Source organism: Streptomyces sp. NPDC093111 (assembly GCF_040683955.1).
GTDB lineage: Bacteria > Actinomycetota > Actinomycetes > Streptomycetales > Streptomycetaceae > Streptomyces.
Genome location: NZ_JBFBNW010000004.1, coordinates 55,644 through 170,986, shown reverse-complemented (window position 1 = coordinate 170,986; position 115,343 = coordinate 55,644). Strand labels below are relative to the sequence as shown.

The 115,343-nt window shown below is 71.7% G+C and carries 96 protein-coding genes, 1 tRNA gene and 1 pseudogene (2 of these 98 cut by a window edge); 66 read left to right on the top strand and 32 right to left on the bottom strand.

Annotated features, from left to right (window positions below):
- The 4 genes from topA to AB0Q96_RS07820 form a co-directional block, all read left to right on the top strand.
- Positions 1-2,811: the 3' portion of a type I DNA topoisomerase gene (topA, locus tag AB0Q96_RS07835; protein WP_365322764.1), read on the top strand. 39 nt of this gene lie to the left of the window's left edge; 2,811 of the gene's 2,850 nt are visible here — the last part of the coding sequence; its start codon lies beyond the left edge, outside the window; its stop codon occupies positions 2,809-2,811.
- A 209-nt stretch (positions 2,812-3,020) separates the two neighbouring features.
- On the top strand, positions 3,021-6,476 hold the full coding sequence (gene tmk, locus AB0Q96_RS07830; protein ID WP_365322762.1) for a dTMP kinase: 3,456 nt from the start codon (positions 3,021-3,023) through the stop codon (positions 6,474-6,476).
- 93 nt (positions 6,477-6,569) lie between these two features.
- Entirely contained in the window at positions 6,570-7,361 is a 792-nt protein-coding gene (locus tag AB0Q96_RS07825; protein ID WP_365322760.1) for an ABC transporter ATP-binding protein, read from the top strand.
- Positions 7,358-9,949, top strand: a complete 2,592-nt coding sequence (locus AB0Q96_RS07820; protein WP_365322758.1) for an FtsX-like permease family protein — start codon at positions 7,358-7,360, stop codon at positions 9,947-9,949. Before AB0Q96_RS07825 ends, AB0Q96_RS07820 begins: the two co-directional genes overlap by 4 nt.
- Before the next feature lie 32 nt (positions 9,950-9,981).
- On the opposite strand, the gene AB0Q96_RS07815 is transcribed toward AB0Q96_RS07820, so the two are convergent.
- Together AB0Q96_RS07815 and AB0Q96_RS07810 are read right to left on the bottom strand one after the other, a co-directional pair.
- Complete coding sequence (locus AB0Q96_RS07815; protein ID WP_365322756.1) at positions 9,982-10,623, bottom strand: response regulator transcription factor; 642 nt, start codon at positions 10,621-10,623, stop codon at positions 9,982-9,984.
- Entirely contained in the window at positions 10,611-11,900 is a 1,290-nt protein-coding gene (locus AB0Q96_RS07810) for a histidine kinase (RefSeq protein ID WP_365322754.1), read from the bottom strand. The genes AB0Q96_RS07815 and AB0Q96_RS07810 overlap by 13 nt, the downstream gene beginning before the upstream one ends.
- 198 nt (positions 11,901-12,098) lie before the next feature.
- Here AB0Q96_RS07810 and AB0Q96_RS07805 point away from each other — a divergent pair, with 198 nt between their 5' ends.
- The 4 genes from AB0Q96_RS07805 to AB0Q96_RS07790 all read left to right on the top strand — a co-directional run bounded on the left by AB0Q96_RS07805 (position 12,099) and on the right by AB0Q96_RS07790 (position 15,417).
- Positions 12,099-12,284: a hypothetical protein gene (locus AB0Q96_RS07805; protein WP_365322752.1), complete on the top strand. Its 186-nt coding sequence runs from the start codon at positions 12,099-12,101 to the stop codon at positions 12,282-12,284.
- An 86-nt stretch (positions 12,285-12,370) separates the two neighbouring features.
- The gene (locus AB0Q96_RS07800) at positions 12,371-13,573 is read left to right on the top strand and encodes a DNA polymerase III subunit delta' (RefSeq protein WP_365322750.1); all 1,203 of its coding nucleotides are present in this window, start codon (positions 12,371-12,373) and stop codon (positions 13,571-13,573) included.
- A gap of 129 nt (positions 13,574-13,702) precedes the next feature.
- A complete protein-coding gene (locus AB0Q96_RS07795; RefSeq protein ID WP_365322748.1) occupies positions 13,703-15,247 on the top strand; it encodes an alpha/beta hydrolase in 1,545 nt (514 codons plus the stop codon).
- Positions 15,248-15,343: 96 nt separating this feature from the next.
- Positions 15,344-15,417: transfer RNA gene (locus tag AB0Q96_RS07790), tRNA-Thr, on the top strand.
- 122 nt (positions 15,418-15,539) lie between these two features.
- Here AB0Q96_RS07790 and AB0Q96_RS07785 read toward each other — a convergent pair.
- Positions 15,540-17,150, bottom strand: a complete 1,611-nt coding sequence (locus AB0Q96_RS07785) for a tyrosine-type recombinase/integrase (protein ID WP_365322746.1) — start codon at positions 17,148-17,150, stop codon at positions 15,540-15,542.
- Complete coding sequence (locus AB0Q96_RS07780; RefSeq protein WP_365322744.1) at positions 17,147-17,821, bottom strand: transcriptional regulator; 675 nt, start codon at positions 17,819-17,821, stop codon at positions 17,147-17,149. The genes AB0Q96_RS07785 and AB0Q96_RS07780 overlap by 4 nt, the downstream gene beginning before the upstream one ends.
- A gap of 94 nt (positions 17,822-17,915) precedes the next feature.
- On the opposite strand from AB0Q96_RS07780, the gene AB0Q96_RS07775 reads away from it, so the two are divergent.
- The 6 genes from AB0Q96_RS07775 (at position 17,916) to AB0Q96_RS07750 (ending at position 24,639) form a co-directional block, all read left to right on the top strand.
- Positions 17,916-18,146, top strand: a complete 231-nt coding sequence (locus AB0Q96_RS07775) for a hypothetical protein (RefSeq protein WP_365322742.1) — start codon at positions 17,916-17,918, stop codon at positions 18,144-18,146.
- Between the two features lie 223 nt (positions 18,147-18,369).
- Positions 18,370-19,695: a DUF3631 domain-containing protein gene (locus tag AB0Q96_RS07770; RefSeq protein ID WP_365322740.1), complete on the top strand. Its 1,326-nt coding sequence runs from the start codon at positions 18,370-18,372 to the stop codon at positions 19,693-19,695.
- A gap of 348 nt (positions 19,696-20,043) precedes the next feature.
- Entirely contained in the window at positions 20,044-20,721 is a 678-nt protein-coding gene (locus AB0Q96_RS07765) for a DUF2637 domain-containing protein (protein ID WP_365322738.1), read from the top strand.
- 331 nt (positions 20,722-21,052) lie between these two features.
- Positions 21,053-21,613, top strand: a complete 561-nt coding sequence (locus AB0Q96_RS07760; protein ID WP_365322736.1) for a MobC family plasmid mobilization relaxosome protein — start codon at positions 21,053-21,055, stop codon at positions 21,611-21,613.
- A complete protein-coding gene (locus AB0Q96_RS07755) occupies positions 21,610-23,319 on the top strand; it encodes a mobilization protein (protein WP_365322734.1) in 1,710 nt (569 codons plus the stop codon). Before AB0Q96_RS07760 ends, AB0Q96_RS07755 begins: the two co-directional genes overlap by 4 nt.
- A gap of 132 nt (positions 23,320-23,451) precedes the next feature.
- The gene (locus AB0Q96_RS07750; RefSeq protein ID WP_365322732.1) at positions 23,452-24,639 is read left to right on the top strand and encodes a hypothetical protein; all 1,188 of its coding nucleotides are present in this window, start codon (positions 23,452-23,454) and stop codon (positions 24,637-24,639) included.
- Between the two features lie 130 nt (positions 24,640-24,769).
- Here AB0Q96_RS07750 and AB0Q96_RS07745 read toward each other — a convergent pair whose 3' ends face one another.
- Both AB0Q96_RS07745 and AB0Q96_RS07740 read right to left on the bottom strand, forming a co-directional pair.
- A complete protein-coding gene (locus AB0Q96_RS07745) occupies positions 24,770-25,183 on the bottom strand; it encodes an NUDIX hydrolase (RefSeq protein ID WP_365322730.1) in 414 nt (137 codons plus the stop codon).
- Positions 25,180-25,839, bottom strand: a complete 660-nt coding sequence (locus tag AB0Q96_RS07740) for an NUDIX hydrolase (protein WP_365322728.1) — start codon at positions 25,837-25,839, stop codon at positions 25,180-25,182. Before AB0Q96_RS07740 ends, AB0Q96_RS07745 begins: the two co-directional genes overlap by 4 nt.
- A 407-nt stretch (positions 25,840-26,246) precedes the next feature.
- On the opposite strand from AB0Q96_RS07740, the gene AB0Q96_RS07735 reads away from it, so the two are divergent.
- From AB0Q96_RS07735 to AB0Q96_RS07685, 11 genes and pseudogenes are all read left to right on the top strand, one after another.
- A complete protein-coding gene (locus tag AB0Q96_RS07735; protein WP_365322726.1) occupies positions 26,247-26,756 on the top strand; it encodes a nucleoside-diphosphate kinase in 510 nt (169 codons plus the stop codon).
- Positions 26,757-26,836: 80 nt separating this feature from the next.
- Complete coding sequence (locus AB0Q96_RS07730; RefSeq protein WP_365322725.1) at positions 26,837-27,136, top strand: hypothetical protein; 300 nt, start codon at positions 26,837-26,839, stop codon at positions 27,134-27,136.
- Between the two features lie 158 nt (positions 27,137-27,294).
- A complete protein-coding gene (locus AB0Q96_RS07725; RefSeq protein WP_365322723.1) occupies positions 27,295-27,879 on the top strand; it encodes a hypothetical protein in 585 nt (194 codons plus the stop codon).
- A 39-nt stretch (positions 27,880-27,918) separates the two neighbouring features.
- Positions 27,919-28,681, top strand: a pseudogene (locus AB0Q96_RS07720) (hypothetical protein).
- Between the two features lie 2 nt (positions 28,682-28,683).
- Complete coding sequence (locus AB0Q96_RS07715; RefSeq protein ID WP_365322721.1) at positions 28,684-30,069, top strand: hypothetical protein; 1,386 nt, start codon at positions 28,684-28,686, stop codon at positions 30,067-30,069.
- 105 nt (positions 30,070-30,174) lie between these two features.
- A complete protein-coding gene (locus tag AB0Q96_RS07710; RefSeq protein WP_365323295.1) occupies positions 30,175-30,867 on the top strand; it encodes a methyltransferase domain-containing protein in 693 nt (230 codons plus the stop codon).
- A gap of 119 nt (positions 30,868-30,986) precedes the next feature.
- Positions 30,987-31,517, top strand: coding sequence for an ATP-binding protein (locus AB0Q96_RS07705; RefSeq protein WP_365322719.1), 531 nt, complete (start codon positions 30,987-30,989; stop codon positions 31,515-31,517).
- 245 nt (positions 31,518-31,762) lie between these two features.
- The gene (locus tag AB0Q96_RS07700) at positions 31,763-34,933 is read left to right on the top strand and encodes a helicase-related protein (RefSeq protein WP_365322717.1); all 3,171 of its coding nucleotides are present in this window, start codon (positions 31,763-31,765) and stop codon (positions 34,931-34,933) included.
- Positions 34,930-35,700 (top strand): DUF4391 domain-containing protein, encoded by a 771-nt coding sequence (locus AB0Q96_RS07695; protein WP_365322716.1) that lies wholly within the window; start codon positions 34,930-34,932, stop codon positions 35,698-35,700. The genes AB0Q96_RS07700 and AB0Q96_RS07695 overlap by 4 nt, the downstream gene beginning before the upstream one ends.
- Positions 35,701-35,764: 64 nt before the next feature.
- Positions 35,765-37,672 (top strand): site-specific DNA-methyltransferase, encoded by a 1,908-nt coding sequence (locus tag AB0Q96_RS07690; RefSeq protein ID WP_365322714.1) that lies wholly within the window; start codon positions 35,765-35,767, stop codon positions 37,670-37,672.
- 17 nt (positions 37,673-37,689) lie between these two features.
- Positions 37,690-40,671: a DEAD/DEAH box helicase family protein gene (locus tag AB0Q96_RS07685; protein WP_365322712.1), complete on the top strand. Its 2,982-nt coding sequence runs from the start codon at positions 37,690-37,692 to the stop codon at positions 40,669-40,671.
- 417 nt (positions 40,672-41,088) lie between these two features.
- Here AB0Q96_RS07685 and AB0Q96_RS07680 read toward each other — a convergent pair whose 3' ends face one another.
- From AB0Q96_RS07680 to AB0Q96_RS07655, 6 genes are all read right to left on the bottom strand, one after another.
- Complete coding sequence (locus AB0Q96_RS07680; protein ID WP_365322710.1) at positions 41,089-42,528, bottom strand: hypothetical protein; 1,440 nt, start codon at positions 42,526-42,528, stop codon at positions 41,089-41,091.
- Entirely contained in the window at positions 42,525-43,460 is a 936-nt protein-coding gene (locus tag AB0Q96_RS07675) for a hypothetical protein (RefSeq protein WP_365322709.1), read from the bottom strand. Before AB0Q96_RS07675 ends, AB0Q96_RS07680 begins: the two co-directional genes overlap by 4 nt.
- Before the next feature lie 233 nt (positions 43,461-43,693).
- A complete protein-coding gene (locus tag AB0Q96_RS07670) occupies positions 43,694-44,107 on the bottom strand; it encodes a hypothetical protein (protein ID WP_365322707.1) in 414 nt (137 codons plus the stop codon).
- 30 nt (positions 44,108-44,137) lie between these two features.
- Positions 44,138-44,437: an SHOCT domain-containing protein gene (locus tag AB0Q96_RS07665; RefSeq protein WP_365323293.1), complete on the bottom strand. Its 300-nt coding sequence runs from the start codon at positions 44,435-44,437 to the stop codon at positions 44,138-44,140.
- Positions 44,438-44,456: 19 nt separating this feature from the next.
- Complete coding sequence (locus AB0Q96_RS07660) at positions 44,457-44,876, bottom strand: DUF6325 family protein (RefSeq protein ID WP_329421706.1); 420 nt, start codon at positions 44,874-44,876, stop codon at positions 44,457-44,459.
- Between the two features lie 18 nt (positions 44,877-44,894).
- Positions 44,895-45,299 (bottom strand): SHOCT domain-containing protein, encoded by a 405-nt coding sequence (locus AB0Q96_RS07655; protein WP_365322705.1) that lies wholly within the window; start codon positions 45,297-45,299, stop codon positions 44,895-44,897.
- Positions 45,300-45,478: 179 nt separating this feature from the next.
- Here AB0Q96_RS07655 and AB0Q96_RS07650 point away from each other — a divergent pair, with 179 nt between their 5' ends.
- From AB0Q96_RS07650 to AB0Q96_RS07565, 18 genes are all read left to right on the top strand, one after another.
- Positions 45,479-46,105 (top strand): pyridoxamine 5'-phosphate oxidase family protein, encoded by a 627-nt coding sequence (locus AB0Q96_RS07650; RefSeq protein WP_365323291.1) that lies wholly within the window; start codon positions 45,479-45,481, stop codon positions 46,103-46,105.
- A 665-nt stretch (positions 46,106-46,770) separates the two neighbouring features.
- Complete coding sequence (locus AB0Q96_RS07645; RefSeq protein WP_365322703.1) at positions 46,771-47,826, top strand: helix-turn-helix transcriptional regulator; 1,056 nt, start codon at positions 46,771-46,773, stop codon at positions 47,824-47,826.
- A gap of 143 nt (positions 47,827-47,969) precedes the next feature.
- Positions 47,970-48,284 (top strand): hypothetical protein, encoded by a 315-nt coding sequence (locus AB0Q96_RS07640; protein WP_365322701.1) that lies wholly within the window; start codon positions 47,970-47,972, stop codon positions 48,282-48,284.
- A gap of 407 nt (positions 48,285-48,691) precedes the next feature.
- Positions 48,692-50,506, top strand: a complete 1,815-nt coding sequence (locus AB0Q96_RS07635; protein WP_365322699.1) for an amino acid adenylation domain-containing protein — start codon at positions 48,692-48,694, stop codon at positions 50,504-50,506.
- An 11-nt stretch (positions 50,507-50,517) separates the two neighbouring features.
- Complete coding sequence (locus tag AB0Q96_RS07630) at positions 50,518-51,450, top strand: chlorinating enzyme (RefSeq protein ID WP_361176753.1); 933 nt, start codon at positions 50,518-50,520, stop codon at positions 51,448-51,450.
- Between the two features lies 1 nt (position 51,451).
- Positions 51,452-52,630, top strand: coding sequence for an alpha/beta hydrolase (locus tag AB0Q96_RS07625; RefSeq protein ID WP_365322696.1), 1,179 nt, complete (start codon positions 51,452-51,454; stop codon positions 52,628-52,630).
- On the top strand, positions 52,627-53,409 hold the full coding sequence (locus AB0Q96_RS07620) for an SDR family oxidoreductase (RefSeq protein ID WP_365322694.1): 783 nt from the start codon (positions 52,627-52,629) through the stop codon (positions 53,407-53,409). Before AB0Q96_RS07625 ends, AB0Q96_RS07620 begins: the two co-directional genes overlap by 4 nt.
- Positions 53,410-53,466: 57 nt before the next feature.
- A complete protein-coding gene (locus AB0Q96_RS07615; protein ID WP_365322692.1) occupies positions 53,467-54,552 on the top strand; it encodes an alpha/beta fold hydrolase in 1,086 nt (361 codons plus the stop codon).
- Positions 54,553-54,557: 5 nt separating this feature from the next.
- Positions 54,558-54,797: an MbtH family protein gene (locus AB0Q96_RS07610; protein WP_365322690.1), complete on the top strand. Its 240-nt coding sequence runs from the start codon at positions 54,558-54,560 to the stop codon at positions 54,795-54,797.
- Positions 54,794-63,070, top strand: coding sequence for an amino acid adenylation domain-containing protein (locus tag AB0Q96_RS07605; RefSeq protein WP_365322688.1), 8,277 nt, complete (start codon positions 54,794-54,796; stop codon positions 63,068-63,070). Before AB0Q96_RS07610 ends, AB0Q96_RS07605 begins: the two co-directional genes overlap by 4 nt.
- Positions 63,067-64,329: an MFS transporter gene (locus tag AB0Q96_RS07600; RefSeq protein ID WP_365322686.1), complete on the top strand. Its 1,263-nt coding sequence runs from the start codon at positions 63,067-63,069 to the stop codon at positions 64,327-64,329. Before AB0Q96_RS07605 ends, AB0Q96_RS07600 begins: the two co-directional genes overlap by 4 nt.
- 7 nt (positions 64,330-64,336) lie before the next feature.
- Entirely contained in the window at positions 64,337-65,014 is a 678-nt protein-coding gene (locus AB0Q96_RS07595; protein ID WP_365322684.1) for a hypothetical protein, read from the top strand.
- A gap of 5 nt (positions 65,015-65,019) precedes the next feature.
- Positions 65,020-65,727 carry a 4'-phosphopantetheinyl transferase superfamily protein gene (locus tag AB0Q96_RS07590; RefSeq protein ID WP_365322682.1) on the top strand — a complete coding sequence of 236 codons (708 nt, stop codon included), beginning with the start codon at positions 65,020-65,022 and terminating at the stop codon, positions 65,725-65,727.
- Complete coding sequence (gene rsgA, locus AB0Q96_RS07585) at positions 65,724-66,857, top strand: ribosome small subunit-dependent GTPase A (RefSeq protein WP_365322680.1); 1,134 nt, start codon at positions 65,724-65,726, stop codon at positions 66,855-66,857. Before AB0Q96_RS07590 ends, rsgA begins: the two co-directional genes overlap by 4 nt.
- A gap of 199 nt (positions 66,858-67,056) precedes the next feature.
- Positions 67,057-67,206 (top strand): hypothetical protein, encoded by a 150-nt coding sequence (locus AB0Q96_RS07580; RefSeq protein WP_165591009.1) that lies wholly within the window; start codon positions 67,057-67,059, stop codon positions 67,204-67,206.
- Positions 67,207-67,257: 51 nt separating this feature from the next.
- The gene (gntD, locus tag AB0Q96_RS07575; RefSeq protein WP_365322678.1) at positions 67,258-68,280 is read left to right on the top strand and encodes a guanitoxin biosynthesis L-enduracididine beta-hydroxylase GntD; all 1,023 of its coding nucleotides are present in this window, start codon (positions 67,258-67,260) and stop codon (positions 68,278-68,280) included.
- A gap of 30 nt (positions 68,281-68,310) precedes the next feature.
- Positions 68,311-69,606 (top strand): cation:proton antiporter, encoded by a 1,296-nt coding sequence (locus AB0Q96_RS07570; RefSeq protein WP_365322676.1) that lies wholly within the window; start codon positions 68,311-68,313, stop codon positions 69,604-69,606.
- Positions 69,606-69,806, top strand: coding sequence for a hypothetical protein (locus AB0Q96_RS07565; RefSeq protein WP_365322674.1), 201 nt, complete (start codon positions 69,606-69,608; stop codon positions 69,804-69,806). The genes AB0Q96_RS07570 and AB0Q96_RS07565 overlap by 1 nt, the downstream gene beginning before the upstream one ends.
- A 131-nt stretch (positions 69,807-69,937) precedes the next feature.
- Here AB0Q96_RS07565 and AB0Q96_RS07560 read toward each other — a convergent pair whose 3' ends face one another.
- Both AB0Q96_RS07560 and AB0Q96_RS07555 read right to left on the bottom strand, forming a co-directional pair.
- The gene (locus AB0Q96_RS07560; RefSeq protein WP_365322672.1) at positions 69,938-70,387 is read right to left on the bottom strand and encodes a sigma factor-like helix-turn-helix DNA-binding protein; all 450 of its coding nucleotides are present in this window, start codon (positions 70,385-70,387) and stop codon (positions 69,938-69,940) included.
- 2 nt (positions 70,388-70,389) lie between these two features.
- A complete protein-coding gene (locus AB0Q96_RS07555; protein ID WP_365322670.1) occupies positions 70,390-70,785 on the bottom strand; it encodes a DUF6479 family protein in 396 nt (131 codons plus the stop codon).
- Between the two features lie 135 nt (positions 70,786-70,920).
- Here AB0Q96_RS07555 and AB0Q96_RS07550 point away from each other — a divergent pair, with 135 nt between their 5' ends.
- On the top strand, positions 70,921-71,430 hold the full coding sequence (locus AB0Q96_RS07550; protein WP_365322668.1) for a SigE family RNA polymerase sigma factor: 510 nt from the start codon (positions 70,921-70,923) through the stop codon (positions 71,428-71,430).
- Positions 71,431-71,481: 51 nt separating this feature from the next.
- On the top strand, positions 71,482-72,822 hold the full coding sequence (locus AB0Q96_RS07545) for a hypothetical protein (protein WP_365322666.1): 1,341 nt from the start codon (positions 71,482-71,484) through the stop codon (positions 72,820-72,822).
- Between the two features lie 113 nt (positions 72,823-72,935).
- Here AB0Q96_RS07545 and AB0Q96_RS07540 read toward each other — a convergent pair whose 3' ends face one another.
- Positions 72,936-74,627 (bottom strand): bifunctional 3'-5' exonuclease/DNA polymerase, encoded by a 1,692-nt coding sequence (locus AB0Q96_RS07540; RefSeq protein WP_365322664.1) that lies wholly within the window; start codon positions 74,625-74,627, stop codon positions 72,936-72,938.
- Positions 74,628-74,695: 68 nt separating this feature from the next.
- The gene (locus AB0Q96_RS07535) at positions 74,696-75,952 is read right to left on the bottom strand and encodes a LuxR C-terminal-related transcriptional regulator (RefSeq protein ID WP_365322662.1); all 1,257 of its coding nucleotides are present in this window, start codon (positions 75,950-75,952) and stop codon (positions 74,696-74,698) included.
- A 158-nt stretch (positions 75,953-76,110) separates the two neighbouring features.
- On the opposite strand from AB0Q96_RS07535, the gene AB0Q96_RS07530 reads away from it, so the two are divergent.
- The gene (locus tag AB0Q96_RS07530) at positions 76,111-77,028 is read left to right on the top strand and encodes an NADP-dependent oxidoreductase (RefSeq protein ID WP_365322660.1); all 918 of its coding nucleotides are present in this window, start codon (positions 76,111-76,113) and stop codon (positions 77,026-77,028) included.
- A gap of 178 nt (positions 77,029-77,206) precedes the next feature.
- Here the strand turns inward: AB0Q96_RS07530 and AB0Q96_RS07525 are convergent, their stop codons facing one another.
- From AB0Q96_RS07525 to AB0Q96_RS07515, 3 genes are all read right to left on the bottom strand, one after another.
- Positions 77,207-77,689 carry a DUF1877 family protein gene (locus tag AB0Q96_RS07525; protein WP_365322658.1) on the bottom strand — a complete coding sequence of 161 codons (483 nt, stop codon included), beginning with the start codon at positions 77,687-77,689 and terminating at the stop codon, positions 77,207-77,209.
- 215 nt (positions 77,690-77,904) lie between these two features.
- A complete protein-coding gene (locus AB0Q96_RS07520; RefSeq protein ID WP_365322656.1) occupies positions 77,905-79,995 on the bottom strand; it encodes an ABC transporter permease in 2,091 nt (696 codons plus the stop codon).
- Positions 79,989-80,768, bottom strand: a complete 780-nt coding sequence (locus AB0Q96_RS07515; protein WP_365322654.1) for an ABC transporter ATP-binding protein — start codon at positions 80,766-80,768, stop codon at positions 79,989-79,991. The genes AB0Q96_RS07520 and AB0Q96_RS07515 overlap by 7 nt, the downstream gene beginning before the upstream one ends.
- Positions 80,769-80,926: 158 nt before the next feature.
- Between AB0Q96_RS07515 and AB0Q96_RS07510 the strand changes: the two genes are divergently transcribed.
- From AB0Q96_RS07510 to AB0Q96_RS07495, 4 genes are all read left to right on the top strand, one after another.
- Positions 80,927-82,276 (top strand): DUF2786 domain-containing protein, encoded by a 1,350-nt coding sequence (locus AB0Q96_RS07510; protein ID WP_365322652.1) that lies wholly within the window; start codon positions 80,927-80,929, stop codon positions 82,274-82,276.
- Positions 82,277-82,400: 124 nt separating this feature from the next.
- On the top strand, positions 82,401-83,510 hold the full coding sequence (locus tag AB0Q96_RS07505) for an SGNH/GDSL hydrolase family protein (protein WP_365322650.1): 1,110 nt from the start codon (positions 82,401-82,403) through the stop codon (positions 83,508-83,510).
- 503 nt (positions 83,511-84,013) lie between these two features.
- Positions 84,014-86,071, top strand: a complete 2,058-nt coding sequence (locus tag AB0Q96_RS07500) for an FUSC family protein (protein WP_365322648.1) — start codon at positions 84,014-84,016, stop codon at positions 86,069-86,071.
- A 213-nt stretch (positions 86,072-86,284) separates the two neighbouring features.
- Positions 86,285-86,497: a DUF397 domain-containing protein gene (locus tag AB0Q96_RS07495; RefSeq protein WP_329428368.1), complete on the top strand. Its 213-nt coding sequence runs from the start codon at positions 86,285-86,287 to the stop codon at positions 86,495-86,497.
- Positions 86,498-86,599: 102 nt separating this feature from the next.
- On the opposite strand, the gene AB0Q96_RS07490 is transcribed toward AB0Q96_RS07495, so the two are convergent.
- Positions 86,600-87,103 carry an ATP-binding protein gene (locus AB0Q96_RS07490; protein WP_365322646.1) on the bottom strand — a complete coding sequence of 168 codons (504 nt, stop codon included), beginning with the start codon at positions 87,101-87,103 and terminating at the stop codon, positions 86,600-86,602.
- A 349-nt stretch (positions 87,104-87,452) separates the two neighbouring features.
- On the opposite strand from AB0Q96_RS07490, the gene AB0Q96_RS07485 reads away from it, so the two are divergent.
- From AB0Q96_RS07485 to AB0Q96_RS07460, 6 genes are all read left to right on the top strand, one after another.
- On the top strand, positions 87,453-88,325 hold the full coding sequence (locus AB0Q96_RS07485) for a helix-turn-helix transcriptional regulator (protein WP_365322644.1): 873 nt from the start codon (positions 87,453-87,455) through the stop codon (positions 88,323-88,325).
- A gap of 104 nt (positions 88,326-88,429) precedes the next feature.
- Positions 88,430-89,899, top strand: coding sequence for an aldehyde dehydrogenase family protein (locus tag AB0Q96_RS07480; protein WP_365322642.1), 1,470 nt, complete (start codon positions 88,430-88,432; stop codon positions 89,897-89,899).
- Positions 89,900-90,003: 104 nt separating this feature from the next.
- Positions 90,004-90,543 carry a DinB family protein gene (locus tag AB0Q96_RS07475; protein ID WP_365322640.1) on the top strand — a complete coding sequence of 180 codons (540 nt, stop codon included), beginning with the start codon at positions 90,004-90,006 and terminating at the stop codon, positions 90,541-90,543.
- A gap of 54 nt (positions 90,544-90,597) precedes the next feature.
- Positions 90,598-91,212, top strand: a complete 615-nt coding sequence (locus tag AB0Q96_RS07470) for a PadR family transcriptional regulator (RefSeq protein WP_365322638.1) — start codon at positions 90,598-90,600, stop codon at positions 91,210-91,212.
- 127 nt (positions 91,213-91,339) lie between these two features.
- Complete coding sequence (locus AB0Q96_RS07465; RefSeq protein WP_365322636.1) at positions 91,340-92,302, top strand: ATP-binding cassette domain-containing protein; 963 nt, start codon at positions 91,340-91,342, stop codon at positions 92,300-92,302.
- 14 nt (positions 92,303-92,316) lie between these two features.
- Entirely contained in the window at positions 92,317-93,063 is a 747-nt protein-coding gene (locus tag AB0Q96_RS07460) for an ABC transporter permease (RefSeq protein ID WP_365323289.1), read from the top strand.
- A gap of 60 nt (positions 93,064-93,123) precedes the next feature.
- Here the strand turns inward: AB0Q96_RS07460 and AB0Q96_RS07455 are convergent, their stop codons facing one another.
- On the bottom strand, positions 93,124-94,542 hold the full coding sequence (locus tag AB0Q96_RS07455) for a glutamate decarboxylase (RefSeq protein ID WP_365322634.1): 1,419 nt from the start codon (positions 94,540-94,542) through the stop codon (positions 93,124-93,126).
- Positions 94,543-94,589: 47 nt separating this feature from the next.
- Positions 94,590-95,882, bottom strand: a complete 1,293-nt coding sequence (locus tag AB0Q96_RS07450; protein WP_365322632.1) for an ion channel protein — start codon at positions 95,880-95,882, stop codon at positions 94,590-94,592.
- A 135-nt stretch (positions 95,883-96,017) separates the two neighbouring features.
- Between AB0Q96_RS07450 and AB0Q96_RS07445 the strand changes: the two genes are divergently transcribed.
- Positions 96,018-96,779, top strand: a complete 762-nt coding sequence (locus AB0Q96_RS07445) for a MerR family transcriptional regulator (RefSeq protein WP_365322630.1) — start codon at positions 96,018-96,020, stop codon at positions 96,777-96,779.
- Positions 96,780-96,794: 15 nt separating this feature from the next.
- Here AB0Q96_RS07445 and AB0Q96_RS07440 read toward each other — a convergent pair whose 3' ends face one another.
- Positions 96,795-97,163, bottom strand: a complete 369-nt coding sequence (locus AB0Q96_RS07440; protein WP_351665998.1) for a YbjQ family protein — start codon at positions 97,161-97,163, stop codon at positions 96,795-96,797.
- A gap of 255 nt (positions 97,164-97,418) precedes the next feature.
- Here AB0Q96_RS07440 and AB0Q96_RS07435 point away from each other — a divergent pair, with 255 nt between their 5' ends.
- The gene (locus tag AB0Q96_RS07435; RefSeq protein WP_365322628.1) at positions 97,419-98,126 is read left to right on the top strand and encodes a VTT domain-containing protein; all 708 of its coding nucleotides are present in this window, start codon (positions 97,419-97,421) and stop codon (positions 98,124-98,126) included.
- Positions 98,127-98,262: 136 nt separating this feature from the next.
- Here AB0Q96_RS07435 and AB0Q96_RS07430 read toward each other — a convergent pair whose 3' ends face one another.
- Both AB0Q96_RS07430 and AB0Q96_RS07425 read right to left on the bottom strand, forming a co-directional pair.
- Positions 98,263-99,921: a threonine/serine exporter family protein gene (locus tag AB0Q96_RS07430; protein WP_365323287.1), complete on the bottom strand. Its 1,659-nt coding sequence runs from the start codon at positions 99,919-99,921 to the stop codon at positions 98,263-98,265.
- Between the two features lie 148 nt (positions 99,922-100,069).
- Complete coding sequence (locus AB0Q96_RS07425; protein ID WP_024758444.1) at positions 100,070-100,561, bottom strand: inorganic diphosphatase; 492 nt, start codon at positions 100,559-100,561, stop codon at positions 100,070-100,072.
- A 105-nt stretch (positions 100,562-100,666) separates the two neighbouring features.
- On the opposite strand from AB0Q96_RS07425, the gene dacB reads away from it, so the two are divergent.
- From dacB to AB0Q96_RS07390, 7 genes are all read left to right on the top strand, one after another.
- A complete protein-coding gene (dacB, locus tag AB0Q96_RS07420; RefSeq protein ID WP_365322626.1) occupies positions 100,667-102,148 on the top strand; it encodes a D-alanyl-D-alanine carboxypeptidase/D-alanyl-D-alanine-endopeptidase in 1,482 nt (493 codons plus the stop codon).
- 60 nt (positions 102,149-102,208) lie between these two features.
- On the top strand, positions 102,209-103,351 hold the full coding sequence (locus AB0Q96_RS07415; protein WP_365322624.1) for a zinc-dependent metalloprotease: 1,143 nt from the start codon (positions 102,209-102,211) through the stop codon (positions 103,349-103,351).
- 197 nt (positions 103,352-103,548) lie between these two features.
- Positions 103,549-104,565, top strand: coding sequence for a tRNA lysidine(34) synthetase TilS (tilS, locus tag AB0Q96_RS07410; protein ID WP_365322622.1), 1,017 nt, complete (start codon positions 103,549-103,551; stop codon positions 104,563-104,565).
- A gap of 41 nt (positions 104,566-104,606) precedes the next feature.
- Entirely contained in the window at positions 104,607-105,146 is a 540-nt protein-coding gene (gene hpt / locus AB0Q96_RS07405; RefSeq protein ID WP_067161225.1) for a hypoxanthine phosphoribosyltransferase, read from the top strand.
- A gap of 162 nt (positions 105,147-105,308) precedes the next feature.
- Positions 105,309-107,333: an ATP-dependent zinc metalloprotease FtsH gene (gene ftsH, locus AB0Q96_RS07400; protein ID WP_365322620.1), complete on the top strand. Its 2,025-nt coding sequence runs from the start codon at positions 105,309-105,311 to the stop codon at positions 107,331-107,333.
- Between the two features lie 101 nt (positions 107,334-107,434).
- Positions 107,435-108,040 (top strand): GTP cyclohydrolase I FolE, encoded by a 606-nt coding sequence (gene folE, locus AB0Q96_RS07395; RefSeq protein ID WP_365322618.1) that lies wholly within the window; start codon positions 107,435-107,437, stop codon positions 108,038-108,040.
- 71 nt (positions 108,041-108,111) lie between these two features.
- The gene (locus tag AB0Q96_RS07390) at positions 108,112-109,104 is read left to right on the top strand and encodes a hypothetical protein (RefSeq protein WP_365322616.1); all 993 of its coding nucleotides are present in this window, start codon (positions 108,112-108,114) and stop codon (positions 109,102-109,104) included.
- A 3-nt stretch (positions 109,105-109,107) separates the two neighbouring features.
- Here the strand turns inward: AB0Q96_RS07390 and AB0Q96_RS07385 are convergent, their stop codons facing one another.
- The 6 genes from AB0Q96_RS07385 to AB0Q96_RS07360 form a co-directional block, all read right to left on the bottom strand.
- Complete coding sequence (locus tag AB0Q96_RS07385) at positions 109,108-109,596, bottom strand: DUF3180 domain-containing protein (RefSeq protein ID WP_365322614.1); 489 nt, start codon at positions 109,594-109,596, stop codon at positions 109,108-109,110.
- Positions 109,597-109,645: 49 nt separating this feature from the next.
- Positions 109,646-110,245, bottom strand: a complete 600-nt coding sequence (folK, locus tag AB0Q96_RS07380) for a 2-amino-4-hydroxy-6-hydroxymethyldihydropteridine diphosphokinase (RefSeq protein ID WP_365322612.1) — start codon at positions 110,243-110,245, stop codon at positions 109,646-109,648.
- A complete protein-coding gene (folB, locus tag AB0Q96_RS07375; RefSeq protein WP_132917724.1) occupies positions 110,242-110,601 on the bottom strand; it encodes a dihydroneopterin aldolase in 360 nt (119 codons plus the stop codon). Before folB ends, folK begins: the two co-directional genes overlap by 4 nt.
- A 145-nt stretch (positions 110,602-110,746) precedes the next feature.
- Positions 110,747-111,220 (bottom strand): nuclear transport factor 2 family protein, encoded by a 474-nt coding sequence (locus AB0Q96_RS07370; RefSeq protein ID WP_365322610.1) that lies wholly within the window; start codon positions 111,218-111,220, stop codon positions 110,747-110,749.
- A complete protein-coding gene (gene folP / locus AB0Q96_RS07365; RefSeq protein WP_365322608.1) occupies positions 111,217-112,077 on the bottom strand; it encodes a dihydropteroate synthase in 861 nt (286 codons plus the stop codon). The genes AB0Q96_RS07370 and folP overlap by 4 nt, the downstream gene beginning before the upstream one ends.
- A 76-nt stretch (positions 112,078-112,153) precedes the next feature.
- Positions 112,154-113,995: a phosphatidylglycerol lysyltransferase domain-containing protein gene (locus AB0Q96_RS07360; protein ID WP_365322606.1), complete on the bottom strand. Its 1,842-nt coding sequence runs from the start codon at positions 113,993-113,995 to the stop codon at positions 112,154-112,156.
- Between the two features lie 169 nt (positions 113,996-114,164).
- On the opposite strand from AB0Q96_RS07360, the gene AB0Q96_RS07355 reads away from it, so the two are divergent.
- Complete coding sequence (locus tag AB0Q96_RS07355) at positions 114,165-115,277, top strand: alpha/beta hydrolase-fold protein (protein ID WP_365322604.1); 1,113 nt, start codon at positions 114,165-114,167, stop codon at positions 115,275-115,277.
- Here the strand turns inward: AB0Q96_RS07355 and AB0Q96_RS07350 are convergent.
- Positions 115,264-115,343: the 3' portion of an ATP-binding cassette domain-containing protein gene (locus AB0Q96_RS07350; protein WP_365322602.1), read on the bottom strand. It continues 943 nt past the right edge of the window; 80 of the gene's 1,023 nt are visible here — the last part of the coding sequence; the start codon falls outside the window, past its right edge; the stop codon is at positions 115,264-115,266. The genes AB0Q96_RS07355 and AB0Q96_RS07350 overlap by 14 nt on opposite strands.

The following is a 115,343-nucleotide window of genomic DNA, read 5'->3' as shown; positions in this document are numbered from 1 at the left end:
CTCGTCATCGTCGAGTCGCCTGCCAAGGCGAAGACGATCAAGGGCTACCTCGGCCCCGGCTACGTCGTCGAGGCGAGCGTCGGGCACATCCGCGACCTCCCGAGCGGCGCCGCCGAGGTGCCCGAGAAGTACACCGGCGAGGTGCGCCGCCTCGGCGTCGACGTCGACCATGACTTCCAGCCCATCTATGTCGTCAACGCCGACAAGAAGGCGCAGGTCAGGAAGCTCAAGGAGCTGCTCGCCGAGTCCGACGAGCTCTTCCTCGCCACCGATGAGGACCGCGAGGGCGAGGCCATCGCGTGGCACCTCCAGGAAGTCCTGAAGCCCAAGGTCCCGGTCCACCGGATGGTCTTCCACGAGATCACCAAGGACGCGATCCAGCAGGCCGTCGCCAACCCGCGCGAGCTGAACAAGCGCATGGTCGACGCCCAGGAGACCCGCCGCATCCTCGACCGCCTGTACGGCTACGAGGTCTCGCCGGTCCTGTGGAAGAAGGTCATGCGGGGCCTGTCCGCGGGCCGCGTCCAGTCCGTCGCGACCCGGCTCGTCGTCGAGCGCGAGCGCGAGCGGATCGCCTTCCGCTCCGCCGAGTACTGGGACCTCACCGGCACCTTCTCCACCGGCCGCGCCGGCGACCCATCCGACCCGTCCTCCCTGGTCGCGCGCCTCGCGAACGTCGACGGGAAGCGCGTCGCGCAGGGCCGTGACTTCGGCGCCGACGGCCGCCTGAAGAGCGACAGCGTCCTCCACCTCGACGAGGAGAAGGCCCGCGCACTCGCCGCCTCCCTCGCCGACACCCGCTTCGCCGTCCGCTCGGTCGAGTCGAAGCCGTACCGCCGCTCCCCGTACGCCCCCTTCCGCACCACGACCCTCCAGCAGGAGGCGAGCCGGAAGCTGGGCTTCGGCGCGAAGGCGACCATGCAGGTGGCGCAGAAGCTGTACGAGAACGGCTTCATCACCTACATGCGTACGGACTCGACGACGCTGTCCGAGACGGCCGTCGGCGCGGCCCGCGCGCAGGTCACGCAGCTCTACGGCGCCGACTACCTGCCGGAGAAGCCGCGCGTCTACGCCGGCAAGGTCAAGAACGCCCAGGAGGCGCACGAGGCGATTCGTCCTTCGGGTGATCGTTTCCGCACCCCGGCGGAGACGGGCCTGACCGGCGACCAGTTCCGCCTGTACGAGCTCATCTGGAAGCGGACCGTCGCCTCCCAGATGAAGGACGCGACCGGCAACTCCGTCACCGTGAAGATCGGCGGCACCGCCGCCGACGGCCGGGACGCCGAGTTCTCCGCCTCCGGCAAGACGATCACCTTCCACGGCTTCATGAAGGCGTACGTCGAGGGCGCCGACGACCCGAACGCCGAGCTCGACGACCGCGAGCGGCGCCTGCCGCAGGTCGCCGAGGGCGACGCGCTGGCCGCCGAGGAGATCACGGTCGACGGCCACGCGACCAAGCCGCCGGCCCGCTACACCGAGGCCAGCCTGGTCAAGGAGCTCGAAGAGCGCGAGATCGGCCGCCCGTCGACGTACGCCTCGATCATCGGCACCATCCTCGACCGCGGCTACGTCTTCAAGAAGGGGACGGCGCTCGTGCCGTCGTTCCTCTCCTTCGCCGTCGTCAACCTCCTGGAGAAGCACTTCGGGCGGCTCGTCGACTACGACTTCACCGCCAGGATGGAGGACGACCTCGACCGCATCGCGCGCGGCGAGGCCCAGGCGGTGCCGTGGCTGAAGCGCTTCTACTTCGGTGAGGGCGGCGGCTCCGGCGAGGGCGGCGCGGCCGACGCCGGCAACGGCGACGGCGACCACCTCGGCGGACTCAAGGAGCTCGTCACCGACCTCGGCGCCATCGACGCCCGGGAGATCTCCTCCTTCCCCGTCGGCGACGGCATCGTGCTGCGCGTCGGCCGCTACGGCCCGTACGTCGAGCGCGGCGAGAAGGACGCGGAGGGCCACCAGCGCGCCGACGTCCCCGAGGACCTCGCGCCGGACGAGCTGACCGTCGCCTACGCGGAGGAGCTGCTCGCCAAGCCGAGCGGCGACTTCGAGCTGGGCGCCGACCCCGTCAGCGGCAACCAGATCGTCGCCAAGGACGGCCGCTACGGCCCGTACGTCACCGAGATCCTTCCCGAGAACACCCCGAAGACCGGCAAGAACGCGGTCAAGCCGCGCACCGCCTCGCTCTTCAAGTCGATGTCCATCGACACGGTGACCCTGGACGAGGCGCTCAAGCTGATGTCGCTGCCCCGCGTCGTCGGCGCCGACGCCGAGGGCGTCGAGATCACGGCGCAGAACGGCCGCTACGGCCCGTACCTGAAGAAGGGCACGGACTCGCGGTCGCTCACCGACGAGGAGCAGCTGTTCACGATCACGCTGGAGGAGGCGCTGGCGATCTACGCCCAGCCCAAGCAGCGTGGCCGGGCCGCCGCCAAGCCCCCGCTGAAGGAGCTCGGCACCGACCCCGTCAGCGAGAAGCCCGTGGTCGTCAAGGACGGGCGCTTCGGCCCGTACGTGACCGACGGCGAGACCAACGCGACCCTGCGCACCGACGACAGCGTCGAGACGATCACGCCCGAGCGCGGCTACGAGCTGCTGGCCGAGAAGCGGGCCAAGGGCCCGGCGAAGAAGGCGGCCAAGAAGGCGCCCGCGAAGAAGGCCCCGGCGAAGAAGACCGCCGCCAAGAAGACCACCGCGACCAAGACGGCCGCGGCGAAGAAGACGGCCGCCAAGAAGACCACGACGGCGAAGGCCACGACGGCGAAGAAGGCGACCGCCGCGAAGAAGACGGCGGCGGCCGAGTCGGAGTGATCCGGGTGATCGCCGGGCCGGGACGATCCGAGTGATCGCCGGCCCGGGACGATCCGAGTGAACTCCGGGCCGGGACGATCCAAGTGATCGCCGGGCCGGAGTGACCCTCCCGACACGACGGGGAGGGCGGGGGTACCACCCCCGCCCTCCCCGTCTGTTTGTTCGGGCGGAGGCCGCGGGGAGCAAGAGCGTCCGGATAGGGTGGACGGATGACGCGAGCAGAGCAGCCAGACACCGACGCCGCACTCGTCGCCGATTCCCGGGAGCGTGCCGTACGGGCCCTGCTGCGCCATCAGCCGCTGCGGCGCCTGTGGGGCGCCCAGGCGGTCGGCGGCACGGGCGACGCGCTCGCCGTCCTCGTCCTGACCCTGCTCGGGCTCCAGGCGGCCGTGGCCGACGGGGCCCTCGGGGGCGGGTACCGGGGCGCCGCGTTCGCCGTGGCCGCCGTCGTCGGCACGCGGATCCTCGCGGCCGTCCTCTTCGGCGCCGCCCTGCTCGGCCCGCTCACCGCGCTGACCGCGCCCGGCGGCCCGCTCGACCGCCGCTGGACCATGATCGGCGCCGACGGGCTGCGGCTCGCGCTGCTCGTCGTCGCCCCGCTGTGGATCGACTGGACCCCCGACAAGGCGCTCTGGTTCCTGCTCGGCACCGTCTTCGTCACCGGTGCGGCCGAACGCGTCTGGACGATCGCCAAGGAGGGCGCGGCCCCCGCGCTGCTGCCCGCCCCGCCGGCCGAGGGCGCCGCCGTCCGGCCGCTCCCGGACCACCTGGGCGCGCTGCGCACGCTCACCCTGCGCACCTCGTTCCTCGCGGTGCCCGCCGCGGCCGGCGTGCTGCTGCTCGCCACCCTCGTCGGCAACCTGCTCGGCAGCGGCATCGACTGGTTCTCGCAGCACCAGGCGGCCCTCGGCGCGTACGTCGCCGCCGGACTGTTCGCCGCCTCGCTCTCCGTGCTGTTCCCGCTCACCCTGCCCGGCGGCCGGACCCCGCGGCCCCGCTCGCCCCTGGAGGGCCTGCGGCTCCCCAAGGACAAGGGCCGCACCGGCGCGCTCCCGCTGTTCGTGCTCGCCTGCGGCACCGTCGCCGGCGCCATCGCCGCCGCGGCGTCCGTCGCCGTGCTCCACGCGTACGACCTGGGCGGCGGGCCCGTCACGTACGCCCTGCTGGTCCTCGTGCTCAGCGGCGGCACCGCCGTCGGCATCCGCACCGCGGGCTCCGTCCTCACGGTGCTCTCCCGGCGCCGCCTGCTCTCCCTCGCCGTCGCCGTCACCGGCGTCGCCCTGCTCGCCATGGGCCTCGTGCCGGACACGGCCACCGTGCTGGCCCTGGCCGCCCTCGCCGGGTACGCGGCCGGTGTCGCCGCCCGCACCGGCCACAGCCTCGTCGACCAGGAGACCGAGGAGGACCGCAGGCCCCGGGTCACCGAGCACCTCCAGGCCGTCTCCCGCGTCGCCATCGGCGCGGGCGCGCTGGTCGCCCCGCTGGTCGCCGCCGGGATCGGCCCGCACCGGCTCGCCTCCGGCGCCTTCGTCTTCGCCCACGGCGGCGCGGCCTTCACCCTGATGCTGGTCGGCGCGCTGCTGCTGCCCGTCGCCGTCGTCGTCCTCGCCAAGACCGACGACCGGGCGGGCGTCCCGCTGCGCCGCGACCTCGGCGACGCCCTGCGCGGCGCCGACCCGGCCCAGTCGCCCTCCCCGACCGGCTTCTTCATCGCCCTGGAGGGCGGCGACGGCGCCGGCAAGTCCACCCAGGTCGAGGCCCTCGCCGACTGGATCAGGGCCAAGGGCCACGAGGTGGTCGTCACCCGCGAGCCCGGCGCCACCCCGATCGGCAAGCGGCTCCGCTCGATCCTGCTCGACGTCTCCAGCGCCGGCCTGTCCAACCGCGCCGAGGCCCTGCTGTACGCGGCCGACCGCGCCGAGCACGTCGACTCGCTGGTCCGGCCCGCCCTGGAGCGCGGCGCCGTCGTCATCACCGACCGGTACATCGACTCCTCCGTCGCCTACCAGGGCGCCGGCCGCGACCTGTCGCCGACCGAGATCGCCCGCATCAACCGCTGGGCCACCGGCGGCCTCGTCCCGCACCTCACCGTGCTCCTCGACGTCTCCCCGGAGACCGCCCGCGAGCGGTTCACCGAGGCGCCGGACCGGCTGGAGTCCGAGCCGCCCGAGTTCCACGCGCGCGTACGGGCCGGGTTCCTGGCCCTCGCCGCCGGTGACCCCGGCCGCTACCTCGTCGTCGACGCCGGCCAGGAGCCGGAGGCCGTCACCACCGTCGTACGCCACCGGCTCGACCGCGTCCTGCCGCTCTCCGAGGCCGAGGTGAAGGCCCAGGAGGAGGCCCGTCGCAAGGCCGAGGAGGACGCCCGCCGCCGCGCCGAGGAGGAGGCCGCCCGCAAGGCCGAGGAGGAGCGCCTGGAGCGCGAGCGCCAGGAGCAGCTCGCCAAGCTGCGCGCCGAGGAGGAGGCCCGCCGCAAGGCCGAGGAGGAAGAGGCCCGCCGCCTGGAGGCCGAACGCCAGGCGGAGGAGGCCCGGCAGCGCGCCGAGGAGGCCCGGATCGCGGCCGAGGAGGAGCGCAAGCGGCGCGAGGCCGAGGAGAAGGCCCGCCTCCTGGAGGAGGAGCGGCGCCGCGAGCAGGCCGAGGAGGAGGCCCGGCTGCGCGCCGAGGCCGAGGAACGGCGCCTGGAGAAGCAGCGCAAGGCCGAGCAGGCCCTGATCCGCGCCGAGGAGGCCCGCCGGCTGGCGGAGGCCGCCGCCGCGAAGGCCGCCGAGGAGACCGCCCGCAAGGCCGCCGCGGAGCAGGCCGCTGCGGCGGCGCTGGCCGCCGAGGCCCAGCGGAAGGCCGCTGCCGCGAAGGCCACGGCGAAGGCCGAGGAGGAGCGCGCGGCGGCGGAACAGGCCGCGGCCGAACGCGCCGCCGCGGCGGAGCGGCGTGCCGCCGAGCGGGCCGAGGCGGAGCGGCGCGCCACCGCGAAGGCCGCCGAGCGGACGGCGGCGGCGGAGGCCGCCGTCGCGGGTACCGCGAGTGCCGCGGGTGCCGGCAGGGCGGCGAAGGCCGCGAAGTCGGTGGAGGAGTCGGCGAACGAGATCACCGTCGCCACGCCCATCGTGAAGCCGGACGAGCCGCGGCCCGCCGGGCGCGCGGGCGGACCGGCCGCCTCCGGCACGGGCAGCAGCGACGACAGGGGCGACGCGCCGACCGTGTCGCCCAACGAGGTCACCGTCCCGACGCCCATCGTGCGGCTCGACGAGGAGACCACGGTGCTGCCCCGGATCCGGCCTGGACAGGACACGGGAGCAGGCAGCGGTACGGGTACGGGTACGGGTACGGGTACCGGTCCTGGCTCTGGAGCTGGATCCGGTACCGGTTCCGGAGCCGGCGCCGAGAGCGAGGCCGAGCGGACGGCCGTGCTGCCCACCGTGAGCGACGCGGCCCCCGCCGACCGGGTGCCGCAGGACTTCTTCCGCGATGCCGGAGCCGCCCCGGAGGGCGCCAACGAGCGCACCCGCGAACTGCCCCAGCTCGACGAGAACGGGCGGCCCCGGCGCCGCTCCGACTGGGCCGAGGAGACCCCGCTCGACGACCTCCCGACCCTCGCGGACGAGCTGCTCGGACCGCACGACGACGAGGACGGCGACGGGAAGGCGCGCCGAGGGCGCCGCTGAACCCGCGCCCGGTGAGGGGTGGAGCCTGCTCCACCCCTCACCGGGCAGCCTGCCCCATACCGCCCTGACCTGCGCTTTTCTAGCGTTGCCGGTATGACGACAGCAGCACTCTCCCTCGACGGGGTCAGCCGGGTCTACGGCGGACTGACCGCGCTCGACTCGGTCGACCTCACCGTGCCGCGCGGCCGCCTCCTCGCGGTCATGGGCGGCTCCGGCTCCGGCAAGTCCACGCTGCTGCGCTGCGCCGCCGGGCTCGAACGCCCCACCTCCGGCACGGTACGCATCGGCGACACGGAGCTCGGCCGGCTGAAGCCCGCCGCGCTGACCCGGCTGCGACGGGACCGGATCGGGTTCGTGTTCCAGTCGCTGAACCTCGTCTCCGCCCTCGACGTGCGCGAGAACGTCGCCCTGCCGCTGCTCCTCGCGGGCGCCCGCGACGACGGAGGCCGCGCCCTCGCCGGCCTCGCCGCCGTGGGCCTCGCCGACCGCGCGGGCGACGCGCCCGACACCCTCTCCGGCGGCCAGCGGCAGCGCGTCGCCGTCGCGCGGGCGCTGGTCACCGAGCCGGAAGTGATCTTCGCCGACGAGCCGACCGCCGCCCTCGACCCGGTCACCGCGACCGAGGTCCTCACCCTGCTGCGCCGGGCCGTCGACGAGCAGGGCCGCACGGTCGTCCTCGTCACCCACGACCCGGCCGCGGCGGCCTGGGCGGACGAGGCGGTCTTCCTCACGTCCGGCCGCATCACGGCCCGACTCGACCGACCGGACGCGGAACGGGTCCGGGCGATGTTCGGACCGATGGCGACGGCGACGGCGACGCGTACGGCCAGGGCTGCGATGAGCACGACGGCGGCGATGGCGGGCGCGGGGGCGATGGCCCGATGACCGGACTCCCCGCGTCCCGCACCGCCGTCCGGCTCCTGGCCGCCCGCTCGCTGCGCACCCACCGCAGGGCCTGGGCGGCGGTGTTCGCGGCCGTCGCCCTCGTCTCGCTGCTTCTCGGCTCCCTCGCCCTGACCGCCGGTTCGCTGGGACTGGCGCACGCGCGCGTGGACCGGTACGCGGCGGCCGACGTGGTCGTCGCGGCCGACCAGAACGTCCGCTGGACCGCCAAGCCCTGGGGCAGCGAGCCGATCACCGTCACGGCCCCGCTGACCGAACGGATCAGGGTGCCGGCCGCGGTGGCGGAGCTGCTGCGGGGAGTGGAGGGGGTGCGGGCGGTGGTGCCGGACGACGGGTTCGTCGTACGGGATCCCCGTGACGTACGGGATCCTCGCGTCGTACGGGATGGGCAGGCGGGGCCGACGGCCGTACGGGGTCCCCGTGACGTACCGGACGGGCAGGCGGCCGTACGGGAGTACCCCGGGCGTTCGTGGGAGGCGGCGCGGCTCGGCGGGTACCGGCTCACCGCCGGGCGGGCGCCCGGGGCGGCGGGGGAGGTGGTGGTCGGTGTGGGTCCGGGCACGGGGCCCGGCCCCCGGATCGGGCAGGACGTCGCCGGGTACCGGGTCGTCGGGCTCGTCGACGGGCCCGACGGGCTCTTCTTCGGCGCGGCCGAGGCGCGGCGGCTCGCGGGGCATCCCGGGCTCCACGACGCGATCGGGGTGCTCGGCGCGCCCGGAGTCCCCGTCGCCACCCTCCACGCGCGGGTGCGGCACGCCCTCGACGCGGGCGGGGCGGGGGAGTTGCGGGCCTTCACCGGGAACGGCCGGGGCGGTGTCGAGGACCTGCGGGCCCTGCCCGCGCGGGACGGCCTGCTCCAGCTCCTCGCGGCCGTGGCCGCGACCGTCGTCCTGGTCACCGTCCTCGTCCTGACCTCCCTCGTCGCCCAGGCCCTGCAACAGCGCGCCCCCGAACGCGAGTTGCTGTACGCCGTCGGTGCCTCGCCCCGGCAGGTGCGGGCCGCCGTCGGGCGCGAGGTGAACCGGGTGGCGGGTGCGGCGGCGGTCCTGGGCGCCCTCGGGGCCGTACCGGCGTTCCTGGCTCTCCGGGCCGCACTGCGCGGCCGGGGCCTGCTGCCCGCCACGCTCGAACTGTCCGCCCCGCCCTGGCTGTTCGCCGGGGTGCTCGTGACCGCCGCCCTGACGGTGGGCCTCGCGCGGTGCGTGGTCCTGTTCGGGGCGGCCCGGCGGGACCAGACGTCCGCCCGCCGGCCCGGTGGTGTGCGGCGGGGGTCGGGTGTCGCCCTGCTCGTCGTCGGGGCGGGGGCGGCCGGGACCGCCACGCTCCAGGCGGGGCAGGCCGCGGGCGCGGCGGCCGGGGCGGCGACCGTGACGCTCGTGGCCGGGTGCGCGCTGCTCGGCCCGTGGCTCGCGGCGGCGGTCATGCGGGTTCTCGGGCCGGTGCTGCGCCGGTTCGGCGGCGCGCCGGGGCGGCTCGTGGCGGCCGGGGCGGTCGCGCACTCGCGCCGGCTGGGGGCCGCGCTGGTCCCGGTCGTCCTGGTCACCGCCTTCGCGACCGTGCAGCTCGCGGCGGGCGCCACGATGGAGCGGGCCGGCGCGGCGCAGGCGCGGGAGGCGATGGTGGCGGACTATGCGGTCGAGGCGGAGGTTGGTGGCGGGGTCGGAGTAGGGGGCGACGTCGGCACCGGGGTCGGCATTGGGGTTGGTGTCGGCAATGGCGTCGACGTCGACGTGGCCGAGGTGCGGCGGATGCCCGGTGTGACGGCCGCGACCGGACTGGTGCGGTCCACCGTCGTCCTGGCCCGCACCGAGGCGGGTTCGCCCCGGCTCGACCGGCTGCCCGTGCTCGGTGTGGACGCCGAGGGGCTGGCCGGGACGCTCGATCCGGGTGTCGTCGCCGGGGACCTCGCGGGGCTCGCCCGCCCCGGTACGGTCGCCGTCGGCGCGGACCGGGCCGACTCCCTCGACGTGCGCCCCGGTTCGACGGTGGAGCTCCGTTTCGACGACGGGGCGCTGCGGCGGCTCACGGTGGTGGCCGTCTACGAACGGTCGCTCGCGCTGGGGGAGTTCCTGTTGCCCCGCGCCGAACTCGCCGCGCATCTGGCGGATCCGCGCCCCGCACGCGTACTGGTGGCGGGTCCGGGCGGGGCCGCCGTCGCCGGGGCCCGGGCCCGTCCGGAGCCGGAGCTGGTGGTCCCGGAGCAGGCCGGGGCGAGCGGCCTGGTGTCGGCGGGCGTCGTCGCCGCGATCGGCGCGCTCACGGTGCTGTCCGTCCTGAGCACCCTCGCCCTCGTCGCCGCCGGGCGCCGCGGCGAACTCGGCCTGCTGCACCAGGTCGGCGCGTCCCGCCGCCAACTGCGCCGCATGCTGCGCCTGGAGGCGGCGTTCCTGGCCGGGACCGGGCTGGTGATCGGCACCGTCGTCGCGGCGCTCCCGCTGGCCGCGTTCAGCTGGGCGCTGACCGGCGGACCGCCGTACCTGCCGCCGGTCCAGGCCGCGCTGATCGCGGGGACGGTGATCCTCACGACGTACGCGGGGACGGTGCTCCTGAGCCCCGTCGGGCGCCGCTGAGCCCGGCGCCCGGCCCGACCGGCCGGGCGGTCCTACGCGTCGAGGTACGCCAGGACGGCGAGCACCCGGCGGTGGCCGCTGTCGCTCTGGGGCAGGGCCAGCTTCGCGAAGACGTTGCCGACGTGCTTGTGGACGGCCCGCTCGGTCACCACCATCGAGCGGGCGATCGTCGCGTTGTCGTGGCCCTGGGCCATCAGCGCGAGGCACTCGCGTTCGCGCGGGGTCAGCGAGTCCAGCGGGTCGTCGCGGCGCCGGGCCATCAGCTCGGTGACGACCTCGGGGTCGAGCGCCGTGCCGCCCGCGGCGACCCGGTCCAGCGCGTCCAGGAACTCGTCGACCCGGCCCACCCGGTCCTTCAGCAGGTAGCCGACGCCCCGCGCGCCGCCGCCGAGGAGCTCGGTGGCGTAGGTCTCCTCCACGTACTGCGACAGCACGAGGACCGGCAGGTCCGGGAGTTCGGCGCGGGCGGCGAGCGCCGCGCGCAGGCCCTCGTCCCGGAAGCCGGGCGGCAGCCGGACGTCGAGGACGGCCACGTCGGGCCGCTGCTCCAGGAGCAGCGGAAGGATCTCGGGGCCGGTCGCCGCCACCCCCGCCACCTCGTGTCCCGCCGAGGTCAGCAGGAGGACGAGCCCTTCCCGGAGGAGGGCGTTGTCCTCGGCGATCACCACACGCACGGAAGCTCCACTTCGATCACGGTCGGGCCCCCGACGGGGCTGGTCAGACGTACGGTCCCGTCGAGCGCGGCCACCCGCCGGCGCAGCCCGAGCAGCCCGGACCCCGCGCTCTCGCGCGCCTCGGCACCGCCGCGCCCCTCGTCCCGCACGGCGGCGCGCAGCCCCGTGGGGGTGCGGGCGAGCAGGACGGAGGCGCGCGTGGCACCGCTGTGCTTGGCGACGTTGGTGAGGGCCTCGGCGACGGCGAAGTAGGCGGCGGCCTCGACGGCGGCGGGGGCGCGGGGGGTGTCGGCCGGAGGGGTTCCGTTTCCGGGCAGAGTGCCAGGCGAGGCGTCGGCCGGGGTCCCGGCCGGAGCTCCAGACGTGGCGTCGGCCCGGGTCCCCGCCGGAGCGGGCGTCGGGGTGTCGGCGCCCGTGGTCACCGACACCGTCACCTCCAGGCCGCTGCTCGCCGCGAGGGCCCGTACGGCGCCGGTCAGGCCGCGGTCGGTCAGGATCGGCGGGTGGATGCCCCGGACCACGTGCCGCAGTTCGGCCAGCGCCTCCTCGGCCTGGTCCTGCGCGTCGTCGAGCAGTCTGCGGGCCGCCGCCGGGTCGGAGTCGTACGCCCGGCGGGCGAGCCCGATCCGCATGGAGAGCGCCACGAGCCGCGCCTGGGCGCCGTCGTGCAGATCGCGTTCGATGCGCCGCAGCTCCGCGCCGTGCGCCGCGACCGCGCCCGCCCGGGTCGCGGTCAGCTGCTCGATACGGGCGGCCAGCGCGGCGTCCCGGGCGGTGGAGGGACCGGGGGTGAGCAGGATCCGCGACCAGCCGGCCGCCACGTCGGCGAGCCGGCCGATCAGCGGCAGCAGGACCGGGCGGCGCCCCGCGAGACCGGCCCAGACGCCGTCGACGAGCAGCGCGGGGGCCCACAGCACCAGCGCCCCGTACATGAGGACCATGCCGTACAGGAGCTGCGCCACCATCCACCGCAGGTCCCCGACGGTGGAAGGGTCGGCGACGGCGGTGCGGACCCGCTCGGGGAGGGGGCCTTCGAGCGGCAGGTACGCCTCCGGGACCGGCGCCCCGGACCGTACGGCCGTACGGCGGCGCTCCCAGCCGGCGAGCCGGCGCAGCAGCAGGACGCTCTCGGGCAGTACGCCGGCGCCGATGACGGTGAGCGTGAGCAGGCCGGTGAAGAGGACGACGCCGATCATCAGGTAACAGAGGAGGGCGACGGCCGCACCGAGGAGGAGGTGGAGCGTCGCCCTCGCCGCATCCTTGATCGACTCGCGCATGGGTTCAGGCTAGGCGACGCGCGGGAGCGGGACGGTGGAGCGGGCTACACCATCGGCCCGGGAGCGGGCACCGCTGTGCGCGGGCGCCGGGACGGGGAGCATGGAAGACGTACCGGAGAGCAGGGGCGGCGCCCCGCTCCTTCCCGCTGCTTCCCTCTCTCCACCCTCTTCCTTCTTCCTTCCTTCCGGAGGTTCCTCATGAGGCCCCTGTTCTGGCTCCTGCTCGCCGTCGGTGTCGTCGCCAACGTCTTCGTCACCACCTTCTCCGGCCTCACTGGGGCCACCGAGATCGTCGCGAGCGCGGGTACGGGCGTGGTCGCCCTCGGTGCGGGCGTGGGCCTGTGGCTGACCCGGGCCCGGGTCCGGGCGGAGGGGCGGGCCTGACGGGTCCGGCCGGTCAGGCAGGGCTGTCGGTGCCGTGCCCCACAATGGGAGACGTACGTGAGGGGGGCCGAGGAGGGGCTGTAGACATGGCCGTATGGGACGACCTGGTGGGACAGGCGCGCGTGGAGGAGCAGCTCGCGGCAGCCGCGCGGGACGCCGACGTGCTCGTGACCGCCCAGGCCGCCGGCGAGCCCGCTCCCGAGGCATCGAAGATGACGCACGCCTGGCTGTTCACCGGCCCTCCGGGGTCCGGCCGGGCCACCGCGGCCCGGGCGTTCGCGGCGGCCCTGCAGTGCGTGAGCCCGGACCGGGCGCTGGGCGGGGCACCGGGCTGCGGATTCTGCGACGGGTGCCACACGGCCCTGATCGGCACCCACGCCGACGTCGAGGTGGTCCGTACGGACCTGCTGTCGATCGGTGTGAAGGAGACCCGTGACCTGGTCCGGCGCGCCCAGCTGTCGCCGGCCGGCCGGCGCTGGCAGGTCATCGTCCTGGAGGACGCCGACCGGCTGACCGAGGGCGCGGCCAACGTGCTCCTGAAGGCGGTGGAGGAGCCCGCGCCGCGGACGGTGTGGCTGCTGTGCGCGCCGTCGCTGGAGGACGTGCTGCCCACGATCCGGTCCCGCTGCCGGCACCTGACGCTGAGCACCCCGTCGGTGGATGCGGTCGCCGACCTGCTGATCCGCCGGGACGGCATCGAGCCGGAGGCCGCGCGGGCGGCGGCGCGGGCCACGCAGGGGCACATCGACCGGGCCCGGCGCCTCGCCACCGACGAGCGGGCGCGCGCCCGGCGCGCGGTGGTGCTGAAGCTGCCGATGCGGGTGGGTGACGTGGGCGGCGGGCTGCGCGCGGCGCAGGAGCTGGTCGACGCGGCGGCCGAGGACGCGAAGCAGGTCGCGGAGGAGGTCGACGTCAAGGAGACCGAGGACCTGAAGGCGGCGCTCGGCGCGGTGCAGGGCGGCCGGATGCCGCGGGGCACGGCCGGGGCGATGAAGGAGCTGGAGGACCGGCAGAAGCGGCGGCGGACGAGGACGCAGCGCGACAGCCTGGACCTCGCGCTCACCGACCTGACCGGCTTCTACCGCGACGTGCTGGCACTCCAGCTGCGCGCGGCGAGCCCCCTCGCCAACGAGGACGTGCGCGACGCGCTGGAGACGATCGCCCACGACACGACGGCGGAGCGGACCCTGCGCCGGATCGAGGCGGTGCTGGCCTGCCGCGAGGCCCTCGACCGGAACGTGGCGCCGCTGCTGGCGGTGGAGGCGATGACGATGGAGCTGCGCGACTGATCCCGCGGGTCAGCGGTCCGCGGTCCCGGGCCAGCGGTCCCCGGTCTGCGATCCGTCCCGGCTGCTCGGGTGACTCCGCCGGGCCGGGGGATTGGACACGGTACGTACCGGTCCGGATACGCTCCGGGGATGGACTCCAGGCGCCTGTTCCGCATCTCCGCCACGGCCCTCGCGGCGGCCGGTCTGATCCTCTCCGGCTGCACGGGCGGCAGCGACGCCGCCGCGCCGTCCTCGTCCGGCGGGACGGCGGCGGGCGCGGCGGGTGCGACGGCCCTGCAGAAGTACTACGGGCAGAAGGTGACCTGGCGCGCCTGCGGGGTGGCGGACTTCCAGTGCGGCACCGTGCTCGTCCCGCTCGACTACGCGAAGCCCGAGGCGGGCGACGTGAAACTGGCGGTGTCCCGGGTGCGGGCGACGGGCCCCGGGAAGCGGCTCGGTTCGCTGCTGGTCAACCCGGGCGGCCCGGGCGGTTCGGCGGTCGGCTACCTCCAGGGGTACGCGGGCATCGGCTACCCGGCGCCGGTCCGGGCCCGGTACGACATCGTGGGCGTGGATCCGAGGGGCGTGGCCCGCAGCGAGCCGGTCGAGTGCCTGACGGGCCCGCGGATGGACGCGTACACGCAGGTCGACCAGACCCCTGACGACGCGGCGGAGACCCGCGCGCTGGAAGCGGCGTTCAAGGAGTTCGCGACGGCCTGCGAGAAGCGCTCGGGCCGGGTGCTGCCGCACGTCTCCACGGTGGCGGCGGCCCGTGACATGGACGTCGTGCGGGAGGTGCTGGGCGACCGGAAGCTGACGTACGTGGGGGCGTCGTACGGCACGTTCCTGGGGGCGACGTACGCGGAGCTGTTCCCCGAGAAGACCGGGCGGCTCGTCCTCGACGGGGCGATGGACCCGTCGCTGTCGGCGGAGGACCTGAACCGCGACCAGACGGGCGGCTTCGAGACCGCGTTCAAGGCATTCGCCGCGGACTGCGTGCGGAAGCCGGACTGCCCGCTGGGCACCGAGTCCGTGCCGGCGGCCACCGAGGCACTGCAACGCTTCTTCCGCGACGTGGACGCGAAGCCGGTGCCGACGGGCGAGAGCCGGCCGCTCGGCGAGTCGCTGGCGACGACGGGCGTCATCGCCGCGATGTACGACGAGGCCGCGTGGCCGCAGCTGCGGGAGGCGCTGACCCGGGCGATCGGCGGGGAGGGCGCGCCGCTGCTCGCGCTGGCCGACAGCTACTACGAGCGGGAGGCGGACGGCTCGTACGCGAACCTGATGGCCGCGAACGCCGCCGTGAACTGCCTGGACCTCCCGCCGGCCTTCACCGGCCCCGAGGCCGCCGAGAAGGCGGTGCCGTCCTTCGAACAGGCCTCGCCGGTCTTCGGCCGCGGCCTCGCCTGGGCCGCCCTGAACTGCACCTACTGGCCCACCCCCGCCACCGGTCGCCCCCACCGCATCACCGCCGAGGGCGCACCCCCGATCGTCGTCGTCGGCACCACCCGCGACCCGGCCACCCCCTACAAGTGGGCCCGCTCCCTGGCCGCCCAGCTCTCCTCGGGCACCCTCCTCACCTACGAGGGCGACGGCCACACGGCGTACGGCCGAGGCAGCGACTGCATCGACACGGCGATCAACACGTACCTCCTGGAAGGCACCGCCCCGAGGGACGGAAAGCGCTGCTCATAGCCCCCGAGGGAGCTCGCTCCGCCCCTGGTCGGAGCACCCCCGGAAACTGTGTAGACTTGGCGACGCTGCTGCACCCACCATGGGACCGCACAGCTTGCCGCCTTAGCTCAGTTGGCCAGAGCAACGCACTCGTAATGCGTAGGTCTCGGGTTCGAATCCCGAAGGCGGCTCGGAATTACCCCAGGACTCACTCGCCGTGACCTGGGGTTTTTTCATGCTCAGGGCATGCCGAGCCGCACGACGGGGATGCCGTGGAAGTGCTTGCGTGAGCGATGCGTGAGCGGAGCGGCTGTCAGCCCTTGCGTGCGGCCTTCTTGGCCTTGGCCTTCTTCCTCTCCTTGGCCTTCGCCCGCTCGGCCTTCTTCGCCTCCTTGGCGGCCTTGCGGACCTGCTCCTCCTGGTCGGCCTTGCGCTGGAGGGGGACGAGCTTCGCGGTGGCCTCGGCGGCGCTCTTGCCGACGTGGGGGAGCACGCTCTGGTAGATGTCGCGCGTGATCCGGGTGTCGCTGTGCCCGAGCGTGTCCGACACGATCTTGATGTCGATGTCAGCCGCCAGCATGAGCGTGGCGGCGCCGTGCCGGAGATCGTGCAGCCGGATCGGCGGGAGGCCGGAGGCGGCGACGAGCCGCTCGAAGAGGTCGGTGGCCTTGCCCGGGTGGAGCCAGGAGCCGTCCTCCTGGGTGAAGACGAGCCCGGTGTTCACCCAGGCCGAGCCCCACTCGGCACGGTCGGCCTCCTGCTGCTCGCGGTGCCGCTTCAGGACGTGGACGGTGTCGTCGTCCAGGGCCACGACGCGGAAGCCGCTGTCCGTCTTCGGTTCGGACGCCTCGACCTCCCAGCCGTCCTGGACGAGCTGGCCGGTGACCGTGAGGGAGTGCCGGTCGAGGTTGGTCTCCGACCACGGCTGTCCGCACGCCTCACCACGCCGCAGGCCGCGGAACGCGATCAGGTGCCACATCGCGTACAGTCGGTCCTCGGCGACGAAGTCGAGGAAGGCGCCCGTCTGTTCCGGCGTCCAGACCATCACAGGCGACGGCTTCTCGCCGGCCTGCTCCCACTTTGCTACCCGTTCGTCCGTCCACACGAGCGCCTTCGGCTTGCGCACCGGGTCGGTCTCGACGTGGGCTGCCGGGTTGAACGTGATGATCTGCTGCCCGACGGCGTCGTTGAGAGCCGCGCGGAGCGTGGCCTTGATGTGCTGGCGTGTGGCGGGACCGGTCACGCGGCGGAAGGGCGGCATCGCGTCGATCGCAGCCTTCATCGCTTTGCGGCGGGCGCGGTTGGCCACGCCCTTCCACGGGACGGTCGCCAACTCCTCGACAGCGGCACGCCGCTGGGCGTTCTGCTCCAGGATCTCGGCGTTGGCGTCGGTGATGGCGGTGAACATGTCGCTGAGGTGGCTGACGCGCAGCCGGTCGAGACGCCGGTGGCCGATATGCGGCTTGAGGTGCACGCGGATGTCGGTCTCGTACCGGCTGATGCCCGACTTTCGGATGCGCTTGCCGGCGAGCCACCGGTCCAGCCACTCGGCCACAGTCAGGCTGCCGACGAGATCTTGGCCAGCCCTGAGCCGGCGTCGGGTCTCCTCCACGTCCGGCAGAGGCAGCTTCTCACCGCTGACCTCGGCCAGCATCGCGGCGACCAGCTGGATGCCCTCGGGGTCGTCGGCCTCGGCGAGCCCCAGGAGGGCCCGAACGTGGTCGAGATCGGCCTGGGCCGCCTTGAGGCTGCCGTACCCGCCACGGGCGAAGGATCGCCGGCTGCCGTCCTCGCGGGACGGCAGCTCCTGGCGTATGGAGTACGTGCAGTGATTCCTGCTGTTGCGCTTGGGGCAGGAAGCGCCGATCTCCTTGCCGGTCTTGGGGTCACGGCAGGAACAGCGGCGGTAGGTGGAGCCTTTCAAGCGTCTTCCTCCTGGTCGGGGTCAGGCTGCGGCTCGATGTCCTCGAGCCACGGGGACAGTTCGGGTGGGGTGGCGCCTTCTTCGCGGATGTCGTCGCGGAGGTTGAGGAGTCGGTGCTTCGCTTCTTCGGCTAGCTGGGCGTACTCGCCGGCTTTCCGCTCTGCTTCCTCGCGCTGGGCGGGGGTGGTCGCGGTCTCCATGGCGAAGGCGGCGCTTTCGGCCTCGCGTCGGGCGGCGATGATGGTGCGGGTCAGGCTGGCGTGACGGTTGAACTCGGGGATGAGGCCGTCATCGATCCCGAACTCGTCGGCTTCGCCGGTGAACTTCCGCATGGCCTCCCAGGTCGGGATGAGTGAGTGGAAGGGAAGTTCCTGAGTCCGCTCGACGTGGCCGAGGGGGAAGATCAGGCAGATCGGATACGTCTCCAGGGCCGCGGCCAGCACCATGACGTCCACCAGGGGCAGGTTCGCCCTTCGGCCGGATTCCAGGTTGGCGATCACGTTGCGGGGGATGGGGTGCCCGAGTTCTTTGCAGCGGTCGGCCAGCCGTTGGGCGCTCCACCTCTTCTCCTTCCTGCGGCGCCGGACTTCGCCGGCGACGTTGTTCCTGATGCGGTCGACCCACTCCGGGAAGTCGTCGTCCTCTTCATCATCGAAACCGTGTTGTGTCATGGCGACACAGTAGCTTCTTCATGATGGTTCCCGTCGACCTGGAGCCGGACGCGAAGACCGTGTTCGCCGAGGGCTGTGACGAGAGGGGCGCCGCGTGCGCGACGACACCACGGGAACCGGCCCGAAGGGCATGAGTCGGGACGAGCTGCTGGCCCTGCCAGCGGCCGTTGACCTGGACACAGGCAACCGTGCGCTGGGCCTCGGGCGCAGCAAGGGCTATGAGCTGGCCAAGCGGGGCGAGTACCCGTGCAAGGTCCTGCGCCTAGGGAAGGCGTACCGCGTGGTGACGGCGGATCTGCTCAATCTGCTGGGGCTGGCCGCGTGAGGGTGGAGAAAGGTAGCAGACAGTTCTGCGCTGAGCTGACACAGAATCGCTGGACTGTTGCGGGGCGTGGACGTACGGTCCGTGTTCCCTCGCCCCGCTCGGGACGCGAGAGAGCCTCTGGCGAGGCAACGCCGGAGGCTCAACGACCCCCCGCCCGTAATCCCACGAACGACCCCGCGCGCCGGGCCCGTATGCCTGGCGACGCGAGAAGAGGAGCTGCCCGGTGCAACCCGCGATGCCCGAGCCCTATTCCGACCAGGGCACGACCGCGTGGCCGCCGGTTGCCGTGCCCGGCCAGCCGGGCCGGACCACAGTCGAGACCGGCCAGGCCGCCGACGATCCGGCACAGACCTCGCCGCCCGACGAGCGGTGTCCCGAAAATGAACGGCCCGACCTCGACCCCAAGCGGTGTCCCGAAACGGAACGGCCGGATCCGGAGCCGACGCACGGATCGGAACTGCTCGACGAACTGCGTGAGCGGATATCGAAGTTCGTCATCCTGCCCTCCGAGCAGGCGCTCGACGCGGTCACCTTGTGGGTGGCGGCGACGCATCTGCAGCCCGCGTGGCAGCACGCCCCGCGCCTGGCGGTGGTGGGGCCGGCGAAGCGGTGCGGCAAGTCGCGGCTGCTGGACGTGCTGACCGAGACGGTCCACGAGCCGATGCTCACCATCAACACCACGCCGGCGGCGGTCTTCCGCTCCATCACCGAGGAGCCGCCCACGCTCCTCGTGGACGAGGCGGACACGATCTTCGGCACGCCGAAGCAGGCGGAGAAGAACGAGGAGATGCGCGGCCTGCTGAACGCCGGCCACCAGCGCAACCGGTACGTGACCCGGGTGGTCGGCAACGACCACACACCCCACCGGTTCGCCACCTTCGCCATGGCGGCCATCGCCGGAATCGGCGACCTGCCCGACACGATCATGGACCGGTCGGTGGTCATCCGCATGCGCCGGCGGGCGGAAGGCGAGAGCGTCCGCCCGTTCCGGTCGCGGCGGGACATCCCATCCCTACACGGCCTGCGTGACCGCATCGCGACCTGGGTGAGGCCCCTGCTGGACGAGGCCGCCGACCTGGAACCGGCGATGCCGGTCGAGGACCGGGCAGCCGACACCTGGGAACCGCTCGTCATCGTCGCCGACCTCGCGGCCGGCACCTGGCCTCGCCGCGCCCGTACCGCGTGCGAGCAGATGGTCGCCGCCGAGGCGGCGGCCGAGGAGGACCACCCCAGCGGGGCCCGCATCCTGGCCGACATCCGGCGCGTCTTCGTCGCCCAGCGCGAGGTCGACAGCCTCTCCACGGAGGAGCTGATCCACCATCTGCGCCAGGATCCGGAGAGCCCGTGGGCCGAGTGGGGGCGCAGCGGGCTGAGCCCGCGCGACCTCGGCTCGATGCTCCGGCAGTTCGGCATCAAGCCCGGGAACGTCCGCATCGCCGACGGAACCCAGCGCAAGGGCTACATGCGCAACAAGTTCCTCGACCCCTGGCGCCGCTACTGCCCGACCGTCCACCCGGTCGACGCCACACCCACCCTCCCGCAGGGCTGACCCTGTCCCACCCCCAGGTTGCCGTCCTTGCCGTCCCTGCCGTGATCGCGCAGGTCAGAGGGCATACGCGCAAGACGGCAACGGGGCCCAAGACGGCAACACGATCACCATCGACCGCGCAGACGGCCGGGGCGTTGCCCGCATCCGTCTCGTGCCGTCCCACGCGTACGCGCCGTATCGCCGCAGGTCACCGGCCATGAGGCCAAGACGGAAGGCCGACCCGTGCCGTCCCCGCCAGGGCGCGGCCAAGACGGACACCGACCGGGCCTGCCGTACCGGCCCTGACCTGCGCTTGCAACGGCCAAGACGCCCAAGACGCATCACGCCACCACCACAGGAGCTTCCCGCTTGAGCACCCCTGCCATACCCGCCCACCAGGCGACGGCCTGGGACCGCGCCGCGATCCTCGCCCTCGGCGCCGCCGCGTGTGCCCTCTCGTACGACGCACTCCAGCAGATGGCCGTCGCCATCCACATCCGTGGGTTCCTCACCTACCTCTTCCCGCTCGTGATTGACGGGTTCATCGCCTACGGGGTACGAGCCCTCCTTGTCCTGCGCACCGCCCCGTTCCGAGCCCGCCTCTACGTATGGACCCTGTTCGGAACGGCGACCACGGCGAGCATCTGGGCGAATGCCCTGCACGCTCTCCGCCTCAACCAGCAGGGGATATCCGACGGCCTGTACCTGGGTGACGCCACGGTGGGCGTCCTCTCAACCATCGCGCCGCTCGCTCTGGCCGGCGCGGTCCACCTCCACATCCTGATCACCCGCGAGACCACCACCGAGGCTCCGGAACAGCCTGCCGGGGATGCGGAGGCCAAGCGGCGCGGGGGACGACCGCCGGACGCCTCGCTGGAGGACCTGGTCGAAATAGGCCGCGCCGCTGCCGCCGAGCAGGGCGAGCTGTCCCGAGCGGTTGTACGCACGGCCGTGCAAGCCCAGGGGCTCGGCATGGCCGGCAAGCGACTGACCGAGGTCATGAACATCCTCCGGGCCGAGGCGAAGGCCGCTTCCGAAATCTCCTGACCGGCCCAACCCCGAGCCCGGACGGGGTGGTCGGAACCCTTCCGACCACCCCGACCGCGGCCTTGTCCACACCCCGGGGGCCGCCCCTGTGGATACGGCACATGCCCTCCCCGTGCCCCTACGCCTGCCCCGTCCCGCGCATCGGAGAACGCCCGTGCCCCGTGACTCCCACGACGACGCCACTACCGGCACCGACACGGCGTCCCTCCAGCCGAAGTCGCCTACGTTCATGGACCGTTTGCGGCTGGCGTTCGGACGGGCGGCTCCTGGCGGAGCCAGTAGTACCCCGAGTCCGACTCGAGGCCGGTCTTCGGGGATCTCCGCCCCAGGGGTGGCGGAGACGGCCCAGCGCCAGGGGGCGCCTGACCGGGAGGTCGGGACCGAGGGCGGCCCCGACCTGGACGAGCTCCACGCAGTCCAGCAGCAGATCCTCCGCCCCGCACCCGCCACCGAACCGACGGCCGGTGAGCGAGCGGTGCAGAACGCGCGGCCGGCGATCCGCCGATTCATCGGCACCAAACGGACCGTCCGCGTCGGCCCGCTGCGGTTCACCGCCGACGAGCACGCCGACCTCCAGGAAGCCGCTGCCGAGCACGGCTACAAGGGCGAGTCCGGCTTCGCCGCCGACATCGTCCTCGCGTTCGTATCTGGTCGGTTCACGGCGAACCTGCCGCTGTCCGAGGACCGCCGCCGCACCCACATGTTCCGCGCACAGGTGCTGCGCGAGCTCAACCGCATCGGCGTCAACGTCAACCAGATCGCCCGCGCCCTCAACAGCGACCTCACCCCGCCCGACACCCGCCACCGACTCGACGAGCTGCACCGCCTGCTGGAGCTGATCGCCGAGGCCCTGCGCGAACCGACCGAATCCTGGAAGGACCTGGCCGCGTGATCGCCGCCATCAAACCGGCCGGGTCCAACACCCGTGGGCTGCTCGCCTACCTCTACGGCCCCGGTCGCCACGACGAGCACACCGACCCGCACATCGTCGCCAGCTTCGTCATGCTTGGCATGCCCGACCCCGGCCGCGACCCGGACGCCACCCTTACCCAACTCGCCCGCCACCTCGACGAGCCCGTCCATCTTCGGAACAGCGAGTTCGGAAGGAAGGTCACCGACCACGTCTGGCACTGCCCCATCCGTACCGCACCCGAAGACCGCTACCTCTCCGACACGGAGTGGGGCGAGATCGCCCAGCGGATCGTCGAAGCCGCCGGCATCGCCCCGCCCGGCGATGACCTCGGCTGCCGGTGGATCGCCGTACGTCATGCCGACGACCACATCCACATCCTCGCCACCACCGTCCGCGAGGACGGCCGCCGTCCCAAGCTCCACGACAGCGGCATCCGCGTCGGCGACGCCTGCCGCCAGATCGAGAAGGACTACGGCCTGCGCCAGCTGAAGAAGGGCGACCGCACCGCTGGACGCCGACCCTCCCAGGCCGAGATGCACAAGGCCCAGCGCCTCGGCTGGGAGCAGACCAGCCGCGACTGGCTCCAGGACCGCATTCGCGCAGCCATCCCCCACGCCGGCAACACCGAGGAACTCCTCGCCTACCTCGAAGCCGACGGCATCGCGGTCAAACCCCGCCGCGGACCGTCCGGAGCACTCCTCGGCTACGCCGTCGGCCGCCCCGGCGACCTCAACAAGGACGGCGAACAGATCTTCCACCCCGGCGGAAAGATCGCCCCCGATCTCACCCTCCCCAAGCTCAAGGCCCGCCTGGGGACCACCGCGCCGGAGGAACACCCCACCGCCCGCCGCGACCAACCTGCCAGCCCCTGGCACCAGGCCATCGACGCCCTCGACACCCTTCGCACCGGCATGGACGACGATGCCCACGCCCAGGCCCACATCACCGCGCTCGGCGACCTCATCGAAGCCACCGCCCAGAAAGCCCCCGCTCACCTTCACGCCGAACTACGAGTGGCCTCACGGGCATTCGTACGAGCTCAGCGCTCCCAGATCCGAGCCGAGAACCAGGCGGCCACCACCTTGCGCAAGGCCGTCCGCGACCTTGCCCACACCGCCACCGGCCCCGACGGCAGCGCCCTGGCGACCCTGCTGGCCGCCCTCGCCTGGGCAACGATCGTGGCTGCCCGCTGGCACGAGGCGAAGAACCACGCGCACCAGGCCGAAGCCGCCCGCCAGACCCTCCACCACCTCCAGGCCGCCGCCGACCGAGCCCTCACGCCCGTCGTCGTCAGCCTCGCCACCCGCCGGCCGAGCGATCAGGCGCGCCGGACCCTGGCCCACGAAGTACGGGCGGCCGTCCCCGACCACGCCGACCGCATCCTCACCGACCCCGCCTGGCCGGCCCTCGCCACCGTCCTCGCCGACGCCGAAGCCGGCGGCCACAAACCCCACCAGCTCCTCAAGGAAGCCGCCGCCCAGCGCGAACTCACCACCGTCCGCCAACCCGCCCGCGTCCTGATCACCCGCATCCAGCACACCAGCCGAAACCCCGCCCCCAACCCCCGCGCCGAAGCCGCCCGCCGCCGCACGATACTGTTGAACGGCTTGGGAAGCACCCCCAGCCCCCGTGGGGACATCTCAGTGGCTCCTGCGGTTAGCCGAGCGACCCGTCCGGCGCGTTAGCTCACCGAGCTAATGGTGAGCAGCGGTCTCTCTCCAGACCACTCGACTGTCAGTGGCCGTCGGTATCGTCGCTTTCGTGTATGTGCTGGTAGGCGACCGGAGGCGTGGAGTGATTGGTGAGGGGGAGCCAGCGTGAACACCGTTAAAGCTCGGGTCTGGCGGTTCGAACCACGGTCAAGCGGGCAAGGAGCTGCGTGGATCATCGGTCGCGGGCAACTGCCGGTTGGACTGGCTCGGCTGGTCCACATCAATGCACTGGCCTGCGACCTGAAAGGCGTCGTCGCCCTTCAGACCAAGGAGCTGGAAGCCCGCCTTCTTCTCAGTTACGTCGACGCTCCAGGAGGGAGTCCCCTCCAACTCGATCACCCGTCCCTTATGGCGAGTTCTCGGCACATACGCAGCTTCGTCAGCGAGTGTGCGGGGCTCGGGCTGCTGACCGCAGCGAGTGAAGCCCTGTTCTTGTGGACGGACGGAACCCACCAACTGCACAGCTTTGATGCTCTGCCGCGACCTCTGTCGAAGTCGTATCAGGGCAGTGGCGTGCGCCCTGATCTCCTGTTCCATGTACCGGAGGGGCCAATCGCGGGGGAGGCCCGTGGGCGGTATCGCAAACAGAAGGAGCTGTTGCCCAAGCGCCTTCTCTCGGAACAGCGACGGCGACTCGCTCAGCTCACGGCCTGGTCTGCTGCTCACGGCGACCACTCCTATTTCATGAGCTGGGTCTACGTCGGTCCAGCAGGGGTGGCTGTGGACATCTTCATCCCCGAAGGCAGTGCATCTGGCGACACGCTGGTAACTGACTGGGCAGACGCGGAGGACGGGGACGGCCAGGAGCAGCCCTTCGACTGGGGCGAGCCGAAGGCGGACGCAGCCTCTGGCCCCAACGCTCTCCCGTCGAATCAGCCGTCCCTGGCGATGGGAGCGGCCAGCGGCGTCGCAGGCGAGGAGATCACGGAGTTCGAACCACTTGCGCTCATGGCGGAAGAACCCACGCGGCCTCCCCAGGAAATTGCAGAGGACGTGGTGAGAAAGCTCTACGAATCTGCCCCCGAATCAGACCAAGAGGCCACCCTCGCAGGAATCAACGTGCGTGGCCGTTGGGTACCGGCTGATGCTTTGGGGCCTGCGAAGCACGAAGTCATGGTTGGAGTTCTTGCTCAGAGGCCGCCCCGGCAGGTGGCGATTCGGGAAAGGATGTCACGGTCGGAAGGGCGGTTTGACGTGTGTCTCGACGGACGGCTTCTCACTGTCGTTCGACCTGCTGCAGCACCTAAGCCGGGGTGGCGTCAGTTGGAGCGAGTGTTGTTCGACCCCCGCTAGCGAGGTATGTACTGGCACAGCAACGATCTGCTAGGAAGCGGGCAGAGCGTCGCGGACTAGTTCGGCGGAGCCTCCGTCGTAGGGATCCCTCGACGTGCCGGTAGGACCACGCCGTGGCTCGGAGTCGCTCTCAGGAGAGCAGGGTCGCGTCGAGGTACTCCTGCACCGGCTCGAAGAGGCCGTACGGCACGTACTCCGGGATCTCGCCATGGGCGACCCACGCCAGTTCGGCCAGCTCCTCGGTGTCCGCGACGTGGGCCGTGCCGTCCAGTACCTCGCATGCGGTGTACGACATCAGCCGGCCCGTCTTCGGGTGGACTCGCTCGCCGAGGAGCTTCACGGCCGCCACGGTCAGCCCGGTCTCCTCCTGGGTCTCACGCACAGCGGCGTCCTCGCGGGCCTCGCCAGGCTCGACCTCACCGGCAGGGAACTGCCAGGACAGCTGTCCCTCGCTGACCCGGCGGCGCACCATCAGCACGCGTCCCTCGTTCACGACGATCGCGGCGGCGATGCCCGGGCGCTCGTCCGTGTTCTGGTTCGTCACGTCTGCTCCTCCAGGACGGCCAGGATGGGTGGGAAGATCGTATCGACGGGGATGAAGCGGGGCACCGAGTTTCTGGGGACCCACATGACGTCGATGTTCTCGGCCGCATCGCTGTTCGTGGCCTCGCCGGCCAGGTACTCGCACAGGAAGTACTCGCACAGCACGCCTGTTACGGGGTGAAGGCGGTTCCCGAGGTGCTGCCGAACCGCGCAGTGGACGCCCGTCTCGTCCAAGGTCTCCCGCACGGTCGTGGTCTCCGCCTTGCCCCCCGGCTTGATGACGCCGGCCGGGAACTGCCACGTGATTCCAGCGGCGTCGTCGTCCCGTCGGCACACCAGGAGGACATCGCTGTCGCGGACGACCACCGCGATGGCCACCCGCAGCGCCTGCGCGCCGGGCGGCGTCGAGTCCGCTGGGGCCTGTTCCTTCGCCAGCAGGAGCGCGAAGCGCTGTCGCGCAGCCGCAGGAGCCTGCTCATGGGCTGTGTCGAGGAGCTGCTGCATCTCTCTGCGAGGCACGAGGGCCGCGTCGGCGTGCCAGGTGGCCACCGTCCTCACGGCGATGCCGAGGTGGGCGGCGAACTGTTCGTTGCCGAGGCGTAGGGCGGACTGCAGCAGGCAGGCGTACCGGCCGCTCCAGCGCTCGATCACGTCCACAAGACCGTCCCCTCGTCGCCGCCCCGGTGCAGGAACCCGCGCGCCGAAAGTGCACTCCCACCGCACTGGCACTTCATGGTCACGCGGGAAGAGCCCCGGAAGAATCGGAGTCACCAGGGGCCAAGGAATCACCCGCCGAAGGCTCAGTCCCTGGAAGACGTATGAGAGGCGCGAGAGCGCCAGACGACCACAGGGAGATTCTAGATGCGCACCCCCAGCGGATAGCGGAGACAGAGAAGTTGGCCGAATCGGGCCTCTCGTTGGGCTGATCGGACGCACCTTGGCCGGCATTCGCCCGTCCGGGGCATTGCCCGCACGCCCGAACCGCCCTGCCAGCGCCGGTAACCTCAGCAGATGACGGCTGATTGTCCGTCATGTTCGGTTGCTAGCAAGGCGAAAGGGAGTCAATGGCCGAGGTTCAGGCACACACTGTCGAGCGCACGCTCGTCCTGCTCAAGCCCGATGCGCTGGCGCGTGGCCTGGCAGGAAGGGTCATCGCTCGATTCGAGGATGCCGCGCTGAAGATCGTCGGCACGAAGATGAAGTGGATGGACGAGGAGTTCACCCGCAAGCACTATTTCGATCTTGAAGAGCGGCTGGGTTCGGAGGTCTACAACCTCACGGCGACGTTCATGCAGCAGGGGCCGGTCATCGCCCTGGTGCTGGAAGGCTTCGACGCCATCGCCACCGTCCGCAAGATCGTCGGCAGCACGTACCCGAACCAGGCTCCGGCCGGCACGGTGCGGGGCGACTTCTCGCACTACAGCGCGGCGGCCAGCATTGCCTCGGGCAAGGCGGTCGCGAACCTCGTGCACGCCTCCGGTAACGCGGAGGAGGCCAAGCAGGAGGTGGAGCTGTGGTTCGACAAGGACGAGCTGCAGGACTACAAGACGCTGGCCGAGATCTACACGTACTAGCAGCGGGTCACGGCGTCACGACGGGGGCGCCAGGGCGTTGATCACCACTGGGGCACGACCGTTTGAACCGAGAGGGCACCATGACCAACCAGACCCGCCTGGCCTCCACCGACGAGCTGGAGTCGATCTTCCAGCGTGAGCTGGCGACCGACCGGTGGGCCGCCACCGAGACCGCGTACGCCCTGGCCGTGCGCCACCGCGACCTGGGCGACTGGCCCGCGTCGCAGGAATGGGCCCAGCAGTGCCTGCGTCTGCTGGAGGGCTTCCCCAGCAAGACGGAGGAGCAGGTCGCCACCGGCCGTACGTCGGTGGGAGGCGTCCAACTGCCGACGTACCTGCACTCGGGTGTGGTCGAGGAGCGCTTCGGCATCCTTGGCTGACACCCGTCGCATCACAGGGGTGATGCGGCCGGCACCCGCATCGGCCGCATCACCCCACGTTCGACCACCAACCCCATAGCGATCGCCCGGTCGGGCAGTCCCCTCGCGGCAGGGTCCGGCTGGCTTCGCCATGCCTGAAACGAGGAGGCAGCAGCACCGTGGCCGTCGAGATCGAGATGCGCGCCCGCTTCACCAAGGAGGTCCACGACCAGCTCGTCACCCGCCTGAAGGCGGACGGGGAGGACCTGGGCCCCGACGACAAGCACATCTACTTCTTTGTGCTCCCCGACCAGCTCCTGAAGGTCACCGACAACACCGCCGCCGGCACCGCCAAGATCACCCTCAAAGGGAGCAAGATCGGGCAGGGCGCGGCCTTTGCGGAGACCGAGTTCGCCATCGCCCCCGCCGACGTTCCCGCCGCGGTGAAGGTGTTCAACGCCCTCGGGTTCGAGGCGGCGATGCACGACGCGTTCACCTTCCGTCACAACTTCCGCCTCGACGACATCGAGATCGCGGTCAAGTGGAGTGAGGCGTGGGGCTACCACGCCGAGTTCGAGGTCCTGCTGGAGGACGGCGCCTCGGACGCCGCCCGCGCCGAGGCCGAAGCCAAGATCACGGACGTCGCCACGGCGCTCGGCGTGACCCTGATGACGGAGCAGGAGCTGGCCGACTTCACCGCCGCCTTCGAGGCCGCCGAGAAGGAGCGCAAGGAGCGCGAGCAGCAGGCCGCGCCGATCCGGTAGGGAACATCACCGCGGAAACCACCAAGGGGGTGGGCACGAGTGAGCACGACCCCGTTGACCGCAAGTCTGATCGACCTGGCTGCCCGAGGGCAGCTCCCGCTCCACCAGCACATGGACCACGCCACCGTCGCGTGGATCAGCGACCACAGGCCCGATCTCCCGCCGGCAACGCGGCCGGCCTTGCGCCCGCAGTCGAAAGAGCTGCTCGCGCACGGCGGACTGCCCACCCGGTGGTGGGCCGACCCCCGCCTGTACACCTCGCTCCACGGCGTCCGCCACGCCATGAGGACGGCGGCGCTCGCCGCCGTCCTCGCCGAGACGAATGGCCTCGACGACGCCGACACCGCCACGGCGATCCTCGCCGCCGCCGTACACGACTGCCAGCGGCGCCACGACCAGGATGACCGCGGGCATGGCGCCCGCGCGGCCATCTGGCTCGCCGCGAACGCCGACACCGTCTGGGGCCACTTCGGCCTCGCCGCCACACCCCGGCGGATCGTGCAGGCGGCCACCGCCGTCCGACTGCATGACGTCCCGTACGAGGCGTTCACCGCGGACGACAAGTCCGACCACGCCCGGGCCGAGCGCATCACCGACGTGGTTAAGGCCGCCGATGCCCTGGACCGCTACCCTGCCGAAGCTGAAGTGGTGGCCGGACTCCCGATACGTTCGCGAGCCCGCCTTCGACCAGCTGCGCGGCCTCGCCTTCGACCTGGTCCTGGTCTCGGAGCGGTCCTACCTTGCCGGGGCCAGCGGGAGCGCGGCTGTCCGCTACGCGCTCGCCGAGAAGGGCCTGGTGTGACCATGGACTTCCTCGATGCCTACCACCTGTGGGCCGACGCCCACGCCTTCTTCGACTCCACCCTCATCCCCAGCCCCGCCGACCCGCTCGCCACCCAGACCGCGGGCTGGGAACGACGGCTCGCCGAGGAGACCCCGAATGGCCACCTGCTTCGGCAGAACGCTCTCTTCGAGGCCCTGAGCGGAAACGGCAAGCTGCACCTCCTGCACGTCACCCACGCCCTGGAGGAGATCAGCCGGCAGGGAGTGCTCTACCCGTCGGGCGGCTGCCTCGTCGGAAGCATCTACTGCGCGCCGCTCACCGCGACCGACCAGGGCTTCCGCATGCACAACCTGGGCGCCTACATCCTGACCAAGGAAGCGCCGGCCTTCCTGGCCGAGCTCGGCGTGACCAATCGAGTACCCACCCCGCTGATCTTCGAGATCGACACCCCGTCGCAGGCGTATCGCGGTCTCGCCGGCGTGGACTACCTGCGGTTGGGCCTCATCCACCTGCAGATCTACAGCCACCTCGAATACCTGCTGAGCAAGAACGAACGGCACCAGCTTCGCGAGACCGTCGTCAGCCGGGTCAAGAACTCGGCCGCGTTCCTCGCCACCGCTGCCGCCGTCGCCTACCAGGGCACCCAGGTCGACGCCGAGCCGTTCCTCAAGCTCCTCGACGAGACGATCCCCCGACTGCCGATCCTCGGCTACCTGTACTTCGAAGCGGTCGCCGAGTACCTGATGCTCCACTCGACGTCTCTCCACACCCGGCGCCTGGCGGAGCTCGGCGAGCTGAACAACTGGCTGTACAAGGAGATGCTGTTCGCCTCCTTCCCCGCCATGGCCGGCAAGTTCGACCTCGCGAGGTTCCGTCCCCGTCCGAAGCAGCTGGCCGCGCTCATCCACCGAGTCGACCCGACCATCGACACCGACCACGCGAGCGCGTACCTGGTCGAGCGGATCAGCTACCTCGCCGCCGCCCGTCTCTTCGCGCCCGGTGACGCCCCCGAAGCCTGGCACCACACGCGCTGGGAGTTCGACTCCCTGGCCGCGCAGCTCGGACCGCTCCTCGGTCACCTCATCCACCGGGAACTGCGCACCTTCGGCCGCTACCCCGACTTCTACTTCTACTTCGACCAGCACAAGGCGCTGCAAGCCTGGAACTACTGGAACCACATGGACATCGTCGCCCCGTCCAACGGCACGATGCCCAAGGGCGAGATCGGCATCAACCCGGCCTACCCCAACCTCGACTACCGCGTCTGGCGCGCCGAGCAGGACGATGCCGGCCAGCTTCACCCGGCCGAGGAGCTCTCGCTGACCATCGCCCCGCGGCTGGTGGACATCAAGTACACCCTCATGCGCAACAACCAGTGGACCGCCCCCGCGTCCAGCGTCGCCTGACCATCGCCGCCACCCGCGGCGCACCCCACCCCGAGCAACCTCACACGCAGGAGATCCGTGATGAGCCCCTCCGGCATGCCCTCCGTCGACCTCCTCGGCGAGTAGATCGCCTCCGTCCTCGCCGACCCCGCTACCACCCACGGCCTCGCCCGCACCCTCCGGGCCGCCGCCAAGGAGATCGAGCTCCACCGCTACCACCACGCCAGCCGGCGCGCCTGGCCCAACGGCCGCATCGACGACAAGCCCGCCAAAGTGCAGATCGGCGGCGGGGCCCACCGCATCGACGGCTTCTTCAATATCGACCTCGTCCCGCCGGCTGACCTCCTCTGGGACATCCGCGAGGGCATCCCCCTCCAGGACGACAGCGCCGACGAGATCTTCTCCGAGCACTTCCTGGAGCACATCGACTACCCGCGCTCGGCCAAGCACTACGTACGCGAGGCCCACCGTGTCCTCGTGCCGGGCGGCCGGATCATCACCGGCATTCCCGACGCCGCCTTCGCTCTGAGCCAGTACCCAGGCCCCCTGGACACCTCTGACGAGACGATCGGGCGCTGGTACGCCAAGCGCGGCTGCCGCGGCGACATCAACACGCGGCTCGACCTCGTGAACCTCGTCTTCCGCGACCAGGACGACGACCCCACGTACACCCCGCACCTGTGGGCCTACGACCACGAGAAGCTCGTCCAGCTCTTCACCGAGGCCGGCTTCACCACCGTCGAGCCCTGGACCTTCGACCCCACCATGGCCAACCCGAAGCGCCACTGGGGCAGCGTCTACGTCGTCGCTACGAAGTAGCCCCTCAAGCAGCCCGCGAGGCCGAGACGCCCCGGTCCCTAGCCATCCCGGCCTCGCGGGCCTCCACCCACGCCATAGCGCCGCACCCGCCCGGCCACGCCGCCGAGGGAGCCACCCGCATGAACCAGGTCCCCCCGTCCATCAGCGAGCTGACCCTCGCCGCCACCCCCAACGCCGTCGCCTGGGCCCGCCGCCACACAGTCGACATTCTCCAGCGCTGGCGCTTCCCCGACGAGGGGATCGAAGTCGCCCGGCTCCTCGTTTCGGAACTGGCTACCAACGCGATTCAGCACGCCCGCCCAGCGGTGCCGTCCGCCACCACCAGCGCCGAATCCGTCGGCCCTGGCACGATTGTTCTCCAGCTCTGGCCCACTGACAGTGGTGTCCTTATCTCGGTTAGCGACCACGACCCTCGGCCACCGACGCCCCGTGCCGGCGACGGCAGCGCCACTGGAGGCCGCGGACTGGTTCTGACCGAAGCGATGGCCAACCGATGGGGCTACTACCCCACCCAGCTGCACCCGGGAAAGATCGTCTGGGCCGAAGTGCCCACCCGCCCACGGGCGACACTCAGCGAACCCGGTGCCAGCGGCCCGGAGATCAGCCCGCTCATGATGGGGCAAGTTCTCACAGCGCTGCGCGACCTGTAGCCGTACCGGCGACTACGCTCGGCGATTCGAAGCCGTCTGGGCCAGCGCGGATAAGGCGCCAGAAGCGGAAGCGAAGCTCGAGCAAGGCATATGCAGGTACGGCGTCAGTAGGCTGCACTAGGCTTTGCGCTAGCGAGGCGGTTTGTCGGACCGACGTCCTGGGGGATGCGTTGAAGGTCGTGAGCAACCGGGGGAGCGACCGGTTGATCGATGCGGTGCGGCAAAGACTCGATTCAGGTGGCGCCATGGACCTCGCCTCGCCGACCTTCTCCGTGTACGCGTTTGAAGAGCTCCGCGACGAGCTGACGAAGCTTGCACAGGCTCGACTCCTATTGCCGAACGTGGGTGCCGATCTGCACCTGCTCGGAGGCGAGCACGATCGTGCCGCGCGCAACCGTCTGACGACCCGCAACCTTGCTGCATCGTGCGCCGGGTGGCTGGCTAGGACGGCTGAGGTACGGCATGCGGTGTTTCATGCCATTCCCCAGGGCGTTCTGGCTACCCGAGCGGCCTCTGGTGAAGCGACTTCTTTGGCGCAGGGCTCCTTCGGCTTCGATCGTGCTGGTCTCGGCCTGGCCCCGGGGAACCCTTACACGTCGATCCTCCGCTCCGAGAACGAGAGCGAGGCGAACACTCTTGCTCCGGCACTATTCGAGGCAATGTGGGAGAGCACGCCCGTCTTGCGCGAGGCAGGGACGCTGCTGGACCAGATGCGTGACCTCGGGCGCTACCGTGACCCCGAGCGCATCTACCATCTCATGCTCCACCATCTCTTCAGCGCTGCCGGCGGGGAGTTGGACGAGGATGCGGTCATTGATGCGAAAACGGGCATCCGTGACACCGCTGTATGGACAAAGCTGTACAAGTTTCAGCGCGACGGCGTCGTCGGTGCGATCGACAAGCTGAACCGCTATGGCGGTTGCATCATTGCGGACAGTGTCGGCCTGGGAAAGACCTTCGAGGCGCTCGCGGTGATCAAATACCACGAGCTGCGCAATGACCGGGTTCTGGTGCTCTGCCCGAAGCGGCTGCGAGATAACTGGACGATGTACACGGCGAACGACCGCCGAAACATCCTCGCTGCAGACCGCTTCAACTACGACGTGCTCAACCATACGGATCTGTCTCGTGAGTCCGGCAAATCGGGTGATATTGATCTATCGCACGTCAACTGGGGCAACTACGACCTGGTCGTCATCGACGAGTCGCACAACTTCCGCAACGCCAACTCGCCAAAGCAGAACGGCGAGACTCGCTATGACCGCCTGATGCGTCAGATCATTCAGGAGGGCGTAAAGACCCGCATCCTGATGCTCTCGGCGACCCCGGTCAACAACCGGCTTGCGGACCTGCGTAACCAGATCGCCTTCGCCACCGAGAACGACGACACGGCACTGGCGCCGCACGGTATCGCCAGTATTGCCAAGACTGTCCGCGTCGCGCAGCGGCAGTTCAATCGATGGCAGGAACTCAGCCCTGAGGGGCGCACCCCAGCCCAGCTCGTGGACATGTTGGGCTTCGACTATTTCGCGCTGCTCGACATGCTGACCATCGCCCGCTCGCGCAAGCACATCGAGAAGTACTACGGCACTGCCGAGACCGGCTCCTTTCCCGAGCGCCTTGCGCCGCTCAACGTGAAGTCGGAGATCGACACGCAGGGTGACTTCGGCGCCATCGGGGAACTCAACGACCGGATTCGCAAGCTCAATCTGGCTGCATACTCGCCCATGCACTACCTGCGACCGGACAAGCGGGCTGAGTACGCGGACAAGTACGCCACTCGCTTGAAGGGTGGCAAGGGTAGTTTCCAACAGGCTGACCGAGAACAGAGCCTGGTCAACCTGATGAGGGTGAACATCCTCAAGCGGCTGGAGAGTTCTGTCCATTCCTTTCGGCTTACGGTGAGCCGGCAGCTGGAGCGCATCGACGCGCACCTGGGTGCGATCGACCGCCACGAGACCTACTACCGCCCCGACTCTCTCGACGAGGAGGAGCGCGACGACCTGCGCTCCGACGAGCTGGCGATCGGAGGTGGCAAGATCAGGGTTCTCATCGCGGACATGGATCTGATCCGCTGGCGCCAAGACCTTCTGGAGGACCGTGAGCGCCTCTCCGCGATGCTTTACCGGGCCGAGCAGGTGATACCGGAACGTGACGCGAAACTAGGCCACCTTAAGCAGCTGATCACGGACAAGGTTCGCAACCCCGTCAACCCGGGCAATCGCAAGGCCATCGTGTTCACTGCTTTCGCGGACACAGCCGCCTATCTGTATGAAGAGCTCGCCGAATGGGCGCGGGCCGAACTCGGCGTCGAGGCTGGCTTGGTGACGGGATCCGGGAACAACCGCACCACGCTCAAGCTGCGCCGCGATCTTCCCGGCATCCTCTCTGCGTTCTCCCCGCGCTCGAAGCAGCGCCCGGACGACCTGGCTGGAGAAGGCGAACTCGACCTGCTCATTGCCACGGACTGCATCTCCGAGGGCCAAAATCTGCAGGACTGCGACTGGCTCGCGAACTACGACATCCACTGGAACCCGGTGCGTATCATCCAGCGCTTCGGCCGCATCGACCGTCTCGGTTCGCGCAGCGCTCGGATCCAGCTGGTCAACTTCTGGCCGCAGATGGACCTGGAAGAATACATCGGCCTCGAGCAGCGAGTCACGGGCCGCATGGTGCTCCTCGACATCTCCGCCACCGGCGAAGAGAACGTCATCGAGACCAGCGCCGGCGACCCGATGAACGATCTCGAATACCGGCGCGCACAACTCCTCAAGCTCCAGGACTCCGTCCTCGACCTTGAGGACCTGTCGACCGGCGTGTCCATCGCTGACCTCACCCTCACCGATCTGCGCATCGACCTCGCCGATTACGCCAAGCGGCACCCCGGCGAGCTGGATGCTGAGCCACTCGGAGTTCACGCGGTCGCGGACACCGATGGCGACGTCCCACTCGGACTGATCTTCTGCCTACGTGCCGAAGGCCAGGCGGCCGATCGGGCTGTGCAGGCTGGCGACCCACTTGCCCCTCACTACCTCGTCCACGTCGGGGAGGATGGCGTGGTGCAGCTCAGTCACACCCATACCAAGCGCATCCTCGACCGGGTGCGCAGAGTCAGTGCCGAGCAGAGTCAGGTCGAATTTGGGCTCACCGCGCGGTTCGACGCCCGGACCCGGAGCGGCGCGGACATGGGAGCAGCCCGCAAGGCCCTTGCCGCCGCTGTGCGTTCCATCACCGGCAAGGAGGAAGAACGCGCGATCGCCAGCCTGTTTAGTCTGGATGGCACCCAGGCTGCCGCAGCAGGAGGCTTCGCCGGGACCAATGACTTCGAAGTGCTTTCCTTTCTTGCGGTTCTGCCCTCCGTTGACGCCGAGCCTGTCGAATCCGCAACACGCGACGACCAGGCAGCCCAGCAGTGACCCCAGACGATGTGGTCGACGCGCTTCGGCTGCCTGCTGACTGTGCCGTGGGTGTCCGGGTGCCCAAAACCCAACTGCAGGCGCACTCCGACTTCAGTGCCGCTGATCGGCGGTTGCTGCAGGATGGCCTTGACACCCTGCACTGGGCCGCTGCGATACGCCCTGATGTCGTAGGAATCCCTGCCTATGCGGCTGCGGACGGCAGCCGACGTATTCCTGAGCTCCATGTCATGACTCTGCGGGCCCGGACCGGAACCAAGCTCACTCGCCTGGAAGAACTCCTCCATCGAGCTGTCCCGTATCCGATCCTCCTCGTTGGCGAAGAGGAGTCTGGCCCCCGCGTATCGGTTGCCCTCAAGCGCATGTCACACATGCGGAGCGACGGCGTCGTACTGGACGACCCGCCTGTCACCGCTTCTTTCGGAGACGTCCCCGCGCCGGCGGGCGATGCTTTCCTGAGCGCGCTTCAGCTCGATCGGCAACCGCGCAGCGACCTCAGCGCGGTCTATGAGGGGTGGCTGGCCTGTACGACTGCCCTGCGGGTTGCTGCGGTGATCGGAGACTTCACGCTCGCTGGCACTTTGGATGCGGCACGGACCCAGCTGACTGCCCTGACGGAAAGCAGCCGACTCGAGGTTGAGATCAGCAAGCTGGTCGCCCAGATCAAGAGGGAGAAGCACATCCCCCGCAGGATCGAGCTACAGGACGAGATCAAGGCGAAGAGAGTCGCTTTGTCAGCAGCGCACGATAGATTGCGCGTGGCGTAGCAATACAACGAGCGCGAAGAGCACGACCACGTAGCGGGCACCGAGCGAGCCAGATGGTGCCGCAGTGAAGCAGGAGAAGATCAGGGTGACGATGCACACGGTTGAGCCGGGGGATCAGGAGGTCCACTCCAAGGACCTCGTGGCGGAGAACCTCGAACAGCTCCGGAAGCTCTTCCCGTCTGCCTTCATGGAGGGGAAGGTTGACTTTGATGCGCTGCGCGAGCTGCTTGGGGATCACGTCGATGATGGCGACGAGAAGTTCGGGTTGACCTGGTTCGGCAAACGTAATGCCCGCCGCATCGCGCTGAAGCCGAGCACGGCGACGCTCCTGCCCCGCCCGGAAGAATCGGTGGACTGGGACACCACCCGAAACGTCATGATCGAGGGTGACAACCTCGAAGTCCTCAAGGTCTTGCAGAAGAGCTACGCCAACAAGGTCAAGCTTGTCTACATCGATCCGCCGTACAACACGGGTAAGGACTTTATTTACCCCGACAGCTTCCAGGACAGTATTCAGAGCTACCTCAGGTTCACTGGCCAGACTGACGGCGGTGGAGAGAGGCTCAGCAGCAATGCGGAGACTTCTGGGCGGTACCACAGCGCCTGGCTGGACATGATGTACCCTCGGCTGACGCTGGCACGAAACCTGCTCGCAGATGACGGGCTTATCGTTACATCGATCGATGATCATGAAGTTCACAACCTTCGTGCACTTCTTGATGAAATCTTCGGCAGCGAGAATTTCATTGGATCATTCGTATGGAAGCGTAAAGCCGGAGGTGGTGACGACAGCGGTCATATTGCTGTTGAGCACGAATACCTACTGTGCTACGCACGCCGCGCCGAGTCTGTGAAGCTTGCGCGAATCAAGCATGAAAGCCCTTCCATGACCGCGAAATATAATCGGTCGGAAAATGGCAGGCGCTACTACTTGGAGCGGCTGGATAAGACGAGTCTCACCTATAGTTCGGCGCTTGACTATGAAATCGAATGTCCTGATGGAACCTGGATTAGTCCGCCTCAGAACGACCCGGACAACCCGACGACCATCTGGCGCTGGGGCAAGTCAAAGGTGACTGACAGTCGGGATGAGCTCGAGTTCCAGCGTGACAAGAAAACAGGTGAATGGCGGGTCTACACCCGGACATGGGAGTCCTTGGACGGGGTTACTCCCCGGAGTCTCTTGGTGGAGGCCGAACATGGGCGAAATCGAGACGGAACCCAGGAGCTGATCTCGCTTTTCGGGGGGCGGGTGTTCACTAATCCGAAGCCTGTGAAGATGCTCAAGCATATTCTGCGTATTGCTGCAAGTGATCCGGATTCCATCGTTCTGGACTTCTTTGCGGGTAGCGGTAGTGTGGCGCACGCGTTGATGGAAATCAACGGCGAAGATGAGGGGCGGCGTCGCTTTATCCTGGTGCAACTCCCCGAATCCACCGGCCGTAACGATTACGCGAAGATCTCGGACATCACGCGGGCGAGGCTTCGGAAAGTCAGAGAGAAGCTCTCGGGGGCTCTTGGAGTGGGGGACCTTGGGTTCCGCTCTTTCGCTCTTTCGGAGGGGAATGTCCTCCGGTGGGACACCTCCCGTCCAGACTTTGAGCAGCAAGCTCTCGAACACATCGACAATGTCCGTGAAGGTCGCTCTGAACAGGACGTTCTCTTCGAGTTGTTGATCAGCCAGGGGCTTGACCTCGCTTCTGTCGTGGAAACGCGTACCTTCGCTGGCATCCAAGTGTTCGCGACCGGCGGAGGTTTGCTCTTTGCCTGTCTTCCCCTTGCTGGTTCAATCAGCAAGGAAGGTGCGGAGGAGATCGCCCAGGGAATCATCGCCTGGCGTGATGAGCTGCAGCCTGAGGCGGACGTGACTGTCTTCCTTAAAGACGTCGCTTTCGCTGACGATGTTGCCAAGGCGAACCTCGTGGCGATCCTTGAGCAACACGAGTCCCCCTTCGTTGTGAAGAGCCTGTGAGTCGAGGGGACGTCAGGATGAAGAAGCCCAAACTGCATTTCGATTCCGAGCTGTCACACCAAAAGTCGGCAGTGGATGCGGTGTGCGATCTATTTCACGGACAGGAGAGCGGACACAGTCTGTTCACCGTCAGTGGAGACAACGACGACCTGTTCACGCCCGCGGCCGGCGTCGGGAACCGGTTGCGGATTCTGCCCGATCAGCTGCACGCGAACCTGAACGAGGTACAGGAGCGTAATGGTCTGCCGCTCTCGCCGCTGACCGACCTGGTAGACGAGCGCGACCTGAACTTCACGATCGAGATGGAGACAGGTACCGGTAAGACGTACGTCTACCTGCGTACTGTTTACGAGCTGAACAAGCGTTACGGCTTCACGAAGTTCATTGTCGTCGTGCCATCTGTGGCGATCAGGGAGGGCGTCCATAAATCGCTGCAGATCACGGAGGACCACTTCAAGGCCCTCTATGACGGCACCCCGCTGCACTACTTCACCTACGACTCGTCTCAGCTGGGCCAGGTGAGGAACTTCGCCTACAGCTCTGGCATCGAGTTGATGATCGTGACGGCCGCCGCGATCAACAAGCAGGCGACCGCGAAGATCTATCAACCCAGTGAGCAAACTGGCGGACAGGCGCCGATCGAGCTGATCAAGCAGGTGCGGCCGATTCTGATCGTGGACGAGCCGCAGAGTGTGGACGGTGGCCCCCAGGGCCGGGGTCGGCAGGCGCTGCGCACGATGGACCCGCTGTTCAGCTTGCGCTACTCGGCGACGCATGTCGACGTGTTCAACATGGTCTACAAGCTGGACGCTGTCGATGCCTACCAGGCGGGCCTGGTCAAGCAGATTGAGGTGGCCGGCGGCACGGTGGAGAGTGCGCACGGCCGTCCCTATATCCGCCTTGAGAACGTCAGTACGCGGAAGAACGATTACACGGCGACCGTGGAAGTCGACGTCATGAGGTCCGGGCGCGTTGTGCGACATACTGAGAAAGTCAACCCCGGAAGCAGCCTTGAGTCGGTCACCGGCAACCGTGTTTACGAGGGCCTGTTGGTCGGGGACGTCACCAAGAGCCGTGGCAGGAGTGAGCCGGGGTTCATCCAGATCCATGGCGGCGGGATCGACGAGTACCTCAAGGACGGCGAAGCATACGGCGACATCCCGGTGCTTGAGCGTGCACGGCATCTGATCAATAAGACCATCCGGGTGCACCTTGATCGAGAACTGGAGCTCCGCTCCCGGGACATCAAGGTGCTGAGTCTGTTCTTCATCGATAGGGTGGACCGCTACCGCGCCGAGGATTCGGATGGTACTTCGGTCCCGGGCGAGTACGCGAAGATCTTCGAAGAGGAGTATGCGCAGCTCCAGCGCAACCCCCGCTACACGACCCTCTTCGGCGGGGTGGATTTCGACTTCGAGCCGAACGCTGTCCACGAGGGCTACTTCGCTCGCGATGCCAAGGGCAAGCCCAAGGACATCAAGGAGGGAGCGGCCCAGGACGGCGCGGACGCCGAGCGCGCATATGACCTGATCATGCGGGACAAGGAGCGCCTGCTCAGCCTAGATGAGCCGGTGAAGTTCATCTTTTCCCACTCGGCGCTTAAGGAGGGCTGGGACAATCCCAACGTCTTCCAGATTTGTAGCCTGCGCGAGATGGGCACTGAGCGGCAGCGTAGGCAGACCATTGGCCGCGGTCTACGCCTCGCAGTGAATCAGGAGGGCCAGCGGCTCCATGGCTTCGACGTAAACACCCTTACGGTCATTGCGACTGAGAGCCTGGAACAGTTCGCTACCTCGCTGCAGACCGAGTACGAACAGGACGCCAAGGTCAGCTTCGGTCGAATCGAGCCACATCAGTTCTCCAGCCTTCTCCTTCCTGGCAGCGAGGGGAAGCGGCTCGGCAGCGAGGGCTCGCAGCGGCTCTTCGCTGCTTTGCAAGAGGCCAGCTACATCCAGAGTAATGGCAAGATCGACGCGCAGCTGCTTCAGCAGGCTCTTGCAGAAGGCACATTCACGCTGCCCGAGGAATTCCTTGGCCTGGAGACTGTAGTTGTGGAACGACTCCAGCAGCGTGCCAAGGGCGTCACCATCAACGACCGGGACGAGCGACGCACAGTCAAGGTCCGCAAGCAAGTCTTCGAGAACCCGCAGTTCCGCGAACTGTGGAACCGCATCAAGCAGAGGACCACCTACCGGGTCGACTTCGACTCGGAGAAGCTGATCGCGGACGCAGCGAGGGCTCTAAAGGAGGCCCGTCAGATCCCGCCTGCCCGCATGGTATGGACGTCAACGACGTTGGCCATAAGCGAGCGTGGGATCGAGACCGGTGCGGCGTCGACCTCGACGCCGCAGCTGATCGACCAGGGAGATGTCCCGCTCCCGGATATCTTGGCTGAACTGGCTGAGCGGACCAAGCTGACCCGACGCACCATCCACCGGATTCTCTCCGATAGCGGCCGTTTCCGGGATTTCCAGCGCAATCCGCAGGAGTTTGTGTCCCTCGCTGCAGAGAAGATCACCGAGGCTCGGCGTGTGGCGCTCGTCGATGGGATCAAGTACGTCAAGCTCGGGGAGAGCGACGTCTACGCTCAGGAGCTCTTCCTTACCGAGGAGCTGCACGGCTATCTCAGTAAGAACCTGACCCCTGCAGCGAAGAACGTCTACGAGGAAGTTCGCTACGACTCAGAGACTGAGCGAAGTTTCGTCGAGGATCTGGAGTCAGCAAGCGACGTCGAGGTGTATGCGAAGCTCCCGTCCTGGTTCAAGATCCCCACCCCGCTGGGTACATATAATCCGGACTGGGCTATCGTGCGTCGCCTTCCCGACGGCGAGCAGCGCCTTTACTTGGTGATAGAGACCAAGGGCACCCAGCAGGAGAGCCTCCTCCGACCGGAAGAGCTGGGGAAGATTAAGTGTGGGCGCAGACACTTCGAAGCCCTAGGTACCAATGTCACCTTCGAGCAGACGGATGTCTGGCGCCACGTGACGTTTACTGCATGAGGGATGCCCTGTGCTGGGACGGGTGCCCGTTCCAGCACAGGCGCCTTGGCCGGGCACTCGATGTTTGCGCCGGCGCCGCGCTCGGTTGGCGGGCTGAGGGGCCAGCCACCCGCCGCAGTGGGCCAGAAGGATCTGTGTGAGCGGTGCGTGAGCGGACGGGGTGGCACAGGGTGGATTGGGTGGCACCCGGGAGCCGAGCCTCACCTCGCTGACCTGGGGAAACGGGATTCTGTGGCATCGTCCGGCACCAGTTGGGATGATCTTGCAGGCCCTCGTAATGCGTAGGTCTCGGGTTCGAATCCCGAAGGCGGCTCGGAATTACCCCAGGACTCACTCGCCGTGACCTGGGGTTTTTTCATGCCTGGGGGGCGGTGTGCTCCGGGCGATGGGGGCGTCGTGGGAACGGCTTGTGTGCCTTCAGTAGTTGGGGGTGAGGGTCAGCGGGGTGTCCTCGGAGGTCATCCAGGCGTCGAACTCCTCCGGTGTCATGAAGGCCGGTCGGCCTGCCTCCGCGGCGGTCAGCATCGCCAGATCGGACAGCGCGGCCGTGGGGTCGGTGCCCGCGAGGCGTTCTCGTACGGCCTCCAGTCCGGGCAGGACGACGGCCGACGCGTGTGTCGCCGGGCCGAGGGCGGTCGCCGCCGAGCCCAGCAGCCCCGAGGTCAGGGATGCCGTGAGCAGCTCCCGCTCCAGCAGGTGCGCGCCCGGACCGTCGGTGCCGCGGACCGCGACCAAGGCGGCCTGGAGGCCCTGCGCGATGAGGGTGCCGGCTGCCTGGCCCACCAGGCCGCCCACCAGTGCCCCGACCACCGGCACCGGAATCACCGTCTGCGTCACCGCCCCGCAGGCCCAGCCGAGACCGGTCCGAAGGGTGGCCTCCGCGCTGCGGGCCGCGAACTCGCCCGCATCGATGTGCCCGCGCGCCAGCGCCACACTGGCCTCCGCCACCGTGAACGCGGCACCTGCCGTCGCGAACGCCAGCTCTCCGCCGCCCAGCACCGCGGGCAGCCGCCCGGCCCGCGACGCCGTACGGATCACCGAGCCAAGTCCTGCGATGGCCCCGGACCGCGCCGCTGCCTGGGCCGCCGACGCGGCCGACGTGAGGGCCGCCGCGGCGGCCGAGGTCTCGCCTGCCCGTACCCGGGCCAGTTGCCCCGCGGCGGACAACGCGCCGGTGACCAGTCCGCCGACCGCCGCCGCCGTCCCCGCCGCGGTCGCCGCTTCCCGACCGGCGGCCCGGAGCGTCTCACCGCGTGCCCAGCGCATCGGGTCGAGAGCCGCGCGGTGCGCGTCGGCCAGGTCGATCGGGTCGGAGGTGACGGTCCCGTACTTCAGCCGGTCCTTCAGATGCGCATGGGCGTCGGCGTAGTCGGCGAACCGTACTCCCTCGGGGGACATGGTGAGCCGACGCTCCAGGAGACTGTCCACGGCGGCGACCCGGTCGCCCGCCACCAGCCGTGTCATCCCCTCGTAGTCCGGCCTGGCCAGTTGGTGCGCGGACCTCGGGACGCTGTCCATCAACTTGGCCTGTGCCTGGCCCACGAGCCGGCCCCGGTCGACGAGCCAGAGGTCGGCCGGGGCCGTCTGCGAGCCGCCCTCGGCCCACTCCGTGACGACGGCCCGGACCGATGCGCCGGCCCGGAGCGCGTTCTGGTTGAAGGAGAGCGCGTGCTGTACCTCGAAGAGGTGTCCCGCACGCTGGGCGTTGCCGATGCCGGCGTACCGGCGGGCCAGCCGCTCCACCGTCTCCCGGGTGCGCAAGGTCTCGACGGTGGCCTCGGCCAGTCGGCGGGTGGCGGCGTCCGCGACCGTCCAGGCGGCCTGGTCGGCGGCGCCGGGCAGCGCCGTACGGCTCATGCGGCGGAGGCCGGTCCGGCCAGTCCGGCCAGGTGGGCCCGGGCGTCCGCGACGACGCGGCCGGACACGTCGCTGACCCGGCCGTCCTCCCCGGTCAGGGGGGCCGCCATCACCGTGACGGTCGTGCAGGCGAGGTCGAAGATCTCCTTGACCTGGGCGCGCTGCCGCTCGTCGTACGTCCCGTAGTCGTCACAGCCGGCGACCAGTGCCGCGAAGGCGGGAAGCCGCTCCTCCATGGCCACGCAGAGGTCCTTGAGTACGAGGCGGATCTCCCGGCTGCGCTGGAACACCTCCGACAGGGTCCGGCGGGCCGCGGTCAGTTCGGAATCCGCCGCGTCCAGTTCCTCGGCGACCTTCTCCTGGTCGCCACGGGCCGAGCGGCCCCGCCATTCGAGGAGGACGCCGCCCACGACGAGCGCGGGGACGGCGACGGCCGCGGCCAGGACCATCGTCCCGGCGGCCATTCCGCCGCCCCCCGCCGCGAGCGAACCGCCGCCCAGCCAGGCCAGGGTGGCGCTGCTCGCGGCGGCGCCGGAGAGCCCGGAGATGGCCGTGCCCGTGGACGCGGTGGCGAAGGCGCCGACTGCCAGGTAGGTGGCCGTGCCGATGCCCGCTCCCGCGACTCCGCCGCCGAGGAGCGACCCGACCGCGGACACCGCGAGCCGCTGTATCTCTCGCAGTTCGACGTCGACGGTGGCGTGCCCGGCGGGTGTCGCCGGGGCCAGTTCGGCGAGATCCACCTGCTTGAGCCGCTCGAACGCGTCCCGGAAGGGGACTAGGGCCCGGTCGTACGTGGCCTGCCGCTGCTGCTCCTGTGCCGCGTTCTCCTGGACGATGTGCCGGTCGAGCTTCTTGCGACGGGCACTCAGCCTCTCGTGGCGCTGCGCGTTTCTTCGCTTGAGCACGACGGCCTGGTACATGGCTACGGCCACGTGGCATTCCCTCCCCTGGCCAGTCGAGCTGACCGGGCGTCAGGCTACCGGCGATCGGGTGCCGGTCAGGGCATGTCCGGGAAAGTGGAACCGCTCCGTTCGAGCCTCTTCCGGGGGTTTCGCGCCTCTTCCGGGGATTTCGAGCCTCTTCCGAGGATGGTGACATCGCATCGGGATCCACGCGACGGACGCCTCGGTGGTGTCACCGAGGCGTCCGGTTTTCGCGGGGTCGGTCAGCCGTGTTCGTGGCCCCAGTCCTTGCACAGGGACCAGATGACGAAGACGGAGACGCCGATCAGGATGACGGCCCACCAGGGGGTGTAGGGGAGCCACATGAAGTTGGTGATGATCGTGAGGGCGGCGATGAAGATGCCGGCGGCGCGGGCCCAGCTCATGCCCTTCAGGAGGCCCAGGCCTACCAGGACGGCGAGGATGCCGAGGATCAGGTGGATCCAGCCCCAGGCGGTCAGGTCGAATTTGAAGACGTAGTCGCCTACGCGGGTGTAGACGTCGTCCTTCGCGATCGCCGCGATGCCCTGGAAGATGTCCAGGACGCCGACGACGCTCAGCACGACACCTCCGAAGAGAGTGCCCCCCGACGCCCATTTGTCGGCGGTCGTCCTCGACGCGCTCGGTTGCTCGGTCATGGCCTGCTCCTTCTTCGGTCGGCGGGAGCCTCAGCGCCTGAGGATCCGGTCCTTTCCGAGGGCGAATTCCTCGTCCGACAGCACGCCCTGGTCGTGGAGCTTTCCCAGGCGTTCCAGGCTGCTGATCGCCTCGTCCGTGAGCAGTCCCGGCTCCGGAGACGGCGTCGGCGTCGGGGTCGGCTCCGCCGTCGGGGCGGGGGCCGCTCGTTCGGCCTCGCGGCGGGCCACGCGGTTGGAGACCGCGGTCGCCGTGCCGGCCGCGACGGCCGTGCGTGCCGCCACTCCGATCAGTCCGGGGCGTCCCGTGCGCCGGAGACCACGACCCAGCATGGTGCTCACCCTCTCCTCGTCAGGCTGCGTCCTCGTACGCGCGCTCCACCGCCTCCGCGGGGATGCGTTCGTGGGCGAGGAGTTCCCCGCCCGCCCTGCGGATCGCGCCGGTGATCCCGGCCGCCCAGGTGTCCTCCCACAGCAGGACCGCGGCCGACGAGTCCGGTGCGAGTTCCTCGGCGATCAGGGCCAGGTCCTGGTCGCTGAACAGGCCGCCGATCTCGCCGTCGATGTCGTCGAAGACCGACGCCTCCGTCGGGTCCAGCGCGTCCAGTTCGACGTAGGAGACCGAGCCGTCGGACTCCTTCTTGATGAAGGTCAGGTCGAGGATCCGCACGGTGCCGCTCGCCACGAGGTTCCTGAGCTCCGGGGCGATCTCGCCGCGGAAGCGGTTTCCCGGGAACGCGATGACGACGTACTCGACCGGTCCTACGTCCATCGGTGCTTCGCCTCCTCCTCAGCCGGACAGGACCTTCTCCTTCGCCCGCGCGTACTCCTCGGGCGAGATGGCGCCGCGGTCCTTCAGCTCGGCCAGCTTCGCCAGCTGGTCGGCGTGACCGGTGCCGGACGCCGGTTCGTTCGCGGTGGCGGCGGCCCGGATGTACTCCTGGAACTCCCGCTCGTTGCTGCGGGCGCGCTGCATCTCGCGCATGCCCATGTCCTTGCCGCGGGCGATGAGGTAGACGAAGCAGCCCAGGAACGGGAGGAGGACGACGAAGGCGGTCCAGCCGGCCTTGCCCCAGCCGCCCATGCCGTCGTCGCGGAAGATGTCTCCGATGATGCGGAAGAGCAACATGAACCAGAGGATCCAGAGGAACACCCACATGATCGTCCAGAACATGTTCAGGAGCGGATAGTCCATGGTCGTCCTCCTTGTCGACGGCAGGGAAAGCCGCCGGGACGTGTGAGGTCCGCACTGTTCATTCTCGCCCCGGCGGGGTTTGATCGCACTCCCGGGAAGATCGTCGAGGAGTGGGCCGGCGAGGCCGGCGAGGGGGAGGGAACGGCGTGGACGTCACCGAGCGGACGCGGCTGCGGCGGATGCGGCACAAGGGGAGCCACCGGCGCGAGGACCTGGACGCGGTGCTCGCCGCCGGGTTCCTCTGCCACCTCGGGGTGGTCGTGGACGGCGCGCCGATGGTCGTGCCGACCGTGTACGGGCTTGAGGGCGACACCTTGTACGTCCACGGCTCCGTCGCGAGCCGAAGCCTCGTCCAGGCGCCCGACGGGGTCGTCTGCGTCACCGTGACCCACGTGGACGGGCTGGTGCTGGCCCGGTCCGTGTTCGAGCACGGCGTGAACTACCGCTGCGCGATGGTCTACGGCGTCCCGCGCGTCGTCACCGACCCCGACGAGAAGCTGCGCGGACTGCGCGCCCTCACCGAGCAGTCGACGCCCGGACAGTGGGAGTACGCCCGCCAGCCCAGCCGCAAGGAGCTCGCCGCGACCTCGCTCGTCGCGCTCGACCTCACCGAGGCCTCCGTCAAGGTCGCCGACGGGCCCCCGGACGACGGGGACTCGCCCGACGCCGAGCTGGGACTGTGGGCGGGCGTCCTGCCGGTCGTCACCCGCTTCGGCGCGCCCGTCCCCGATCCGGTCCTGCCCGTCGGGATCGAGCCACCCTCGCATGTGGAGGGAAGGGCCGGGCGCCTCCTCGGCGAGGCGTAGGAGAGGCGTAGGCGAGGCGTAGGCGAGGGATGGGTGAGGGACGGGTGAGGGGGCGACCGGGAGTAGGCGAGGCGTAGGGGTTCGTCTGGGGCGTTGGCTGGTTCTTGCCGGATCCGCTGTCAGGTTCCTTCCGGTCCCGGCCCGGACCAGGACCCGCCCGCGACCCCGCCCGGGACCCCGCCCGGGACCCCGCCCTGGACCCGCCCTGGACCGGCTCTGGACCTGCCCTGGACCCGCCCTGGACCCGCCCTGGACCCGCCCGGGTCCGCCCCAGGACCGGCCTTGTGGGGCTTTCCCCGGCCCTTGCCTGCCCCTGGCCGGTAGAGGTCTCCCGGCTCCTGCCCGTCCTTCCCGGCTGCTTCCGGCCCCTTCCTGTCCCTGGCCGGTAACGGGCGTCCAGGGGGGTCCGAAACCGGGAGGCCGTCCGCGATCACCGGGCCCGCTCCCACTCCCGTCTGATCCCGTCTGACGTTCATTTATTTTTCATCATTCGCCGGGCGGTTCCCATGCCCCCCACTTCTAAACATCGATTTGCCGCAGTATCCAGTACTGCCCCCGTCCTGTAATGTCACTCACCCGAAAGGGTGCCCTGAACTTCTCGCCGGAAATGACCACTCCGGGGCCGACTGATTCGGGGCGATCAAATGGTTCGAAAGATCGACCCGATGACTGAAGGTGAGAAAATGGGGGGCTTCGCCGACCCTTGCGGAGGGACGCGCCAAGGTGCCGGGCTCTCGTCGCTGGCGTCGCTGATCGGGCAGGACGAGACCTGTGTCGACGTCTACCGGCTCGTGATCACCCAGCCGCGGTGGGGGATCACCGAGATCGCCGCGGAGCTGGGGGCCGCCGAATCGACCGTCCGCGGCTGTCTGGACAAACTCGCGGAACTGTCCATGCTCTATCCCGCCAAGGACGCCACGGACGTCGCTCCGATAAGCCCGGAGGTGGGCCTCGCCTCCTACATTCACCGGCGCGAAACCGAAATCCATTCACAGCAGCTGGAGTTGGCCGCCGTACGAGCCGCCACCGCCGAGCTCACCGCGATCTACGCCTCCCAGCGCGCCCGGCACGGGAACGCCGGTCTGGAACAGCTGGAGGGCGTCAACGAGGTGCGCGCCCGGCTGTCCGAGCTCGCCCGGCACGCCGACACCGAGATCCTGGCCTTCATGCCCGGCGGCGCCCAGAGCCCCGAGGCGCTGGAGGCCAGCCGGCCGCTCGACGAGCAGAGTCTGGCCGCCGGCGTGAAGCTGCGCACCATCTACCTGGACAGCGTCCGCAACGACCGGGCCACCACCGAGTACGCCCGCTGGCTCTCCGAACTGGGCGGCGAGATCAGGACCACGCCCTCGCTCCCGCTGCGCATGCTGATAGCCGACCGGTCCGTGGCGCTCCTCCCGGTCAGCCCCGAGGACACCCGGGCCGGGGCGGTCATCCTCCGCGCCCCCGGGGTCGTCACCGCCCTGCTCGCCCTGTTCGAGATGGTCTGGGAGAGCGCCGCCCCGCTGCACGGCAAGCAGCAGCCCGCCGCCGACGAACCCACCCAGCAGGAGATCGAGCTGCTCCGGCTGCTGCAGAAGGGGCACACCGACGAGGTCGCCGCCCGCAAGCTGGGCCTCTCGCTCCGCACCACCCGCCGCATGATGTCCACCATCTCCCAACGCCTCGGCGCCCGAAGCCGGTTCGAGACCGGTGTGCTCGCCGAACGGGCCGGCTGGCTCTGACCCCCGAGTCGTATACGTTCGTCGTGTACGGTCCGAACATTACAAAGGGCTCACCGGATATCGGTGGGCCCTTTGCTGCCATGGCATCAAGCTGCCCCGGAGAACATGCCGAAGTCCGGTATGCGACTGGGATTCTCTCTGCCATGTACGCCATCCATCTCGACCTCCCGCCCGGTGAATTCGGGCAGGCGCGGATCGATCTCGACGATCTCGCCCGGGTGGTCCCCCAGGTCTCCAGATGCCACGTGGAGCACGTCTACCGGACGGTCTTCTACGTCTCCGCCGGCTCCGCCCCCGAGGCCGGCACCGGGGTCCTCGCCGCCGTGCAGCACCTGCTGCTGCGCCCGCCACCCAATGGCCGGGTGCGGGTCGAGCTGCGGGTTCCCCGTGAGGGGCGGGACATCGGGCTCTGCCATGGCGTCGTCTCCGTCGTCGAGGACGCCGGGCTGCCGCTCTGAGCCTCCCGGCGTCCCCCAGTCGCCCCAGCCGCCCCAGCCCCCCCCAGCCGTCCCCCCGGCGTCCCCCCGGCCCCCGGCCGCCCCAAGCCGTCCCCCGGAGCCCGGCCGCACCCCCTGGCCACTTGCAGCCACTGCACCTTGGTGCCACCGCGCATCTCTTGTAGGGCCCTGCCGGTCCTGACACATTCGAGAAGGCCAGCGAGTCCCGCCGAATTCAACCCGCGCAATCCACCTGCGTAGTCCGCTTATGTAGTCCACAGATGTAGTCCACAGATGTAGTCCACTTACGTAGCCCATCTACGTAGTTCCATCCACGTGGCCCACCTGAGCAGTCCACTACGCAATCCGCCTGCGCATTCCGCTGTCCTCCCTGTCCTCGTACATTTCTGGGAAAGGTATTCCGTCCAATGAAACCCGGTGTCACCCTCCACGAGAATTTCGAGCGGACCGCCTCCCGTTTCCCGGAATCCGTCGCCGTCACCGACGGCCGTACCCAGCTCACCTACCGCGAGCTGGACGAGCGGGCCGAGCGGCTCGCCGGGGCGTTGCGGGCCGCCGGTGCGGGGCGGGACCAGCGGGTCGGGCTCTGCGTCGAGCGGGGTGCCGAGCTCGTCGTCGGTCTGCTCGGCATCCTGAAGGCCGGGGCCGGTTACGTGCCGGTCGACCCCGCCTACCCGGCCGAGCGGCGCGAGTTCGTTCTCGGCCACTGCGACTCCGGTCTGGTGGTCGCCCACGCCGCGACCGCCTCCCTCGTCGAGGGCCGGCGGGTCGTCCGGGTGGACGCGCTGCCGGAGGCCGTCGCCGAGGCGCCGGCCGGGCACCTGGGTGCGGACGCCGAGAGCCTCGCGTACGTCATCTTCACCTCCGGCTCGACGGGCGAGCCCAAGGGCGTCGAGATCGAACACCGCAACGCGGTAAGGCTGTTCACCGCCACCGCCCCGGTCTTCGCGTTCGACGAGACCGACGTGTGGACCAACTTCCACTCCACCGCCTTCGACTTCTCCGTGTGGGAGATCTGGGGCGCGCTGTTCTTCGGCGGCCGCCTGGTGGTCGTCGACCGCGACACCGCCCGCGATCCGCAGGCGTTCCTCACGCTGCTGCGCCGCGAGCGCGTCACGGTGCTCAACCAGACGCCGTCCGCCTTCCGCAACCTGATCGGCGTCGACGAGGGGCAGCCGCTCGACCTGCGGTACGTGATCTTCGGCGGCGAGAAGCTGGACTACCGCTCGCTGAAGCCGTGGGTGGAGCGCCACGGCATCGAGACGCCGGCGCTCGTCAACATGTACGGCATCACCGAGACCACGGTGCACGTCACCTGGAAGGTCATCTCCGAGGCCGACCTGTCCGGCGAGGGCGACAGCCTCATCGGCCGCCCCATCGGCGACCTGCGGCTCGCCGTCCTCGACGAGGCGGGCGCGGAGCTGCCGATCGGTGCCGAGGGCGGGCTGCACGTGGCCGGCGCCGGTGTCGCCCGCGGCTACCTGGGCCACCCGGAGCTGACCGCCGAGCGCTTCGTCGAGCGGACCCTGGCCGACGGCACCACCGAGCGCTGGTACGACTCCGGCGACCGCGGTGTGCAGATCGCCCCGGGCCACTTCGCCTACGCGGGCCGCGCCGACCGCCAGGTCAAGATCCGCGGCTACCGCGTGGAGCCGGGCGAGATCGAGGCCGTGCTCCAGCAGCACGCCGCCGTCCGCGACGCCGTCGTCCTGGTCGCCGACTTCGGCTCCGGCGACCCGCGCCTGGTGGCCTACCCGGTCGTCGAGGCCGGCACCGACGCCGAGGCGCTCGCCGCGGAGCTGAAGGAGGCCGTGGCGGTCGCGCTGCCCGCGTACATGGCGCCCTCCACGTACCTCGTGATCGACGAACTCCCGGTCACCGTCAACGGCAAGCTGGACGAGAGCGTCCTGCGCAAGCGCCTGGAGCTGCGGCTCGCCGAGGCCGCCGACAGCGCCCGCGAGCAGAGCGCGGCCGGCGGTTCCGTGGAGGACGCCCTGCGCGGCATCTGGGCCGAGGTCCTCGGCACCGGTGACGCGGCCGCGATCGCGGACACCGACGAGTTCTTCGACCTCGGCGGCACCTCGTTCTCCCTGATCCACATGCTCAGCGTCGTCAACGACCGCTACCGGCTGAGCCTCAACGTCGGGACGCTCGCCGAGGGCGCGAACATCGCCGCCCTCGCCACCGCCGTCCAGCAGCAGCTCTCCCTCACCTCGCGCTAGGAGACCAGGACATGACCACCGAAGCCAAGAAGACCTTCGCTCTCTCCCCCGAGGAGATCGAGCAGTTCCACCGGCAGGGCTTCATCGGCCCGTTCACGCTGTACACGCCGGAGGAGATGAAGGCGCAGTGGCGCAAGACGCGCCTCCAGCTGCTGGACCGCAGCGACGCCGTCTACCCGGACGACGCGCTGGCCGGCGCCACCAACATCTCCAACTACGACCGTCACCTCGACAACGACTTCCTCGCCTCCCACATCGGGCGCGCCGAGATCGTCGACCGGGTGAACTCCATCCTGGGCCCGGACGTCATCTGCTGGCGCACCGAGTTCTTCCCGAAGCACCCGGGTGACGAGGGCACCGACTGGCACCAGGCGGACACCTTCGCCAACGCCTCGGGCACCCCGCAGATCCTGTGGCCGGACAACTCCGACTTCGGCGGCACCATCACCGTCTGGTCGGCGTTCACCGAGGCCGCCGTCGAGAACGGCTGCCTGCAGTTCATCCCCGGCACGCACGAGTCGATGAACTACGACGAGACCAAGCGGATGCACTACGACCCCAACTCGATCAACTCGGTCGACAAGGACGGCGTCCGCCGCGGCTTCTTCGGCTACGACTACCGCCAGCTCCAGAAGGACCCGAACTGGACGCCGGACGAGGACCAGGCCGTCTCGCAGGTCATGCGGCCGGGCCAGTTCATCATCTTCTGGTCGACGCTGATGCACGCCTCGCACCCGCACGAGGGCAAGACCAACGAGATGCGGATGGGCTTCGCCTCCCGTTACGTGCCGTCCACCGTCACGGTCTACCCGGACAGCGAGCACATCGAGGAGTACGGCGGCCGGATCAGCCTGGAGCGCTACGGCTCCGTCCTGGTCAGCGGCGAGAACAACAACGCCGACAACCGCATGGTCACGGAGACCACCCGGGGGAAGAAGTTCTGACATGACCACCAAGACCCTGAGCGTGGTCGAGGTCCTCGAACTGTGCCAGCCGCTGCTCGCCGCCTCGTCGAAGACCCTGCGGGTCTTCCCGGCCGGCGAGCGGTCCGCGGAGGAGTACTCCGCGGCCGAGGCGGCCCGGTGCAACGAGGTCCTGGCCGCCGTCGGCGACGCGTACGGCCTGGTCGTGCCGTGGTTCGAGGCCACCGCACCGCAGCAGCCCTCCGCCCTGGAGGTCGCCCTCAGCACCTATGTCGACCTGGAGCTGGGCAGCTGGCGTCCCGTCGCCGAGAGCTCGGGGCAACCGGAGGACCTCGCGGCGGGCCCGTCCGGGCTCGCCGCCCTCCCGGGCCGGCGCCGGATCGAGGCCCCGGGCGTGCCCGCCTTCGAGGCGTTCTCCGCGGGTCCGGCCGGCGCGGAGGCGATCGTCCTGATCCTGCCCTCCGGCGTGCCGGCCACGCTGTTCCGGCCCTGGCTGGAGGAGCTGTCCTCGGGACCCGACGGCCGGCTCGTCGTCACGTACGAGAACCCGTACCTGTTCGGCGACTGGCGCGGACTGGACACCCCGGCGGGCGACTTCGACGAGGAGACCGCCCTGATGGGCGCGCTGCTCACGGAGTACGGAATCACCCGCGCCCACCTGGTCGGGATCTGCGGCGGGGCGCCCGTCGGCGTCGCGGCCGCCGCCGCGTTCGGCGACCGGGTGGAGACCCTCACGGTCCTCCACCCCGACCTGAACTTCGGCGCGGGCGTCATGCGCACCCCGTTCCAGAAGCAGTTCCAGAGCGTGCTCGCCACGGCCGCGGCCGGCGTCGAGCGGGCCCGGAGCACGCTGAGCCTCTTCCTCGACCCCAACATGCTGTTCGGTGTGGAGCCGCGGCTGGCGCCGTTCATCCTCTACCCGTACGGGGACGTGGAGCTGTTCCACCGGTACGCGAAGCAGAACTACGCCCTCATGGCGTACGACGCGAACGAGGCGGCCCGGGCGATCACCCAGCGGGTGCTCATCGCCACGAGCAGCACGGACCGGATGACCCACCCCGACACGGCCCGCCACTTCGGCGACCTGGTGCGGGGCGAGGCCCGGGTCGAGGAGCGGGAGTCGGGCACCCACCACGACATCCTGATCCCGGACCCCGAGGTCTACACGATGCTGCGGGAGTTCATCGGCGGTGGCGCGTGAGCGCGGACACCCCTTCGGCCGCCGGTCCCCCCGGCTCCCGCACGGCCGCCCCGGCGGAGCGCGTCGCCCTGGTCACGCAGGCGACGCGCTACGCCGGGCCCGGCGCGGTCGAGGCGCTGCGCAAGGCCGGGTACACGGTGTTCTGCCAGGACGACGACTTCCTCGACGAGGCGGCCCGGGCCGCCTTCGAGGACGCCCGGGACGGTGCCGTCGCGAGTGACGCCAGGACCCCGGCCGGGGCGGTCGGGCAGGCCGTGAAGCGCTTCGGCCGGCTCGACGTGCTGGTCAGCAACGACGTCTACCCGGCCCGCTTCCAGCCCGTCGACCAGCCCGACGCGGCCGAGCTGCGGCGGGCCGCCGAGGTGCTGCTCGTCACCCCGGCGGCGGTCCTCGGCAAGGCCGCCGCGCACATGAAGCGGCGGGGGAGCGGCCACATCGTGGTGCTGACCTCGGCCGCCCCGCAGCGGCCCGAGCACGGCTTCTCCGTCTACAGCTCGCTGCGGGCCGCGGCCTCCGTGTACGCGCAGGCCGCGGCCCGCGAACTCGCCCCGCACGGGGTGGTGGTGCACGCGGTCGCCCCCAACTTCCTGGAGTCCGAGACCTATTACCCGCCGGAGGCGTGGGCGACGGACGAGGGCCGGGAGAAGCTCCGCGGCCTGCTGCCGGCCGGCCGGCTCGGCACCGCCCGCGAGATCGGCGACCTGGTGGTCTTCCTGACCAGCGGCTCCGCCGACTTCCTGACCGGTGACGTCATCCCCTTCACGGGCGGCTGGGCGTAGCCCCCGCCGGCCCCGTCCCCCCTAGCTGTCCTTAGCGACGAAAGTGAGAGTTCCGCTGTGAGTGCTCGGCAGACAACCATCGAGGAGTCCGAGGTCACGCCGGGTCGGAGCCTGGTGGAGCAGACCCTCGTCGAGATCTGGAAGACCACGCTGGACCGGGAGACCGTCGGGCTCGACGACGACTTCTTCGCGACCGGGGGCGACTCCCTGCTGGCCCTCGTCACCATCGAGCAGATCAACCAGCGGCTCGGCTGGTCCCTGAACATGGGCGACCTGCTGCGGTACCGCACCATCAGCAAGCTGTGCGCCAACAAGGCGATCCTGCAGGCCGCGCCGACCGAGCGCTCCGTGATCCGGATGAGCAACCAGGGGGCGCGCACCCCGCTGGTCTTCATCCACCCCGGCATCGGCCTGGTCGACGGCTACGGGCACCTGGTGCGGCTGCTCGGCTCCGACCGCGCCTGCTACGGCATCCAGTCCCCGCACATCAGCGACGTGTCCGTCCCCGACGACATGCGGGAGCTGGCCCAGCAGTACGCGGACCTGATCGAGGACGAGTTCGGCGAGGACGACTTCCACCTGGTCGGCGCCTGCGCGGGCGGCGTGATCGGCTACGAGATCGCCCGCATCGCCGAGGAGCGCGGCCTGGGCCTGCGGAAGCTGGTGATCGTCGACGGCTACCTGGACGGCTCCCGCACCGGCGCCGAGGAGCCCGGCACGGAGCAGGTCCGGCTGGTCGACTACCGCTACGACATGCTGCGGCTCATCGACCCGCACACCGAGCACGCCGCGCTCGATCCGGCCGACGCCGAGCACGAGAAGGTGTACGAGGAGGTGGCGGCGGTGCTGTTCGGCGCCGAGGCCGCGGCGAAGGGCGGCGGCGCGACCCTCTTCGCCGAGCGCGTCTACCGGGCCTTCCGCACCACCGCCCGGGCCCTGGAGACCTACCGTCCCGAGCCGCTCGACGTGGACGCGCTGATGCTCCTCGCCCAGGACAACGAGACCTTCGAGCAGTGGCGCGCGGCGATCACCGGGGAGCTGACCGCCCAGGTCATGGACTCCGAGTCGTACGGCGTGAAGCTCTGCATGACCGACGCGGTCGAGATCGCCGCGCGCATCGACGACTTCGTGGGCGAGGGCTGAGGACCATGGGCAAGGCACAGCAGACGGACGAGGCGACCAACCCGTTCGAGAACGAGTCGGGCGTCTACCGCGTCCTGACCAACGCCGCCGGCGAGCACTCGCTGTGGCCGGACTTCGCCGAGGTGCCGGCCGGCTGGCAGGCCGCGTTCGGCCCCGGGACGCGCACCGCCTGCCTCGGGTACGTCGAGGAGCACTGGACGGCCCTCGCGCCGGCCGCGACCACCGGACAGGACCTGCACTCATGACCGCACAGCTGGAGCAGCCCGCGGGCGCCGCCGCCCCGTGGACCGACGGCCTCGTCGGACGCTTCGAGGCGACGGCCGCCCGGGTCCCGGCCGCCGTCGCCCTCACCGACGGCACCACCGAGCTCACGTACGCGCAGCTCAACGCCCGCGCCAACCGGATCGCGCACCGGCTCGGCGGCCTCGGCATCGGCCCCGGCGACACCGTCGCCGTCGCGCTGCCGTCCTCGCCGGAGCTGGTCGCCGCGCTGCTCGGCACCCTCAAGGCGGGCGCGATGTACCTGCCGCTCGACCCGGGTTACCCGAGCGAGCGGCTGGCCTACATGACGGCCGACGCCCGCCCCCGGGCCCTGATCACCACCCCGGCCGTCGAGCCGGGCCTCGGCCCGGTGGACGAGGGCACCGCCCGGCTGTACCCGGGCGACGAGAGCGCCGAGCCGGACACCGACCCCGCGGGCCGCTCCACCGGGCCCGGCCAGGGCGCGTACACGATCTACACCTCCGGCTCGACCGGCCGCCCCAAGGGCGTCGTCGTCACCCACCGCTCGCTGGCGAACTTCCTCGCCTTCATGTCGCACCGGTACGGGGTGGGCGAGGCCGACACGGTCCTGTCGACGACCCCGGTCTCCTTCGACATCGCCGGCCTGGAGCTGTACCTGCCGCTGGTCAACGGCGCCACCCTGCACCTGGTGCCCCGGGAGACCGCCGTGGACGGCACCGCGCTGCGCCGCCGGCTCGCCGAGGCCGGGCCGACCCTGGTCCAGGGCACCCCCGCGCTGTGGCAGCTGCTGCGCGAGGCGGGCTGGTCGCCGGCCGAACTCCCGGCGGGCATCCGCCTGCTGTGCGGCGGCGAGGCGCTGCCGCAGGACCTCGCCGACTTCCTCGCGGCCGACGGGCACGCCGAGGTGTGGAACCTGTACGGCCCGACCGAGACCACCATCTGGTCGCTGGTCGCGCCGGTCCGCGCGGGCGAGCCCGTCACCATCGGCACGCCGATGTGGAACACCGGCGTCCATGTCCTCGACGAGCGGCTGCGGCCGGTCGCCGACGGCGAGCCCGGCGAGCTGTACCTGTCCGGCGACGGCCTGGCCCGCGGCTACCACGGGCGCCCCGGCCTGACCGCCGAACGCTTCGTCGCCTGCCCGTTCGGCGACACGTCCGACACCCCTGGCACCCCTGGCGCCCCCGGCGCCCGCATGTACCGCACCGGCGACGTCGTACGGCGCCGCCCGGACGGCGCCCTCGACTTCCTCGGCCGCGTCGACGAGCAGGTCAAGATACGCGGCTACCGCATCGAGCTCGGCGAGATCGAGGAGGCGCTGCGCCGCCTGCCCGAGGTCGCGCAGGCCCGGGTCGTGGTCCGCGAGGACGACGGCCCCGGCGCCACGCACCTGGCCGGCTACGTGGTGCCCGCCGCAGGGCACCGCCCCGAGCCGGCCGCGCTGCGCGCCGCGCTCGCCGCCTGGCTGCCCGAGCACATGGTCCCGGCCGGAGTCGCCGTCCTGGACCGCTTCCCGCTCACCCCGGCCGGCAAGGTCGACCGCAAGGCCCTGCCGCCGCTGGAGTTCGGCACCGGCACCCCGTACCGCGCGCCCGGCACCGAGGGCGAGCGGGCGCTGGCCGCGCTCTTCGGCGAGGTGCTGCGCGTCGACCGGGTCGGCGCCGACGACGCCTTCTTCGACCTGGGCGGCAACTCGCTGCTCGCCACCCGCCTGGTGGCCCGGGTCCGCGCCGAGCTCGGCGTCGAACTCCCCCTCCGCACCGTCTTCGAGGAGCGCACCCCGGCCGCCCTCGCGCTCCGCCTCGACGCGGGCGCCCCGGCCCGGCCCGCGCCCCGCGTACGGGAGCGCGGCGCGCACCTGCCCGTCTCGTACGCGCAGGGGCGGCTGTGGTTCCTGCACCGCCTGGAGGGCCCCAGCACCACCTACAACCTGCCGATCGCCGTCCGTCTCACCGGCGCCCTCGACCAGGACGCGCTCCAGAAGGCCGTGGACCACCTGGTCGCCCGGCACGAGAGCCTGCGCACCTACTTCGGCGAGGGCCCCGAGGGCGCCGAGCAGATCGTGGTGCCGGCCGCCGAGGCCCGGGTCGCGGTCGCGGTCCACGAGGTCGCCGAGGCCGAGGTCCGGGCCGCCGTCGACAAGGCCGCCGGGCATCTCTTCGACCTGTCGGCGGAGATCCCCACCCGCGTCGACCTGTTCCGCACCGGCCCCGACGCGCACGTCCTGCTGCTCTGCATCCACCACATCGCCTCCGACGGCTGGTCGCTCGCCCCGCTGGTCAAGGACCTGTGCGAGGCGTACGAGGCGGCCCGCCGCGGCGCCGCGCCCGAGGCCGCCCCGCTCGGCGTCCAGTACGCCGACTACACGCTGTGGCAGCGCGAGCTGCTCGGCTCCACCGACGACCCGGACTCGGCCATGTCCCGGCAGCTCGCCTACTGGCGCGAGCGGCTGGCCGGCGCGCCCGAGCTGCTGGACCTGCCCACCGACCGGCCGCGCCCGGCGCTCGCCACCTTCCGCGGCGACGTCGTGCGCTTCGAGGTCGGCGCCGAACTGACCGACCGGTTGCAGGCGCTGGCCCAGCGCGAGCGGGCCAGCCTCTTCATGGTGCTCCAGGCCGCCGCCGCGACCATGCTGAGCAAGCTGGGCGCGGGCTCCGACATCCCGCTCGGCTCACCGCTCGCGGGCCGCGCCGACAGCGCGCTCGACGAGCTCGTCGGCTTCTTCGTCAACACCCTGGTGCTGCGCACCGACACCTCCGGCAACCCGGCCTTCACCGAGCTGCTGGCCCGCGTCAACGAGTCGAACCTGGCCGCCTACGACCACCAGGACCTGCCGTTCGAGTACCTGGTGGAAGTCCTCAACCCGGCCCGCACCACCAGCCACCACCCGCTGTTCCAGGTGATGCTGGTGCTCCAGAACAACGTGGAGCCCGACTGGCGGCTGCCCGGCCTCGACGCCGTCCACGAGACGGTGCCGACCCGGACCGCCAAGTTCGACCTGACGGTCGAGCTCACCGAGCGCTTCGACCGGGCCGGCCGCCCGGACGGTCTGCGCGGCGAGATCGAGTACGCCACCGACCTGTTCGACCGGGCCACCGTCGAGCGCTTCGCCCGCTACCTGCTGCGCGTCCTCGACCTGGTCGTCGCCGATCCCGCGCGCCGCCTCGACTCCATCGACCTGCTCGACGGCGAGGAGCGCGGCACCGTCCTCGACGGCTGGAACGCGACCGCGCTCGACCTGCCCGCCGCCACCTTCCCCGCCCTCTTCGAGGCGCAGGTGGCGAAGACCCCCGACGGGCTCGCCCTCGTCCACGAGGACGCCGAGCTGAGCTACGCCGAGCTCGACCGGCGCGCCAACCGGGTCGCGCACTGGCTGATCGGGCGGGGCGTCGGCCGGGACGCCGTCGTGGGCCTGTCGCTGCGCCGCTCGCCCGACCTGCTGGCGAGCCTGCTCGGCATCCTCAAGGCGGGCGGCGTCTACCTGCCGCTCGACCCCGACTACCCGCCGGAGCGCCTGGCGTTCATGGTCGAGGACACCCGCCCGAAGGTCCTGATCACCACCGGCGACGTCCTCGCCAAGCTGCCCGCCGAGGCCCGCGACGTGGTCCGGCTCGCACTCGACGACCCGGCCGTACGGGCGGAGCTCGACGCCTGCCCGGAACACGCGCCCACCGACGCCGAGCGGCGCGCGCCGCTGCGCTCCGGCGACCTGGCGTACGTCATCTACACCTCGGGCTCGACGGGCCGCCCCAAGGGCGTGGCCGTCACCCACCGCGGCATCCCCAACCTGGCCCGCAGCTACATCGAGCGGTTCGGTCTGGACGCCGGCTCCCGCTTCCTGCAGTTCTCGTCCATCAACTTCGACCCGACCTTCTGCGAGATGTGCTGCACCCTGCTGTCGGGCGCGGCCGTCATCCTCACCTCGCCGGAGGAGCTGCTGTCGCCGGACCGCCAGCGGGCCCTGACGGCCCGCCACCGGCCGACGCACATCACCTTCTCGCCGACGATCCTCGGCTCGATGGCCCAGGACGCGCTGGCCGCCGTCCCGCACATCATGGTGGCCGGCGAGGCCTGCCCGCCGGGGCTCGCCGCGACCTGGTCGCGCGGCCGGACGATGATCAACGCGTACGGTCCGACCGAGGCGACCGTCGACACGCTGTACTGGCGGGTCGGCGACGCCGGGAGCGCCTTCGAGGCCGACTCGGTGCCGGTCGGCCGCCCCCTGCACAACACCCGCGTGTACGTCCTCGACGCGGCCCTGCGGCCCGTGCCGCCGGGCGTCGTCGGCGAGCTGTACATCGCCGGCCACGGCCTGGCCCGCGGCTACCTCAACCGGCCGGGGCTCACCTCCGAGCGCTTCGTGGCCTGCCCGTACGGGGAGCCCGGCGGCCGGATGTACCGCACCGGCGACCTCGCCAAGTGGCGCACCCTGCCCTCCGGCGAGGGCGTCGTGGACTTCGTCGGCCGCGCCGACGACCAGGTCAAGATCCGCGGCATGCGGATCGAGCTCGGCGAGATCGAGTCCGTCCTCGACACCCACGACGACGTCGCCCAGTCCGTCGTCGTCGTCCGCGAGGACACCCCCGACCACAAGCAGCTCATCGGCTACGTCGTGCCGAAGAGCGCCGAGGAGCGGGCGCACGACCTCGCCGAGGACATCGAGCACGTCGACAAGTGGCAGGAGATCCACGAGCAGGGCTACAGCGAGCAGGAGGACCTGGGCGTCGAACAGGACTTCACCGGCTGGAACAGCAGCTACGACAACGGGCCCATCCCGCTGGACCAGATGCGCGAGTGGCAGGACGCCACCATCGGGCGCATCCTCGGCCTGAAGCCGCGCCGCGTCCTGGAGGTCGGCGTCGGCTCCGGCCTCATCCTGTGGAAGGTCGCCCCCCACGTCGACCACTACACCGGCGTCGACTTCTCGCCCTCGCTGATCCAGACCCTCGGCAACCGGGCCGCCGCCTCCGAGGAGCTCCGCGACCGGATCATGCTGCGCAGCCTCGCCGGCCACGAGATCGGCGACCTCGCGGGCCACCGCTACGACACCGTCGTCATCAACTCCGTCGCCCAGTACTTCCCGAGCGTCCCCTACCTGATCGACGTGATCCGGCAGGCCATGGCGCTCCTGGAGCCCGGCGGCCGGATCTTCCTCGGCGACATCCGGCACCTCGGACTGCTCCACCCCTTCCTCACCGCGATCGCCCTGCACGGCGGGGCGCACGCCGACGAGCCGGCCGGGGCGGTGCGCGAGCTGGTCGAGCACACCATGGCCCTGGAGAGCGAACTCCTCCTGGACCCGGCCTTCTTCAGCCGCATCGGCGAGGAGGTCCCCGAGGTCGAGGGCGTCGACATCCAGCTCAAGCGCGGTCACCACAGCAACGAGCTGACCGACTTCCGCTACGAGGTCGTGCTGCACAAGCGGGGCGCCGCGCTCGTCTCCGTCGCCGACGCCGCCGAGCTGGCCTGGGACGGCCCCGAGGCGCTGCGGGCCCACCTCGCGGACGGGCGGCCCGGTCTGCTGCGCGTCACCGGCATCCCCAACCGGCGGGTCGCCGCCGAGGTGCTCACCGCCCGGCGGATCCGCACCGAGAACACCGCCGCCGTCCGGACCCTGCTCCCGGCGGAGCGGCCCGGCACCGACCCGGAGGCCCTGCACGCGCTGGCCGCCGAGTGCGGCTACGAGGCCCGGCTCACCTGGACCGACGCCGCCGACGGCGACCTGTTCGACGCGGTCCTCCTCGGACCGGAGCGGGCCGCGGCGCCCTGGCTCACCGACGTCTTCCGGCACACGCCCGACGGGACCCGGAGCCTGTACGCGCACGGCAACGACCCGCGCGCCGAGGAGCACACCCGCAAGCTGGCCCTGGAGGTGCGCCGGCACGCGGCCCGGTCGCTGCCCGAGCACATGGTGCCCGCGGCGGTCGTGCTGCTGGACCGGCTGCCGCTCACCCCGAACGGCAAGCTGGACACCCGCAGGCTGCCCGCGCCCGACTTCACCTCGCGGGCCGTCCGGCCGCCGCGCACCGAGCGGGAGATCACCCTCGCCCGGCTGTTCGCGGAGGTCCTGGGCCTGGAGACGGTCGGCGTCGACGACCAGTTCTTCGACCTGGGCGGCGACTCGATCCGCTCGATCCAGCTGGTCAGCCGGGCCCGCGCGGAGGGCTTCGTCATCACCCCGCGCGACGTCTTCCAGCACCAGACCGTGGAGGCGCTGATCGCCCGCGCCGCGCAGGCCGCCGAGGCGGTCGACCCGGCCGCGGTCGCGGCGACCGAGCTGCCGCACTGGCTGAAGACCCTGGAGACCCCCGACCCGTCCTACGGCGAACCGGCCCTGGAACATGCCGCGTTCGACCGGCGCCTCGACGGGGAGGCGGCCGGCGCGCTGCTCGGCGCGCTGCCCGGGATCTTCCACGCCGCGCCCGAGCACCTCGCGCTCGCCGCGTTCGCGCCCGCGCTCATCGAGTGGCGCGCCCGGCGGCTGCCCGCCGCCCAGTCCGCGCTCCGCGTCGACCTGGCGACGGACCAGGTCCCGGCCCCGTACCCGGTCAGGCTGACCCCGGGGCTGGCCGGCATCGACCGGGCGCTGACCGACCCGAAGGGCCTCGCCCGCGCCCTCAAGCGCGTCAAGGAACAGGTCCGGCAGACGCCGGCCGAGGGCCGCAACCACGCGGAACTCGCGGCGGCGAACCAGGAGTTCGGCCCCTCGCGGGTCGCCTTCCGGTACGGCTCCGACGCGCCGGCCGACGCGCCCGCCCCGTACGCCCTGCTCGTGGACGTCCGGCCCGAGGGCGAGACCCTGGCGGTCCGCTGGACCTGGGACACCGGGCTCTTCGACGCGGCCGAGGTCGGCGCCCTCGCCGACCGCTTCGCCCAGCTCCTCGAAGCCCTCGCGGGCCTCACCGGCCACCCCGAGCTCGGCGGGCTCACCCCCTCCGACATCACCCTGCTGTCGCTCAAGCAGTCCACCCTGACCGAGCTGGCGCGCACCTACCCCGGCCTCGCGGACGTGCTGCCGCTCGCCCCGCTCCAGCAGGGCCTGCTGCTCCACGTCAGCGCCTCCGCCGACCCCGAGCACGACGACGACCCCTACCAGGGGCAGACCGTCTTCGACCTGGAGGGGCCGCTCGACGCCGAGCGGCTGCGCGCCGCCGCCCACGGGCTGCTCATGCGCCACGCCAACCTGCGGGCCTCCTTCGCCGTCCGCGGCCTGGAGAACCCGGTCCAGGTCGTCCGCTCGACCGTCGAGGTGCCGTGGCGGCTGCACGACCTGACCGGCCTGCCGCCCGCCGAACAGCAGGCCGAGCGGGACCGGATCGTCGCCGAGGACGCGCGGCTGCGCTTCGATCTGGCGCGCGGGCCGATGCTCCGCTTCAGCCTGATCCGCTACGCCGCCACCCGGCACGAACTCCTCGTCGCCGACCACCACATCCTGCTCGACGGCTGGTCCATGCCGGTCGTCTGGCACGACCTGTTCGAGCTGTACGCGGGCCGCGGCGAGGCACTGCCGCCGGTCACCCCGTACCGGGAGTACCTGGCCTGGCTGGCCGGACAGGACGCGGCGGAGGCCGTCACGGCCTGGCAGGGCTACCTCGACGGGCTCGCCGGACCGACCCGGGTCGGCACCCCGGGGCTCGCCTCCCACGTGCTGCCCCGCATGACGGGCGCGGTGCTGCCGGCCGAGCTGACCCGGGACCTGGAGCGGGCCTGCGCCCGCCTCGGGATCACCCTCAACACGGCCGTGCAGACGGCCTGGGGCCTGCTGCTGGGGCGGCTCACCGGGACGGAGGACGTCGTCTTCGGCACCACCGTCTCCGAGCGGCCGGCCGAGATCGACGGCATCGAGTCCGTCGTGGGCCTGCTCATCAACACCGTGCCGCTGCGGGTGCGCGCCGAGGCCGGCGAGCCGCTGCGGGCTACCCTCACCCGGGTGCAGTCCGCCCAGCTCGACGTCTTCCCGCACCGCCACCTGGGGCTCACCGAGATCCAGCGACTGGCGGGCGCGGGCGAGCTGTTCGACTCGTACTACGTGTTCCAGAACTACCCCGATCAGGAGGACGGCGCCGCCGACCTCGGCGGGCTGCGCGCGAGCGAGCGCACCGACGGCGCCAAGGGCGTCTCGCACTACCCGCTCGGCATCACCGTGATCCCCGGGGAGCGCCTGGAACTGCTCTTCGGCCACCACCCCGATCTCTTCGACGAGAAGAAGATCGAATTCGTCAAGGACACACTCATCGAGATCATCGAGACCATCGCGGGGGAGGCTCGGGCATGAAGAACTTCGTCCAGCTGGTCCGCGAACTGCCCACCGCCGTACGGATCATGCTGCTCTGCGCGATGGCGCGCTCCGTCAGCTTCTTCGGCATCCTCGCCTATCTGCCGATCTACCTGAACGACTCGCTCGGCATGGACGGCGCCAGCGTCGGCTACGTCCTGGGCGTCTGCCTGCTCATCGGCACCATGGTGAGCGTCTACGGCGGCTACCTCGCCGACCGCTTCGTCAAGGTCGACTTCATGATCGTCCTGGATGTGCTGCTCACCGGCCTGTACGGCGTGCTGCCCTTCCTGGACTCCCCGGTCATGGTCATCGGCCTGCTGCTGGTCGCCAACACGGCCTCCTCCTCCATGAGCGTCACCGCCAACGCGCTCCTCGCCGACCTGCTGCCCTCGGAGAACCGCGCCAAGGTGTTCTCGCTGCGCTACTCGCTGCAGAACATCGGCGCGGCCATCGGGCCCTTCCTGGGCGTGTTCACGGTCAAGGTCGGCACGGGCGGCCCGTTCTGGCTCGCGGCCGGCGTCATCTTCGCCGCGCTGCTGCCGCTGGTGATCTTCCGCCGGCTGTTCACGGGCGGCCCGGCGAAGGCCGGGGCCGTGGCGGGCGCCGAGTCCGCCGAGGCCGGCTCCGACGACGAGTCGATGAACTTCCGCGAGGTGCTGCGGGTCATGCGGGCCGACCGCCGGCTCGGCCTGTTCACCCTCGGCGGCATCCTCAGCATCGTGGTCTACGGGCCGCTGCTGACCTACATGTCCCAGTACCTGGTCCTGGTCGAGTCCCGCGACACCGCCTACCGGCTGGTCGCGTACATCTCGGCCGCCAACGCCGTCGTCGTGATCTCCACCCAGTACGTCATCGGCAGCCGGCTCAAGGAGAAGACCCTGCTGCGCTGGCTCACCTGGGGCACCGGGGCCTTCGTCCTCGGCCTGGTCGGCATGGCGCTCTCCACCGAGGTGTGGATCATCGTCGCGGCGATCGTGGTCTTCACGATCGGCGAGGTCATCGTGGTCCCCGCCGAGTACATGTTCATCGACAACATCGCTCCCGCGAACCTCCGCGGCAGCTACTTCGGCGCGCAGAACCTCGTCCACATCGGGGTCGCGATCGGTCCGATCATCTGTGGCTTCCTCCTCGTGCACGCCTCCCCGGCCGCGATGTTCGCCGCGCTGATCGCCCTGGTCGTCCTCGGCTGGTGGTTCTACGTGCTCGGCTGCCGCGCCTCCGCACCCGTCACCGAACCGCAAAAGGTAAAGCTGTGAGGTCAGCATGAGTTTCGACCAGATCGTCCGGACGACCCACTGTCCCTTCGCCAAGCCGTCCCGCATGGGCACCCCCGTCAGCGTCCCCGGCAAGGACATCGAGGCCGGGCTGCGCGAACACCGCGACACCATCGAGGAGTTCTTCGCCTCGGCGCGCGAGCGGGAACTCGACGGCATGCTGCTCACCTTCGAGGACCCGGAGCTCGGCGCCACCCTGCCGGACCTGACCCGGCTCACCCGGCGCTTCTTCGAGGCGCTGTGTGAGCTCTACCCGTCGGTGTACATCCAGGACGACCCCGAGCCGGACGAGACCTGGTACGCGATGATCGGCGGCGAGCGCTTCTTCGTCGTCTCCTTCGCGCCCTGCTACCCGGAGCACTCGCCGCGGTACAACTTCGGCAGCCCGCAGACCTACTTCCTGCTCCAGCCGGCCTCCACCTTCGAGCGGAACGCCGAGCTGATCGAACGGCGCCGGGTCCGCATCCAGCGGGCGTTCAAGGCGACCGGCAAGCCGTACGACGCGGAGCTCGCCAACCTCGAGAACGACATGTTCAAGTCCGTCATGCCGATCGACCCGATCGACCGGCCCGTCCGGTGGTGGGAGGACGCGGCGACCGTCACGGCGCTGACCACGCTGACCCGGCAGGAGACGCGTCCGAAGGTCGAGCTGCGGAAGGCCGGCTAGCTCCGATGATCGAGGAACTGCTGCCCCGGCCGGTCGCGACCGCGGAAGCGTTCGGCGACCCGGCCGGGGCGCCGGTCCCCTTCCCGGGCGAGGAGCACCTGCTCGCCCGCGCCGTCCCCGCGCGGCGCCGCGAGTTCACCACCGCCCGGGCCTGCGCCCGGCGGGCCCTCGGCGGGCTCGGCGTGGCCCCCGTCGCCATCCCGTACGGGACCGACCGGGCCCCCCGGTGGCCGGCCGGGATCGTCGGGAGCATCACCCACTGCGCCGGCTACCGGGCGGCGGCCGTGGCCCGCGCCACGGACGTGGCGGCGCTCGGCCTCGACGCCGAACCGCACGCCGCGCTCGACCAGACCGGGGTGCTGCACCTGGTCACCGGCGAACAGGAGCGGGCCCACCTCGCCGAACTGGCCGCGGTCCGGCCGGACGTGCACTGGGACCGGGCCCTGTTCAGCGCGAAGGAGAGCGTCTTCAAGGCCTGGTCGCCGCTGACCGGCCGCTGGCTGGACTTCAAGGAGGCCACCGTCGCCTTCCGGCCGCGCACCTCGACCTTCACCGCCCGGCTCCTCGTCGAGGGGCCGGTGGTGGACGGCGTACGGCTGACCGGGTTCGAAGGAGGGTTTCTCGTCAAGGACGGGCTGGTCCTCACGGCCACGACCGTACGGCGGCCCGACAATGGCCCCGATCCGCACCACCGATCGAGGGGACCGCTGTGACCAGCGCCTTTGAATCCTCCACACCGACACTCGCCTCCTACGGGTGGGACGCCGACTGGGCGGACGCGTTCGCCCCGCACGCCGAAGCCGGGCTCGTCCCGGCCCGGGTCGTGCGGGTCGACCGCGGCCGCTGCGAGACGGTTGCCGCCGCCCGGGCCGACGCCGCCGCGCCCGTGACGCCGTTACGCGCCGACACCGGGCCCGTGCTCGGCGCCGACCCCACCACCGCGCCCTGCACCGGGGACTGGGCGGCCGTCGAGGCGGCCCCCGCCACCGGCGGCGGCCCGGTCGTCCGGGCGCTGCTGCCCCGCCGCACCCGCTTCACCCGCTCCACCTCCTCGGCCCGCTCCGAGGGGCAGGTGCTCGCCGCCAACATCGACCTGGCCGTCATCGCGGTCTCGCTCGCCGTCGAGTTGGACCTCGGACGGCTGGAACGCTTCCTCTCCCTCGCCTGGTCCAGCGGCGCCCAGCCGCTGGTCGTGCTGACCAAGACCGACCTCGTCCCCGACATCACCCACCTCGTGACCGATGTCGCCGAGGCCGGCCCGGGGGCGGAGGTGTTCCCCGTCAGCGCCTTCGACGGACACGGCCTCGACGCCCTCGCCGGGGCCCTGGCCGGCCGGACCTCGGCCCTGCTCGGCCAGTCGGGCGTCGGCAAGTCCACGCTGGTCAACGCCCTGCTGGGGGCCGAGGAACAGGAGTCGGGGGAGGTCCGCGGCAGCGACGGCAAGGGCCGGCACACCACCACCGCCCGCGACCTGCTGCCGCTGCCCGCCGGCGGGCTGCTCATCGACACCCCCGGGCTGCGCGGGGTCGGCCTGTGGGAGGCGAACGACGGGCTCACCCAGGTCTTCGCCGAGATCGAGGAGCTGGCCGCCCGCTGCCGCTTCCACAACTGCGAACACCACGCCGAACCCGGCTGCGCCGTCCTCGCCGCCGTCGAGGACGGCACCCTCTCGCACCGCCGGTTCGAGAGCTACCGCAAGCTGCTGCGCGAGAGCGCCTGGATCGCCTCGCGCACCGACGCCCGGCTGCGCGCCGAACTCGGCCGGGAATGGCGCCGACGCGAGGCCGCGGGGCGTGAGATGTACGAGCGCAAGCGCGGCGGGAAACACCGTAAGGCGTTCTGATGGTGGTCCGGCCACACCCGCTTCTCGGCCAAGGGCGGCGGATGTGGCCACTTGCAGCCACTGCACCTTGGTGCCAATCCAACTTCTTGTAGCGCCCGTTCGGCCCCTGGCAGATTACTCAACGACGGCAGGTCAAAAACCTGCCGGGCTAAATCGAGTAAGCCACAAGCCACTTCGAGGGAATCGGACGGTAAGAGAAATGCGACGCAAGGCTTTTGTCTACCTGGTCTCGTGCGCCGTGGCCCTCTCGGCGACGGTGATGGGCGCCTCCGCCGCGCAGGCCGCGGACACCCTGCACACGAGCAAGACGAGCGTGACCGACAGCGGCGACAGCTGGGGCTGGGACTAGCCCAGGGCCGCCCACGGCCCCTACCCACCATGCCAGAGAGGGCGAATTCCCGTGACCATTGACCAGGGCGTACTCCACTACGACTTGTCCACCGACGAAGTCGCCCAGCTGGACGCGCTGATCGCCGAACTGAAGCGGGCGGACTGCGACCCGGGCCACCCCCGCTTCCACGACGAGGCCTGGGAGCTGACCGGCCGGCTGCCCGTGGGGCTGCGGAAGTTCCTCGCGGAGTTCCGCCGCGACGACCCGGCGGCCGCATTCAAGATCCGGGGATTCGACGTCGACGACCAGGGCGTCGGACCCACTCCCGGCAGCTGGGCGGACGCCGCCTCCTCGCTGAACACCCGGCGCGAGGAAATCTTCCTCTCACTGATCGGGAAATGCCTCGGCGAGATATTCAGCTGGCCCACCCTCCAGTCCGGCCGAATGATCCAGAATGTGCTGCCGATCGCCGGCGAGGAGAACGAGCAGAGCGGTCACGGCAGCGATGTCCTGCTGGAATGGCACACCGAGGACGGATTCCACCCGTACCGCTGTGACTATCTGGCCCTTTTCGGAATCCGCAACCACGACCGGGTGCCGACCACCGTCGCCTCCATCCGTGACGTGACCCTCGGCGCGGAGACCCGGAAGACCCTGTCCGAGCCGCGCTTCTACATCCTTCCGGATGACGAGCACCTGCGTCAGCTCGCCGTCCAGCAGCCCGACCACCCGGGGCTGCTCCGGATGCGCGCCATGCGCGAGACCCCGGAGCCGGTCGCCGTCCTCTTCGGCGCCCCCGACTCCCCGTACCTGCGGATCGACCCCTTCTTCATGCGGTGCGTCGAGGGTGACTCGGGTGCCGAGCAGGCCCTGAAGGAGCTCGTCGCCGAGCTGGAGCGGGCCACCCGGGACGTGGTCGTCGAGGCCGGGACGCTGCTCGTCGTCGACAACTACCTCGCCGTGCACGGCCGCAAGGCGTTCACCGCCCGCTACGACGGTACGGACCGCTGGCTCCAGAAGGCGATCATCACCCGTGACCTGCGCAAGTCGCGCGAGACCCGGGACACCGCCGCCGGTCGTGTCCTGATCTGATCCACCAGGAGTAGAAGGGGGAGAGGCGCGATGGCAGCGTCCCATGCTGTACCGATCGACGCGGTGGTCCTCGCCGACGTGGCGATCGTCCTGCTGGTCGGGGCCGTCATGGTCCGGCTCGCGCGGCGGATCCACCAGCCGCCGGTGGTGGCGGAGATCGCCGCCGGACTGGCACTGGGGCCCAGCCTGCTGGGACTGCTGCCGGGCAACCTGCCCGAGCTGATCTTCCCGCCCGAGGCCCGGCCGATGCTGTCGGCCGTCTCCCAGGTCGGCCTCGCGCTCTTCATGTTCCTGGCCGGCTGGGAGCTCGACCTGGGCAAGCTGCGCGGCCGCACCGCCTCGGTCGGCTCCACGGCCGTCCTCGCGATGGCCGTCCCCTTCGCGGTGGGCGCCGGCGCGGCGGCGCTGCTGTACGGCTCGCTGGCGCCCGCCGGGGTGGGCCGGGACATGTTCGTGCTCTACCTGGCCACCGCCTTCTCGATCACCGCGTTCCCGGTGCTCGCCCGGATCATCCGGGACCAGAACCTCGGCACCACCCGGGTCGGCACCACCGCCATGGCCTGCGCCGCGGCCGGTGACGTGGTCGCCTGGTGCGTGCTGGTCCTGGTGGTCGCGATGGCCGGCTCCGGCGGCACCGGCGGCTTCTTCCAGGTCCTGGCCTGGACGGCGGCGTACGCGGCGGCGATGCTCTTCGTCGTGCGGCCGCTGCTGCACAAGGCGCTGCGCTGGTCCGGCAGCGGCCGGCTCGCCGTCGTGGCGGCCGGCGTGCTGCTCTCCGCCTACGCCACCTCGTGGGTCGGCATCCACGCCATCTTCGGCGCCTTCGCCTTCGGCCTGATCATGCCGAGGCAGGAGGCGGGCGACCGGGACTCCGTGCTGCACCGCCAGATCGAGGTGCCGCTGGAGAAGGTCTCGGCCCTGCTCCTGCCGGTCTTCTTCGTGGTCACCGGCCTCTCCGTCGACGTCGGCGGGCTCGGCTGGTCCGGCCTCGCGGCGCTGCTGCTCGTGCTGGTCGCCGCGGTGGTCGGCAAGTTCGCTGGCGCCGCGATCCCGGCCCGGTTCTCCGGGATGAGCTGGCGGGACGCGGGGGCCTTCGGCACCCTGATGAACACCCGCGGCCTCACCGAGATCGTCATCCTCGGCATCGGCCGCGAACTGGGCCTGATCGGGCCGGAACTGTTCACCATGATGGTCCTGATGGCCCTGGTCACCACGGCCATGGCGGGCCCGATCCTGCGCCTGCTCGGCGTGGGCGGCCCGACACCCGAGCCGGACCTGGCCCCGCTCACCGGCACCCCGGCCAAGGAAAAGATCGGAGCCGCCTGATGCACCCCGCCCGCCTCTTCGGCTACGAACACCGCGCCAACGGCACCGTCGTGATCACCCGCGGCTGTCGCACCGTCTCCGTCGTCCGCGGGGACGGCGAGGTCGGCCGCTTCCTGGCCGAACTGGCCGGGGCCACGGCGGGCGGCGGCAGACAGCAGGTACTCGCCCGCTGGGCCACCGGCGCCGTACCGGCCGCGTGAACGCACCGCAGGGCCCTGCCCTCCCGGACCGGGGGACGGGCCCTGCGGTGTTTCCGTGCGCGGGCGGCCGGATCGGTTCCGGTGCTCCGTGCGTCAGGCCGCGGATCGGGTCCGGTCGGGTCCTCCGTGCGTCAGTCCGTCGGATCCGGCTCGGGCATCTCGTCGGTCTCCGCGACCCGGCGCCGGGCGCGGGCGGCGAGCTGACGGGTGGCGGCCGGGGTGAGGCCCATGGCCGGGGCGATGGTGTCGATGGGGACGCCGAAGTCGTCGTGCAGCACGTACGCGACCCGCTCGGCGGGCGGCAGGGCGTCCAGGACGGCCTCCTCGCCGGGCCCGGCGCCCAGCGGTCCCGGCTCCGGCCCGCTCCAGGACGCCTCGCGCTCCCGCAGCCGGGCCAGGCAGACCCGGACCAGGGCGGCCAGGGAGGGCGTGGGCGCGCCGCCCGGGGCGGGGGCGGGCGCGCCGGGCCCGGCGCCGCGCTCCGCCTCCCGCAGGGCCGCGTCGGCCTCGGCGTCGGAGCCGAGCAGGCGGTACGCGACCGCGCGCGGTCGCGTACCGGTGCCCACGGCGTGGGTGTCCACGGTCAGTCGCCGTGTCCCGTCCCGCCGCTGCCGAAGCCGCCGCTGGAGATGCCGCCCCACTTGCGCTTCTCCTCGCTCGGCGGGTCGGGCGAGGTCTCGGTGCCGCCGCCGTCCTTGAGCTGGTACGGCATGAGCCGGTGTTCTCCGTCGGTGTGGGGCATCTCGGTCGGCCTGCGGTACTCGGACATCTCGCCGGGCAGCGCGTCGGTCTCCGGGCGGTGCGGCTGCTCGTCCGGGTCGGGCGGACGGGACTCGCGGTCCTTGATGCGCATGCCGAGGATGAAGGCGCCGATGAGGACGACGACCACGACGAGTCCGCCGAGGACCTGGGCGAGACCGGACTGCCAGACACCGGCCGCCGTGGTGACCTGGGCGGAACCCACGAGGAAAGTGTTCATACTCCAGGGATACCCCTTTTTGCCCCGTTTCGTCCTGCGGGGGGAATCCGGTTCTGAAACATTTCCCGGACCCCATCGCGTATGTGGTGTGTAAGCGCACCGACAGCGAACGCGACACGCGACGGAAGGGGGGACATGAGACAGTCCCGCGCGGACGAGTTCCTGGAGTTCGCCGCCGCCCGTTCGGGCCACCTGTTCCGCTCCGCATGCCTGCTGACCAGCGGCGACACCCATCTCGCCGAGGACCTGGTGCAGGACACGCTCGGCCGGATGTACGTCCACTGGGGGCGCATGACCCGGATCGGCAACCCGGCCGCCTACGCACAGACCGTGCTCGTACGGGGCTTCCTCAGCCACCGCAGGCGCCGCTCGGCCACCGAGCGCCCCCTCGGCGAGCTGCCCGACCGGGCCCCCGCCACCGGCGAGGACCCCGCCCTGCGGATCGCCCTGCTCGACGCCCTCGCGCAGCTCGCGCCGAAGGACCGGGCCGTGATCGTCCTGCGGTACTGGGAGGACCGCAGCGTCGAGGAGACGGCCGACGCCCTGCACGTCAGCTCGGCGGCGGTCCGCACCCGTTCCTCCCGCGCCCTGGCCACGCTGCGCCGCCGGCTCGGCGGCAGCATCACCGAGCTCGCCGCCCGCTGACCAGGCACCCCTGCTCTTTACGACCCACGAACCGGAGACGGTGATCCCGCCATGCCCCAGCACGAAGACAACGACACGACGAACGCACGATTCGAGGAGGAACTGGGCGCGGTCCTGCGCCGCACCGGCGACGGCTTCGTCACCGACGACCGCCGCGAACTCGCCTCGGGCGGCCTCACCCGGGGCCGCCGCCGCATGCTGCGCCGCCGCCTCGCCATGACCGGCGGCGGGCTGGCCCTCGCCGGGATCGCCCTGGGCGGCTCGTACGGCGGCTCGCTGCTCGGCGGCCTGGGCGGGGGCGACGTGGGAGCCGTGGGCTCCGTGGGCGGCGTCTCGGCGCCGGCGGCCCCGGAGCCCGGCGCCGACGGCACGGGCGGCGGCCAGGCCGAGCAGGGGCGCGGGAAGCCCGGCGACGAGCCGCGGATCCCCGTCGCCGACCTCGCCGCCGTCCTCAAGGCCAACACCCCGGCCGGGACCTGGGAGATCCAGGACCCCCAGGGCAGGGGCCAGTCCGTCGCCGCCGTGTACGACGACGGCAAGGGCAAGGCGGCCGTCACGGTCGGCCTCTACCGCGCCGACGGCGCCTGGTCGGCGGACCAGATGCAGTGCCCGGACAAGGCCGCCGTCCCCTACGACCGCTGCGTCGCGGGGAAGACGGCCGACGGCTCCCGGCTGCTGATCGTCCAGGGGTACGAGTACCCCGACAAGCGCGTGGAGACCAAGAACTGGCGGGCGCTGCTGCAGACCAAGGAAGGCTTCATCGTCGACGCGAGCGAGTACAACGCGGCGGCCGAGAAGGACTCCCCGATCACCCGCGAGAACCCCCCGTTCTCCGGGACGCAGCTGAAGGCCCTGGTCACGGCGGCCGGCTGGCGCCCGCTGCTGAAGCAGCTGCCGCCGCCGGCGACCAAGCCCGGTGGCGGGTCCGGGACGACGGAACCGGCCGCGCACGAGCCGAGCGCCGCCGCCGTCCAGGCGACCCTGCGCTCGCTGCTGCCCAAGGACCGGGGCCTGAGGGTCGTCGGCAAGGGCGGCGAGGGCAGCTACGCCTACCTGGTCGTCGACGACGGCAAGGGCAGGAGCCTCGTCCAGATCAACGTCCAGCCGGGCATGACGGGCATCCGCGGCGACGTCTTCGGCGTCCCCGGCGTCACCACCGAGGCCGACGGCACGCTGGTGAGCCTGAGTGAGCGGCCGGGCGAGAAGGGCGGCGAGGGCGTCGTCTGGTGGAGCGCCGACACCCTGGCCCTCGACGACTTCCGGGTCGTCGTCTCCGCGTTCAACTCCGGCACCCAGCACGACGCGGCGACCCGGACCGAGCCGGCGCTGACGACGGAGCAGATGAAGACGATCGCGCTGAGCCCGAAGTGGCGTGCGCTGACCGGGAAGTGACCCCCTGAACGACGGGCCGGACCTCGGCGGAGGCCCGGCCCGTCCCCTTTCGCCCGGCCCGCCCCGGGCCGACCTGGCCAGACCCCGCCTCGCCTCGCCCGGCCTCAATCGCCTCACTTCGCCTCGGAGTACCGCTCCACCGTCGCCGTCGTGAACGGGAAACGCACCGGCGTCTCCCCGAACGCGATCCGCCCCGCCTCGTCGCCCGCCGCGCGGATCGCCTCCGTGACCGCCGCCGCCTCCTCGGCCGGGCAGTGCACGATCACCTCGTCGTGCTGGAAGAAGACCAGCTCGGCCCGCATCCCGGCCAGGGCGCGGCGCAGGGCCGCCAGCATCAGCAGGGCCCACTCGGCGGCGCTGCCCTGGACCACGAAGTTGCGCGTGAAGCGGCCCCGGGCGCGGGCGTCGGTCGACGCGTACCCCGGCACGTACTGCTCGGGGGCGTCCTCCGCGGCGGCGGTGGCCTGCGGCAGGCCCGCCTCCTCGTCCTCACCGCCGCCCGCCGCCCGCGGGCTGGTGCGGCCCAGCCAGGTGCGCACCAGGCGGCCCTCCTCGCCCGCCTTCGCCGCGTCGTCCACGTACGCCACGGCGCGCGGGAAGCGCCGGCGCAGCGCGGCCAGGTTCTTCAGGCCGTCGCCGCTGGTCTGCCCGTAGACCGCGCCGAGCAGCGCCAGCTTGGCGTGGTCGCGGTCGCCGGAGAAGGCCCGGTCGGAGAGCCGGGTGTACAGGTCGTCGGGGTGGCCCGCGACCTCCATCAGGCCCGGGTCGCGGGAGATCGCGGCCAGCACCCGTGGTTCCATCTGGTCGGCGTCGGCGACCACCAGCCGCCAGCCCTCGTCGGCGACCACGGCCTGCCGGATCACCTTGGGGATCTGCAGCGCCCCGCCGCCGTTGGTGGTCCAGCGTCCGGTGACCGTGCCGCCCGGCTGGTACTCGGGGCGGAAGCGCCCGTCGCGCACCCAGTCGGCCAGCCAGGACCAGCCGTGCGCGGTCCAGATCCGGTAGAGCTTCTTGTACGCGATGAGCGGCGCGACCGCCGGGTGGTCGAGCTCCTCCAGCTCCCAGCGCCGGGTGGAGCGCACCCGGATCCCGGCCCGCGCGAAGGCCCGCACCACGTCGGCGGGCAGGTCGGGCCGCACCCGGTGCCCGAACGCGGCGGACACCTCGTCGGCCAGCTCCACGAGGCGGCGCGGCTCGCCGCCGCCCGCGTACCGCTCGCCGAGCAGTCCGCGCAGCACCTCCCGGTGCACGTCGGCCCGCCAGGGCAGGCCGGCCCGGTGCATCTCGGCGGCGACCAGCATGCCCGCGGACTCGGCGGCGGTGAGCAGCCGCAGCCGCCCCGGGTGCTCGGCCCGGTCGTGCCGCCGCTGCTGCTCCGCGTACACGTCGAGCAGCGCGTCGAAGGGGAGTCCCGCGGCGGGCACCGGCTCGAAGAGGGAGCCCTGCGAGCCGGGTTCGGCGGCGCGCTGCGGCGGGTCGGGGGGCACCGGCGCGTTCCGCAGGCGGGCCCAGGCGGCGGCGGCCGAGCGGGGCTCGCCGAGCCGGCCCTCGTGGCCGAGGAGGAGCTGTTCGGCCACCTCGACGTCGTAGCACCGCTCGACGCGGACGCCGGCGGCGAGCAGGCGCGGATACACCTCGGCGGTGGCGCGCCAGACCCAGCGGGCGACGTCCGGGCGGGAGCGGACGGCGGCCACGAGGTCCGGCTCGCGCCGCACCTCACCGACGGGCAGCCCCTCGGGCCCGAGGGCGACGAGCAGCGCCCCGTCCCCCTCCGGCTCGGGCGCGAGTGCCCACCTCTCGGTCACGAGTGCGAGTCTGGCACCCGCCACTGACAATCACCGGGAGGCGACCCGAGCGGGTGGCCCGCTCCCGCTCACGCCGCCTTGTGGAAGAGGGCCGCGGCCTCGCCCCGGGATCCGACGCCCAGTTTGTTCAGGATGTTGGCCACGTGGAACTTCACCGTGGACTCGCTGATGTGCAGCTCCTGCGCGATCTGCCGGTTGCGGTGCCCGAGCGCCAGATGGGTCAGCACCTCCACCTCGCGCTCGCCGAGCCCGGTCAGCGGGCTCATCGCCGCGACCGGGGCGTCCGGCGTGGCGAGCGGCACGGTCGCCGTGAGCGTGGTGCCCCAGCCGGGCACGGCGTCCAGTTCCAGGCGCCCGCCCAGCACCTCAAGGCGGTCGGTGACGCTGCCCGCGCCGAGCGGGCAGGCGTCGAGCAGCCCCGGCCCGTCGTCCCGCACGGTGGCCCGCAGTTCGTGCTCGGTCAGGGTCCAGCCGACGTGCACCCGGGAGACGGCCTCCTGCTCCAGGACGATCAGGAGCAGCGCCCGGACGATCGCCCGCGTGCCGTGCGCGACGTCCGCGGGCAGGGTGCGGACGGACTCCGGCGGGCCGAGTTCGAGGCGTACGGGGCTGTGCCGGAGCATCGGGCGCAGGACGTCGGAGAGCCGGGCGAAGGCCTCCAGGGCCGGTTCCTCGGCGACCGACCTGTCCCGCTGCGACTCGGCCCGCAGCTCGATCAGGGACGACACGGCCAGGTCGGTGGCGGTCGCGCGGGCGGCGGAGTCGTCCAGGGCGCGGCTGCGCAGCACCCCGAGGAGCCCGGAGAGCGCGGCGGCGTGCGCGGTGGTGAGCTCGGCGGTCACCCGCGCCCGGGTGTCGGCCGCCGTCCGGGAGCGGGCCAGGGCGTCCGGCACGGCCTCGCTCGCGAACCGGTCGAAGTGGCTGGTCACCAGGTCCCACAGGGCCTGCGCCAGGCCGAGTTCGGCCGCGCCGGCCGGCTCGGCGCCCTCCTCCCGTACGAGGACGAGGACCGACCCGCGGGGCGTGGCGTCGCTCCGGACCGCGACCACCTCCCGCTCCGCCCCGCCGACCCGGGCGGGGCCCTGCCAGGGCTCGCCGGGGACCCCGGCGGCGAGCAGCGGGGTGAGCTCGGCGGCGGTGAACGGCAGCTCCGCGCCGCCGCTCCGCTTGAACGGCGAGTGCGCGCAGTGCGTGGACAGTTCGACCGCCGCGTGGTGCGGGATCAGCGGCGCGAGGACCTCGGAGAGGCGCGGCAGGATCTCGCCCAGCGGCTGCCGGATGACGTCGTGCGCGGCCAACAGGGCGCTGGTGGCGGTCAGTTCCATGCGGGCAAGCCTACGGCCGTCCTTTCGGTCAGGTGGGACTGTCCGTTCGGGCGGCGGGGCGGGGGAGGGCCCGGGCGGATGCTTGATCCATCGAGACGGATCACAACGCACTTCCGCGGATCACCGAAGACGGATCCGCGGCGGGGAGACGGGGAGTCATGGAAGCGATCGTGTACGAGGAGTTCGGCGGCCACGAGGTCCTGCGCCACGAGTCGGCCGTGGCCGTGCCCGAGCCCGGCGCGGGCGAGGTGCGGGTCAGGGTGGCGGCGGTCGGGGTCAACCCGGTGGACTGGAAGCGCCGTTACGGCTGGGTCGAGGAGTTCTACCCGACGACCTTCCCCGCCGTCCCCGGCCTGGAGTTCGCGGGCACCGTCGACGCGCTCGGCGAGGGCGTGACCGGAGTGCGCGTCGGCGACGAGGTGTTCGGCTGGACGAAGACCGGCGCCTACGCCGAGTACGCGATCGCCGGGACCTTCGCCCCCAAGCCCGCCGGCCTCTCCTGGGAGCGGGCCGCGAGCATCCCGGTCGCCGGCGAGACCGCGCGGCGGGTCCTCGACCTGCTGGACGTCGGCGCGGGCGAGACGCTGCTCCTGCACGGCGCCGCCGGTGCGGTGGGCGCGGTGGCCGCGCAGCTGGCCGTCGCGGCGGGCGTGACGGTGATCGGCACGGCCTCGGAGCGGAACCACGCCTTCCTGCGCGAGCTCGGCGTGACCCCCGTGACCTACGGCGAGGGCCTCGCCGACCGGGTCCGCGCGGCCGCCCCGCAGGGCGTCGACGCGGTCTTCGACGCGGCGGGCCACGACACCCTGCCGGTCTCCGTCGAGCTGCTCGGCGGCGAGAAGTCCCGCATCGTGACCATCGCCGCCCCGGACGCCCACGAGCACGGCATCGTCTTCTCCGGCGTCACCGTCGAGGAGTCCGCCGCCCGCCGCCTCCTCACCGAACTGGCCGCCCTGGTGGCCGACGGCCGGCTGCGCCTCGACCTCGCGGAGACCTTCCCCCTGAAGGAGGCCGCCCGCGCCCAGGAACTCAGCGAGTCGGGGCACGTCCGCGGCAAGCTGGTGATCCTCCTCTAGCTCCGGGGGATCCCGCCGCCGGGTGGGCTCCGGGGGATCCTGCCCGCCGGGTTGGCTCTGGGGGGACTCCGCCGCCGGGTGGGCTCCGGGGGATCCTGCCCGCCGGGCTGGCTCCGGGGGACCCCGCCGCCGGGTTGGCTCTGAAGGACCCCGCCCGCCGGGCCGGGCGCGTGCCGGCTCAGAAGCGGCCCGCCTTGACCACGGTGTGCCCGGCCGCCGCCGCCCGCCCGTAGAAGGCCCGCAGGTCCCGGTGCCGGCCCCGGAAGATCTCCAGGACCAGGGCCCCGGCCCAGCCCGGGCCGACGGTGGCGAGGATCTTGGCGCCCGCCGCCTCCCACAGCGCCTCGAAGGGGACGTCCGCCAGGAACGCGGCGGCGACGCGGACCTCGGCCGGTTCGAGCAGGATCAGCGGGGGGTGCGGGAGCTCGTCGCCGGGCGCCCCGGCCGGCTGTCTGCCGCCGAAGACCGGCAGCCATCCGGCGGCGTCGCCGCTCGCCGAACAGAGCTCGTGGACCAGGTCGAAGTCCTTCTCGATCCAGCAGGCGACGCCCGCCGCGCACTCCACCTGATGGTGTTCCCAGGCCCTCGCCATGAAGGCGTCGAGCCAGGCGTGGTCGTCCAGGATCTCGGCCTCCGCCGCGGCCCGCATGTGCAGGTGCATGTGCACGGTCCCCCCGTTCGACGGCCCGCACACCGGACCGACGGGCGAAAACCTACCCGTACGCACCGACAGCAGACCCCGGCACCTCACCTGGTCACGGGGTCGCCGGGAACCGGAGGGGGCGACACGGGGGTGCGGCCCCGCCGGACGGCACGGGACAGGGACCCGGCTCCGACCCCGGTCCCTGTCCCGTCCCGACTCCCCAGCCTCTCCCGTCAGCGCGCGAGCCGCCACGCGGGGAGCGCCGAGGCACCCGTCGCCGCCACCGCGCACACCCCCGTCACGGCCGCCGTCGGTATCCACGGGACCGCGAGCGCGACCGGTGCGGAGAGCGCCGCGAGCCCGGCCCCCAGGCCGGCCAGGCAGACCGCGGCGACGGCCAGGCCCAGCACCGCGCCGATGCCGACGGCCAGCAGCGCCTCGCCCGCGACCACCCGCAGGACCTGCGCCCGGGTGGCCCCGGCGAGCCGCAGCGAGGCCAGTTCCCGGCCGCGCACGGAGGTCGCCATGAGCAGAGTGTTGGCGAGGGCGATCACCGTGTAGAGGACGGCGATGCCGAGCACCAGGAACAGGCCGAGCCGGGTCTGCGGGGTGCTCGCGGCCGCGGTGGGGAAGGCCGCCGCGGCCCAGGCGTCCGCGGTGCGGACGGTCCCGCCCGGCACGCGCGCGGGCCGGGCGGCGTCGATCCGGTCCACGGTCGCGCCCGGGGCGTTCGCCCAGGTCACGTACGGCCCGTTGTCGCCGGTCCCGCGCGCGAGGACGGCCGCGACCCGCAGCCGTACCGGCCCCCGGCCGTCCGCCGTCCACACGTCCACCGGCTCGCCGACCCGGTGCCGCTCGAACTCCTCGGTGACGACGATCGACCGGTCGTCCAGGTCGCGCGGGTCGCCCGCGACGACCGGCAGCCGGGCGTACGAGGCCCAGGCGGCCGGGTCGGCCACGGCCCGCGCCCCGTACTTGACCACGGCCTCCTCCCCCTCCCGTACGAACACGGAGGTCGCACCGGTGGCGGACCCGGCCCCGGACCGGGGCAGTCCGGCGCCCGTGGTGACGTACGCGGCGCCCGTCTGCCCCCGCGCCTCCGCCGCCTTCGCCCCGGCCACGGTCGCCGCCGAGCCGAGCAGGGTGCCGGTGAGGGCGACCGTCACCAGGACCGGGGCCGCGACCGCGGCGGTCCGGCGGACGGCCGCCGCGCCGTTCTCCCGAACGAGCGTCCCGACCGCCCCCGGCAGCCGCACGGCCCGGGCGGCGGGGCGGACGAGCAGCGGGGCGAGCAGGGCGGCGCCGGTGACGAGGAGCATCGGCTGGGTGACGTACGTCTTGCGCTTCAGGAGCTCGGACGGCTCCGTCGCGCACGTCCACACCAGCAGGCCCAGGCCGCCGAGCAGCAGGGCCGCGCCGAGCAGGGCCCGGCCGAGGGGGAGGACGCCCGCGTCGACGTCCGCCTCGCGGAGCGCGGCGGCCGGGCCGATCCGCCCGGCCCGGCGGGAGGCGGCGAACGCCCCCGCGAGGGCGACCGTCACCCCCGTCCCGAACGCGACCGGGAACGGCCAGGTCACAGCGCCGCCGCCGATCGTGAACCAGTCCGGGGCGACCCCGCCGTCCACCAGGACCCGGCCGAGCCGGGGCGCGCCCGCCGCCCCGAGCAGGCAGCCGGCCGCCGAGGCGAGGACGCCGACGCAGGCCGCCTCGGCGAGCAGCGTCCGCCGCACCTGCCCGGCGGTGGCCCCGGCGGTGCGCAGCAGCCCGTACTCGCGCCCGCGCAGCGCGACCGCGAAGGCGAAGGTGGAGGCGACGACGAAGACGGAGACGAAGGCGGTGACACCGCCCGCCGTGCCGAGCAGGGCGTCGAGGGTGACGAGGGCCTGCGCGTCGCGGCCCGCGTCGGGGTCGGCGAGCCGCCGTCCGTCCCCCGTGAGCACCCGGGCCCGCCCGCCGGCCAGGGCCCGCACCTCGGCGGCGGGGGCGTCGACGCCGACGGCGTCCGGTCCGCCGGCGGCGGTGACGGTCCAGCGGGCGCGCAGCTCGCGCAGGAGTTCGGTGTCCACAGGCTGTGGACGGTCGAGCGGGAGGTCGGCGACGGCGGTCCCGGGCCCGCGCCGCACCTCGGCGGAGAGCCGGTCCTGACCCTGCACGACCACGGGCGAGGACGCGAATCGCTGCGGGGCCCGCTCGGGGGCGTGCGCGGTGGCGGCCAGCCCCAGCCCCATGACGACGAGCAGCCCTACCCCGAGCCCGAGCGCGAGGAACCCGCCGAGGAAGGAGGCCCAGCGGGCCCGCAGCCCGGCGAGGACGACGGTCAGCACGAGCGGCCTCCCGTCGCCGTAGCGGTAGCCGTAGCCGGCTCTGTTCCTGTCGCCGTCGCCGTCTCCAGCCCCGCCATCCGCGCGGCGACCGACTCCGCCGTGGGCGCGTGCAGTTCGCCGCGGACGCGGCCGTCGACCAGGAAGACCACCCGGTCCGCGCGGGCCGCCGCCGCCGGGTCGTGGGTGACCATGACGAGGGTCTGCCCGTCGTGGTCGACGAGCCCGCGCAGCATGTCCAGGACCGCGCGGCCGGTCGTGGAGTCGAGCGCGCCGGTCGGTTCGTCGCCGAACAGGACGGCGGGGGAGGTGATCAGCGCCCGGGCCAGCGCGACCCGCTGCTGCTGCCCCCCGGACAGCTCGCCCGGCCGGTGCCGCTCGCGCCCCGCGAGGCCCACCCGGTCGAGGGCCTCGCGCACCCGGGCCCTGGACGGGCGGCGCCCCGCGAGCAGTAGCGGCAGGGCCACGTTCTGGGCGGCGGTCAGCGAGGGCAGCAGGTTGAACGACTGGAAGACGAAGCCGATCCGGTCCCGCCGCAGCAGCGTGCGCCGCCGCTCGCTGAGACCGTCCAGGGCGACCCCGCCGACCTCGACCGTTCCGGCGGTGGGCCGGTCCAGGCCGGCCGCGCACTGGAGCAGCGTGGACTTCCCGGAGCCGGAGGGGCCCATCACGGCGGTGAAGCCGCCGGTGGGGAAGTCGAGGTCGACGCCGTCGAGGGCGCGGACGTCTCGGTGATGGCGGCGCAGGCCGCGGAGCCGGACGGCGTAGGAGGTCATGGCCCAAGCGAACCGTCCGCGCCGTCCCGGATCACGCCCGCAGGCGGGCGTCACGGGGGTAGTGCCGGCCCTACCCCCGGCGGCGACCTGGGACGATGGCGGGTGGACACCCAGGGTGTGGAGGAGCGAGGCGCAGTGCGGTCGAGGAGGCACCCGGCATGAGCAGAGGCACCGGCAGCGGCAGGCGCGGCGGCGCGGACACCGGCAGCGGCGGCGGCAGCGGTACGGGCTCCCGTACGGGCTCCGGTACGGGCTCCGGCCGGCGGGGCGGCGCGGACAGCCGCACCGGCTCCGGCTCCGGTACGGGCTCGCGCACCGGCTCCGGCTCCCGGACCGGCTCCGACACCCGCACCGGCACCGGCTCCACCGACGGTACGGGCGAGGCCGTCCGTGTCGTCGAGGAGGCGCTCAAGGCGCTGTACGGGAACGACGACAGGGCGCTGGACACCGCCGCCTCCCTGCTCGCCGCCGCCCCCGGAGCCGACGCCGAACTCGCCCGGCGCGGCGAGGAGTTCGTCCGCTCCCTCTGGGCGCGCGGCTGGCAGCCGGCCGACCTCGCCCGGCTGGTCCGCCGCGACCTCGCCGAGGAGCACCTCCGGCTGCTGTCCGGCCTCGTCCGCGCGGAGACGGCCCGCTACGAGCGTCTCCCGCACCGCTGGCAGGCCCAGCTCGACGCACTCGAACCGGCCGGCTGGACCGCCGACCGCTTCTCGTACGCGACGGGCGTCCTGGAGCTGTACCGGCTGTTCGTCCGGCTGCCCCGCCTCGACGCGGTCGGCCCCGTGCCGGGCGAGGCCCTGCCGCCGCCCGTCGCGGGCGAGCCCAAGACGCTGAGCCGGATCCGCGCGCTGCTCGCGAAGGCCGAGGCGACGACGTACGCGGAGGAGGCCGAGGCGCTGACCGCCAAGGCCCAGGAGCTGATGGCCCGCCACAGCCTCGACGAGGCGACCCTCGCGGCGGGCGCGCCCTCGCCGGAGACGCCGGGCGCGCTCCGGATCGGCGTCGACGCGCCGTACGAGCAGGCGAAGGCGATCCTGCTGGACGCGGTGGCGACGGCCAACCACTGCCGGGCGGTGTGGAACGAGGGGCTCGGCTTCTCGACGGTCGTCGGCTTCGAGGCCGACCTGGACCCGGTGGAGCTGCTCTACACCTCGCTGCTGGTGCAGGGCACGGCCGCGATGACCCGGGCGGAGGCCGAGCAGCGGGCCGGCGGACGCAAGCGCACCAAGTCGTTCCGCCAGTCCTTCCTCCTCGCCTACGCGAACCGGCTCGGCGCCCGGCTCTCCGCCACCTCCCGCCGGGTCGCCGCCGAGGCCCCGACCCTCCTGCCCGCTCTCGCCACCCGCGAGGTCGCCGTCACCGCCCGCACGGACGAGCTCTTCCCGGAGACCCGCACCAGCAGGGTCCGGGCCGCCTGGGACGAGGACGGCTGGAACCACGGCACGACGGCGGCGGACCGGGCGGGCCTGGGGGCCTCCGGCCGGGCGCCGCGGGGCGAGATCCGCTGAGGCCAGGCGCGTCCACGGTGGAGTGAACGGGCGCCCGGCGTCCTGGACGCTGCCGGAGCGTGCCTGTTTGAGTGCGACGCGTAAGCGAACCTCCTGGTTCGTGTCCTGCCCTCAGGAGAGCCGCGTGTTCCGTCTCGACCCTTCCTCCGCCCGCGGGATCGCGCTCGCCGTGCTCGCCGCGCTGACCTTCGCCGCCGCCGCGCCGGGAGGTGCGGCGGCGGTGCCGGCGCCGGAGCCGGTGACGTGGGCGGCGCTCGGCGACTCGTACACGTCCGGCGTGTTCGTCGGCGACCCGAGCCCGGCGCTCGGCAGCGCTGACCGGGACGGCTGCGACCGCACGACGGGCGCCTACCCGAACCTCGTCGCGGCCGCGCTGGCGGCCGACCCTCCCCGGGGCCGCGCGGTGCGGCTGACCGACGTCAGCTGCGCCGGCGCCACCATCGGCCAGATCGCCGCGGCGCGGCAGACCCCCATCAGCCCGGTGCGGGCCCCCGAGGGCGGCTGGCCCGCCGTCGCCGAGCAGGTGGTCCGGGCCGGGCTGGACGCGCGCACCGACGTGGTCACGATCGGCGTCGGCGGCAACAGCCTGTCCTTCGGCGGGATCTTCACCTCCTGCCTGCTCGCCGGCACGGGCCGGCCCGACGGCGCCACCCCGTGCCGGGACGCCTACGAGGCGGGCGGCCCGCCCCTCGACCCCGAGCCGATCCAGGACAAGTACGACCGGGTCGCCCGGGAGTACGCCGCCATGCTGCGGGCGGTCCGCCAGAAGGCGCCCGGGGCCGAGATCGTCACGGTCGGATACCCCGCGATCTTCCCGTCGGACGCCGCGGGCTGCGACCGCCAGGACACCAGCGAGCTGGCGGCGGACATCGAGGGCCTCGGCCGGATCTCGGCCACCCACGGGGACATCGCCTGGCTGCACGACGTGCACCGCCACCTGAACGGGATCGTCCGGGCCGTCACGGAGCGGGCCGGCGGCACCTACGTCGACACCGCCACCGGCAGCGCCGGCCATGACGTCTGCCGGCCCCGTGCCGTGAAGTGGGTGGAGGGCGTCTGCGGCGAAGCCGCCGCGTACTGGCCGGACGCGGTCGCCGTCGGCCCGCTCACCCTGACCTGCGACGGCGGCAGCCGCGCCACGATCGTGCACCCCAACGCGGCCGGCCACGCCGCCCTCGCCGCCCGAGTCGAGGCCACCCTCCGCTCCGTACTGACCCGCCCGCACCGGGCCTGACCCGCCCCGCCCGACCGGACCCGACCGGGCCTGACCCGCCCCGCCCGACCGGACCGCACCGGACCGGACCCGACCGGGCCTGACCCGCCCCGCCCGACCGGACCGCACCGGACCGGACCCGACCGGGCCTGACCCGACCCGCCGGACCGGACCGCACCGGGCCGGACCCGACCGGGCCTGACCCGACCCGCCCGACCGGACCGCACCGGGCCGGACCCGACCGAGCCTGACCCGACCCGACCCGACCCGACCCGACCCGACCCGACCCGCCCCGACCGCACCGGGCCCGCCTCGCCCCGACGCGGTGGCCCGGGCCCGGACTTCCCCGGCTGCCCCCGCCCCCGCCCCGGGCCCTCCGGCCGCCCCCGCCGGGCCGTCCGGGCCGCTCCCGCGGGTCCTCCGGGCCGGTGCCCGGCGGGCCGTCCGGGCCGCGCTGCCCGCGTCGCACCCCGACAGCGACCCTGAATGCCCGTTTCGCCCCACATCGCGGCTAGGCTCGCCTCATGAGCTGGCTCCGGGCGCTGAAGGAGACCGCGCGCTCGGGGCTCTCCGTCGAGCGGCGGCGGCTGGAGCCCGCCGTGGCCGCGCGCGGGGCGCTGGGGCTGGCGCTCGTCGTCGGGGTGTCGCTCGCGTTCTTCGGGCCCACGGTGGCGGCCTCGTCCGCGTTCGGCGCGTTCCAGGCGGCGATCGCGACCTTCCAGCGCTCGTACCGCCCCCGCCCGACCCTCGCGCTGGCCTCCGGCGCGAGCCTCGCCGTCTCGACCTTCCTCGGCTACCTCACCGCCTCCCACACGGTGCCCTTCCTCGCCCTGCTCGCCGTGTGGACCTTCCTCGCGGGCATGGCCTGGGCCGTGGGGCCGACCGTCGGCATCATCGCCGGCTCCAACGTGGCGATCATGCTGATCACGGTCACCCTGCCGACCTCGGTCGCCACCGCCGCCGGGCACGCCGCGATGATCGCCGTCGGCGGTCTCGTGCAGGCCGCGCTGATCGTCGTCCTGCCGGTGCGCCGCTGGGGCGCCCAGCGCGACGCGCTCGCCGACGCCCTCGCGGCGGAGGCCGACTACGCCCGGCGGCTGCGCCACGACCCGATCGCCTCCTTCGACCCCGTCCCGCTGATGACGGCCCGCAGCGCCGCCGCCGTCACCCCGCGCCAGGCCCGCCGCCGCCCCTCGGAACTGCACGGGGCGCGCGGTCTGGCCGAACGGATCCGGCCGGTGCTCGCCTCGCTCGCCGACCCGGCCGTCGGCGCGCCCGCCGAGGGCCCGCAGCGGGACCGGGTGCGCGAGCTGCTGGCCGCGGCGGGCGAGGTGCTGGACGCCGCCGCGCACGCCATCCGGCACGGCGAACCGGTCGAGCTGCCGCCCGCGGCCGTCGCCGCGCTGCGCACCCCGGACACCGGCGCGGTCCTGACGGGCGCGCCCCGCCGGGCCGCGACCCGGCTGGCCGCGCTGCTCGGCGACGTGATGGAGACCGCCGAGCCGCGCACGGAGACGGCCGCCGAGGCCCGGGCCCGCCCGACCCTGGTCGCGCTCGTGCCGGTGGCGCTCGCCAGGATGCGCGCCGAGCTGCGCCACGAGTCGCCGATCCTGCGGCACGCGGTGCGGGTCACGACGGTCGCCTGCGCCGGCTATCTGATCGGCACGGCCCTGCCGCTCGGGCACGGCTACTGGGCGCCGATGGCCTCGGTGATGGTGATGCGCCCGGACTTCACGCAGACGTACGCGCGGTCCGTCGCCCGCTTCGGCGGCACCCTCGTCGGGGTCACCCTCGCGTCGGGGATCGTGCAGGCCGCGCATCCGGGCGTGTACGGCTCGGCGGCGCTCGCGGTGCTGTGCGCGTTCGGGATGTACCTGCTGATGCGCACGGGGTACGCGATGAGTCAGGTCTTCCTCGCCGCGTACGTGGTCTTCCTGCTCGGCATGGCCGGCGAGGGCCTCTCCCAGACCATCCGCGACCGGGTCCTGCTGACCCTCCTCGGCGGCCTCCTCGCGATGCTCTCGTACGCGGTCTACCCGGCCTGGGAGACGCCGCGGCTGCGCGGCCGGCTCGCGGACTGGCTGGTGGCCGACGGGCGGTACGCGGCGGCCGTCGTCGCCCGCTACGCCGACCCCGGCGGGTCCTCCTGCCCCGATGTGCGCGAGGCCCTGCTCGGCACCCGCACCGCGCGGATCGCCTGGCAGGAGGGACTGGCCCGGGCGACCCACGAGCCGGTGCGCCACCGGGGCCTGTCGCACGCGGCGGCGGACGAGGCCGCGGACGCGCTGGCCCAGCTCGGCCGGGTCGCCATGCTCCTGGAGGCCCACCTGCCCGAACGCGGCGCGCCGCCCGTCCCCGAGGCCGCGGCCCTGGCGGAGGCGCTGCGGCGCTGTACGGAGCGGGGTGCGAAGGCGGTCCGGGAGCGCAAGGTGCCGCGCTGGGACGAGCTGCGGGAGACGGTCGGGGCGTGGGCCGCGGGGGAGGGGGCGCCGGACCACTTCCTGCTGCGCAAGGGCGCCCCGCTGCTCCTGGAGGCGCTGGACGACCTGTCGCTGGCGCTGACGGAGTCGACCCGGACCTAGCGCCCGCTCGAACCGGCACCCGGCCGCGGGAACCGTCTGACCTGCCGTCAAGTCCTTCTACACACAGTCGCGTAGTCGATACGCCACCCCGCGTGCACGTGCATCTGCTCATGCACCGCTATATGAACGAAGCTATGATCCGGAGAAGTTGACACATGCACCAAGCATCTCGGGGAGCTACCAGTGCACCACGCGCATCACGCGTACAACGGCATGGCGGCCACGGAGCTTCGTGGTGTCGTGTGGCAGAAGAGCCGGCACAGCAACTCCCAGGGATCCTGTGTGGAGTTCGCCAAACTGCCGGGCGGCGAGGTCGCCGTCCGCAACTCGCGGTTCCCCGACGGCCCCGCGCTCGTCTACACGCCCGCCGAGATAGAGGCCCTGCTGGCCGGCGTCAAGGACGGCGAGTTCGACCACCTGGTGTGAGCCCCGCACCGACCCGGACGTACGAGAGGGCCCCGGCGGCTGCTGCCACCGGGGCCCTCCGTCGTTCCGTACCGCTACTACGGACCCAGCTGTTCCGTACCGCTACTCCGGACCCAGCCGGAACAGCGCCCACACGACCTTGCCGTGCAGCGTGCCCGCCAGCGGGTGCCAGCCCCAGCTGTCGCTGAAGGACTCCACCAGGAACAGCCCCCGGCCCGACTCGGCGGCGAAGTCCTCGCCGCCCTCGCGCGCCTCCGGGCTCTCCTGACTGGGGTCGCGCACGGCGCACACGAGACGTGAGGCCCAGCGCATGAGGTGCAGGCGAACGGGTGGATTCAGGCCGTCCTCGTACGCCGGTGCCGAGTCCGCCGGCACCGCGTGCCGCAGCGCGTTGGTGACGAGCTCCGAGACGACGAGGGCCACGTCGTCGAACCGGTCCGCGAGATCCCAGTTGGTGAGTGTCCGACTGGTGAACTTCCGTGCGCCGCGCACCGCTTCGTAGCGGGGCGGCAGGGCGCAGGAGGCGGAGTTGGAGACGGCCGCGGGATCGATCGGCGGGAGGCCCTGCCGTAACGGCTCGAGCATGGTCGATCCATTCGGTCCCATGCGAGGCACTCCCGGGAATCGCGACTGTGGTGCGACAACTGGTGCGACAACGGTGCGGCAGCACGCGCGAGTACACGGCTGTGCGGGCTCCATGGTTCCGAATGCGCGGTGGGGATGCAAGGGCAGATGCACGTGCACGCGCCGGACCTGTCCGTCCGCGTGCCGAATCTGTGCATAAGTCGCCCCGGACGGGTGACCCCGGTGCCCGGAACCCACCGCCTATCCGTAATCGAATGTGTACGCGCTGAAGCGTTTAGTGGCAGAATCCTGGGCTCGACGGGGGCTCGGCATCGGATTGATCCAGATTGATCTTGAGGGGCGGGAGCACCGTGATGGGGAGGCTGGAGCCGTGACGGCAGGCGAATCGAGCGGGGCGAGCGGGAGTGTGGTGCGCCGCATCCTGTTGGGCTCCCAGTTGAGGCGGTTGCGTGAATCGCGCGGCATCACCCGGGAGGCGGCCGGGTACTCGATCCGCGCCTCCGAATCCAAGATCAGCCGTATGGAGTTGGGAAGGGTGAGCTTCAAGGCCCGGGACGTCGAGGATCTGCTCACCCTCTACGGGGTCGGCGACGAGACCGAGCGCGGTTCGCTCCTCGGCCTGGCCCGCGAGGCGAACGTGGCCGGCTGGTGGCACAGCTTCGGCGACGTCCTGCCCGGCTGGTTCCAGACCTACATCGGCCTCGAAGGCGCCGCCTCCCTCATCCGCATCTACGAGGTCCAGTTCATCCACGGCCTGCTGCAGACCGAGGCATACGCCCACGCCGTCGTCACCCGCGGCATGCCCGGCGCCCCGCGCGCCGAGATCGACCGCCGCGTCGCGCTGCGCCTGGAGCGCCAGAAGGTCCTGGTCTCCGAGCGCGCCCCGCAGTTCCACGCCGTGCTCGACGAGGCCGCGCTGCGCCGCCCGTACGGCGACCGGTCCGTCATGCAGGGGCAGTTGAGGCATCTCATCGAGATCTCGGAGCACCCCAACGTCACGCTCCAGGTGATGCCCTTCAGCTTCGGCGGCCACGCGGGCGAGAGCGGCGCCTTCACCATGCTGAGCTTCCCCGAGTCCGACCTCTCGGACGTCGTGTACCTGGAGCAGCTGACCAGCGCCCTCTACCTGGACAAGCGCGAGGAGGTCGCCCAGTACGCGCGGGTGATGGAGCGGCTGCGCGGGGACAGCCCCGACCCGGCCGAAAGCCGCGACCTTCTGCGGGGACTCCTCCAACTCTCCTGATACGTCAGTACGATGACGTGACATCAGTGCGTCAGTGGGTCAGTGCGTCACCGACGCGTCCGTCCGTGCCGACGTCCGCCGCAGCGGGTAAAGGGGTCTTGTTCATGTCGTCTGTCTTCTCCGGCTTCACCGAACTGGCCCTCCAGTACATCGACGGCGAGTGGAAGCCCGGCAGCGGCTCCTGGGACATCATCGACTTCAACCCGTACACCGGGGAGAAGCTGGCCGCGATCACCATCGCGACCGCGGCCGAGGTCGACCAGGCCTACCGGGCCGCCGAGCGGGCCCAGGCGGAGTGGGCGCAGACCAACCCGTACAGCCGCCGGCTGGTCTTCGAGCGGGCGCTGCGGATCGTGGAGGACCGCGAGGAGGAGATCGCCGAGGCGATCGTCGCCGAGCTCGGTGGCACCCGCCTCAAGGCCGCCTTCGAGCTGCACCTGGCCAAGGAGTTCCTGCGCGAGGCGATCCAGCTGTCGCTGCGCCCCGAGGGGCGCATCCTGCCCTCGCCGGTGGACGGCAAGGAGAACCGGGTCTACCGCCTGCCGGTCGGGGTCGTCGGCGTCATCTCGCCGTTCAACTTCCCCTTCCTGCTGTCGATCAAGTCGGTGGCCCCGGCCCTCGCCCTGGGCAACGGCGTCGTCCTCAAGCCCCACCAGAACACCCCGGTCTGCGGCGGCACCCTCGTCGCCAAGGTCATGGAGGACGCCGGCCTGCCGCCCGGCCTGCTCAACGTCGTCGTCACCGACATCGCCGAGATCGGCGACGCCCTGCTGACCCACCCGGTGCCCAAGGTCATCTCCTTCACCGGCTCCGACGGCGTCGGCCGGCACGTCGCCACCGTCTGCGCCCAGAACTTCAAGCACGCCGTGCTCGAACTCGGCGGCAACAGCGCCCTGATCGTCCTCGACGACGCCGACCTCGACTACGCGGTGGACGCGGCCGTCTTCAGCCGCTTCGTGCACCAGGGCCAGGTGTGCATGGCCGCCAACCGCATCCTGGTGGACCGCCGGCTGGAGCCGGAGTTCAGCGAGAAGTTCGTGGCGAAGGTCAGGACCCTGCGGGTCGGCGACCCGGCCGACCCCGCCACCCACATCGGCCCGCTCATCAACTCCCAGCAGGCGGAGGCCGTCTCGGCACTCGTCGACCAGACGGTCGAGGCCGGCGCGACCGCGCTGCTGCGCGGCACGGTCGAGGGCAACGTGGTGTCGCCCTCCGTCCTCACCGGCATCGCCCCCGACGCGCCGGTCCTCGGGCAGGAGATCTTCGGCCCGGTGGCCCTGATCGTCCCCTTCGACGGCGAGGACGAGGCCGTGCGCATCGCCAACGACACCCCGTACGGGCTCAGCGGCGCCGTCCACACGGGTGACATCGAGCGGGGTGTCCGGATCGCCAAGCGCATCCACACCGGCATGATCCACATCAACGACGGCACCGTGCACGACGAGCCGATCGTCCCCTTCGGCGGAGAGAAGCGCTCCGGCATCGGGCGGCTCAACGGCGAGGCGATGATCGAGGCCTTCACCACGCAGAAGTGGATCTCGATCCAGTACAGCCGCAGCCGCTTCCCCTTCTAGGCCATCCGTAGGACGCCCGCGTCTAGGACATCATCTGACCTAGATGGACCGTAAGTTGGTCGGTGTCGGAGAGAACGCCGACCAACCTACGGAGGGTGGACATCATGGTGGCTCTGGTTCCCATCGAGCAGCAGGGTGACGAGCGGGGCGCGTTCCTGAACTTCGTGCAGTCGCAGCGCGAGGCGCTGATCCGGGCCTCCCTCGGCCTCACGGAGGAGCAGGCGGCGAGCCGCCCGAGCGTCAGCGAGCTCAGCCTGTCCGGCCTGATCAAGCACGTCGCCGAGGTCGAGCTCAACTGGCTCCGGCTGGCCCAGCAGCGCCCGAACGAGCGGCAGCGCGACGAGGGCACCTGGGCCGAGGGCTTCCGGCTCGTCGACGGCGAGACGATCCCGCAGATCGTGGCCTTCTGGCAGGGCGTGGCCAAGGAGACCGAGGAGTTCGTCCGGAGCGTGCCCAGCCTGGACGACACCTTCCCGCTGCCGCCCGCGCCCTGGTTCCCCGAGAACGGCCGGGTCTCGATCCGCTGGATGCTGCTGCACCTGGTCCAGGAGATGGGCCGGCACGCGGGCCACGCCGACATCATCCGGGAGACCCTGGACGGCAAGGGCTCCTTCGATCTGATCGCCCTGGAGCGCCAGGGCTGAGCCGCCCGCCCTACCCTGGTCAAAGTTGACCAGTGAGTCAGGGAGGTCCGTGGGATGTCGGCGATCCGTCTTCTCGTCCTGGGCGCGGTCAAGCAGCACGGCCGCGCCCACGGCTACCAGGTGCGCAACGACCTGGAGTACTGGGGCGCGCACGAGTGGTCCCACGCCAAGCCGGGGTCGATCTATCACGCCCTCAAGCAGATGGCGAAGCAGGGACTGCTGCGCGCCGACGAGAGCGCGCCCAGCACCGCGGGCGGTCCGCCGCGGGTCGAGTACGAGATCACGGACGCCGGCCGCGAGGAGTACCTGCGCCTGCTGCGCGAGGCGGTCTCCACCTACGACCAGCAGATGGACGTCCTGTCGGCGGGCGTCGGCTTCCTCGTGGACCTGCCGCGCGCGGAGGCCGTGGAGCTCCTGCGGGAGCGGCTGCGGGGCCTGGACGCGTGGCGGACCTCGGTCACCGAGTACTACACCCCCGAGGGCGGGCCGGAGCAGCTCGGCCACATCGGGGAGATCATGCACCTCTGGGTCCATTCCGCCGACGCGGGCCGCGCGTGGACGCTCGGCCTGATCGAGCGGATCGAGGCCGGGGCGTACGTGTTCGCGGGGGAGGGCGACCCCTTCGTGGGCGTGCTGGCGGAGGGCGAGGAGAACCCGTTCGCGGAGTGACGCGGGCGCCGGGGCGTTCCTCGGCGCCGGCCGAAGAACCTCCTAATCAAGTTTGACTAGCTGCTCGCAGGGGCATAACCTCCGCCGCGAGCGACTGGTCAAACTTGACTACCTGGAAGGGGTGTCGATGGACGGCGACGCGATCCTCATGGAGGGCGCACGGAAGCGGTACGGCGACAAACCCGCCCTGGACGGCCTCGACCTGGCCGTACGGAGCGCCACGGTGCACGGCCTGCTGGGCCCCAACGGCGCCGGCAAGACCACGGCCGTACGGGTCCTGGCCACCCTGCTCCGCCACGACGAGGGCCAGGTGCGGGTGGCCGGCTTCGACGTACGGCGACAGGCCGGCGAGGTGCGGCGCCGGATCGGGCTGCTCGGCCAGCACGCGGCACTCGACGAGGAGCTGTCCGGGCGGCAGAACCTGGAGATGTTCGCGCGCCTGCACCACCTGGGCGCGCGCCGCGCCGGAGCGCGGGCGGACGCGCTCCTGGAGCGCTTCGGCCTGGCCGACACCGGCCCCAAGGCCGTACGGACGTACAGCGGCGGCATGCGGCGGCGGCTCGACCTGGCCGCCTCCCTGATCACCGAGCCGGAGGTGCTGTTCCTGGACGAGCCGACCACCGGCCTCGACCCGCGCGGCCGGGCCGAGGTCTGGGACGCGGTGCGCTCCCTGGTCGGCGGCGGCACCACGGTGCTGCTCACGACCCAGTACCTGGAGGAGGCGGACCGGCTCGCCGACCGGATCTCGGTGGTCGACCGGGGCCGGGTGGTCGCCGACGGCACCCCCGACGCGCTCAAGTCCCGCGCGGGCCGGGACAGGATCGACGTGGTCGTACGGGACGGGGCACGGCTCGCCGAGGCGGTGCGGGTGCTGCCGTTCGGCCCGGGGGAGGCGCACGTCGACCGGGACCGGCGGCGGATCAGCGCCCCCGTACGGGACCGGATGGCCGCGCTCACCGAGACCGTGCGGGCCCTGGAGGCGGCCGGGATCGAGGCGGAGGACGTCGCCCTGCGCCGGCCGACGCTGGACGAGGTCTTCCTGCACCTGACCGGCCCGCGCGCCGAGGCCCCGGCGGAGGTGGCCGCGTGAGCACCGCGTACCTGATGAGCGACTGCTGGACCATGACCCGGCGGGAGCTGGCGCACTGGGCCCGGCAGCCCGTCCAGGTCGTCGTCGGCCTGGTCTTCCCGGTCATGATGCTGCTGATGTTCGGCTACCTGGTCGGCGGCGGGCGGGCCGTCGACGGCGACTACGTCGACTTCCTCGTCCCCGGCATGCTCACCCTGACCATGGTGTTCGGCCTCGAAGGCACCATGACGGCGGTGACGCGCGACCTCGACAAGGGCGTGATCGACCGCTTCCGCTCGATGCCGATGGCCGACGGCGCGGTGCTCGTGGGGCGGGCGAACGCCGACATGCTCCAGTCGTGCGTCGGGCTGCTGCTGATGGTCGGCGTCGGCCACGCGATCGGCTGGCGGACGCACGGCTCCTTCGGCGCGTTCCTCGGGGCGATGGGGCTGCTGCTCCTGCTGCGGTTCGCGATGCTGTGGATCGGCATCCACCTGGCCCTGGTCGCGGGCCGCGCCGAGCTGGTCCAGGCGGTGCAGATCCTGGTCTGGCCGTTCGGCTTCCTCTCCAACGCCTTCGCCGCGCCCGCCTCCATGCCGGACTGGCTGGGCGCGGTCGTGGAGTGGAACCCGATGTCGGCGACGGCGACGGCGGTCCGGGAACTGCTCGGCGGCCCCGGCGGCGAACCGGGCTGGACCGGCCTCGCGGTGGCCTGGCCGCTGGTCCTGCTCGCGGTCTTCCTCCCGCTGGCGGTACGGAGGTTCGGCCGGCTCGGCAGGTAGCCGAGGGGCCGGGCGGGTCGGGGGCACCGGCGCTCCCGACCCGCCCCACCGGGCGCCCGTTCAGTGGTGGAAGGACGTCGCCGCCTGCTTGTCGTGGATCGACGGTGCGGACTGGCGGCGCAGTTCGGGCAGGACCCGGTCCAGTTCCTCGACGAGGAGGCCCGCCAGGTCGGCGGAGAAGCCGTTGCGGCAGACGATCCGCAGCACCGACAGGTCCTCGCGGTTGGCGGGGAAGGTGTAGGCGGGCACGAGCCAGCCGCTCTCGCGCAGCCGCCGGGAGACGTCGAAGACGTCGAAGTTGGTGACGTCGGGCGCGGTGGTGAAGGCGAACACGGGCAGCGCGTCGCCCCGGGTCAGCAGCTGGAAGTCGCCCATCGCGTCGATCCGTTCGGCCAGTCCCCGGGCGACGTCCCGGCTGGTCTGCTGGACCGCCCGGAAGCCCTCCCGGCCCAGCCGGAGGAACGTGTAGTACTGCGCGACCACCTGGGCGCCCGGCCGGGAGAAGTTGAGGGCGAAGGTGGGCATGTCGCCGCCCAGGTAGTTGACCCGGAAGACCAGCTCTTCGGGGAGCTCGGCCGGGGAGCGCCACAGCGCCCAGCCGACGCCCGGGTAGACCAGCCCGTACTTGTGGCCCGAGGTGTTGATCGAGGAGACCCGGGGCAGCCGGAAGTCCCACACCAGGTCCTCGTCGACGAAGGGCGCCACCATGGCGCCGGAGGCCCCGTCCACGTGGACCGGGATGTCGAGCCCGGTGCGCTCCTGGAGGGCGTCGAGGGCGGCGCAGATGTCGGCGACGGGCTCGTAGGAGCCGTCGAAGGTGGAGCCGAGGACGGCGACGACGCCGATGGTGTTCTCGTCGCAGAGCGCGGCGGCGGTCTCCGCGTCGAGGTGGAAGCGTTCGCCGTCCATGGGGACGAGCCGGGGCTCGACCTCCCAGAAGTTGCAGAACTTCTCCCAGCAGACCTGGACGTTGATGCCCATCACCAGGTTGGGGCGGGCGCCGCTCCGGTAGCGGTCGGTGTTCCGGTTGGTCCAGCGGCGCTTGAGGGCCATGCCGGCGAGCATGCAGGCCTCGCTGGATCCGGTGGTGGAACAGCCGACGGCGGCGGCCGGGTCGGGGGCGTTCCACAGGTGCGCGAGCATCGAGACGCAGCGGCGCTCCAGTTCGGCGGTGCGCGGGTACTCGTCCTTGTCGATCATGTTCTTGTCGCGGCACTCCCCCATCAGGACCCCGGCCTGCGGCTCCATCCAGGTGGTGACGAAGGTGGCCAGGTTGAGGCGCGCGTTGCCGTCGAGCATCAGCTCGTCGTGGACGAGCTGGTAGGCGCTCATGGGCGGCAGCGGCCCGTCCGGCATCCGGTGGCGGGGCGGGGCCTCGGTCATGCCGCTGACCGGGTTGGCCTCGCCGTAGAAGGGGTTCAGGGAGAGCCGGCGGTGGTGCTCGGTCTCCTGCGCTGCGGGTCCCTTGTGCAGTGCCACGGTGGCTCCTTCTTCGCGGGGGGTGGGGGAGGGGACGTGCGGGGGGATCAGGTGCTCTTGAGGGGTTCGCCGTGCTCGTCGAGCTCCAGGACCGGGCGGCCGGTGACGACCAGCCAGGCGGGCAGGATCGCGATGCAGAGCACGGCGACCATCGAGGGGGAGGAGGCGAGCACGGCGGCGACGAAGAGGCTCACCCAGCCCTGCCGGGTGGTGGCGAGCAGGATGCCGAGGACGCCGGCGGAGACGGCCACCGCCGGGTGGATCTCGGGCACGAGGGCCTGCGCGCACAGGCCGAACGCCGCGCCGATGAAGACCGCGGGGAAGACCCGGCCGCCGCGGAAGCCGCTGGCGGCGGCGACGAGCAGGGCGAGGGTCTTGACCACGGCCAGCTTGGCCAGCTCGCCGGAGCCGAGGGTGCCGATGTCGGCGGCGAGCTCCCTGGTCTCCTCCAGGCCCTTGAAGAGCGTCAGATGCCCGCCCAGCGCGCCGAGGAGGCCCAGCACGAGACCGCCGAGCGGCAGCATCACCATGGGGTGCCGCAGCCGGCCGAAGGCCCGGTGGACGTACGGGAAGGCGTAGCAGGCGAGCAGGCCGAAGACGGCGGCGAGGGTGGCGACCACCATCGCGGCGAGGAGGTCGGGGAGGCCCGGGTCGTCCAGCGGCGGCAGGCCGATGTCGAAGCTGGGGTCGGAGAGCAGCTGGGTGGTCATGGCCCCGGCCCCGGCGGCGACCAGCGGGGCGAAGAGCCGGTCCCACAGGGAGCCCTTGCCCGGGTGGGTGGTGAGCGCCTCGGAGAGCACCAGGGCGGCGGCCACGGGGGTGCCGAACAGGGCGCCGAAGGTGCCGGCGGTGGCGAGCGACACCCACAGGAGGCCGGGGACGGCGGGCAGCAGCTTGGTGCCCGCCCAGAAGGCGAGGGCGATGGCCGAGACGATGGTCGGGTTCTCGGGTCCGAGGCTGACGCCGCCGGCCAGCGAGAGGGTGCTGGCGAGGAGCAGGCCGGGGACGATCGCGGGGGAGATCGGCGGCCCGCCGAGCCCGCCCTCCGCCGGGTCGCCGCCGGCGTGCCCGTACACCTTCCAGACGACGAGGCCGACCGCGATGCCGGTCGCGGTGAGGGTGGAGATCATCCACAGCGAGGAGTAGTTACCGATGCCGAGCGCGTCCGGAAGGGTGTTCCACAGGACGTGCTGGAGCTTCTCGGCGATCGCGCTGATCCCGAGGAACAGCAGGGCCGAGGCCACGCCGATCACGAGGGCGGGCAGGATCTGGGGCAGCAGGATCCGATGGGGGGCCTGGGGGGCCGGGGAGGCGGAGGCAGCGGGGGTATCGGTGGCCACCGACCCACCATATGTGGACAAAAGCGACACAACATCCTGAGCGGCCCGTGGAGTCGGACGGAACGGGCTTGCACCTCACGCCGCGTCAGGGCCGAGGCTGACACGTGAACCGACACGAGAAGGGGCGGGGAGCCGATGAGCTACTCCGTGGGACAGGTCGCCGGCTTCGCCGGGGTCACGGTGCGCACCCTGCACCACTACGACGCGATCGGGCTGCTCTCGCCCGGCGGACGCAGCCCGGCGGGCCACCGCCGCTACGCCGACGCGGACCTCGACCGGCTCCAGCAGATCCTGTTCTACCGGGAGCTCGGCTTCCCCCTCGAAGAGGTCGCCGTCCTCCTCGACGACCCCGGCGCCGACCCGCGGGAGCACCTGCGGCGGCAGCACCGGCTGCTGACCGAGCGCATCGGGGAACTGCGAAGGATGGCGGCGGCCGTCGAACACGCCATGGAGGCGCGACGCATGGGCATCAACCTCACGCCCGAGGAGAAGTTCGAGGTCTTCGGCCACAAGGACCCCGAGCGGTACGCGGAGGAGTCCGCCCGCCGCTGGGGCGGCACCCACACCCACGAGGAGACGCAGGCCCGCGTCGCCACGTACACCAAGGACGACTGGCAGCGCATGAAGGAGGAGATCGACGCCTGGGGCACCGCCTACGGCGCCCTCATGGACGCGGGCGAGACCCCCGCCTCCCCGGCCGCCATGGACCTCGCCGAGGCCCACCGCGCCCACATCACCACCTGGTTCTTCGACTGCCACCCGAAGATCCACCAGGGCCTGGCCGAGATGTACGTCTCCGACGAGAACTTCCGGGCCTTCTACGACTCCCTCCACGAGGGCCTCGCCGAGCACCTGCGCGCCGCGATCCACGCCAACGCGCGGCGCCTCGCCGGCTGACCCCCGGGCGTGCCCTCAGGCGCGCGGCGCGATGACCACGGCGGTGCCGTAGGCGCACACCTCGGTGCCCACGTCCGCGGCCTCCGTGACGTCGAAGCGGAACATCAGCACCGCGTTCGCGCCGCGCGCCTTCGCCTGCTCGACCAGCCGCTCCATCGCCTGGTTGCGGGTCTGCACCAGGGTCTTCGTCAGACCCTTCAGCTCCCCGCCGATCATCGACTTCAGGCCCGCGCCGATCTGGCTGCCCAGATGCCGCGAGCGCACCGTCAGGCCGAAGACCTCGCCGATCACCTGGCGCACCTCGTACCCGGGCACGTCGTTCGTCGTGACCACCAGCACGTCCGACTGGGGCCCCTGGCCGCCGCCGTACTCGTCGATGCTCATCCGCATCCACCTCCTGGCCCTCAGCCTGGGGGCCGTGACACGGGGGCGCATCCGGAGCGGCGCATCCGGAGGGCCCCGCACGGAGGGCCGAAACCGCCGTCCGGAACCGTACGGGAACGGTGGAACCCGGAGGGTTCACTCCGCGTTGATAGCTTGGGGCGGCAGTCCCGTATGACAATCTCCTCGACGCGCCTGTGCGTCCCCTGTCTCAAACCCGTCCTTCTCGCCCCCACAGATCGCAGGAGCCCGGAACCCGTGAACACGCTTGCCCTCGGTCCGAGCTGGCTCGACCCGGACTATCTGATCCAGACCTTCGGTCTGATCGGCGTCCTCGTCATCGTCTTCGCCGAGTCCGGACTCCTCATCGGCTTCTTCCTGCCGGGCGACTCGCTGCTCTTCACCACCGGCCTGCTCGTCACCACGGGCAAGCTGGACAGCCCGCTGTGGCTGGTGTGCACCCTGGTGGTGGCCGCGGCGATCATCGGCGACCAGGTCGGCTACCTGTTCGGCCGCAAGGTCGGCCCGGCCCTCTTCAGCCGCCCCGACTCCAAGCTGTTCAAGCAGGAGAACGTCGAGAAGGCCCACGAGTTCTTCGAGAAGCACGGCCCGAAGTCCCTGATCCTGGCCCGCTTCGTGCCGATCGTGCGCACGTTCACGCCGATCATCGCCGGTGTGAGCCGGATGAACTACCGCTCCTTCATCACCTTCAACGTCATCGGCGGCGTCCTGTGGGGCGCCGGCGTGACCCTGCTCGGCGCCTCCCTCGGCAAGATCGACTTCGTGCACAAGCACATCGAGCTGATCCTCGTCGCGATCGTGCTGATCTCCGTCGTCCCGATCGTGATCGAGTACCTGCGGGCCCGCTCCCAGTCGAAGAAGAAGCGGAACGACGAGGGCACCGGCCACGACGCCCCCGGCACCCCGAACCCCCCGGCCGAGCGCGGCCGCCACGCCAAGCGCTGACCCGTACGGCGACCCGTACGGCGACCCGTACGGCGACCCGTACGGCGACCCCCGTACGGGCGACCCGTGAGCGCCCGTACAGCGCGCGCTACGCACCCACCGGCACCCACCAGGGGCTTCCGGGGCCGCACAGGCCCTAGAAGCCCCTGGTGCGCTTCGCCGCCCGGCGGGCCGCCGCCGTGGCCGGCGCCTGCATGAACAGGCGGGCCAGCTCACCGCCCAGGTTCACCCCGATCGCGATCGCGAGCGCCAGCGCCGCCGCCTTCGCCAGCGACGCGAAACCCCCGTCCAGGTTGTTCTGGGCGATCGCCAGCACACCGAAGTACGTCGCCGAACCCGGCAGCAGGGGACCGATCGCCGCCGTCACGTACGGCAGCGACGAGGTGTGGTGGTAGCGGGCGATCAGCTGCCCGAACAGACCCACCAGACCGGCCGCCACCGCCGTCGCCATCACCGTCGAGCCGCCCGCCGTCACCGCGATCGACGCGTAGATCACCCAGGCCACCCCGCCGTTCAGCGTCGCGAACAGCACCGTCGCCCGCGACTGCTGCAACAGGATCGCGAAGGTCGCGCACAGCACCATCGACGCCACGGTCTGCGTCACCGGCCGCTCCACCGCCCGCAGCGCCCCCTCCGGGTTCAGCTGCGCCCCGAACTGCACCGCCAGGTACAGCACCGACAGCACGCCCACCACGATCGCCACGAAGAAGTAGCCGACCTCCAGGAGCCGGGCCGAGGCCGTGATGTAGAAGCCGGTCAGACCGTCCTGCACGGCCGCCACCAGCGCCCGCCCCGGGATCAGCGCGAACAGGCCACCCGTGATCACCGCCGAGGGCCGCAGATCGGCGTGCAGCAGCGTCAGCGCCACCCCCATCGCCGCCGGCGGCATCGCCGCCACCAGGAACTGGTAGAACTCCGGCAGCCCGCGCCCCGCGCACAGCCACGCGAGCCGGTCGCCGAGCACCGCGCCCAGCGCCGCCACGAAGAACACCGTCGGCCCGCCGCCCAGCAGCACCGACGCCGCCCCGGCCAGCATCCCCGCCGCCGCCGTCAGCACCCACCCCGGATACGGGTGCCGGTTGCGCCGTATCTCCGCGAGCCGCCGGTACGCCTCCTCGGGCGTCACCTCGTGCGCCCCCGCGTTGATGTCCGCGAGCAGCTGGTACACCGCCGCGAGCCGCGTGTAGTCGGTGCCCCGGCGCCGGACCGTACGGTTCGCCGTCACCGGGTCGTCCACCAGCGAGGGCTGGTACGTGATCGACAGCAGCGTGAACGTGACCGTCGGCTCGCACCGGTCGAGCCCGTAGGCGCGGCAGATCGCGAACATCGCCGCCTCCACGTCCTCCGCCCCCTCGCCGCCCGCGAGCAGCAGCTCGCCGATGCGCAGGGTCAGGTCGAGCACGCGCGGCACCGGCGGACCGGCCTCGTCCTGCTTGCGCGGCGCCTCCGGCACCGGCCGCTCACCCACCGGCAGCCGCAGCATCGTCCGCATCCGGTCCTGCCAGGGCGCGTCGTGCGCCAGCCGGACCAACGGCACCCCGTACGCGGGCGTGAACGCCGGCGGACTGTCCTTCGCCGAGTACGTCGAGGGCGGAGCGAAGGCGGAACCTTCCTGCTCCGCGGGCGGCTCCGGCGCGAACCCCTCCGGAAGGGCGAACTCGGAGGTCGGATGCTCCTCCTCCGGCGGCGCGGGCTGCTCGACCCCGGGCGGCGGGGCGAACGCGCTGCGCGCCTCGTCCGAGGGCGGCTTCCGGTCCTCCGGGGCCTCCTCCGGGCCGTCCGGCTTCGCCACCACTGTTTCCGCCCCCACTTCCCGGCCGGGCACCCGCACGATCACGCCACGGGGCACTTGATCACGCCACTGTCCCGCCCAGTATGAACGCGCGAAGGGCGGCGCACCTCAGCAGGTGCACCGCCCTTCACAGGCTCACGGGGAAAGGGGCTCAGTGGCCGCCCTGCTCCTTGGCCCGAGCGTAGGACTTCTCGATCTCTTCCTCGGCCTCGGCGCGGCCGACCCAGTCGGCGCCCTCGACGGACTTGCCCGGCTCCAGGTCCTTGTAGACCTCGAAGAAGTGCTGGATCTCCAGGCGGTCGAACTCGGCCACGTGGTGGATGTCGCGCAGGTGCTCCATGCGCGGGTCCGTCGCCGGGACGCACAGCAGCTTGTCGTCGCCGCCGGCCTCGTCCGTCATGCGGAACATGCCGATGGCACGGCACTTGATGAGGCAGCCCGGGAACGTGGGCTCGTCCAGGATGACGAGCGCGTCCAGCGGGTCGCCGTCCTCGCCGAGGGTGTTCTCGACGTAGCCGTAGTCCGTCGGGTAGGCGGTCGAGGTGAAGAGACGGCGGTCCAGGCGGATCCGACCGGTCTCGTGGTCGACCTCGTACTTGTTCCGCGATCCCTTGGGGATCTCGATGAGAACGTCGAACTCCACGGGTGGATCTCCTCCTGAATCAACACATGTCAATGCTCGCGACGACGCGCGGTGGTTAAGTGTCCCTCACGCACGGTCTTGATCGCGAAAGGGGCTGGTCATCACATGCCGGAGCCGAAAATCTGGCAGCTCGCGGCGGGCTCCGCCGTGCTCGGTCTGGCCCTGGCCACCGGAGCGGTGACCGCGGCCGGCCCGTGGGACTCCGGTCAGCGTAAGGCCGAGCGGGCCCGCGCGGCCGCAGCCGACCACAGGGGTGGCGCACATCACGCCGCAGCCCCCGCCCCCGCCGCCCCCCACCACCCCGCCCCCGCCCCCAGCGCCGCCGGAGTCCTCCGCGCCCTCGGCGCCCCCGGGACCACCGGCGCCACCGGCACCACGGACACCCCCGGCACCACCCGGACGGGCGACCCCACCGCCCCCGCCCGCCCCGTTGACCTGGCCGCCGTCCTCGTCCCCCTCCTCGCCGACCCCGGCCTCGGACCGCTCCGCACCGCCTCCGTCGTCGACGCCACCACCGGCCGCCGGCTCTACGGCGAGGGCGACACCACCCCCATGACCCCCGCCTCCACCGTCAAGATCGCCACCGCCGCCGCCGCGCTCTCCGCCCTCGGCCCCGACCACCGCATCGGCACCACCACCGTCGCCACCACCGACGGCCGCACCGTCACCCTCGTCGGCGGCGGCGACCCCACCCTCGACAAGACCCGCCTCAAAGCCCTCGCCGACGCCACCGCCCGCGCCCTCAAGACCCGCCGCCCCACCCCCGGCCCCGTCCGCCTCACCTACGACACCGGCCTCTACCGCGGCCCCGCGCTCCACCCCATCGGCCCCAACGAGAACCTCGCCCCGCTCAGCGCCCTCACGACCGACGAAGGCCGCCTCGACGGCAGCCACAGCGGACCCGCACCCCGCACCACCGACCCCGCCGGCGACACCGCCACCACCTTCGCCGCCCTCCTGCGCACCGCCGGCGTCACCGTCCAGGGCACCCCCACCCCCGGCCGCGCCCCCCAGGGCGCCCAAGCCGCCCCCCTCGCCCGCACCGACTCCGCACCCCTCGCCGACCTCGTCGAACGCACCCTCACCCACAGCGACAACGACCTCGCCGAAGCCCTCGCCCGGCAGACCGCCCTCGCCCACCGCAAACCGGCCGGCGCCGACGGCGCCGCCCAGGCCGTCCACGCCGAACTCGCCCGCCTCGGCCTGCCCCTCGCCGGCACCCGCTTCGCCGACGGCAGCGGACTCGACCGACGCGACCGCGTCACCGCCGCCCTGCTCACCGGCATCCTCACCCGCGCGGCCGACCCCGCCCACCCCGCCCTGCGGCCCGTCCTCACCGGACTGCCCGTCGGCGGCTTCAGCGGCACCCTCGCCGGCCGCTTCGGCACCGACACCACCGCCCGCGGCGCCGGCGTCGTCCGCGCCAAGACCGGCACCCTCACCGGAGTGAACACCCTCGCCGGCACCGTCGTCACCGCCGACGGACGCCTCCTCGCCTTCGCCTTCCTCGCCGGCCGCACCACCTCCCCCGACACCGCCCAGCCCGCCCTCGACCGCCTCTCGGCCGCCCTCGCCCCGGCCCGCTGACCCCGGGGAACACTCGCCCGAACCCTCACCGAACGGGCCCCGAGACCGTACGGTTGACGCATGACGAGCATCGGTGGTGCAAGCACATCGGGGATGGTCGACTGGAATCTCGCCGTCGCGACGGCGACCCGCCTGGTACGCCCGGGCCCCGAGGTCACCCGGGAGGAGGCCCGCGAGGTCGTCGCCGAACTCCGCAGACACGCCAAGGCCGCCGAGGAACACGTCCGCGCCTACACCCGGATGATCCCCGAGGACCGCGACCCCGCCGACACCCCCGACACACCCGTCCTCGTCGTCGACCGCGCCGGCTGGATCAAGGCCAACGTCGCCGGCTTTCGCGAACTGCTCTCCCCGCTCCTCGACAAGATGCAGGAACGCCGCTCCGGCTCCACCGGCGGCACCGTCCTCAGCAGCGTCGGCGGCAAGGTCACCGGCGTCGAACTCGGCATGCTCCTGTCCTTCCTGGCCTCCCGCATCCTCGGCCAGTACGAGACCTTCGCCCCCGCCGGCCGCGACCTGCCCGCCGACAGCGCCGGACGCCTCCTCCTCGTCGCGCCGAACATCGTCCACGTCGAACGCGAGCTCGACGTCTCCCCCCACGACTTCCGCCTCTGGGTCTGCCTCCACGAAGAGACCCACCGCACCCAGTTCACCGCCGTCCCCTGGCTCCGCGACCACCTCCAAGGCGAGATCCAGTCATTCCTCGCCGCCACCGAGGTCGACCCCTCCACCGTCGTCGAACGCCTCCGCGAAGCCGCCCAGGCCCTCACCGGCAGCCGCCCCGAAGGCGAACAGGGCGAACCCTCCCCCTCCCTCGTCGAACTCGTCCAGACCCCCGAACAGCGCGAGATCCTCGGCCGCCTCACCGCCGTCATGTCCCTCCTCGAAGGCCACGCCGACTACGTCATGGACGGCGTCGGCCCCGACGTCGTCCCCTCCGTCGCCGAGATCCGCGAGAAATTCCAGCAACGCCGCGCCCGCGGCGCCTCCCGCCTCGACCTCGCCCTGCGCAAACTCCTCGGCCTCGACGCCAAGCTGCGCCAGTACCGCGACGGCGAACGCTTCGTCCGCGCCGTCGTCGACCAGGTCGGCATGGACGGCTTCAACCGCGTCTGGACCTCCCCCAACACGCTCCCCACCAAGGCCGAGATCGCCAAGCCCGCCGACTGGGTCGCGAGGGTGCACCGTAAGGCAGACTCCTGAGGCGCAAGTGCCGGATGGCGGAAGAACACCCCACCAATCACCCATCCGAGGGACCGTAGACGGCGGGTGAAGCGTGCAATGCTCGGGTAACGGCCAGGTTCTGTCACCATCGACGCACTCTGAGTGACCGAACCCCCACTTCCGACCGTTAAGACACCGACCGAGGCACTGCACTCTCTCCACGAAGGGCACCGGACATGGGTCCCCATCCTGCGGTCGCGGCGATACGCCTGGCGGTCCGCCGCGTACTCCACGACGTCCTCACCGAGCACACCACCCACACCACCGAGCACGGCAGCCGACACCCCCTGGTCCTCGTCGCCTGCTCCGGCGGCGCCGACTCCATGGCACTCGCCTCCGCCCTCGCCTTCGAAGCCCGCAAACTCGACCTCCGCGCCGGCGGCGTCACCGTCGACCACGGCCTCCAGACCGGCTCCGACCAGCGCGCCCGCGAAGTCGCCGACCGCATGACCGTCCTCGGCCTCGACCCCGTCGACGCCGTCACCGTCACCGTCGGCCGCGACGGAGGCCCCGAAGCCGCCGCCCGCGACGCCCGCTACGCCGCCCTCGACGCCGCCGCCGAACGCCACGGCGCCACCGCGATCCTCCTCGGCCACACCCGGGACGACCAGGCCGAGACCGTCCTCCTCGGCCTCGCCCGCGGCTCCGGCATCCGCTCCCTCTCCGGCATGGCCGCCGTCTCCGGCACCGCCCGCCGCTACCGCCGCCCCTTCCTGGAGCTCGACCGCCAGACCGTCCGCAAGGCCTGCATCGCCCAGGAACTCGCCGTATGGGACGACCCCCACAACAGCGACCCCGCCTACACCCGCTCCCGCCTCCGCCACGAAGGCCTCCCCGCCCTCGAAAAGGCACTCGGCAAGGGAGTCGTCGAAGCCCTCGCCCGAACGGCCCAGCTGTCCCGCGACGACGCCGACGCCCTCGACTCCTGGGCCGCCGACGCCGAAGCCTCCGTACGCGACGACACCGGCCGCCTCGAATGCGCCAAACTCTCCGGACTTCCCCCCGCCGTCCGCCGCCGCGTCCTGCGCCGCGCCGTCATCGCCGAAGGCGCCCCCGCGGGCTCCCTCTTCGCCCGCCACATCGAAGAGGTCGACCGGCTGATCACCGGATGGCGCGGCCAAGGGGCCATCAACCTGCCCGGGCGCGTCGAGGCACGCCGCCAGGGTGGCAGACTGGTCATTCGGCAAGGCTGACGCAAGCTGCAACGAAAGTGACCCGGGTGAACGAGAAGGACATGGGCACCGACCTCCAGTCGGTGCTCATCACCAAGGAAGAGATCGACGCGAAGCTCGCCGAGCTCGCCGCGAAGATCGACGCGGAGTACGCGGGCAAGGACCTGCTCATCGTCGGAGTCCTCAAGGGCGCAGTGATGGTGATGGCGGACCTGGCGCGCGCGCTGTCCACCCCCGTCACCATGGACTGGATGGCCGTCTCCTCCTACGGCGCCGGCACCCAGTCCTCCGGAGTCGTCCGCATCCTCAAGGACCTCGACACCGACATCAAGGGCAAGCACGTCCTGATCGTCGAGGACATCATCGACTCGGGCCTGACCCTGTCCTGGCTCCTGTCCAACCTCGGCTCGCGCGAGCCGGCCTCCCTCGAGGTCTGCACCCTGCTGCGCAAGCCGGACGCGGCGAAGGTCGCCATCGACGTGAAGTGGATCGGCTTCGACATCCCGAACGAGTTCGTCGTCGGATACGGCCTCGACTACGCCGAGAAGTACCGCAATCTCCCGTTCGTCGGCACCCTCGCCCCCCACGTCTACGGCGGCTGACACCCGCCGCCCCAAGGGGAACCCGCACCGCCTTCCCACCGTTGAAGCAAGGGAAGACGGTCGCGGGTGACAATGCTGGGGTACCGTCCGAAGAACAGCTTTTTCAAACTCAGCAGCATTTACCTACGGGCAGGAGGGACGGGGCGCTAGCGCCCCGTATGGATGGACGTGAAGCGATACTTCCGTGGGCCGGTCATGTGGATCGTGCTGGCCGTCCTCGCCGTGGTCGTGCTGATGCAGGTCGTCGGCTCGTCCGAGGGCTACAAGACGGTGGACACCTCCCAGGTAGTCCAGGCGATCGACAAGAACCAGGTCAAATCCGCAAAGCTGACGACCGGTGACGAACAGGTCATCAAGATCGACCTCGTCGACGGTCAGCAGATCAACAAGTCGGGCAAGGTCCAGGCCAGCTACATCGGCACCCAGGGCGCCGACCTCGCCGACAAGCTGCAGGAGAAGTTCGAGGCCGGACAGATCGAGAAGGGCTACACCGTCTCCCCGACGAAGCAGTCCCCCTTCGTCTCGGTCCTCCTCTCGCTCCTGCCCTTCGTCCTGATCGTGGTCGTCTTCCTCTTCCTGATGAACCAGATGCAGGGCGGCGGCTCCCGCGTCATGCAGTTCGGCAAGTCCAAGGCGAAGCTCATCACCAAGGACACCCCGAAGACCACCTTCGCCGACGTCGCGGGCTCCGACGAGGCCGTCGAGGAACTCCACGAGATCAAGGAATTCCTCCAGGAACCGGCCAAGTTCCAGGCCGTCGGCGCCAAGATCCCCAAGGGCGTACTGCTGTACGGCCCGCCCGGAACCGGCAAGACGCTCCTCGCGCGCGCCGTCGCCGGCGAGGCCGGCGTGCCGTTCTACTCCATCTCCGGCTCCGACTTCGTCGAGATGTTCGTCGGCGTCGGCGCCTCCCGCGTCCGCGACCTCTTCGAACAGGCCAAGGCCAACGCCCCGGCCATCGTCTTCGTCGACGAGATCGACGCGGTCGGCCGCCACCGCGGCGCCGGCCTCGGCGGCGGACACGACGAGCGCGAGCAGACCCTCAACCAGCTGCTCGTCGAGATGGACGGCTTCGACGTGAAGGGCGGCGTCATCCTCATCGCCGCCACGAACCGCCCCGACATCCTCGACCCCGCGCTCCTGCGCCCGGGCCGCTTCGACCGGCAGATCGCCGTCGACCGCCCCGACATGCAGGGCCGCCTGGAGATCCTCAAGGTCCACCAGAAGGGCAAGCCCGTCGCCCCCGACGTGGACCTCGGCGCCGTCGCCCGCCGCACCCCCGGCTTCACCGGCGCGGACCTCTCCAACGTGCTCAACGAGGCGGCGCTCCTCACCGCCCGCAGCGATCAGAAGCTGATCGACAACAACGCGCTGGACGAGGCGATCGACCGCGTGGTCGCGGGCCCGCAGAAGCGGACCCGGATCATGTCGGACAAGGAGAAGAAGATCACCGCGTACCACGAGGGCGGACACGCCCTGGTCGCGGCGGCCTCGCCGAACTCCGACCCCGTCCACAAGATCACCATCCTGTCCCGCGGCCGCGCCCTGGGCTACACGATGGTCCTGCCGGACGAGGACAAGTACTCCACCACCCGCAACGAGATGCTCGACCAGCTGGCGTACATGCTGGGCGGCCGCGCCGCGGAGGAACTGGTCTTCCACGACCCGACCACCGGCGCCGCCAACGACATCGAGAAGGCCACCGCCACGGCCCGCGCGATGGTCACCCAGTACGGCATGACCGAGCGGCTCGGCGCCATCAAGTTCGGCGGCGACAACACCGAGCCCTTCCTCGGCCGCGAGATGGCGCACCAGCGCGACTACTCGGAAGAGGTCGCCGCGCTGGTCGACGAAGAGGTCAAGAAGCTCATCGAGACCGCCCACAACGAAGCGTGGGAGATCCTCGTCGAGAACCGCGACCTCCTCGACAACCTGGTCCTGGCGCTGCTGGAGAAGGAGACCCTGGGCAAGGAGGAGATCGCCGAGATCTTCGCCCCCATCGTCAAGCGCCCGGCCCGCCCGGCCTGGACCGGATCCGCCCGCCGGACCCCGTCCACCCGCCCGCCGGTCCTCTCCCCGAAGGAGCTGGCCCTGACCAACAGCGCCAACGGCTCCTCCTCGGCGACGACCCCGGTCGACACCACCAAGACCACGGACGCCCTCCCCGAGGAGCACCCCGAGGTCTGACGGATCCCCGGACCCGGAATGGATGCCGCGCCCCCTCAGGTTCTAGCCTGAGGGGGCGCGGCTTATTCGCGTCAGGTTCAGACAGACGGAACGAGGCACAGATGACCGACCCGGTGACGCTGGACGGCGAAAGCCCGATCGGCGAATTCGACGAGAAGCGCGCCGAGAACGCCGTACGGGAGCTCCTCATCGCGGTCGGTGAGAACCCGGACCGCGAGGGTTTGCTGGAGACTCCCGCGCGCGTTGCACGTGCGTACAAGGAGCTTCTGTCGGGGATGCGGCAGGAGCCCGAGGATGTCCTGACCACGACTTTTGACCTCGGTCACGACGAAATGGTCCTTGTGAAGGACATTGAATTCGTTAGCTTCTGTGAACATCATCTTCTGGTGTTCCATGGTGTCGCTCATGTCGGATACATCCCGGCGGAGAGCGGAAAGATCACAGGGCTGTCCAAGCTGGCGCGACTCGTCGACGTGTACGCCCGGCGGCCGCAGGTGCAGGAGCGGCTGACGACGCAGATCGCGGACTCGCTCATGCGAATCCTCGAAGCCCGTGGTGCGATCGTCGTGATCGAGGCCGAGCACATGTGCATGTCCGTGCGCGGCATTCGCAAGCCCGGCGCGAAGACGACGACCTCGGCGGTACGTGGCCAACTGCGTGACGCTACTACGCGAGCCGAGGCCATGTCCCTGATATTGGCACGTTGATAGCAGACTGTCCGTCCTGCTCCATACCGTCCTTGATCAGTGAAGTCGATCGCTGATCAAGGGGGGGCGGTATGGGGTACGGGCTTTCCAGCAAGATGCTGGTGAACAGCGTGGGCGGCTGGGCTCAGGCGAAGAACGTGACGACGGGCGCCGCGTTGTGGACGCTGGACGGTGACCGGACCGTGCGGACGACCGTCGTGGATGTGGCGGCCGTGAAGGGCCGTGACGCTGTAGAGGTGGTCACGGATCACACGGCCTTCATCTCCAGCCCGGACCTCCTCCTGGCCACGCCGGACGGCTGGGCGCATGCCGGGGACTCCGCAGGGGCGACGGTCGCGTGGACGCCGGCGCGGAAACTCTGCCGAGAGCGGTTCACGATCAGGCCGGGATATGAGTTCGGCTATTTCGTCGGCGCCACCTGCGCAGACGGGACGGTCCACAAGAACTACGTCTCTCTCATCGTGAACGAGGAGAGCTTCGCCGCTCGCTATGCGGTGGCTTTGACGGCCTGCACGGGCCTTCCCGCGAGGCTCGAGGCGGTGACCCGGCCGTCCGGCTACCTGAAGCGCGACCTGCCGGGCTTCCGCGTGCGGGTGGTGTCCTCGTACCTCTCGGACGCCATGAGGCACTACGTCGGTGGGGACGCCCATCACATGAGACAGGGCTTTCCTCGTGTCGTCATGCGGGACGCGGACACCTTTCAGGGGTTCCTCGACGGCTACATCGACGGCGACGGCTACAACCTCAAGCATGGCTACGGGCGCGTCATCGCGAGTGCCAATGTTCCGTTCCTCGTCGAGCTGGCGCGCATCATCGGGGCGCGTTTCACGCCGTCCAAGCGGGGACTGGCGTCAAGGCTCTACGTCTCGAACCGCTGGCAGGCCCGCAACACCTTCGCCCCCGAGCACCACCCCACGGCCCCGCCCGAGTCCACCTGGGTCCAGGTCCGAGAAGTCCGTCCCCGCCCCGCGGCCGGTACCAAGCCCTTCACGTTCTACAGCTACCGGCTGTCCCCGCACCCCACGTTCCTAGTGAACGGGCACCTCGTGCGTGAGTCCTGGTAGGGGCTAGCTCACCGGTGCGCGGTTCGGGCCGTTGTCGTCCTCGTCCTCCGGGAGCTTGCAGACGTGTTCGAGGAAGAGGGCGGCGGCGATGACGCCGATGCCGGCGAGGACGGCGAAGGCGGCGTAGAGGGCCTGGTCGCGGCGGACCGGGATGTCGAGGGAGCCGAGGAGGAAGACGCCCGTGCCGCCGTACATGCCGGCGACGAGGGCGGCGACGAGGGCGCTGGCCTGGGCGAAGACGACCGCGCGGGCGGCCATCAGGGGTTCGACGCCCTTGGCGCCGGGGCGGCGCTCGCGCTGGGCCCTGAGGCGGGCGCGCAGCGAGAGGGCGGTGGCGGTGAGGACGACGGCGATGGCCGCCAGGACGATGGGTGCGGCGAGCGGGACGCTCGGGAGGGTGCCGACCGCGTCCCAGAGCCGGGCGGCGCCCCAGGAGAGGATGCCGGCGACGACGAAGAGTCCGGCGAGCACCTTGAGCCGCAGTTGTTTCACCGGGTGTCCTTCGCGTGGTCGGAGCGACGATCTCTGACGAGCGTAACGACTACTCGGGGAGTCGGAGTTCCAGGTCGGTGCGCGGCGTGACTCCCTCGGTGCCGACCGTGGCGAGGAGGGTGGCGACCGGGCCGTGGCCGGGGATGTGGGCCTCGGGGTCGACGTCGTGCCAGGGGGCGAGGACGAAGGCGCGCTGGTGGGCCCGGGGGTGCGGGAGGGTGAGGACGGGGTCGTCGGAGACGATGTCGGCGTACGTGATGATGTCGACGTCGATGGTGCGGGCGCCCCAGCGTTCGTCGCGGACCCGGTGGAAGGCTTCCTCGACGGCGTGGGCGCGTTCCAGGAGCGAGGCCGGGGGGAGGGTGGTCTTCACGAGGACGACCGCGTTGAGGTACGAGGGCTGGCTGCCCGGCTCGACGCCCCAGGGCTGTGTCTCGTAGACGGGGGAGACGGCCTTGACCCGGAGGCCGGGGGTGTCTTCCAGGGCGTCGACGGTGCCCTGGAGGGTCTCCAGGCGGTTGCCGAGGTTGGCGCCGAGGGCGAGGACGGCCCATTTGGGGTTGGAGAGGGTGATGTCCGCGGCGTCGACGGCGGCGGTCACGGCCGCCGGGACGGGCTGGACGGTCGGATCGCTGTGCTGGGGCTTCATGCGCGGCTCCGGGTGATGGTGACGGTCACGTCGTCGAAGGGGACCGTGATGGGCGCGTCCGGCTTGTGGACGACGACCTCGACCTCCTGGACGCCGGCGTGCTTGAGGCACTGCTGGGCGATCCGCTCGGCGAGCGTCTCGATGAGGTCCACGGGCTCGCCCTGGACGACGTCGACGACCTCTTCGGCGACGACGCCGTAGTGCACGGTCTTCGTCAGGTCGTCGCCGGCGGCGGCGGCGCGGGTGTCGAGGCCGAGGGTGAGGTCGACGATGAAGGTCTGGCCTTCCTCGCGTTCCTTGGGGAAGACGCCGTGGTGTCCTCGGGCCTTGAGGCCGCGCAGCGCGACACGATCCACGCGAATCACTCCTGCTGTCGTAGTTCGGGTGGCCACGCAGCCGGGTGCGGACGGCCGGGTGTCCTGCCACGAATCTACCTGCGGGCACGGACAGCCGGGTCGGCGGCCGGGGGTGTCCGGGGGTGTCCGGCCGTCGGGGGGTGGTTCAGTCGGTGGTGTCGGGTGGGCCGTCGGGGTCGTTGTCGTCGGTTTCGGGGATGACGGGGGAGCCGTGGTGGGACCAGACCTTCCACCCGTCCGACGTGCGGCGGAACACGTTGGTGGCGACGACGAGCTGTCCGACGAGGGGGCCGAGGGCGGCGCCGTCCTCGGCGGGGCCGCCGCTGAGGATGTTCTCGGTGCAGGTGACGACCGCCACGTCGGGGGTGAGGGAGATCTCGACGTCGGTGAGGAAGAACTGGATGTAGTCGGTGTTCGCCATGATCAGGGCGTACGAGCGGAGCACCTCGCCGCGGCCGGAGAGGACGGGCCAGCCGGGGTGGACGCAGGAGATGGGGGTGGCGCCGTCGTCGAGCCAGAGGTCGGTGATGCCGTCGAAGTCGCCTTGTTCGAGTGCTTCGTAGAAGGCGGTGTTGGCGGCTTCGACGGCGGCGCGGTCGGCCTCGCGGGCGCGGCTCACCGGGCGCCCTCGACGGCTCTGGCGACGCGTACGGCGTCGGCGGTGGCGCGGACCTCGTGGACGCGGACGGCCCAGGCGCCCTCGTGGGCGGCGATGGCGGAGACGGCGGCGGTGGCGGCGTCGCGTTCGCGGGCGGGCGGCGGGGCGGCGCCGTCGTGGGCGAGGACGTGGCCGAGGAAGCGTTTGCGGGAGGCGGCGACGAGGAGGGGGCGGCCGAGGGCGCGCAGGCGGGGGAGGTGGGCGACGAGGGCGAGGTCGTGGGGGGCGAGTTTGGCGAAGCCGAGGCCGGGGTCGAGGACGATGCGTTCGGGGGCGACGCCGCCGTCGATGACGGCCTCCATGCGGGTGCGGAGTTCGGTGACGACCTCGTCGACGACGTCGTCGTAGACGGCGAGGCTGTTCATGTTGTCGCTGAAGCCGCGCCAGTGCATGACGACGAAGGGGACTTCGGCGGCGGCGACGGCGGCGATCATGCCGGGGTCGGCGAGGCCGCCGCTGACGTCGTTGACGAGGGCGGCGCCGGCTTCGACGGCGCGGGCGGCGACGGTGGCGCGCATGGTGTCTACGGAGACGGTGACGCCTTCGGAGGCGAGGCCGCGGACGACGGGGACGACGCGGCGGAGTTCTTCCTCGGCGTCGACGCGGCTGGCGCCGGGGCGGGTGGACTCGCCGCCGACGTCGATGAGGTCGGCGCCCTGGGCGGCGAGGTCGAGGCCGTGTTTGACGGCGGCCGTGGTGTCGAACCAGCGGCCGCCGTCGGAGAAGGAGTCGGGGGTCACGTTGACCACGCCCATGACCGCGCAGCGGTCCCACTCCGGCAGGCCGAGTGCCGTGCCCCGGTCGATCGTCGTACTCATGCGTCCAGCCTAGGGGGTGTCCTGGCGATGGGGCCGGGCCGGCGGCGTCGGGTGCTCCCTGGGCGTGGTGGGCAGGTCAGGCGGCGTGGGCCTCGTGCTCGGTCGGGGAGGGGACGATGTGGGCGCAGGGCCGGGGGGCCGGGGTGTGGGAGCGGCGGCGGAAGGGGCGGGGGAGGGCGACGTTCACGAAGCCTTCGGCCTGCATGGCGGCGAAGCCGATGCGGGGGAGGTCGCGGCTCTTGCGGTAGACGACGAAGCGGGGTTCCCAGCGGGGCTGGAACTTGGCGTTGAACTTGTAGAGCGATTCGATCTGGAACCAGCGGGAGAGGAAGACGAGGAGGCCGCGCCAGAGGCGCAGGACGGGTCCGGCGCCGATCTTCTCGCCGCGGGCGAGGGCGGCGCGGAACATGGCGAAGTTGAGGGAGACCTGCTTGATGCCGAGGCGGGGGGCGTCCTGGAGGGAGGCGACGATGAGGAGCTCGTTCATGCCGGGGTCGGCGGCGCGGTCGCGGCGCATGAGTTCGAGGGACATGCCGTCCTTGCCCCAGGGGACGAAGTGGATGATCGCCTTCAGGTCGCCGTAGGGGGAGTCGGTGCCTTCGGGGTCGTCTTTGTGGGCGGTCGCTATGACGGCGTCGCCGTCGCCGGCGTCGCCGATGCGGCCGAGGGCCATGGAGAAGCCGCGTTCGGTGTCGGTGCCGCGCCAGTCCTCGGCGGCGCGGCGGACGCGGGCGAGTTCGCCGTCGCTGAGGTCGGCGACGCGGCGGACCTTGGTGGTGTAGCCGTTGCGTTCGATGCGCTTGACCATCTGGCGGACGTTGCGCATGGCGCGGCCGGAGAGGGAGAAGTCGGCGACGTCGACGACGGCTTCGTCGCCGAGTTCGAGGGCGTCGAGGCCGGTTTCGCGGGTCCAGACCTGGCCGCCGGTCTCGGAGCAGCCCATGACGGCGGGGGTCCAGGAGTGGGCCTTGGCCTCGTCCATGAAGCGTTCGATGGCGCCGGGCCAGGCTTCGACGTCGCCGATGGGGTCGCCGCTGGCGAGCATGACGCCGGAGACGACGCGGTAGCAGACGGCGGCCTTGCCGCTGGGGGAGAAGACGACGCCCTTGTCGCGGCGGAGGGCGAAGTGGCCGAGGGAGTCGCGGGCGCCATGCTTGGCGAGGAGGGCCCGCAGGCGGGTCTCGTCGTCCTCGGTGAGGCGGGCGGCGGGGTGCTCGGGCCGGAAGGCGAGGTAGATGGTGGTGAGGGCGGTGAGCATGCCGAGGGCGCCGAGGGAGTAGCCGACGGTCCAGTCGACGTTGCCGGTGTAGGCGACGGGGCCTTCGACGCCGAAGAGGCCGTACAGGACGTGTTCGAGGCGGTCGGTGAGGCTGGGGCTGCCGACGACGCGGCGCGGGTGGGCGCTGACGATCACGAGGCCGAGGGCGAGGGAGCCGGCGCCCATGAGGACGAAGTTGGCGAGCGCGCGCCAGCGGCTGCGGGGGTCGGGGAGGGCCGCGAACTGGTCCCGGTGGCGTACGAGGAGGGTGAGGAGCGCGAGGGAGAGCAGCGCTCCGGTGATCGAGTGGCGCCAGACGAACTGGGCGAGGGCGCCGAGCGGCAGCAGGACCACGGCGGCGCGCCAGGCGCGGCGCTTGTTGCGCTTGAGGCCGTGGGCGAGCAGCAGCAGGAGGACGCCGGCGCTGAGTGAGAGGGCCGCGGAGAGCGGTCCCAGGGTGCCGGGCAGGATCTCCGCGACGGCGTGCATGCGGCTGGCCCGGAACCGGGGGAAGACTCCCGCGGCGACGTCGATCAGGCCGATCAGTGTGCAGGCCGTGCCGATCAGCGCCGGGACCCTTTCGGGTCGGGGTCCGCGCAGAATCCGGCGTACGTGATCCGGAACCGATCCGGATTTGTCCCCATCTACCGTGACAGACATCGCTTCCCGTGCTTCCCGTGGCTCCGCGAGAGATCGTTGATCCGGTAGGCCGCGCGGATCGTGGGCGTACCGGAGGTTTGCGCCTTCTAGGACGGAGCAGCGATGGGGCGGGTTCACTCGCCGTCAGGGAAATCTCAGGGAAAAATCAGTCAGAAAGCTCGGACGTCTCATGGGTCTCACCAGCAACAAAGTTCTCGCGTTGGCGGTCGCGCTGGCCGTGGTGCTCTTCGTCGCCACGATCTGGCTGTGGCCGAGGCTGGCGCGCGGCGGCTGGCGCGCGGTCCTGGGGCGGGTCGGGCTGCTGCTCGCCACCCAGCTGGCCCTGTTCGCCTCGGTCGGTCTGGCCGCGAACAACTCCTTCCTCTTCTACGGCTCCTGGGCTGACCTGTTCGGCCAGGAGCAGGACATGGGCGTGGTGGTCGACCACTCGGCCGGCTCCAAGGACGTGAAGGTGATCGGTACGCAGGCGGTGGACGTGCCGGGCGGCGGGCGTCCCTCGGTCGGCGGACAGATACAGAAGGTCGTCATAGCGGGCGAGAAGTCGAGGATCGATTCGCAGGCGTACGTGTACCTGCCACCGGAGTACTTCCAGGGGCGGTACGCGAAGTCGACCTTTCCGGTGTCCGTGGTGCTGACCGGCTACCCGGGCACGGCGGAGAACCTGCTGAAGGGGCTGAAGTACCCGAAGACGGCCTTCCAGCAGGCCAAGGACAAGAAGATGCAGCCGATGATCCTGGTGATGCTGCGGCCGACGGTCGCGCCGCCCCGGGACACCGAGTGCGTGGACGTGCCGGGCGGGCCGCAGACGGAGACCTTCTTCGCCGAGGACCTGCCGCAGGCGATCGCGCAGACCTACCGGGTGGGCACGAAGCCGCGGAACTGGGGCTTCATGGGGAACTCGACCGGTGGCTACTGCGCGCTGAAGATCGTGCTGCACCACCCGGACCGGTTCTCCGCGGGCGCGGGCTTCTCGGCGTACTACCGGGCGGCGGACGACGTGACGACCGGTGATCTGTTCCAGGGCGACCAGGCCGAGAAGAAGCGGGCCGACCTGCTGTGGAGCCTGGACCACGTGCCGCAGGGCCGGTCGTCCTTCCTGGTGACCACGTCGAAGCACGGCGAGGGCAACCTGAAGGGGACGCTGGCCTTCATCAAGAAGGTGAAGGCCCCGGCGAGCGTCTCCTCGATCACGCTGGAGAGCGGCGGCCACAACTTCAACACGTGGAACCGGGAGATCCCGCCGGGCCTGGTGTGGATGAGCGGGAAGCTCAGCGCGAGCTGAGTTCCGGCCGGGCCCGGCGCAGGGCCCGGTGCACTCCGGCCGTGGTGAGCGAGCCGAGGACCCGGG

Coding starts and splice junctions, on each gene's coding strand:
- AB0Q96_RS07715 (WP_365322721.1), top strand. CDS start 28,684: ATGGACTTCCTCGATGCCTACCACCTGTGGGCCGACGCCCACGCCTTC.
- AB0Q96_RS07685 (WP_365322712.1), top strand. CDS start 37,690: ATGAAGAAGCCCAAACTGCATTTCGATTCCGAGCTGTCACACCAAAAG.
- AB0Q96_RS07570 (WP_365322676.1), top strand. CDS start 68,311: ATGGCAGCGTCCCATGCTGTACCGATCGACGCGGTGGTCCTCGCCGAC.
- hpt (WP_067161225.1), top strand. CDS start 104,607: ATGGGCACCGACCTCCAGTCGGTGCTCATCACCAAGGAAGAGATCGAC.
- AB0Q96_RS07780 (WP_365322744.1), bottom strand. CDS start 17,821: ATGACACAACACGGTTTCGATGATGAAGAGGACGACGACTTCCCGGAG.
- AB0Q96_RS07565 (WP_365322674.1), top strand. CDS start 69,606: ATGCACCCCGCCCGCCTCTTCGGCTACGAACACCGCGCCAACGGCACC.
- AB0Q96_RS07605 (WP_365322688.1), top strand. CDS start 54,794: ATGACCGCACAGCTGGAGCAGCCCGCGGGCGCCGCCGCCCCGTGGACC.
- AB0Q96_RS07535 (WP_365322662.1), bottom strand. CDS start 75,952: ATGGAACTGACCGCCACCAGCGCCCTGTTGGCCGCGCACGACGTCATC.
- AB0Q96_RS07415 (WP_365322624.1), top strand. CDS start 102,209: ATGACGAGCATCGGTGGTGCAAGCACATCGGGGATGGTCGACTGGAAT.
- AB0Q96_RS07805 (WP_365322752.1), top strand. CDS start 12,099: ATGAGGCCCCTGTTCTGGCTCCTGCTCGCCGTCGGTGTCGTCGCCAAC.
- AB0Q96_RS07510 (WP_365322652.1), top strand. CDS start 80,927: ATGAGCAGAGGCACCGGCAGCGGCAGGCGCGGCGGCGCGGACACCGGC.
- AB0Q96_RS07660 (WP_329421706.1), bottom strand. CDS start 44,876: ATGGACGTAGGACCGGTCGAGTACGTCGTCATCGCGTTCCCGGGAAAC.
- AB0Q96_RS07650 (WP_365323291.1), top strand. CDS start 45,479: ATGCGGCACAAGGGGAGCCACCGGCGCGAGGACCTGGACGCGGTGCTC.
- AB0Q96_RS07640 (WP_365322701.1), top strand. CDS start 47,970: ATGTACGCCATCCATCTCGACCTCCCGCCCGGTGAATTCGGGCAGGCG.
- AB0Q96_RS07495 (WP_329428368.1), top strand. CDS start 86,285: ATGGCGGCCACGGAGCTTCGTGGTGTCGTGTGGCAGAAGAGCCGGCAC.
- AB0Q96_RS07580 (WP_165591009.1), top strand. CDS start 67,057: ATGCGACGCAAGGCTTTTGTCTACCTGGTCTCGTGCGCCGTGGCCCTC.
- tmk (WP_365322762.1), top strand. CDS start 3,021: ATGACGCGAGCAGAGCAGCCAGACACCGACGCCGCACTCGTCGCCGAT.
- AB0Q96_RS07440 (WP_351665998.1), bottom strand. CDS start 97,163: ATGAGCATCGACGAGTACGGCGGCGGCCAGGGGCCCCAGTCGGACGTG.
- AB0Q96_RS07825 (WP_365322760.1), top strand. CDS start 6,570: ATGACGACAGCAGCACTCTCCCTCGACGGGGTCAGCCGGGTCTACGGC.
- AB0Q96_RS07445 (WP_365322630.1), top strand. CDS start 96,018: ATGAGCTACTCCGTGGGACAGGTCGCCGGCTTCGCCGGGGTCACGGTG.
- AB0Q96_RS07625 (WP_365322696.1), top strand. CDS start 51,452: ATGACCACCAAGACCCTGAGCGTGGTCGAGGTCCTCGAACTGTGCCAG.
- AB0Q96_RS07595 (WP_365322684.1), top strand. CDS start 64,337: ATGAGTTTCGACCAGATCGTCCGGACGACCCACTGTCCCTTCGCCAAG.
- AB0Q96_RS07800 (WP_365322750.1), top strand. CDS start 12,371: ATGGCCGTATGGGACGACCTGGTGGGACAGGCGCGCGTGGAGGAGCAG.
- AB0Q96_RS07705 (WP_365322719.1), top strand. CDS start 30,987: ATGAACCAGGTCCCCCCGTCCATCAGCGAGCTGACCCTCGCCGCCACC.
- AB0Q96_RS07655 (WP_365322705.1), bottom strand. CDS start 45,299: ATGGACTATCCGCTCCTGAACATGTTCTGGACGATCATGTGGGTGTTC.
- AB0Q96_RS07735 (WP_365322726.1), top strand. CDS start 26,247: ATGGCCGAGGTTCAGGCACACACTGTCGAGCGCACGCTCGTCCTGCTC.
- AB0Q96_RS07515 (WP_365322654.1), bottom strand. CDS start 80,768: ATGACCTCCTACGCCGTCCGGCTCCGCGGCCTGCGCCGCCATCACCGA.
- AB0Q96_RS07545 (WP_365322666.1), top strand. CDS start 71,482: ATGCCCCAGCACGAAGACAACGACACGACGAACGCACGATTCGAGGAG.
- AB0Q96_RS07470 (WP_365322638.1), top strand. CDS start 90,598: ATGTCGGCGATCCGTCTTCTCGTCCTGGGCGCGGTCAAGCAGCACGGC.
- AB0Q96_RS07530 (WP_365322660.1), top strand. CDS start 76,111: ATGGAAGCGATCGTGTACGAGGAGTTCGGCGGCCACGAGGTCCTGCGC.
- AB0Q96_RS07555 (WP_365322670.1), bottom strand. CDS start 70,785: ATGAACACTTTCCTCGTGGGTTCCGCCCAGGTCACCACGGCGGCCGGT.
- AB0Q96_RS07465 (WP_365322636.1), top strand. CDS start 91,340: ATGGACGGCGACGCGATCCTCATGGAGGGCGCACGGAAGCGGTACGGC.
- AB0Q96_RS07550 (WP_365322668.1), top strand. CDS start 70,921: ATGAGACAGTCCCGCGCGGACGAGTTCCTGGAGTTCGCCGCCGCCCGT.
- tilS (WP_365322622.1), top strand. CDS start 103,549: ATGGGTCCCCATCCTGCGGTCGCGGCGATACGCCTGGCGGTCCGCCGC.
- AB0Q96_RS07700 (WP_365322717.1), top strand. CDS start 31,763: ATGGACCTCGCCTCGCCGACCTTCTCCGTGTACGCGTTTGAAGAGCTC.
- AB0Q96_RS07730 (WP_365322725.1), top strand. CDS start 26,837: ATGACCAACCAGACCCGCCTGGCCTCCACCGACGAGCTGGAGTCGATC.
- AB0Q96_RS07645 (WP_365322703.1), top strand. CDS start 46,771: ATGACTGAAGGTGAGAAAATGGGGGGCTTCGCCGACCCTTGCGGAGGG.
- AB0Q96_RS07680 (WP_365322710.1), bottom strand. CDS start 42,528: ATGAGCCGTACGGCGCTGCCCGGCGCCGCCGACCAGGCCGCCTGGACG.
- AB0Q96_RS07355 (WP_365322604.1), top strand. CDS start 114,165: ATGGGTCTCACCAGCAACAAAGTTCTCGCGTTGGCGGTCGCGCTGGCC.
- AB0Q96_RS07500 (WP_365322648.1), top strand. CDS start 84,014: ATGAGCTGGCTCCGGGCGCTGAAGGAGACCGCGCGCTCGGGGCTCTCC.
- AB0Q96_RS07670 (WP_365322707.1), bottom strand. CDS start 44,107: ATGACCGAGCAACCGAGCGCGTCGAGGACGACCGCCGACAAATGGGCG.
- AB0Q96_RS07460 (WP_365323289.1), top strand. CDS start 92,317: ATGAGCGACTGCTGGACCATGACCCGGCGGGAGCTGGCGCACTGGGCC.
- folE (WP_365322618.1), top strand. CDS start 107,435: ATGACCGACCCGGTGACGCTGGACGGCGAAAGCCCGATCGGCGAATTC.
- AB0Q96_RS07480 (WP_365322642.1), top strand. CDS start 88,430: ATGTCGTCTGTCTTCTCCGGCTTCACCGAACTGGCCCTCCAGTACATC.
- dacB (WP_365322626.1), top strand. CDS start 100,667: ATGCCGGAGCCGAAAATCTGGCAGCTCGCGGCGGGCTCCGCCGTGCTC.
- folK (WP_365322612.1), bottom strand. CDS start 110,245: ATGAAGCCCCAGCACAGCGATCCGACCGTCCAGCCCGTCCCGGCGGCC.
- AB0Q96_RS07810 (WP_365322754.1), bottom strand. CDS start 11,900: ATGCGCGAGTCGATCAAGGATGCGGCGAGGGCGACGCTCCACCTCCTC.
- ftsH (WP_365322620.1), top strand. CDS start 105,309: ATGGACGTGAAGCGATACTTCCGTGGGCCGGTCATGTGGATCGTGCTG.
- AB0Q96_RS07490 (WP_365322646.1), bottom strand. CDS start 87,103: ATGGGACCGAATGGATCGACCATGCTCGAGCCGTTACGGCAGGGCCTC.
- AB0Q96_RS07390 (WP_365322616.1), top strand. CDS start 108,112: ATGGGGTACGGGCTTTCCAGCAAGATGCTGGTGAACAGCGTGGGCGGC.
- AB0Q96_RS07630 (WP_361176753.1), top strand. CDS start 50,518: ATGACCACCGAAGCCAAGAAGACCTTCGCTCTCTCCCCCGAGGAGATC.
- AB0Q96_RS07795 (WP_365322748.1), top strand. CDS start 13,703: ATGGACTCCAGGCGCCTGTTCCGCATCTCCGCCACGGCCCTCGCGGCG.
- AB0Q96_RS07525 (WP_365322658.1), bottom strand. CDS start 77,689: ATGCACCTGCACATGCGGGCCGCGGCGGAGGCCGAGATCCTGGACGAC.
- AB0Q96_RS07610 (WP_365322690.1), top strand. CDS start 54,558: ATGGGCAAGGCACAGCAGACGGACGAGGCGACCAACCCGTTCGAGAAC.
- AB0Q96_RS07820 (WP_365322758.1), top strand. CDS start 7,358: ATGACCGGACTCCCCGCGTCCCGCACCGCCGTCCGGCTCCTGGCCGCC.
- AB0Q96_RS07360 (WP_365322606.1), bottom strand. CDS start 113,995: ATGTCTGTCACGGTAGATGGGGACAAATCCGGATCGGTTCCGGATCAC.
- AB0Q96_RS07590 (WP_365322682.1), top strand. CDS start 65,020: ATGATCGAGGAACTGCTGCCCCGGCCGGTCGCGACCGCGGAAGCGTTC.
- folP (WP_365322608.1), bottom strand. CDS start 112,077: ATGAGTACGACGATCGACCGGGGCACGGCACTCGGCCTGCCGGAGTGG.
- AB0Q96_RS07475 (WP_365322640.1), top strand. CDS start 90,004: ATGGTGGCTCTGGTTCCCATCGAGCAGCAGGGTGACGAGCGGGGCGCG.
- AB0Q96_RS07600 (WP_365322686.1), top strand. CDS start 63,067: ATGAAGAACTTCGTCCAGCTGGTCCGCGAACTGCCCACCGCCGTACGG.
- AB0Q96_RS07635 (WP_365322699.1), top strand. CDS start 48,692: ATGAAACCCGGTGTCACCCTCCACGAGAATTTCGAGCGGACCGCCTCC.
- AB0Q96_RS07665 (WP_365323293.1), bottom strand. CDS start 44,437: ATGCTGGGTCGTGGTCTCCGGCGCACGGGACGCCCCGGACTGATCGGA.